Here is a 114,485-nt window from a genome sequence, read left to right on the forward strand (position 1 = left end):
ACCTAGAAGTGCTCATCGAAAAACTCGAGAAGGTAGAAGGCGTGGTAAAGGTGAACAGGTTTGATTCGAAGGGGTGATGTTTTGATTTATTTTTTTTTGTAACATAGTATATATATAAACTAAAGTGTATGAAAAGATTTTGCTGCTTCTGCTTTTTTTCAATTCTCTTTGCTTGCTCTCAAACTGATATAGACAGTTTAAAATCAACTGTTGATTTAAGTAGGGTAATTAACCAATATGAAAAAGTAAACCCCGTTAATGGTTTTAAACCCGTATGGACAGAGAGTGATTTTTTATACTTAAAGGATAACGAGGTTTTAGTATTCACTCCACTCCAAAGGAATATGAGAGTTACTTATGGAGTTGAAACTTATTTCAGACGATTGGTCACTAAAGTTGATCAGTTCGGCACACCAACTGAAGAAAGTATGGTTATAGAGATAAGCTCCTTTGAAAAGGTTGCAAAGAATGACTTATTGACAATAACAAACTCTTTTCTTAATAATGAAAGCGTTTCATTAAACAGTGGAGCAATAGTTACCAGAAATCTTAATTTTGATTTAGAAGAAACTGCTATTTATCTAAACAAAGAGAGACTTGAATTTAATAAATCTTTAATTTCCCTTAACCAAGGGACAGGATCTCAAAAAAACTTAAGACAAAACAATGGTGGTAACTGTACAGATTGGTATTTAATCACTTATTGGTCCGATGGATCTGTAACAGAAGATTATCTTTATACAACCTGCGATGACTGTATTTATTGTATAGATAACGGTGGGACATCAAGTGATGGTAGCTCTGACGTAAGTGGGGATATTCAGTTAGACGAAGACGATGAGTATACCTGCCCACGGAATTTTAGTTTTTCTTCTGTCACTACTAATAACTTATGGCAAGAAGGTGCTTTAACCAATATCTACTGTGACTTAGCTATGACGAAACTTGGTAATACAAGTTCTTTAACAGTGCGAAAGGTTGAAATTCCCGTTTTGTATTTTGGTTTGCCATTTTATAATGTGGAGGGAAATTTAGTTTACAGTGAGGAAGAGGCAGCAGTAATCGCTACAAATGCTTTAAACTTTGGTGAGGCTGATATGAGGCAAAAATTTAAGGAGAATCCTGGCCTTACATCATTTCAACTTGGCCAAATTTGGTTAGAAAGGACTCAGTATCACATGAACTTAGAATCAAGTAACAGAGGCAGAGTAAACAAAACAGGCTCTATAAATCCATCAAATACTGTTCCAAAGAGAGCTTATGACCCGTGCATTTAGAATACTCTTTGTATTTATGACGTTGACCAATTTCATTAACGCAAAAGCTCAGGCTAAAGAGTTGCTTGAGATTGAAGGTCTTTTCTTAATTGCTAATTATGAAGAAATGTATGAGGAATTGAGAAAAGACTCGGCAAATGTAAATTTGAAAACACCAGCTATTCCCCAAGATATTTTATTAATTCCGTGCAGGTTATCTGACGTAGATATCCTTTCCGTGAAAGAAATTTTGAAATCTTGCGAATTGGCATATTTGATTTATTCACAAGCTGCTAGATGGACACAAAAGAATCTTGATAGTGTCTTTTTAAATGCTAAACCAGTACCAATAAGATATAAGGGCATTACTGGGTCCGCTCTTAATCCTTTTGCGGGCTTTCTAACAACAGGAAAGCTTTTAAAGGGCAGGCTTTTTTTTGATATTTCAAGAAACGAACATAAATATGGAATTAAAGACGCAAATAGGTATCGATTAATGGTTGTTTTTGATGATTTAGAAAAGGAAATAATATATTTGGATAACCCATTTGATTTCGGTTATCTAAAGAGAATCGAGCTCCACCCATTTTAAATTTATTAGATTTGCAATGCATTTCTACGAATCTATACCAATCGCAATCCTAACTTCTTCCTTATATATTTGCCCTTTAATCGACCAATGCCGCTCAACGCCAAGATATACGAAGAAGTAAAGCAGATATTTGTCGCCTACCTAGAGAACAAAGAACTTCGCAAAACACCCGAGCGCTACGCCATATTGGAAGAAATCTACTCCTCCGATGGCCATTTTGATGTAGAATCACTCTACATCAAAATGAAAAACAAAAATTATAGAGTCAGTCGCGCCACCGTTTATAACACTTTAGATTTATTGGTGGAGTGCGATTTGGTAAGCAAACATCAATTCGGAAAGAACTTGGCGCAATACGAAAAGTCGTACGGCTATCGTCAGCATGACCACCTCATTTGCACCGATTGCCACAAAGTGAAGGAGTTTTGCGATCCACGCATTCAAAACATTCAAAACACTGTTGGCGAGTTATTGCATTTTAAGGTCATGCACCATTCTTTAATTTTGTACGCTGCTTGTAGCAGACCCAATTGCGAGAACCGCAAATAACTTTAAGGTAATTTTGAACAAAACAGTAAAGTAAATCATATGAACTTTGCACAAGAAATAAAAAACAACTCGCTCATCCTCCGCATCTCTGGAGATTTAATTGGAGAAGACAGCGGCACCAAACTGGTGGGTGTGGTAAACGAAGTAGTCGGTCATCAAGTGCTTACTTGCATCATTGATATTTCAGATTTACGTTACATCAACAGCAGCGGCATTGGGGTGCTCATCACTATTCTCACCAAATTCAGAAACAAAGGAGGCGAAGTCTATTTGATGAACCCGTCTGAGAGCGTGAAAAAGTTGTTGGTGATTACCAAACTCAACGCTATTTTTCACATCATTAAGTCTGAAGAAGAAGCGATTTCTAAAAAATAAATTCTTATCGTCTTTGCGTGAAATAATCCTAAAATAATGAAAGTAGATGTACTCCTCGGCCTCCAATGGGGCGATGAAGGAAAAGGAAAAATTGTAGACGTGCTGGCACCCAAATACGATGTGGTGGCACGTTTTCAAGGTGGCCCCAATGCGGGGCATACACTAGAGTTTGATGGTATCAAACACGTGCTTCATCAAATTCCATCAGGCATCTTTAGGGAAAAGACCAAAAACATCATTGGCAACGGAGTAGTGCTGGACCCCATCGTTTTTAAAACAGAGATTGAAAAATTGCAGAAGTACAATCTCAATGTAAAGGCAAATCTTTTTATTTCTAAAAAAGCTACACTCATCGTTCCCACTCATCGTTTGCTCGACCAAGCCTATGAAAAAGCAAAAGGTGAGAACAAAATCGGTTCAACCTTAAAAGGAATTGGTCCTTCCTATCAAGATAAAATTGGCCGCCAAGGTTTGCGCGTAGGCGATGTGCTTTCACCTCAGTTCAAAGACAGATTCAATAAATTGATTGATATCCATTTTGAAATTTTGAAGAACCACGATGTGGTGTACGATTGGCCTTCGCTTCATGCTCAATTCATGGATGCCATCGAGTTCCTCAAACAATTCAATTTGATTGATAGCGAATATTTCATCAACAATGAAATCAAAAAAGGCGCTACTATTTTAGCCGAAGGTGCTCAAGGTTCTTTGTTGGACATAGATTTTGGCAGCTACCCATTTGTGACCAGTTCAAACACCGTTACAGCAGGCGCATGCACTGGCCTAGGTGTTGCTCCAAGTAATATAGGTGAAGTCTATGGAATCTTTAAAGCCTACAGCACGCGAGTGGGCAGCGGACCATTCCCAACCGAATTGCTCGATGAGCAAGGTGAGAAAATGCGCAAGCAAGGCAACGAGTTTGGCTCTACTACCGGCCGCCCACGCAGATGCGGCTGGATTGATTTGCCATCCCTAAAATATTCCATCATGATAAATGGTGTTACCCAACTTTTGATGATGAAGGCCGATGTTCTGAATATTTTTCCAACCATTAAAATTTGTACACAATACAAACTTGCGGATGGCTCAATTACAGAAACTATTCCCTATGAATTAGTTCATGAAAAGATTGAACCAATCTATACGGAAGTGAAGGGTTGGAATACTTCCCTAGAAGGCATCACCGAAACAAAAATGCCAAAAGAGCTTTCTGATTACATCGACTTATTAGAAAAATCGTTAGGTGTTCCTATTACCTTACTTTCTACGGGGCCAGATAGAAAACAGACCATCCACCGTAGTTAACTTTGCTCAACTAGGTTTTGCATGGGTTAAAAAGTAAGTCTTAAGCGATTTTTTAGATTCTATTCCTCATTTTTTTTATTTTTTTCTTCAATTTTAACTTACTGATAATCAACTATAGAAACCATCATCAGTAGGCTGTTCAAAAAACTTTTTCTTTCGTGTTTGCAAAAACGAGCTATTGACTTACCTTTGCACTCCCTTTTAACGAAAAGGGGAAATTCACACATAAAAACGGGTTGTTTATAATAACCGCTATCGATTCATGATAAGAATTGAAACGTTCCTTGAAAAGGTTGGGTAAAGAGAGGTAAAGGGGGCCGGGGCCCCGTTGGCGCAGATGGATGCGGCACCGGGGTCCGGGCCCGTCCAGAAGAGAACAGTTCCCCCTTGCAGCGATGCACTGGGGGCCAAAAGCAATACTATGGAGAGTTTGATCCTGGCTCAGGATGAACGCTAGCGGCAGGCCTAATACATGCAAGCCGGACGGCAAGCCGGGTAGCGATACCCGGCCTAGAGTGGCGCAAGGGTGCGCAACACGTATGCAACCTGCCCACGGCCGGGGCACAGCCCCCCGAAAGGGGGATTAACGCCCCATAGGAATAGGGGACGGCATCGTCCTTTATTTAAACCACGGGGCCGTGGATGGGCATGCGCTTGATTAGCTAGTTGGCGGGGCAACGGCCCACCAAGGCGATGATCAATAGGGGACCTGAGAGGGTGATCCCCCACACTGGCACTGAGATACGGGCCAGACTCCTACGGGAGGCAGCAGTAGGGAATATTGGACAATGGGTGCGAGCCTGATCCAGCCATGCCGCGTGCAGGAAGAAGGCCTTCTGGGTTGTAAACTGCTTTTGCCGGGGGATAAAAGACCCATGCGTGGGGAATTGAAGGTACCCGGTGAATAAGCCACGGCTAACTACGTGCCAGCAGCCGCGGTAATACGTAGGTGGCGAGCGTTGTCCGGATTTATTGGGTTTAAAGGGTGCGTAGGCGGTCCATTAAGTCAGTGGTGAAATACGGCAGCTCAACTGTCGAGGTGCCATTGATACTGAAGGACTTGAGTACAGTCGAGGTAGGCGGAATTGACGGTGTAGCGGTGAAATGCTTAGATATCGTCAAGAACACCGATAGCGAAGGCAGCTTGCTAGGCTGTAACTGACGCTGAGGCACGAAGGTGCGGGGATCAAACAGGATTAGATACCCTGGTAGTCCGCACAGTAAACGATGGTCACTCGGTGTTGGCGGTACACGGCCAGCGCCTTAGCGAAAGCGTTAAGTGACCCACCTGGGGAGTACGCCCGCAAGGGTGAAACTCAAAGGAATTGACGGGGGTCCGCACAAGCGGTGGAGCATGTGGTTTAATTCGATGGTACGCGAGGAACCTTACCTGGGCTAGAATGCCCCTGACAGGCGCAGAGATGCGCTTTTCCGCAAGGACAGGGAGCAAGGTGCTGCATGGCTGTCGTCAGCTCGTGCCGTGAGGTGTTGGGTTAAGTCCCGCAACGAGCGCAACCCCTGCCCTCAGTTGCCAGCACGTAAAGGTGGGGACTCTGAGGGGACTGCCCGCGCAAGCGGAGAGGAAGGAGGGGATGACGTCAAGTCATCATGGCCCTTACGCCCAGGGCTACACACGTGCTACAATGGCGCGCACAGCGTGTCGCGACCCGGTGACGGGGAGCCAATCACGAAAAGCGCGTCTCAGTTCGGATCGCAGGCTGCAACTCGCCTGCGTGAAGTTGGAATCGCTAGTAATCGCGCATCAGCAATGGCGCGGTGAATACGTTCCCGGACCTTGTACACACCGCCCGTCAAGCCATGGGAGCTGGGGGGACCTGAAGGCAGTTGCCGCGAGGCGCTGTTTAGGGTTAAACCGGTGACTGGGGCTAAGTCGTAACAAGGTAGCCGTACCGGAAGGTGCGGCTGGAACACCTCCTTTCTGGAGCGCCCGTGCCGGCACGCCTTTGGGCGTTCCGCGCACAGGGCAAGGACGGGCCCTCCCGCCCCCCTCTCTTTTTGCCCGCCTTTTCAAAGTCATTTTTCCGCACCGGCCACCGGCCACCGGGGCTTGTAGCTCAGGTGGTTAGAGCGCTACACTGATAATGTAGAGGTCCGTGGTTCGAGTCCACGCAGGCCCACGAAGTGGGAACTAAGTGGACGGGAAGTTTACCCCGATGGCTATCGGGGAGTCCACGCAGGCCCACTTGTTGAAAAGGGGGATTAGCTCAGCTGGCTAGAGCGCCTGCTTTGCAAGCAGGAGGTCATCGGTTCGACTCCGATATTCTCCACATGGGCCCAGCGAAAGGGGTGCGGGAACGAACACCGGCCGCCAAACGGGCTGCCGGGGGCGGGATAAAAGAGACAAAAAAGGCAAGGGCAGCGGAAATGCCGTGCCGCTATGCCGCCACAAGGGCGGCAAAAGTGTTCATTGACATGTTGGCAGAGAAAATGTAAGAGCATAGACAGGGGCGGCCGCGGGGCCGCGCCAAAAAGAAGTAATGAAGGGCGCATGGGGGATGCCTAGGCTCTCAGAGGCGAAGAAGGACGTGGTAAGCTGCGAAAAGCTGCGGGGACCCGCAAACGGGGTTTGATCCGCAGGTGTCCGAATGGGGCAACCCGTCACGCTGAAGGCGTGACACCCAGCAATGGGGGCAAACCCGGGGAACTGAAACATCTAAGTACCCGGAGGAAGAGAAAACAACAGTGATTGCGCCAGTAGTGGCGAGCGAACGCGCAAGAGCCCAAACCCGCCAAGTCAAGGCTTGGCGGGGGTTATAGGGCCACATAATCGAAACCGAGGGCGACATGAACCGGGTGGGAAACCGGGCCAAAGAGGGTGAGAGCCCCGTAAAGGAAGCCATAGGGGAGAGGTGGTACCCTGAGTAGGGCGGGGTCGGAGACGCCCCGTTTGAATTTGCCGGCACCATCCGGTAAGGCTAAACACTCCTGAGAGACCGATAGTGGACCAGTACTGTGAAGGAAAGGTGAAAAGCACCGTGAACAACGGGGTGAAAAGAGAACCTGAAACCATGCGCCTACAAGCGGTCGGAGCCAAGGGATTTGGTGACGGCGTGCCTTTTGCATAATGAGCCTACGAGTTGCCGTCACTGGCAAGGTTAACCCCGTTGACGGGGGGAGCCGGAGCGAAAGCGAGTCTGAACAGGGCGCACAGTCAGTGGGGGCAGACGCGAAACTTTGTGATCTACCCTTGGCCAGGGTGAAGCCCCGTTAACACGGGGTGGAGGCCCGAACCAGTAAGCGTTGAAAAGCTTTTGGATGAGCTGAGGGTAGGGGTGAAAGGCTAATCAAACTGAGAAATAGCTCGTACTCCCCGAAATGTCTTTAGGGACAGTGTGAGGGTCGAGTTTGCCGGAGGTAGAGCTACCGATAGGACTAGGGGGAGTCACATCCTACCAAATCCTGACGAACTCCGAATGCCGGCAAACATACCTTGCAATGAGGGCACGGGTGCTAAGGTCCGTGTCCGAGAGGGAAAGAACCCAGACCCACGGCTAAGGCCCCAAAATCCACATTAAGTTGAACTAAGGAGGTCCAGTTGCCGCGACAGCCAGGAGGTTAGCTTGGAAGCAGCTATCCCTTTAAAGAGTGCGTAACAGCTCACTGGTCGAGCGACAGGGCATCGATAATGATCGGGCATAAAATGTGGTGCCGAAGCTTGGGATTGTCCCGCGTGAGCGGGACAGTGGTAGGGGAGCATTCCAACAGCGGGGAAGCCAAGAGATGACTTTTGGTGGAGCGGTTGGAAAAGCAAATGTAGGCATAAGTAACGATAAGGCGGGTGAGAACCCCGCCCACCGATAGACTAAGGTTTCCGCGGCAATGTCAATCAGCCGCGGGTCAGTCGGGACCTAAGGGGAGGCCGAAAGGCGCACCCGATGGCAAACCGGTCAACATTCCGGTACCACCGCAGCGGGCGATGGGGCGAAGGAGGAGTGAAAGTCCCACGGCCTGACGGAACAGGCCGTTTAAGGGCGTAGGTACAGGGGGCGCAGGCAAATCCGCGCCCCTTGCCGAAACCCGAAAGTACCAGGAGGCCCCGGCCGAATGGAGCGGACGTAACCATGCTCCCGAGAAAACCCCCTAAGCACAACCGCTGTGGGGCCCGTACCGCAAACCGACACAGGTAGTCAAGGAGAATATCCTGAGGTGCTCGAGTGAATCATGGCCAAGGAACTCGGCAAATTAACCCTGTAACTTCGGGAAAAGGGGTGCCCCGCGCGAGCGGGGCCGCAGAGAAATGGCCCAGGCGACTGTTTAACAAAAACACATGGCTTTGCGAAATCGCAAGATGAAGTATAAGGCCTGACACCTGCCCGGTGCTGGAAGGTCAAGGGGGGGCGTCAGCCGCAAGGCGAAGCGCTGAACCGAAGCCCCAGTAAACGGCGGCCGTAACTATAACGGTCCTAAGGTAGCGAAATTCCTTGTCGGGTAAGTTCCGACCTGCACGAATGGTGTAACGATCTGGGCGCTGTCTCGGCCATGAGCTCGGTGAAATTGTAGTCACGGTGAAGATGCCGTGTACCCGTCACGGGACGGAAAGACCCCATGCACCTTTACTATAGCTTCGCATTGGCACTGGGGGGGTGATGTGTAGGATAGGCGGGAGGCGCTGATCCTGCCCCGCTAGGGGCAGGGGAGCCAACGGTGAAATACCGCCCTTTGCCTCCTTGGTGCCTAACCCCGCCTTTTGGCGCGGGACATTGCGTGGTGGGTAGTTTGACTGGGGTGGTCGCCTCCGAAAGTGTATCGGAGGCTTTCAAAGGTCCCCTCAGCACGGTTGGTAATCGTGCGCGGAGTGCAATAGCATAAGGGGGCTTGACTGTGAGACGGACATGTCGAGCAGGGGCGAAAGCTGGATATAGTGATCCGGTGGTCCTGCATGGAAGGGCCATCGCTCAAAGGATAAAAGGTACGCTGGGGATAACAGGCTGATCTCCCCCAAGAGCTCATATCGACGGGGAGGTTTGGCACCTCGATGTCGGCTCGTCACATCCTGGGGCTGGAGAAGGTCCCAAGGGTCGGGCTGTTCGCCCGTTAAAGTGGCACGCGAGCTGGGTTCAGAACGTCGTGAGACAGTTCGGTCCCTATCTGTGATGGGCGCTGGAAGCTTGAGGGGATCTGGCCTTAGTACGAGAGGACCGGGCTGGACCAACCCCTGGTGTACCGGTTGTGGCGCCAGCCGCACCGCCGGGTAGCCATGTTGGGCAGGGATAAGCGCTGAAAGCATCTAAGCGCGAAACCCGCCCCGAGATGAGGCTTCCTTTTAAGGGCCGTGGGAGATGACCACGTTGATAGGCCGCAGGTGCAAGGGCAGCGATGCCAGAGCCGAGCGGTACTAATTGCCCGGGCGCTTCGGGCGCGCCAGGCGCACCGCCCCTGTGGACCGCCCTTACGTTTCCTCTGCCGGCAGCATGTCAAAAAAAAGTGGACACTTGAAGAAATCAAGGTGACTGTGGCGGCAGGGCCACACCTCTTCCCATCCCGAACAGAGAAGTTAAGCCTGCCAGCGCCAATGGTACTAGGGTAAGACCCGGGAGAGTAGGCCGTTGCCTTTTTGCCACCAACAAAAAAGCCCCAAAAAACGGGGCTTTTTTTATGCGCGTGAACGAATGAACATTTCTATCTCAGAAAGCACTTCGTCCAATTCTAAGTTTGAAATAGTATAAGGTGGTACCACATAGATGATGTTGCCAAGTGGTCTAAGTAAAATATTCTTTGTCAGAAAGTAGTTGTAGATTTCTTTGCGCAGTGGATTCTGATAAGCAGTATTTTCTGGTGTTACCATTTCAATAGACAAAATCGTTCCAAGACTTTGGACTGATTTTACACTTATATTCTTTTTAATCGAAGCAACAAAATTTATAAATCGAGAGGAGATTAAATGGATTCTATCTTGGCAGTCTTGATTTGTTAAAAGAGAAAAACTAGCATTCGCGGCAGCACATGCCAATGGATTGCCCGTGTATGAATGCCCATGATAAAAGGTTTTGCTTGAAGAACTATCTTGGAATACTTTTTCAACTTTCTCTGAGCAACTAGTAACACCCAAAGGAAGTATGCCACCCGTTACCCCTTTTGATAGGGCAATAATATCGGGTTGGTTATTGAGATGGTCTGAAGCGAAATATTTTCCGGTTCGGCAGAAGCCCGTAAATACTTCATCGGCAATACAAATCACATTGTGTTGATGCGCAATTGAAATCAACTCATCCAATAATTCAGCGCGATAGATTCGCATGCCAGTTGCACCTTGTACCAGCGGCTCGAAGATAAAAACACCGACATCGCCTTTCTTCACCAGTTTTTTAAAATCATCAATTACTTCCGTTTCCTTTTCTTGGTAGGGGAAGTCAATAAAATCTACCTCAAATAAATACTTGTTAAATGGTGTGATAAAAATATCTCGCGCACCCACCGACATTGAACCAAAGGTATCGCCATGATAAGACCCTTCGATGGCGATCACTCTTGTTTTATTCGTGATGTTTTGATTGTGCCAATATTGAATGGCCATCTTTAATGCCACTTCTACTGCAGTACTGCCATCATCGGAAAGAAAAATTTTCGACTGATTTTTAGGAAGAATGGACAATAGATTTTCAGCTAATAGAATAGCAGGCTCATGCGTGAAACCTGCAAAGATTACATGCTCTAACTTGCTTGCTTGGTGGGCAATGGCTTTTGCAATTACTGGGTTGCTGTGACCGTGAAGATTGACCCACCACGAGGAAATTGCATCGATTATTTTTCTCCCATCGTGGGTGTGAAGGTAAACACCTTCTGCAGAAGTTATCAATAAAGGATCTTCTTCTTGATAGGCAGTAAACGGATGCCAGATATATTTTTTGTCTTTCTCTTGTAGCGTCATACTAATTTTTGGCGAATTTTTTCGGCATAAAAGTTCACCATTTCTTTGTTCATTTCTTTTTCGTCTTTGATGTGCCAAATGAATTTGTACCTAGAATGTTTTAAAATGATTCGCTCGCTTTCGGGGTTGGATTGGCCGTTGAAAATAATGCCAGCTATTGGGAGTTGTAGTTGATTCAACAAATTAACCGTTAACAAGGTGTGATTGATGCTGCCTAAGTAAAGATTGGAAACCAAAATAATTGGACACCCAAATTGTTTTGCCAAATCAATCACAAAGTCATTGTCGTTTAGCGGTACTAAACAACCGCCTGCACCTTCGATGATAAGATTGTTGTTTGTTGTTGGAAAACTAATCTTTGATTTATCAATTACGATATTGTCGATTTTGGCAGAAGCATGTGGAGAAGCGGGCGTATTAAGCAGATAGGCTTCTGGATGAATGACTGTATTTGGAACTAATTTTGAAATGGTGTCTGCATCGCGCGGGAAACCTGCTTGTATGGGTTTCCAATAATCGGCACCTAATGCTTTGCACAAAATTGCTGACACCACTGTTTTGCCAGAGTCGGTGCCGATGGCAGTAACAAAATAATTCATTGAACTATTTAAAATTTCCCACAAGATAACTGTAAAATATTTTAGTAATTATTACTCTATTCAAAGATGCAGAGCTGCAAATGTTTCTAATGGCTCGAGGGAATTGTTCTAGATGGATAAAGGCAAGGGATAGGAATGAAAAGCCCGCTAAGGGGTGGTGGTGTGCGGAGCGGACTTGTAATGGATAGCCTGCCTTTGCCGAAGCGGCTTCGCGCAGGCAGGCCCGACCCGTGAGCGTAAGGATTAGCGATGGCAGGGATGCCGCCAACACTTTTTTAAACCCCTTTTTCAAAATTTATTTAAAGTCTCGACTAATGTATCAATTTCCGTTTCCGTGTTGAAGGAATGCAAGCAAATGCGCAACCGCTCGGTGCCAGCTTTGACTGTTGGTGAGCGGATGCCCTTGCAATCAATGCCAACAGAATCTAAACAGCATGCAAGGGCCATCACTTCTTTATTGCCAGGCAACATCACCGACTGAATGGCTGATGTGCTTTCAATTTTTTGATACGAAAGTTTTTTGCTTCGAATTAAAAAATAGTTAATTCGCTCTTGCAATGCTTTTTGAAGATGAATATTATTTTGTAAAAATTGAAATGCGTGCTTGATGGCAAGCAAACTATGTGGTGGCATGGCGGTAGAGTAAATAAATGGCCGAGCGAAATTGATGAGATAATTTTTCAGTGTATGTGAGCCAACTACGCATGCCCCGTGCGCGCCCATGGCTTTGCCAAAGGTGTAAATACGAATTGGGATTTTTTCTGCCACACCTTTTTCTATGGCTAAACCACTTCCGTTTTTTCCGAAGCTGCCGGTGCTGTGGGCTTCGTCTAAAATAATAGCGGCATCAAATCTTTCTGCCAGTCTTACCAACTCTTGCAAGGGGCAATAATTTCCGTCCATTGAGTAAAGCGATTCTACCGCAATAAACCTTTTGCCCGAAGAAGAATTGAGTTTGGTTTCTAAATCCTGTAAATCGTTGTGATTAAACTTAACACGAGAGGCTTTGCTCAGCCGCATGCCATCGTGCATGCATGCGTGCACGAGTTCGTCATAAAAAATAATATCGCCTTCTTGCGGGATGCACGACAGCACAGCTGTGTTGGCGGCATAGCCAGAATTGAAAAGCAACGTAGTATCGCTTTCAAAAATTCTGCTCAAAAAATATTCCGTCTCTTCTGCCAGTTCGCTGTTGCCTGCCAATAATCGGGAACCAGTTGATCCATTAAAAGGCGCAGGTAATGAGCTCAACTCGTTTAAAACTCTTTGATGAATTTCTGCCGACCGAGCTAAGCCCAAATAATCATTGGAAACAAAATCGATTTTGTTATTTGAAATCGTCAGCTCGCGGTAATTGCCTTTCTCTTTTCGGTCGCTCAGTTTTTGTTCGAGCCAATTTTCTAGGTACATCTTACTTCTTTTTTATTAGCCACAAATTCACAGATTGTAATTCTGTAAACTGAGGATAATTTTATTTTCCCCTCGATTTTTCAATCATATCCCACATGGTTTCGGGTATTGTCTCAAGGTGGCTGAACTCGCCACCGTTTCGCAGCCACTCGCCACCATCAATGGTGATCACCTCACCGTTTACGTACCCAGAATAATCTGACATCAAGTATGCAGCTAAGTTTGCAAGCTCTTGATGCTCGCCCACGCGCTTTAGCGGCACTCGCTCCGCTGGATCGAATTTCTTTACCAAGTCACCGGGCAAAAGTCGGCTCCATGCGCCTTCTGTGGGGAAGGGGCCTGGCGCGATGGCGTTGCTCCTGATTTTGTATTTCGCCCACTCTACGGCCAGCGACCGCGTGAGCGCTAACACACCCGCTTTGCCGCAAGCCGAGGGTACTACATAACCTGAGCCTGTCCATGCATAGGTTGTCACAATGTTTAAAAACACGCCCGGCTGCTTTTTGGTAATCCAATTTTTACCAGCGGCTAATGTTACATAATATGTGCCTTTCAGCACAATGTCCACCACAATATCGAACGCACGGTGCGAGAGCCGCTCGGTAGGGCTAATAAAATTGCCCGCAGCATTGTTGAGCACACCGTGAATGGGGCCGAAACGATTCTCTGTTTCGCTGATTACTTTTTCAATCTCTTCGTACTTGCGGATGTCGCACGCCAACGGCAACACCTTGCCGCCCGTTTGTTGCTCCAATTCGGCTGCTGTTTTGGCGAGTACATCTAATTTACGACTGGTGATGACCAAGTTAGCGCCCAACTCCAACAGATATTTGCCCATCGATTTGCCGAGGCCTGTGCCACCGCCCGTAATGATGATGGTTTTGCCTTTGAATGAGTCTGGTTTCAACATGCCTTCCATATTTTTAATTTTTTAGTTTCTGTTTTTTCTAGCCAGCCGAAGTATTTCACAAAGAATAGGCGGCATCCCTTCCGCCCGCATTCTATCGCTCACGGGTCAAGCTGCACGCTACAAGTCCGTCAACCAGTATTCAACCCACTTCGGGCTTTTTGCTGCCCTCCCTTGGCTATGCCAGCACCAAACTCCTGCAAACTTTTTAGCTTGTGGATTTGGTCAGCATTTCAAGACGTAAACTACGAATTGATTTTAATTTTAGATATTTGTAAGCAAAATTTCCTTCATGACCATCATTACAAAGAAGTCTTCTAAACGAGCCATTTCAAAAGTATTGAATAAAATCAAGCCAAAGAAAGAAGGGATTGATATGACTAAGTTTGCCGGAAAGTTGCGGTGGAAGGGCGATGCACTGAAGATTCAACAAGAAATGAGAAATGAGCAAAAGTTTAGTAGTAGATACCAACATTGTTATCTATGCCTTGCAAGGCTCTCCTCACATTACTTCTCTGCTCAATAATCAGAAATTGATTATTTCTTTTGTAACGGAGATAGAGTTATTATCCTGGCCAAAAGCTACTGCTCAAGATGAGCGATTGATACAGGAGTTTATTGAAGCTTGTTCGCTAGCCGACTATTCAAGTTTGTTGAAACAAAAGGTAATTGAATTTAGAAAAAGATATAAACTGAAGATGGCAGATGCCTTTGTGGCAGTAACAGCCGTTCTTTTAGACATACCCTTGGCTTCTTCTGATAGTGTGTTTGGCAAATTAACAGAACTAAATTTTATTAAAATAGACGTATGAATTTAAAGACAGTAGTTTCGATTTTCCTTGTAGTGGTTATAGCTAGTTCTTGTATCGTCAGCAAAAAGAAATTTGATGATGTGCTGGCACAAAAAATAAAAGCCGAAGGCGATTTGGCCGACCGCAACAAAGAATTAGAAAAAGCCAATGCCTCACTTGCCGACCTGAATGAATCCATCAAAAAGATACAACAAGATACGGCCAACCTCAATCAGGTGTACAGAGCCAACCAGAAAAAGCTGAACAACCTAAATACCGAATACAATCAATTGAATGCCAACTATAAAAATCTGCTCACCAATAGTGGCAAACTGAACCGCGATGTGGCCCAACAGCGCGACCAGTTATTGGCGATTCAAGAAAATCTAGACAAAACCCGTAAGAAAAATGATTCGCTCAGCTACAGTTTGCAAGAGCGCGAGAAAAAAGTAAAAGAACTGGAGCAAGTGCTGGCCAATAAAGATAAGGCCGTACAAAACCTAAAAAACAAAATCACCAATGCCTTATTGAACTTTAAAGAGAACGACCTGACCGTGAAAGTGAAAAACGGAAAAGTATATGTTTCGCTCTCTGAGCAATTGCTGTTTGCTTCGGGCAGCATTGAAGTAGATGCCAAAGGCGTGGGTGCCTTGCAACAATTAGCCAAGGCACTGAAAGACCAAAAAGATATTCAAATGATGATAGAAGGCCACACCGACAATGTGCCCATCTCAAAAAAATCTGCCTACATGGAAGACAATTGGGATTTGAGCGTGCTGCGCGCCACCTCCATCAGCAAAATCTTAATCAACGCGGGCATATCGCCCAAGCAAATTACCGCAGCGGGCAAAGGAGAGTTTTCACCCTTGGCTTCCAACGACATGGCACAGAACAAGCAAAAAAACCGGAGAACAGAAATCATTGTGACCCCTAATCTCGATGAGTTGTTTAAGATTTTGGATGCAAACTAGTTTGGGATTTTAAATCCTATTTATCTGGAGTTCGATCCTGCATAAGGCGGGACAAATGTCGAATAGCTCGTGTTGAGCTTAAATCGGTAGTGTTGGCAAACCGTTTTTTAAATGATTCTATACACAAAAAAGATACTAAAGACACTGATTGTGATCTATTCGATCATTATTGTTTTCCATAGCTGCATCCTCCTGAAAATTATAGCCTATGAAATCACGTGGGGTGGACGCCTTCAAAGCGATCAAGAGATGTATGTCTTCGAAACAGCTTCCATCACCATCAACCTTTTTTTGATATGGACGCTATTGATGAAAGGTGATTTTGTAAAATTTAAATTCCCTGTTAAAGTGATCCATGTCATACTTTGGATTTTTGTAGTGGTGTTTACTCTCAATACTGTCGGCAACATCTTTGCAAAAACATTTCTTGAAAAAGGTTTTGCTGTAATGACTTTGGGTTCGGCCTTGGCAATAGGATTTGTATTGCGAAGGCCAGCGGTCTAAGACTTTTCTTTGTTCTTACGTTGTGAAGATTGTTGGTCGGAGACCAAAAATAACTCTGGAATTTGTTATGTTCAGTATAAGGGAACAGCCATGACTAAAACTATGCGGGTGATTATTTAATAAGTTCTTTCAAGGATTCAGCTCAAAAAACTCAATCTTAATTTTTCGTAGGGCATTTCCACTTCCATGTAAACGGGTGCATCGTTGATACTTTGATAGTTCAACTCAACAATGCACTTCAGGCTGTTTTGCGGACTAGGATACACACGACCAATGTTGGCCACGTTGATCAACTCGGTTTTGGTCTGCTCCTCATCGGAAACGGTGAGCTCGATAAATTTAGTCATTGCGGTGAATGGTAAACAATTATTCACGCAAGGTACTATTGTTTAGTTTAAATCTTTTAAACGCATTAGGTGTTTATCTCCAAAATGATAAGTTAAATGTATTAAGACGTCATTTAAAAAGTAGGCAGTAGGCAGTCACCAGTAGGCAGTCACCGCCAGTCCTATAATGCACACTTTATCCTGCCCACTGCCGACTTTATAGCCCCGTACGCCAAAGTACAGTTAACATAACACTAGTCTAATTCCTCCTTCTTCCCGTCTGAACAGCTCTGGTTGTCTTTACTCGTCCGGTTCCGCGATGATGTACGCGCACCGTCCGCGTAGTGCGGTAATGTGTCACCGCTGCGGTGTGACGTGTGCGCACAGTTACAGATGTAACGCGATGAGGTACATACACCCGATGTGCCCGCACCACCCGGTGGTTTGAGACCACCACATACCTGCTGCGGTACGGTGCACGATACGCATAAAATGCGCGGTAACGAATCGGTCTCCAGGGCCTCCACCATCCGGGATAAGCTCTCCAGCGATACGGTGAAACCCACACACCATACGCAGGCCCATACACGTACCGCACACTGGGCCACGCCCACACATTCACCACCACCTGACTGCGGCTGGTGCCTGCATTGGTCACTACTTCTTCGGTTGGCTCTACAATGGTTTGCTCGCCATACATATCTTCATCTCCTACAATCTGCGCTACGGCTTTATCGTTGCCGGTCTTCTCTAACTCAATCACTGCAATGTCCTGATTTTCATTTTCCGAAACGGCCACCTGCAAAACGAACGCATGGGCGTCTTTCTTAGTTTGATCGATCACGTTGATATAATCGGTTTCGCCATCGCCATTCAAATCTAGGTTATTCACTTTACTGTCCTCGGTGTTGAGCATCTTTTCAAATTCTTCCGGTGAGGTTGATTTTTTAAACAACTCCAAAGCTCCTTCCAAACTAAAGTTATCTCCCGGCAGTCCTGTAGAGTCTGCTGCTGCGATGGTTTGTGCCTTTCCGGACAGTGAGGCTGCTAGTACCACGACTAGTACGCCAATATTTCTGAAGTGTATCATATTTCTGATTTTCAATGTGTAAGATAAGACGTGTATTCTGATTAGAGTCGAAAAATTGGGTAAAGTTTAATTGAGTGGGGGAAAATAGATGGGGAATTTAAATAAAAATCGCTCCTCTGTGATCAAGCCGACCGATGGGTATTCCAGATTAAAAGACTCTATTCCAATTCAATAGTAATTATTGTATCACGCGGACCCAATGCGGATGCCAAACTAGTCGCATCGTCTACCTCTCCTAATTTTGTATAACTGTAAGATGTTGAAAACATTTTGTAGAATAAAACCAAGGTCTCTGACCCGTACAGCATAAGGTCTCCATTTCTTATCGTTTTTGGGTTGGACGGGTTTGTCGGGAGACTTTTTTGCAAGTCACAATATTTCTCATTTCCATTCAGTTCAATCATTTTGATTTTCAGGGGCAACATTTCCCTGAATGCTTTTGCTGTGTTATTGTCTAAAAGAGTAGCTGTAAAAGTTTGAGTGTTAACAGTTATTTTGATTTTTACTTTTGTCATTTCGTTATTGCTTTTAATATGGATAATGTCACCGTCTTTGCCGCAAAATGATGATGCCATTGTAATTACTGATACAAAGATCAAATAAATATAGTGTGAATGTTTCGTCATGGTAAGTAGCTTGAGCGAATGATTTTAACCGTTATATTTCTTTAAGCGCTTTTGCTGGGATCGCCTACAATTGTATTGTGAGGAACATTTGATTTCCACGAAACAAAACGTTGAACGAAGATAACACTTTGAACCTACACGTCACCCCACCATTGCACAAACATTTTGATGTAGCTCGTGCGCGTCCACCGTTGGCTAGCTTGGACTTGTCTCAAGTCCACCGATAATTATATAGTTTGTTGCAAACGAGTCCGCTTATAGTAGTAGCGTTGTGAAATTCAGTCAGCAAGGTTGAATCTACTTTTTGGGTTTTAGTCCAATGTCAGCCTTGCCAAACCGATGTTAGACGTTTGTTGTTCTGTAAGTTCATTGTTTAATTTTTTTTTGATGTTATTAAAAAAATAGCCAGACCAATTAATAGAATTAACGATGCTAAGATGTCAATTACCATCACTTTCTTAAGTTCTGAACTAATGCCCCTGTCAATCAAGAAATAAAGTAAAATAAATGATGTCATACTAATTAGTCCAGCAATAGTTGCGATTTCATAATACTTTTTAACTATTGATGAAAAAATCATCAGTCCGCCAATTATTCCAAACAAGATTGCACGATGTCGTAGTAGCAATTCATAGTTTGCATTAGGTATTTCAATGCCATAAGATTTAGAAATCTTATATGGAAGAAACGCCAGCATTGAAGGGAGTAGGTTAATTAAACCAGCTACGAAAAGGGTTATTCTGTAAATTAGTTCCATGTTTCTTCAATTTTCTTTTCAATAATTTACTATGCGTTCTTCCTGCGGAAACAAAACAGAGTCGGCTTGGTCGTCACTGTCCGAGGAAGTCAATGTCTTTGCGCATGAGTTACTACGATTCATGTTTGCGCATCGGTGGGCTTACGAAGCCGCGCTTTGTCCCATGAACACAAACGTTGGTTTGATAAAAATACTAAAATTTAACCTGACGCTCAGCCAGAACGCAAACATTTTGTTGGCGGTTGTTGGGCTTCGTCCCTCAGGGTCAGTTGTTCTTTATTCTTTTCGATCGTTTTGTTTGAAATCACAGGGAAGTCAACTGACCACGAAGCCCAACTTCATTTTTTTCATGGAAGCTGGCCTCTGTTACCTGCTGCTTAGTTTTCTTTAAGAACTTCTCTTAGGCCACGAAGTGTTATAAAAGGGAGTTCGGCAATTGAATTGTTTGCCAACCAAGTTGGGATATTATCCCCAGGTTCGGAGTGAAACTCGTAGGTTATTTCTGTCTTGCCATCCAGTGGCTTTAATAAAAGGTATCCATCCGCTTTTTGCATCCTCGCGATTCCTTTTTTCACTGGAATATAATTGGGCAGTCCATTCAGGGCTATCTCTACAACTCCTGAATTGAGCAAATTAATAGACATTCTATAAACCATGTCTCGATTGGCGAATGGCCATGGAAATTTGGTCTCAACATAGTTATACTGAACGCTATCCTCTTGATTAATAAGCTTTGATGTTTTTGTATAGCCATACCACTTAGTATAGTTGTCTGCATCTTTCAACTTACCGATTATTTCATCTGTTGATGCTTCAACCTTTGCAACAGCTTTAAATGATTTGAAGGCAGAAACCTTCTCAGTTCTTGTATAAACTACTATCCCGTCTTCATTCTTGGCCACTACCCACGATGATTGAGAGAATGAATCCAATGAAATGAGCAACAGGAGACTCAATAGTAAGACAACCGTGCTATTGTTCATAATCTTAAGGTTAGAGAATATTTTCTTTGGTCTTGAATAACCTGAAGAAGTAGTAAATAAAGAGAAGACCAAAAATGAAATCGCCAATGATGACCACGAAGACGATAGGTCCGGCAATACCTGAAAAATAAAATTTCAGCAGAGAAATAGCGAAGCCAATTTTTCCAATACCACCCACAATCACAATTCCGGTATGCTTTAATGGGTTATAGGCCACAATCGAGTACCCGATGAAATAAACGAGGGTGGTACCCCAGGCACCCTGATAGATAGCATAGTAAAGAGGGTCTGTTAATTCTCTGTTGAAAAAACCTTGAAAGGTATAGGCCGTATTGAAATAGCCAAAAATTGCACCTATTAGATTCCACAAAGCAGAAACGATGAAGAATACTTTGAAAAAATTAATTTCTTTACTTTCCATTACACATAGTATTTAGGAGTACTGGGTTTGTTAAACTATATCGCAAAGAAGAGCAATCAAAAAGTTCTGTGCATTTACATATGTAAAGAAATGCCTTTATCTAGCCATTTTTTTCCTGATTCTACTCAATTGGGTAGCACTGATGCCAAGGTAAGAAGCAATGTGATACTGCGGTATTTCCAATTCAATTCCTGGATATTCATTTTGGAGAATCAAATAGCGTTTGTCGGCATCAAGCAAGGCCATCTCGATTTCCTTTTTTTCGTTACTCAAAAAGTAACCTTCCGCAATAATTCTCCTCAGCCTTTCTATCTCCCAGTTGCCTTCTGATAATTCTTCAATTTTCAGAAATGAGGCTTTCCAGATTTTGCAATCTGTCAGCGCTTGTTGAGCAACAGCATTTCTTTGCTTACTGATAAGTGATGCATATGAGCCTATGATGGACGGGGCCGAAAAGAATGTTTTGTTATATTCTTTGCCATCACCATTGATGTAATATGCCCTTACAATACCAACTTCTAAAAAAGCAATTTCCTTAGCAAACTCCCCTTTACGAATAAAATATTCTTCCTTTTTGAGTTCATCATAAATAAAAACTTTACTCATCAAACCGACAGTCTTCTCAGAAAGAGGCATAATACTATTGAAGAATGCAACCATGTTCTCCATACTAGATTAGATGAATTTGATAGTTGTGAAGGTACAGATATCGTTTGTGTTTTTAACGCTGCTGCTTTAGAAGTGCGTATTTTTCTACAACACAATGTAAATATAAATTTTAGCTGCCGTTTTTATTTTTTCTGTTCAAGTAATGTCAACAATTGTTGATTAAACAGTTGCGTTTTGTTACCAAGGGTCGCAAAAAATGTTTTGTCAAACGTTTCAACTGTCTTTACAGCTTGTTTGATAATTTTCTTCCCAATGTCTGTTAGTCCAACTGTTTTGGCTCTTGTGTCTGTCAAATGTTCGTGCCGTTGTAAAAGTCCTTTGGTTTGTAAAGTTCTTAAAACTGTTGACGTTGTCATAGGGTCAATTTTTGTATGAGCTGACAATAATATTTGAGTTACATCTTGTTTATGTAAAGTCAACCAATGAATACTTGCCATTAAAACAAATTGCGAATGTGTCAAGTCGAAAGGTTCTAATGCCTTTTTGATTTCACGTTGCCATAGATTTGTTACTTGCCACAATAAAAACCCTGAACTATCTTCCGATTTCTCTACGCTAAACGTATTGTCGTTTGATTTCATAGACTTTTTGCAGTTTTAATTTGTTGTTGCATATCTTCTGGTAAAGCGTCAACTATTTTTTGTGCTACAATTTTTCTCCATACAAAACCTAAAAGTCCTTCAACTTTCATTGTCGTAGTAAGTTTTAGTCCGTTTGGTGTTTCTTCAAAAGTATGTTCGCCATACATTTTGGCTAGCGGGAATATCGTAAGGTCTGTAAAATTTTTATTTTCGGTAGCTTCTACAATTCCAATTTTAAGTTTTGGTCCACCTTTAGGTTGAAACATAAAATGATTTCCTTTTTCAAATTTGCCTTCTAATTTAGCAAATTCAACTCCTTTGTCCCAAGTATGCCAATTATTTACGTCAGCAAAGAGTTTCCACATTTGTTCTTTTGTAACTTCTTTTGTTACGATTGAGTGAGATTTTGTCCACATTTTTTTTGAATTTAATGATTAAATAAATTTATCAGTACAAATATAATATGTTTACTTATAATATGTAACTATTTTTTCAATTTATTGATTTGTCTGTCGGAACGTGTCGCTCTAAATGGCAGCTGACGTTTATGTATGAATCGTGGCTGGGCTTTCGAAGCGCGTCACTGTCCCACGGCACAAAACGTTGAACGAAGATAACACTTTGAACCTACACGTCACCCCACCATTGCGCATTTTGTTGGCTGCCGTTTTCTTACCGACTCTCAATAATTTCAATTATCTGGTCAGCTAAGTCCTTGTCAAAATAAGTGTCTGTCCCCGTGTTAGCTAAATATGAAATGACAATATTTTTCTTTGGATAAATTAACAGATGGGAACTATATGACGGAGCTGTCCCAGAATGATGGATCATTATTTCGCCTTCGCTATCTGTGTCGACAAACCAGCCTAAACTATAACCCGTACTCTCATTGGTCTTAGTGGTCTGAGTTGTCAGAAGTAGTTGGAAAGTTTCCTTTTTAAGGATGTCGCCATTTAGCAGGGCTGTCCCAAATTTGATTAAATCCTCTGCCGTTGATACAATTCCTCCTGATGGCCATTTGTAACTTAAATTATCTTCGGGACTCTTTACCCTTTGAATATCTTTTAAAAAGTAATATTCACTTTCGTTTTCAATTTTCTTATTTGCCCGTGCACCATACGTGTACTTCATTTGAGAAGGAACTATAATATTTGATTGAAGGTAATCCAAGTAGTTCATTCCAGAAGCTCCTTCAATTACTGCTCCTAATAAATTGAATCCATAGGAAGAATAGTAAAAACTTGTACCCGGTTCAAAAAGAAGGGAATCATCTCTAAATGTTTCTATTGATTCAGTTACGGATTTGTATTGTTTGTCCCTATAAAAATCTTCGTTGTCTGTGTAATGTCTGATTCCACTTGTATTTCCTAAGAGTTCAAGGCTGTTTATATTCCATTTTTTTTGTGGAAATGAGGGAACATAAGTTTGTACAGCCTCATTTAAATTTAATTTCCCGTCCTCCATAAGTTTCAAAGCCGCAACAGAAGTTAACGTCTTGGAAACACTTGCAATTCGAAATGGTGTTTCATTTGTTGCTTTAATTTTTTTGTCTAGATCTGAGTATCCAAATGCTTTTGAGATTTCAAGTTTTCCATTAACCGAAACTGCAAGTTGAGCACCAGGTATATCATATTGATTCTGATAATTTTCGATTAGGCAAATTATTTTTTCGGTAGGCGATAAGTCTTTGTCACACTTGAATGACTTTTTCTTTCTCGCCTTATTTCCATTTCTAATAAATTGTTCTTCAATTGCACCTTCTCTTTCTAAATCAGCGATTATCTGTGTAGTCAGCGGAACAACATTAAAATTCTTCCAGAAGTCAGGATTGTATTGCGTCATTTGATCATCAATGGCTGCTCCAAACTTTGTCATTAGTTTTGAAGGATCAGGTTTCGTTGTGTTTCTTGGAACAATCTGATTTACTCGCAATTCACGCAGCCAACTACTTTTTTCATAAATTGATTTTGTCGCGGTATTGTACTTATCGTAGTCCCATAGAGCAGATAGGTAGTCAGGATAATATTTTCCTTCTAAAGGTTTATAAATGTTTATGACTTTAAAATGTCGAAGCCGAAATTGATGTGTTTTGTCGATTGGCCCAGTGTATAATTTTCCTCTATCGGCATACCAGTCCTCCATCTCCAGTCGGATGATAGCAAAATCTTCTTCGTTGATGTAGAAAGTATATTTCCTTTCGGGAAATACTCCTGATGTAATCACATAAACATTTTTGTTATCCTCCAGTCGAATGTCTTCAAACTTGTAATTATTCTTTTTGAAATCAGATAGCTTTATAAATCCTTCATTATTTGCTATGTAGTCAAGCCTTAATATCTGGTTAAGAAGATTTTCCTCATGGGCGAATCTTAAAAGGTCAATTTTTCTTGCTTCTAATAACTCAATTGTCTGATGATAATTATCTATCCCCTTTCCATAGGTATTTAGTGCAACCTCAATAAGATGATCATACTTATCATTTACATTTCTTAAATCTCTGTAGTAGGCTTCTAACTTGAATGGTTTATTGTCGTAGTTCTTCTCTCTGGCCTCCATAACTTTTTTTATTATGTCATTTGGTAGTAATTTCTTTGCTCTGACTGTCACCTCGTCTAACGAGTATGTCCTTGGCGCTAATCTTATTTCTTGATTGTCCTTAAAATTAAGGATAGGTACAAATTCGGATTCATACCCAATCATTGAAAATCTTATTGTATCGTTTTTGTAAGAATCATTGAATATCAGCCTAAATTGTCCCTCTTGATTAGTATTTGTCCCAATGCCTTTTTTTACAACTCCAACAGTTACTAATTCTATCGGTGTTCGCGTTGTCTTGTCCACAACAGTCCCCGAAACCATATTTTGAGAATTACTAATTGTTGGAATAATTAGTATTAGGAAAAATAGTCTGATGGTCATTCTTTTTTGGGATTTATAACGGCTCACTTGTTTAGGAATTGTCTGGCTTGTCTGGTCGTCCCAGAAAATGGCAGCCAACATTTGGTATACCCGCAACTCAGTGTGGCTACCTCCAAATTTAGGAAATACCCGCGATAGAGTTGCACTTATTTTCCAATTATCGGGTGCATTCATCAGAACTTTTTATCTCAACATTATACTAACTTCGCACCTATTACTTTTCTTTTTATATGATAACAGCCAATGATGCGAAGTTAACCAGTTGGGTAGAGGTGCCTGCCGGCAGCGATTTTCCTATCCAAAACTTGCCTTTCGGGATTTTTAAAACCAAATATCTGACGCCCGTGGCAGGGGTGGCCATTGGCAATTATGTATTGGATTTGGTGTACTTGCACGAGAATGGTTATTTCGATGGGCTCGGTTTGCCGGTTGGGATTTTCAATCAAAAGTATTTGAACGATTTTATAAGTTTGGGTAGGAAGAAGGCACGCGAAGTGCGCGCGCGGGTGAGCGAATTGCTTCAATCGGAGAATGACGAACTGCAATCGAATCGTGCTGCCCGCGAAATTGCTTTAGTGCCCATGAGTGAGGTTCAAATGCAGTTGCCCGTGCGCATTGGCAACTATACCGATTTTTACAGCAGCGAAGAGCATGCCACCAATGTGGGCACCATGTTTCGCGATCCAAAGAATGCGCTGTTGCCCAATTGGAAACATTTGCCCGTGGGCTATCACGGTCGTGCGTCATCCATTGTGGTTTCAGGCACGCCACTTCATCGCCCCAAAGGGCAAATCAAACCACCGGATGCGGAGCTGCCCCTATTTTGCCCTTCTAGGAAATTGGACTTTGAATTGGAGATGGCCTTCATCACCTGTGGCGAAACTAAACTCGGTACCTCCATTTCCACCAAAGACGTGGAAGATCATATTTTTGGTTTTGTGTTGTTCAACGATTGGAGTGCGCGCGATATTCAAAATTGGGAATATGTGCCGCTCGGTCCTTTTTTGGGGAAGAATTTTGGCTCTACCATTTCGCCTTGGATTGTAACCTTGGATGCGCTTGAACCTTTTCGAGCAAAAGGTCCAGAGCAGTTTCCGCATGTATTGCCTTATTTAGTTACGGAAGGTGAAAAGAATTTTGATGTGATGTTGGAGGTGAGCCTTCAGCCCGAGAAGGCAGAAGAAACTGTTGTGTGCCGCTCGAATTTCAAATACATGTATTGGAATGTGAACCAACAATTGGTACATCATACTGTTAATGGTTGTAACATTCAGGTTGGAGATTTGTATGCATCGGGTACTATCAGTGGGCCATCGCCCGGTTCGTTTGGTTCGATGTTGGAACTTTCGTGGAATGGACAGCGGCCGTTGCATTTGGCAAATGGAGTGGAGCGAAAGTTTATTGAAGATGGCGACACAGTGGTGATGCGTGGCCATTGCGAAAAAGATGGCGTTCGTATTGGCTTTGGCGAATGCAAGGGAAAGATTTTACCAGCGAACTAATGCCTACGATGTACATCATAGCAGGATGTAACGGTGCAGGTAAAACCACAGCCTCCAATACCATTCTACCTGATATATTGAATTGTCGCGAATTTGTAAATGCGGATAATATTGCGGCTGGTTTATCGCCCTTTGAAGCTGAAAAGTATGCAATTGAAGCAGGGCGGTTGATGTTGAAGCGAATCGATCAGCTTATTACGGAGAAAGTTGATTTTGCAATTGAGACTACACTTTCATCCAAAAACTATTTTACTAAAATACAATCTGCAAAAAAGAATGATTACGATATTTTCATGTGCTTCTTTTGGTTAAGTAGCTCAAAACTTGCAATCGAACGAGTTCGAAAGCGGGTTCAATCAGGCGGGCATCATATTCCGACCGATACGATAAAAAGAAGATACAGACGTGGATTAAATAATTTTATGGATATTTATATGCCGATTGTAGATTCTTGGGTGGTTTACGATAACTCGCAAAAGCATTCTGCCAAAATCGCACAAGATTCAATTGGTAAAAAGATTCAAATAAGTGATTTATCAAAATGGAAAAGAATTCTAATTCAATATCAAAAAAACACCAAACAATAAACAAAAAGATTGCCTGCGGACTAAAGATTTCTTTTAGAAACTTGGTGCAAGAAAAGGCTTTGAAGAACGAGGAGCTGGTTTTCGAAAAGGAAAACAAAATTAAGTTTGTAAAAGCTAAAAAGATTAGGGTTTAACAAAATGAGGTATTTATACTTCTTGATTCTCGCTCTTCTTTCAATCATTGATGCCCTATTAATCTCCAAACCAAATTTTTTAGGCAAGTTCGGGCTGTGGCTTTTTAAATACAGTTATCTCAGAACGTTTCCCCGTGCATTAGTGACTGTCTCAATAGTAGTGGGCGCTGCATTTATGCTTAGTGAGATTGTTATGTTCATTGCGCGTAAAAAAATGATTTCAAAAGCAGTTGGCTTGTTCATATCATTTATCTTTTTATTGGCAAGTGGAGGCATCTTATATAAAGTGTTTCATGATTTCTCGAAAGGAATTTATAGCCACACGGGTGCTTACTTTCGCTATGGTGTTTTTTTGCTGCCCAGTATTTTGATTTTGATTTTTACGATCGCTCTCATCCGAATGATAAAAAACAAATCATGACCATTGATCCAAAAGAAATTCCGTTAACCAAGTTGGTGGGTTACCTGCAAGGAGCTATTTCTCCACGGCCGATTGCGTTTGTAAGTAGTGTGGACCAATCGGGTACTGTCAACCTTAGCCCGTTCAGTTTTTTTAATTTGTTCAGCTTACACCCACCGATTTTGATTTTTTCACCCTCGCGCAGGGTGCGTGATAACACGATCAAACACACGCTCGAAAATGTAATGGAAGTTCCAGAGGTGACGATCAATATGGTGAACTACGGAATGGTTGAGCAAGCTTCGTTGGCCAGTTGTGAATTTTCCAAAGGGGTTAATGAATTTGTAAAAGCTGGGTTTACGGAAGTGGCCTCCGCAAAAGTAAAGCCTCCCAGAGTGGGGGAGTCGCTGGCTTCGTTCGAATGTAAGGTGAATCAAGTGATTCCGTTGGGTGCTGAGGGTGGCGCTGGTAATTTAGTAGTGTGTGAAATTTTGTTGGCACATTTTAAAGATGAAATTTTTGATGCGGATGGGCGCATCAATCCATGGCAGATGGATGCCGTGGGCCGTATGGGCAACGATTATTATTGTCGCGCGGCAGGTGAGAATATTTTTGAAGTGCCCAAGCCCAATGTAAAAATTGGAATAGGGATGGATCAACTTCCTGCCAAAATCAGAAATAGCAACGTGTTGACCGGAAACGATTTGGGGAGGTTAGCCAACATTGAAAAAATTCCTTCTCAGGAACAGGTTGAACAATTTAAGAATGAAAATCCTTCCCTTTTGGAATTAGGCCAGCGGCAACTTCATGAGTTCGCGAAACAGGAGTTGGCTAAAGGTGAAATGGAAAAAGCTTGGATGATTTTGTTAGTTTGAGTTATCTCCTTTTCTACTTGGCGTGAAAATCAATTTTTCTTTTTTGGTTTGACATACAGCTCTTGATACCCGTACGTAGAGTCTACTTCTCTGCCAAATTCAACTTCAGGCAATTCACCTATCACAATTTCAGCCGTAGTGTAAATCAGATTCGCTTCCAATAAATGCCCACCAATCGTTTTGCCTATAGAATCGGCCACAGATAAATGAAAATGTGAAGAAGCATCATTGAATGTGCCGACCAAAGATAAAATTTCAAAATGCCCACTTTGCTTTATACTTGCTGACTGATTAGCATACCGAAGGTTTAGTTGCTCTAAACTTCCCACGCACGTGGCCACAAATGCAGCTTTCAACTTGTGTGCTTCTGCAAACTTCATCAACTCCACTTTCAAATCTTGGTGCGGCTTTAACCTGATGGTATAAAAATTGGCAGTCGATTTCACTTGTTGTGCAATGGATGATTGAGATATGAAAGACAGTAGGATGATGAAACTTGTTCGAATTACCATTTTCAAATTTTCAAATCAACTAATTTTCAAATTGATTATGGAAACTTCGGGAATTTCGAAAAATCCGGTTCGCGTTTTTCCAGAAATGCATTCTTGCCTTCTTTGGCTTCATCGCTTAAATAATAAAGCAACGTTGCGTTGCCCGCTAGTTCTTGAATGCCCGCTTGCCCATCGAGTTCTGCATTGAAAGCGCACTTCAGCATGCGGATGGCCAACGGGCTTTTCTTCAAAATTTTGTTGGCCCACTCCACGTAGGTCTCTTCTAGTTTCTCAAGTGGTACCACTTTGTTTACCAAGCCCATGTCCAATGCTTCTTTGGCATCGTATTGATCACACAAAAACCAAATCTCACGCGCTTTTTTCTGCCCCACAATTCTTGCCAAATACGAGGAGCCGAATCCTCCATCAAAACTTCCTACCATCGGGCCGGTTTGTCCGAAGCGTGCATTTTCGGCTGCAATGGTAAGGTCACATACTACATGCAGCACATGGCCACCGCCAATCGCCCAGCCGGCCACCGCAGCAATCACTGGCTTGGAACTTGAACGTATCAATTTTTGTAAGTCCAATACATTTAACCGTGGCACGGTATCTTGCCCAACATAGCCGCCATGGCCGCGCACGCTTTGGTCCCCACCGCTACAAAACGCTTTGCCGCCTTCGCCCGTTAAAATAATCACGCCCACTTCTTGGTCTTCGCGACAAATGTTCATCGCATCAATCATTTCTTTTACCGTTAGTGGTGTAAAGGCATTGTGCACCTTGGGCCGGTTGATGCTGATGCGCGCAATGCCATTGTATTGGTGAAACAGAATTTCTTGGTATTCTTTAACAGGTTTCCAATCGTACTTAAGTGTCATATCCTTTTTTGATTATTGATTTAAAATTAGTGTAGGCTTCTTTGGCGATTTGTTGACTGCTCTCGATTTCCAGAATTTTGGTCTTGCCATCAAATTCAAAAAAATCTTTCAAGCTATTTTTTAGTTTCTTTTCAGAGTCGAGAAGGATGAATTCATGACCAAATTCTAGCGCTAAGTTTTTAGCGGTTAGTTTTTGATGGGTAACAAAATATTCTGCTGACTGTTGCAAGGTTGCAGGGCCATCAATCATGTTGAAAATAATTCCACCGTGGTTATTGACCACCACCACGCGCAAATTGGGAAGTGGGTAATTGTGCCAAAACGCATTTCTATCGTAGAAGAATGCCATGTCTCCGGTAATCAGAATGTTTGGGATATCGCTGGTAAGAGCGTGCCCAACGGCCGTACTGGTACAACCATCAATACCGCTTGTGCCGCGATTGCAGAAAACATGAACGCCTTTTTGTGCTGAGGAAAGACTTATTATATTGGCGTAGCGCACGGCCATGCTGTTGGCTAAATGAATATTGCAACGCGTTGGCAAGGATCCTACGATTTCCTTTAACACATGAAACTCGCTGAAAATAGTATCCTTAAAAAAAGTTTCAGACGAACGCTTAGTACGGTCTTCTTCGGCTTGCCACAAGCGCGTGAAGTTTTCTTTTTTTTGTGTTTCAAAATCAGGCGACTTCTCAGCTAGCACGGTTTCAAAAAATGCTTTGGGTTCGGTGGCTATAACTTTTGTCAGCGTTTGAAACGGATCGGGCACTTCACCCGAAGGTTGGATGTGCCAATGCTCTGCCGCAGGATTTTTTCGCAAGAATAGTTTTAGGTTCTTTGAGATTACAGATTTACCAAACGTGATCAAAAGTTCTGGCACCAATGATTTTTGAATGGATTCACCGCACTGCGCTAAAAATACATCGGATTGGCGTACTGCTAATTCGGAAGCATGAAAGTTAGAGATGACGTCACCCACCAATACGGCATGGTGTGCCTTGCAAAATCTTTCCACTAATTTTATCAGCTCTGGATGGTGATCTTGTTGGCCTGCTACCACCACTACTTTCGCGTATTTTTGAATCTGCTTCGAAAGTGATGTTAGCAGAGAGATGGAAAGATTTCTTTCGGCTGACTCTTGCGTAATTACCCGAATTGATTTTGAAAATGAAATTTTTTCTCCGGCAACCGGATAGAGCGGTTCACGCAGTGGCACGTTGATCTGCACAGGGCCGGCAGGAAAAGTGTGTGATAGATTTATTGCTTCATTGACCACCCTCTGAATGTGCCATACTGAATCTGGATGCGAATACTCTTGAGGCAACTGAAAAAAACCTTTTGCATGGTTGCCATAGATGTTTTGCTGACGAATGGTTTGTCCATCCCATTGGTCAATCCACTCGGTGGGGCGGTCGGCTGTAATAATCAACAATGGAATTTGCTGAAAAAAGGCTTCGGCCACAGCCGGTGCAAAATTATAGGCTGCCGAACCAGATGTGCAGACCAATACGGTTGGCCGCTTGGTTTGCTGAGCCATGCCCAAGCCAATAAAGGCTGCACTGCGCTCGTCACTTACTGTTTTGGTATCAATTTTTGGGTGCAATGTAAAGGCGAGTGTAAGCGGTGCGCACCGCGAGCCGGGGCATAGGATAGCATTAACGATTCCCTGCTGGGCGCAGATTTCGGCAATGTCATAGATAGGCTGGAGTCGACTCAGAACAGAAAATATTAGTAGGCAAAAATAGCAAAGCAATATGACTTTGTATCAACTAAAACACGCCCAACTAAAAATGGTTTACATCCCCAAACTCTGATTTTCGATGGAGGCAAGATTAACTATTTTGGCGTAATCGGCAGCATTGAGGTCGTTGAAGAAGTAGTGAATGGGGTTTACCAATACGCCATTCACAAACACCTCGTAATGTAAATGGGGAGCAGTAGATAGGCCTGTGTTGCCAACATAGCCAATGAGGTCTCCACGCTTTACGCGCTGCCCTTGCGAAACAGTAAATCCATGCATGTGTGCAAATCGAGTGCGATACCCAAAGCCGTGGTTAATCTCAATCACTTTGCCATATCCACTAAAACTAAATTCTAATTTGTCAATCGTGCCATCGGCTGTGGCATAAATGGGTGTTCCAATTTGGGCGGCAAAATCTACACCGGTGTGCATCTTGCGCACTTTGTATACCGGGTGGATGCGCATGCCAAAACCAGAAGCCAAGGCAATCAATTCTTTGTTGGCCACTGGCTGAATAGCAGGAATGGCCGCAAGCAATTTTTCTTTGTTCTCGGCCAACGCAATAATTTCATCTTGCGATTTTGATTCGATGTACACTTTACGTTTTAGTTTGTCAACACCTTCGAAGAGTTTCAACACCACATCTTCATGCACGATCTTTTTCTTGCGGATTTCTTCATAGCGGTCAGTGCCGCCTACTCCGGCCTCGCGCACATTTTGATCAATTGGCTCAGCACCCAACACGGCTCTGTAAATGTTATCATCGCGGTATTCCATGTTGGCCAATTCTTCATCCAATTTGGCCACTTGGTTTTGCAAATTGCTGTAGAGGTATTCCAATTCTTTCACCTCATTTTTCAAAAACATTTCGCGTGGCGATTCAAAATAATTGTAAAATAAAAATACAATGCCCACGGCCATGCCAAGTGTAAGGGCCAACAGTCCGAGTGCGTTGAGCACCATATCGGTGGTGGTAGTTTTGATGCGCTCGTACTTACACGTTTCGGTATCGTAGTAATACTTGATGCGTGCCATATTATTGCGGTCTAAATGCTTTGATTACTTCTTCCTTGCACTCCAAAAAGGGGCCTTCCAATAGGTCGATGCAATAGGGTATTGCGGGGAAGACGGCCTCCAGGCATTGCCGGATAGCCCTTGGTTTGCCAGGCAAATTTACAATTAAAGTTTTATTTCTGATACCGGCCGTTTGGCGCGATAAAATCGCGGTGGGCACATATTGCAAACTCACTTGCCTCATCAATTCGCCAAAACCGGGCATCATTTTGTTGCAAACGGCTTCTGTTGCTTCAGGGGTTACATCGCGCTTGGCGGGGCCGGTGCCACCGCACGTCACGATCAAGCAACAATTTTGTTGATCGGCCATTTCAATCAAGGTTTGCTCAATCAAATATTGTTCATCGGGTATTACCGCATACACTGGAATCCATGTGCTTTTGAGAAATTCATTCAGGGTAGCTACAATGGCCTTGCCGGGAATGTCTTCATACTCCCCACGACTGGCGCGGTCAGATACGTTGATGATGCCGATGTGGATGGAAGAAGAAGTCAGAAGTTAGAAATTAGAAGTTAGAATATAGGAGTTAGAAGTTAGGAGACTGTTTCATGATTTAAAATGTCTAACATAAGATTTAGTACATCTTGACAATTGACCATTTTCGCGAAAAAGTAGGCGGCCTACATTTTCAAATTTTCAAATTGATTCATTTTCAAATCAACTTCCATTCACCTTCCCACTTTCTCACTCACGCGTCCTTTCTTAAAAACCTGTCTCCCTTTGTTCACTCCTTTTCGGATTTCTTTTTGTTTTTCTACAGGCAATTCAAGAATGGTTTTACACTCGGTAGAGCAGCAGTTGTTAAATTTCTCGGCACACTCCGCGCATTGAATGAACAACAAATGGCAGCCATCGTTTTTGCAGTTGGTGTGCGTGTCGCACGGTTTGCCACATTGATGGCACTGGCTGATGATTTCATCAGAGATCCGTTCGCCCAAGCGTTCGTCAAACACAAAATTTTTGCCCACAAATTTATTTTCCAACCCTTGGTCTTTCACTTGACGAGCATATTCAATAATGCCGCCATCCAATTGAAATACATTTTTAAAACCGCGATGCTTAAACCAGGCACTGGCTTTTTCGCAACGAATGCCGCCTGTGCAATACATCAATAAGTTTTTGTCTTTTTGCTCGTGAAGTAAGTCTTCCACTACTTTCAATTCTTCTCGAAACGTATCGACATCTGGGCAGATGGCATTTTTAAAGTGGCCCACTTCGCTCTCGTAGTGGTTGCGCATGTCCACAATAATCGTTTCAGACTTTTCGGCCAAGGCATTAAACTCTTGAGCATTTACATGTGTGCCTTTGTCGGTTACGTCAAAGGTGTCGTCATTCAAGCCATCGGCCACAATTTTGTTGCGCACTAATATTTTAAGTTTGAAGAACGATTTCCCATTGTCGTCTACCGCGGTATTTAAGCGGATGCCGTTTAGAAAAGTGATGCTGAAAAGTTTTTCCTTAAATTCTTCAAGTAAATCAGTAGGCACACTGATTTGTGCGTTCAGGCCTTCCTTCGCAACATAAATTCGACCCAATACGTCAATGCTTTGAAGCAAAAGGTATAATTCATCGCGAAAAGTTTTGGGTTCGGTAATGTGGTGGTACTTGTAAAACGAAATAGTGGTGCGTGCCTGCTCAGTTTTTTGCAACCGAGCTTTGAGTTCTTTGCCATTTATGCGATTGTAAAGCGCCATAGTTTTATTCAGTTCGCAAAGATAAGGAGATAATATAAAATGCTGGTACGGTTAGGCAGCCTCCACAAACATAAAACCCTTGGCATCAGCACCTTCATAAAAATCGACTTGTTTGCCAATGAGGTACATGGTATGTTTTTTATCCACCAGCACCGGCACACCGCTCGCTACATAGTGCAAATCGTTGGGTTTTTGCTTGTCAAAGCCGATAATCAGCGAAACCCCTCCGCAGCCACCGCCTTTTATTCCCAAGCGCAAGGCATATCCTTCCGGAATATTTTTGGTGTGCATAATGTTTTGCACTTCTTCGGCTGCCCGCGCGGTAAGGGTAATGGGTTGTATGTTGTCAAACATTTAGATCCCTTTCAATTTTTTAGGATTACGAGAGGTGTGAAAAACTCTTGAAACAATCATTTTATCAGTTTGCGCATCAACTCGGTATATAATTTTATATGAAAAAGCAACGAGGTACCTATACTCAGATTTTTTATGCTTTAAAAGTGGCTCAACTTGACCAATTGATGAATGCGTTTCAAGATTTTTAGTTAATAGTAAAATCCTTTCTAGAACAATTGAAGCATAGGTTAGCCCTCTTTCATCTCTTACATAAGTAATTGCCTTTTCTAATTGAGAAAAAGCCCTCGATGACCAAATTACTTTAGCCATTTCTTGGACTTCTCCTCAACCTCTTGCTGCGAAATAAAATCCCCTCTCATGACCTGCTCCTCCGACTCTTCAATATCCACTAATAGTGCTAGTTGATCGTAAATATCATCTAGTCGAGTATCTTCTTTTACATCTCCAGCAATTTGTAAAAGATGCTCTTTTAGTTTTTCGCTGCTCATATTGTTAACCTTTATGATTTAAAATTAGCTAAATTTCAACACTTTTGTTCTTAAATAAATTCCTTATGAATGCGCTGATTGAATTAATAAAAATTATTGCTCCGGCTTCGTTGGTGTTGTACGCAGTTTACATGTTGGTTCGGGCACAAATCAGGCGAGAGCTTGATTTGAAAAAATTGGAAGTTCGCTCGCGCAGCATCGAAACTATTTTGCCCGCCCGCCTTCAGGCCTACGAGCGGATGGTGTTGTTCTTGGAGCGCATCTCTCCACAAAACCTATTGATCCGATTGAACAACCCAGGCTTTTCCGCACGCGATTTTCAAAAAATATTGCTGGACGAGATTCGCAACGAATACAACCACAACGTGTCGCAGCAAGTGTACATGGGCGAAGAAGTATGGAGTCAAGTAAAAAATGCGAAAGAAGATTTGATTATTCTCATCAACGAAGCAGCCACCCGCTTGGCACCCGATGCTACCAGCATCGACTTGTCAAAAAAGATTTTTGAAATGGCCATGGATAAGCAAGTGGACTTGATTGGCCACGCATTGACGGAACTGAAAAAAGAAATTCAACAAATCTTTTAATGCCATGGCCAAAACCGCATTGCTTATTGGATCAACGGGTTTGATTGGGCAACAAATATTGGAGCTTTTGCTAGTCGATTCAGATTACGAAAAAGTGATTGCCATTAGTCGAAAACCATTGGCTAACAGCAATCCAAAACTGCAAAATGTAATTTGTGAGTTAAAGCAGCTTGCCGACTTCAAGAATTCATTTTTGGCGGACGATGTTTTTTGCTGCCTTGGCACCACCATGAAAACGGCTAAGTCGAAAGAGGCATTTCGGGCGGTGGATTTTGATGCGCCTTTACAAATAGCGCAGTTGACAAAAGCGCTAGGCACTCGGCAATATTTGTTAGTCTCTGCTTTGGGTGCCAATAAAGATTCAGGCATTTTTTATAATCGCGTAAAAGGCGAAGTAGAAGAGGCCATTGCTCGCGTTGGTTTTGAGTCATTTCATGTGATGCGGCCATCGCTATTAACGGGGCCACGACAAGAACATCGTGCAGGGGAAAAAGCTGCCCAAGTCGCTTATCAAATTTTTGGTTTTCTGATTCCAAAAAAATATTTGGCCATTGAATCGAGCAAGGTGGCAAGAGCCATGTTAAGGATAGCCAAGAAAAATCAAAAAGGCTTGGTCATTCACGAATCTGTAGAACTGCAAGATTATTAAAAAATGATAGCCGTCATTCAACGCGTAACCGCTGCTTCCGTAGAAATTGATAAGCTAAAGAAAGCCTCCATCCAAAAAGGTCTTTTGATTTTGCTTGGTATTGAAGAGGCCGATGGCGATGAGGACATGGAATGGCTTTCTTCTAAAATTGTCAACCTCCGGATCTTCAACGATGCGCAGGGTGTGATGAATATAAGCGTGAAGGACGATGGTGGAGAAATTCTTTTGGTCAGTCAATTTACGTTGCAAGCCAGCACCAAAAAAGGCAACCGCCCCAGCTACATTAAAGCGGCAAAGCCCGAAGTGGCCATCCCCATCTATCAAAGAATGATTTTGAAAGTGGCCGAGCAATTGGGCAAGCCTATTCAAACGGGTGAGTTTGGTGCCGATATGAAAATTGAATTGGTGAACGATGGCCCCGTGACGATTGTGATCGATACGAAGAATCGGGTTTAACTTTACATTTCCTCAAAGTTTTTCTCAAGAAGCTTTACTTTTTTCAAGTCTGAACGAGTCTTTACGCGTTCTAGCATTTACAGCTAACTTTTTTGAGTTTCTAAGTTTTAGTTTAGCCCGTCTTTCCTTATGTTTCTTAATTATTTCTCTAAACTGGAGTAGTTCCTCTTTGGTCCACGGTTCGGATTTGATAATAAAATCAACATTTTTAGGTTCTCTGATTAGTCCCATAAACTTATTCTTTAAAATATCTTGAAATTAATTTATTTGCAGCAACCGGGTCGATGAACATTCTTTGCCTAATCAAATGGGTTGCACCTAAAGTTTTTTTTTAATGTTCAATTAAGGCAGTTTTGCTATCAAAAGCTACATAACCATCATATCCTTTGTCGAGTGAGGCTTTACAGGCAAATGCCACCAGATTTCCAGGTACTCCGAGGTATATCTTATCTTTTCCTTTATTGAATTTTGAACTTTCGATTAAGTGCATAAAGATGTGGTCACTTTTGTCTTCGATGCTCAAAAGCCCTTGAATAATGGATGGATTGTTTATAGTACTCAACTTGTAAACTTCGTTAGTGAAAGTTAGGAGTTCAAGTTTCCAATTGAAGACCCATTCTGGTTTCTTTATTGATTTTAAATCTTCTTTTCTAAGCCTAGTTATTTCAGTGTTAAATAACTCACCTGTCAAAGAGTTTTCGATTGAATTTGTAAGCTTATCAATCTCTAAATTTAGTTGACGAGTTGGTCTTTGTTTCACATCTAAATTTACCAATTATTTTTCTATTTTCGAAAGTTTAAGAATTGTTTACACAAATCCTTGTGCGATATCACTGGTTCAATAATAATGTTATTACCTTATCGTCTAAAATTGTACTTTCATAGCTCAATTTTTAAATCATGATTGCCACCTCCACTTCAGGCCTCAACCGACAAAAAGAAATTTATACCAATGGTTTTGCTGGCATTGCTCCGTTGGTGCCCATTGATCCTTCTTTGCTGGAGGAACAAGCTGCCAGAAAAATGTCTGCGCAGGCCAAAGGCTATATCATTGGTGGGGCAGGTATCGAATCAACTATTCGCAACAACCGCTCGGCTTTTGATCAATACAAAATCGTTCCACGCATGTTGTGCAATGTAAGTGAGCGCGATACGAGCATTGAATTGTTTGGACAAAAACTGGCTTCTCCTTTTTTGTTAGCACCCATCGGTGTATTAGAAATGGTTCATGCCGAGGCGGATGTAGCCGTTGGCCGTGCGTCTGCGTCATTAAATATTCCCTATATTTTTTCCAACCAATCATCTAAACCAATGGAAGAAGTAGCAAAGGCGATGGGCAATAGTCCACGGTGGTTTCAATTATATTGGAGCAAGTCGCGTGAAATAGTGGCAAGTTTTGTGCAGCGTGCCGAGAAGTGTGGATGCAGCGCCATCGCGGTAACGCTCGATACCACCATGCTCGGTTGGCGCACGCGCGATTTGGACTTGGCCTATTTGCCTTTTATGGAGGGCAAAGGCATTGCACAATACACATCCGATCCTGTTTTTCAAAAACTGATGGACGAACCTGTTCCTTCTGAGAAGAGAACGGTTACCTGGCAATCGTTGTCGGGGTTGATTACGCTAGTGAATAATTATCCTGGCTCAGGATTTTTTTCGAAACTCCGATCGGGTCGCCCGATTAAAGCCGTTCAAAAATTTGTTTCCATTTATTCTAACCCTGCACTTACGTGGGATGATTTGAAATTTCTACGTGAGCACACCAAACTCCCGATTTTACTCAAAGGCATTTTGCATCCAGACGATGCGCGTAAAGCCCTTGATTATGGAATGGACGGAATGATTATCTCCAATCATGGGGGCAGACAAGTGGATGGTTCCATTAGCACGTTTGAAGCATTGCCTAAAATAGCCGAAGCCATCAATAAAAGAATTCCAATTTTGCTGGATAGCGGAGTGCGCGGTGGAGCTGATGTATTTAAAGCATTGGCGTTGGGCGCAAGTTCTGTGTGCATCGGCAGACCGTATGTGTATGGATTGACGTTGGCTGGAGAAGAATGGGTAAAGCAAGTACTGCGAAATTTTTTGGCTGACTTTGAATTGACCATGGGGCTGGCTGGCTGCAAAAATAGTAGCGAGATTTCGCGCGAAGCGTTGCTATAAATGAAACGGACAGTAATTGTATATGCGTTGGCATTGGCCATTTTGATATCGCTGTTGAAAATGTTGGAGTACCGTTATTTTGTCCGCGATTTGACTTTGTTACCGAAATGGGAGAAAAATACTTTGAAAAGTTAAGGGCTGATGGCATGAGTCAGGCGAAAATAGATGAGTATGCTGCGATGTATGAAAATCCATTTATTCGATTCCCGATGACGCTAATGGAGATTGCCCCTGTTGGGATTTTGATTTCGTTGATTTCAGCAGGGCTGTTGAGAATGAAAGGATTTCTGCCAGCTTCTTCAACTAACTGATAACTCTTAAAACAATAAAAAAAAGAATTCGTATGCAATCAAAAGCCAAAACAGTAAAGGAGTATTTAGAATCACTTCCTGAAGACAGAAAGAAAATCATCAGCGATTTGCGAAAAGTAGTTTCCAAAAATCTTCCGAAAGGGTTTGAAGAAACCATGAACTACGGCATGATCGGATATGTGGTTCCTCATAAACTTTATGCCAAAGGCTATCATACCACACCCGAATTACCATTGCCGTTTATCAACATCGCCTCGCAGAAAAATCATATTGCCGTATATCACATGGCATTGAATGGAACACTAATCACATGGTTAAAAGACGAGTGGAAAAAGCATACCGATAAAAAATTAGAAATGGGCAAGAGCTGTTTGCGATTTAAAAAAGCGGAAGATGTGCCACTCAAATTAATTGGGGAACTTGCAACAAAATTAACCCCCGCAGAGTGGATTAAAATCTATGAGGAATATTTGACCGAAAGAAAAAAATAAAGCAAGAAATGAAACTATTAGTGGGAATCTGGTTTGTGCTAAGTGCCGAAATGGGTGGAAAAGATATCACCGCAGCATTTGCCAATGAGCGAATGGAAATCACCGACACGGGTTATAAAATATGGTCGGGTAATATAGTAACCGATATTGGCCTCTTGTCATTTAATGAAGGTGCGGGTGAGTTAGACATCGTGGGCACCGAGGGACCCAACATAGGCAAAACGTTCAAAGGCATTTACAAAATGGAAGGTGATAATGTGGTTATATGTTATAGTCTAGCTAATCGACCTGATAAGTTTGAGACGAATGCCGAGAATAATTGGGTATTGATAAAATGGACACGTAAACAATAATAACTAATGACAAATATGAAACGAGTAACAGGTTTGGGCGGTGTGTTTTTTAAAACCAGTGACCCTAAAAAAATCAAGGAATGGTACGGCAAGCATTTAGGGCTGCCGGTAGACGAGTATGGTGCATCTTTTAAATGGATTGAAGTGGACAAGCCAGATGCCAAAGAGCCGGCCGTTACTGCTTGGAGCACATTCGATGAAAATACAAAGTACTTTGAGCCCAGCCAAAAACCGTTCATGTTCAACTATCGGGTGGAGAATCTGGTTGAACTACTAAAAGTGTTAAAAGGAGAAGGCGTTGAAATTGTAGGTGAGATTCAAGAATATCCGTACGGTAAGTTTGGATGGATCATGGATCCAGATGGAAACAAGGTAGAACTTTGGGAGCCGATGGATGGGTAGCTATGACAATTTTTTTGTAATTTTATGAAATGGGAGACACCAGTAAGCACCTAACATCTTTTAAAGTAGAGAATTTCAAACGCTTTGAATCTTTCGAGATGAAAGATTTGGGGCAGTTTAATTTAATTGTAGGAGATAATAATGTGGGGAAGACAAGTGTGTTAGAGGCGCTATTGGTATGTCCAGAATCTTGGATTTTCCTTAATAGATTGCATGTTGCGTTAGATTTTAGAAATTTTACAGGAAACAATCCAAAGCAAGGAGATTTGGAGTTTTACTCAAACAGAAACGTCCATATAAGTGAGCGATATACAGTTTCTTTTAATTCGACTTTTTCAGACGGAACGGAACAAATTAATGCTCTTGAGTTTGAACAAAGAATAAGATTCATTACAAAAGGTTTTTCTGACCAATCAAAGACTTATACTTTCTACGATCAAACTGGAATTAACTATAATCTTAACACTCCTTTTGTTCCTTTTTACAATGGTCATGATTCTGACTTAACTAATTTTTATTCAAAGCTTCAAAATAGCAAGACTTTAAAAAGAAATTTCATTAAAAGCTTGAATACCATAGTTCCAGATTTGGAAGAGATTGAATTGTCTAGTCCTTTTTTTGATTCCAAGCCTTATTTGATTGTTTATCAAAAGCATATCGAAACAACCCTTCCACTAGCCATGTTTGGAGACGGTACAATCAAACTCTTTAGACTATTGGCTGAGATTGTGATAAACCGCGGAAACAGATTAATGATTGATGAGATTGATACAGGAATCTATTTCAAGAGATTTAAAAATTTCTGGAAAGTAATTCTTCAAACTGCTAAGGATAACGATGTTCAACTTTTCATGACTACCCATAATGAAGAATGTATTCGTTACTTCAAGGAAGTAATTGACGAGGATTTGCCCGAGTTTAAAAAAGATGTCCGAAATATTACATTAGTTGAGAACGCCAAAACAAAAGAAGTAACTGCGCATACCTATGACTTTGAGCAGTTTGAGCATGCCATTAATGTTGGGAATGAGGTAAGGGCATAATGAGATCCGATTTTTCTTTAATTGTTGAAGGTAAGGAAGACATAAGATTCCTTGAAGACTTTATTTCTTACCATTTCAGTCACAATGTTAATCGTGCTAATTTTATTGAAGTCAGTGGCAAAAGTGAATCTTTACATAAAGCTAAAGTTGATATTCAAAAAAGCTCGGTTAACAAACTGAACATCCTAATCTTTGATGCAGATGATCTTGATTATGATTCTTCAGTAACCAACATTACTAATAAAAGTAAAGAACTTACGTTGAAATTTGATTCAATTTTCCTTTTTCCAAATAATCAAGAAAAAGGAAATCTTGAGTCATTATTAAGGAAATCTGTTGCAAAAGGAAATGAATCACTATTTGACTGCATTGAAGATTATGTAAAATGTAGAGATAAGATTGGGATTAAAAATCAAAACCATATTGATGAGAAGGAAAAGCTTTACATTTATCACGGTTCGTTTAAAGATTCAGGAAGGGCAAAGGGTTCTGAGAGAAAATACTTGGACAAAGAAATCTGGGATTTAGATAGCCTGCATCTACAACCATTGAAGGATTTTTTGCAAAAAGTGCTCTTTTAATCAAACCTTCGCATAGTTCTTAAACCAACTATGGATAGTCATGAACAATACGCCCAACACAGCTTCTTTAAAAATCCCTGCTGACATTTTGCTTTGTCCCTTGGTGCGGTCTGTGAAAATGATCGGCACTTCTGTGAGTTTGAATTTGTACTTCCAAGTCAAAAATTTCATTTCGATTTGAAAGGCGTAGCCAATAAACCTTACCTTTTCTAAATGAATGGACTGCAAAACTTTTTTTCGATAGCAAACAAAGCCTGCGGTGGTATCGTGAATGGGCATGCGCGTAATGAAACGAACATACTTGCTGGCAAAGTAAGACATCAGCACTCTGCTCATGGGCCAGTTTACCACGTTCACGCCATTGGAGTAACGTGAACCCACCGCCAAGTCGTTTTTACCTTCTTCGCAAGCCAAATACAAGCGAATCAAATCTTTGGGGTTGTGTGAAAAATCAGCATCCATTTCCAATACATATTCATACGGCCTATCAAACGACCATTGGAAGCCCGCAATGTAGGCCGTACCCAGCCCAAGCTTACCAGTCCGCTGCATCAAATGTAATTTGGTTTCTTGCTGGTTGAATTTTTGCTGAAGTGATTTTACAATATCAGCTGTGCCATCGGGCGAGCCATCGTCTACGATCAACACATGAAAATCTTTTGGCAACGAAAATACCTCTTCAATTATGCCTTGAATATTTTCCTTCTCATTATAAGTAGGAATAATGACGAGTGCGTTGCTCATGCGCTTTTGGTTAAGACAAAACTAAGGATAATTATTTTAGATTTGTGACTTCTGCCGCTAGATTTATCCCCCTCTCTTTATGAATAAATGTGTCTTTTTAGATCGTGATGGTGTACTGAATGAAGACAACCCCAACTACACCTACCAAGTAGAGAAGTTTAAAATTTTGCCGGGCGTAGTTGAAGGCCTTCGGCTGCTAAAAGCAAATGGATATAAATTGATTGTGGTGACCAATCAATCGGGCATTGCCCAAGGGTTGTACACCCAGCAGCAGATGCACGCTTGTCATCACTATTTTCAGCAACAAAGCGACCACGCCATCGATCATTTTTATTTTTGCCCGTATCACCCCACCGTTACTGCATCGCTCGCTCGCAAGCCAAGCGGTTTGATGTTTGAAAAGGCAAAGGCAAAATTTGAAATCGACTTTTCGCAATCGTGGATGGTGGGCGATCGTGGTCGGGATATTATCCCCGCAAGGGAACTGGGCATTCGAACTATTCAGATTGGTCATGACATTGAACCCGAAAATGAAGCCGACTACAAGGTTTTAAGTTTATTAGAAGCGGCTCACCTAATTTTGAAAAAGTAGTTTGGCTATAACTCTAAATTTATAGCACAAAAAAACCAACCCCATGAAAGATTTACTCGTTGCTGCTTGATTGTAGCGTAAGCAAAATCACAAACATTTGAAGGCATTATAAAGTAGTCTGTGAAAGGTCGATGAAAATGACCGATCTAGAATGAAAGCCCAGTTTTGTTCCAAAAATATCAAGACAAATCGTTTGTGTTGGACAGAAAAACAAAATGTATTCCGCTTTACGATTGTAGTTTAAAATTGAATTTAGGTCAACCTTTAGCTAAACCTTCGACACTTTCAACTTCGTAGGCTTTTGCCGTTTCGGTGCTTGCCATTCTTCATAGCCCAAAATTTTCATCATGCTCTCGCTCGTTTGCTCGGGCGCAAAAAGCTCCGTAGAAATTTCGCCATCTTCATTGCGATCAATGAGTACATGTTTGGGGGCTGGGATTAGGCAATGCTGAATGCCTCCATAACCGCCCAGCGATTCTTGATAAGCACCTGTGTGAAAGAAGCCAATGTACAACGGCTCTTCGTCATTGATCATAGGCAAGAATACCTCACCTGTATGTGCTTCTGAATTATAATAATCTTGGCTGTCGCATGTAAGTCCGCCAATATTGATTTTATGATACGGATCATCCCACTTGTTCAACGCCATCAAAATGTATTTCTGATTCATGCCCCACACATCGGGCAAGTGGGTAATAAACGAGCCATCAATCATGTACCAGAGCTCTTTGTCGTTTTGCAATTTTTGATCGACTACGGAATAAAGAACAGCTCCACTTTCGGCCACTGTGAAACTTCCAAATTCCGTAAAGATGTTCGGTACGGGCACATTGTTTTTCTCACAAATCCACTTGATGTTTTCCACAATCTGCTCGATCATGTACTTGTAATCATAATGAAAGGTGAGGGAAGTTTTTACAGGAAAGCCACCGCCAATATCAATCGAATCGAGCGTATCGCAGATTTTGCGCATTTCGCAATACTTAAAAATAAAGCGGCTGAGCTCGCTCCAATAATAGGCAGTGTCTTTGATGCCGGTGTTAATGAAGAAGTGCAACAGTTTTAATTTGGCTTTGCTGCTGGTGGCGATTTTTTCTTTGTAAAGGGTATTGATATCATTGTAGCGAATGCCCAAACGCGAAGTGTAGAATTCAAACTTTGGCTCTTCATCGGCCGCTACACGGATGCCTACTTGATAAGGTCGGTTGACATTTTTTTCGTAGGTATCGATTTCGGTGAGGTTGTCCAAAATAGGCACGCAGTTAAAACCATCGTTAAGCAAGTCGGTAATGTGCTGGCGATAGGGGGCCATCTTATAGCCATTGCAAAGAATAAAGGTGTCTTTGGTAATTTTACCGCGGCCATACAATGTTTTCACAATGGGAATATCGAAGGCCGAAGACGTTTCAATGTGAATGTTGTTTTTCAGCGCCTCTTCTAACACAAAGTCGTAGTGAGATGATTTGGTACAGTAGCAATAGGTATAGTTGCCATTATACTTAAACCGCTCCATGGCATTTTTGAAGGCCGCTTGCGCAAAGCGAATATTCTCGCTGATTTTTGGCAGATAGGTAATCTTGGTAGGCGTTCCATACTCTTTAATGATGTCCATAAGCGGTACATCGTTAAAAATAAGTTCGTGTTCTCGTACCTTAAACTCTTTCTGGGGAAATTCAAAGGTTTGTTCAATCAACTCGCGGTAGCTCTTCATCTTGGATTAAAAATCGGGTAACATTGATTTTGGCATAAAAAAAGACTTCAAAAGTGAGATAATTTTGCCATCTTTGCAATACACTACAAGTATGGTTACTTCCATTTATAGGCTTACCTTCTCCATAGCCCACGCTTTGCCCGATTACTGACGGAATACCTTCAGCAAAATCCATTTTTCAGTTTTCGATTATATCATTTTAGTTCAGAATTTAATTAAGCATTTGTGAAAGGGAAGGAAATAAAAATCATCGAAGTAAAATCCGAAATCGGTGCCGGAACACGTGGCGCAAGTTTGGGCGTAGAAGCGATGAAAATTGCCAGTCTTGATTTAAAGTCAGATTTGTTTCGTAAATACGATTCCATTGAAGTTGAAAATGTAAACGAACTTTTGTTTGACGGGGCAGAGCACGCCTACGCCAAGTTTATTGATGGAGTGTTGATCATGGAAGAGCGCGTGTGCCTAGAGGTGTACGAACAGATTTTTGACGATTACTTCCCCTTGATTATGGCGGGCGACCATTCCACCGCTTACGGTACGATTGCCGGCATTAAAAAAGCAAACCCGAAAAAGCGATTGGGCGTCATTTGGATTGATGCCCATGCCGATATTCACACTCCTTTCACTACGCCATCGGGCAATATGCACGGCATGCCATTGGCCATGGCGCTTGACTTTGATAATTTAGAGTGCAAAGTAAACGACCCGCGTGGTGAAACGCTCGATTACTGGGAGCAAATAAAAAACGTGGGCACACAAGGTGCAAAAATTTTGCCCGAAGACTTGGTGTACGTAGCCGTACGCGATTTTGAAAAGCCCGAGAACTACATCATTAATAAATACAACATTAATTTTATTGAAGTAGAAGACGTCAAAAAATTAGGAGCCGATAACATTGCCCACAAAGCATTGAAGATGTTGGAGCATTGCGATTTGATTTATGTGTCATTTGATGTGGATAGCATTGATAGCCGATTCTCTACCGGCACGGGCACTCCTGTGCCCAACGGCCTTACAGTGGAGGAGGCTAAACTTCTCAATTCAGAACTCTGCAAAGACCCCCGAGTTTGTGCCTGGGAGATTGTTGAGATTAATCCAACACTAGATACGGAAAACCGTATGGCCGAAAGTGGGTTCGAGATTTTGGAGGCTTCTGCTAAGTCCATTGAGACAAGGCCTGTGTTGGCGGATTGAAAAATTGTAATGACACTTTCTTGAATGATTAATTAGAACTTCGGATTCTTTCTTCCTGTCTCAATTTTCACCATCGTTTCGCGCACGGCAATAGCGGGCAATGTTTCGCGATTAATTTTCACATAATCTGATACCATGCTCTTGTGGTAGCGCACCATGCTTCGCAGTAGCCACGAGATCGCTTTTGTAATCAATATTTCTTTTTCGCCCTTCAATCGGTCGATGAGGGTGAACCCTAACTTTGCCAACGCTTTATTCGCTTCTTTGCTGATTGGCGAACAGAGAAACACCAACGATGCCCTTCGCTTGTTGATGTTATTGCTTTTTGAAAAGGTAAGCAATAGTTTTTTCCACGTGGTCAGGTTCGATGGAATCTCAGTAATGGGGTATTTTCCAGTGCATAGCGTATCTACCTCTGCCCACCCTTCCACATGGTTGAGCCACTCGTCAAAATAGGTGGGATCAAAGCTTCGTTGCTCTTCTGTTGATAAGTCGAGGAGCATTCCTGCTATCATTTTCTCTGTGGCACTTTTGCCTTTTACCAAACTTGTGATCAATTTTTGAAAGCCATCGGCCTTCATGGTTTTATGATCGCGCATCCATTCTTTGGCAATCAATCGCAGCGTGGGGCTGTCGATGGCGTACTTTGGGTGAGCGTTGCCTAAGTATCCCACCAAAAAGGTATGCTGCGTGGGTGTGTTGGCGTTTTCCTTAATGAGACTTAAAATCTCTTGATGGTGCTTGTTCATCGAACTGTTTTACTTTTTCGATTCGGCAAAATACTCGCATACTTTACTCATCACGCATTCGGCACACTTCGGGTTAGTAGGCCTGCATATTTCGCGACCGAGAAAAGAAATGGACATGCCCACTTCGCCCCAGTCTTTGGCATCTAGCGTATCCATCATTTGTTTCTCTAACTTCTTGGGGTCAGTCCCTTTGGCAATGCCCAGGCGTGGTGCCGCGCGCACTACGTGTAAATCCACAATGATGCCTTCGGCCGGCAAGCCCATTTCACGCAAAATCACGTTGGCTGATTTTCGACCAATGCCGGGAAGAGCGGTAAGCGTTTCTAAGGTGGTGGGAATATTTTTGTTGTCTTTTATTTCTGACGCCAACCCAAGCAACCACTTTGTTTTGTTGCCAAAGTTACGCACATCGCTGATGTATTTTTGCAGCGATTCGGCATCTGCTTTCGCAAGGGCTTTCATATCCGGAAAGGCAGCGAAAAGCGCGGGCGCTAATTTATTGATGTGCCGATCGGAGTCTTGTGCAGAAAGTACCACCATCACGATCAATTCATAAAAATTTCCGTACTCCAGCGGGTGCTTTTTGCCTTTGTATTGTTTGATGAGGGGTTGTATATCTTTTTTCCAATTGACGGTTGCCATACTAATAAATTTTAAAGAAAGTTAGTAAAATTGAGGACAAGTATTCTGTTCTAAAGTCCAAAATAAAACCAACCCACCGTGGCTGGTACGGTAACGGATCAGCAGAAGAGACCGATTCTGAGAAGAGGGAAGATAATAGGAGGGTGGAGTTGGTGAAGATGTAATTGTTTAATTGGCAACAGCTTCCCTAGATTGACCTAGTCGCTTTAAGATAGGGTAGTTGAACAGCACCAGCGCCACAGCGATAATGGAATAACCAATTACCTGAATCGCAGAAGCACTTTCGTGAAAGGCCAAAAAAGCGAGCGTAAAATTGATGAGGGGATTGATGTACATCAAAATACCGATGGTGGCCGCATTGATGCGGTTGAGTGCATATAAGTTGAGGAACAGCGGCAGCACGGTGAAGAATAGCGCAATGCAAAACACGATGGTGTAAAAGTGCAGATCCACCACCACGGTGCCGACCAGTTGCGCGAAAAACACATTCATGATGCAGAACGCAAACACCACTTGTACGGCCAGCACCACCAATCGGTTGAAGCCCTGATTTTTTCGTTGGGTGATCAAGTACAACGCATACGAAAAAGCAATCAACAAACTGTACCACAATTCGGAAATATTATTGATACCCATCAGCACGCAACTGATGGCACACAATAAGATGGCGGCCCACTGCACGGCCACCATTTTCTCGCGCAGCAGAAGGTAGCCCAACGCGGCCGTTACCACTGGGCAAATGAGATACGAGAACGAAGCCGTTTTGATGTTGACGGCATTGACCACATAAATGAACACCAGCCAATTGACAGTGAGCAGCAAACCGCCTAACAAAGTAAGTACGATGGCAGTTCGCTTAGCGGGTGCATCCAATGCTCGGAGCAGTGCCACATTTTCGCGAAACTTCTTTCGCAGAAACACGCTCAAAATCACGATAAGGATGACGAGTGAGAATAGAATCCGGAAGTAGAGAATTTCACCTGCAGGGTGTGTGCTTACAGTGCGTAGAACAAGTGGAAAAAATCCCCAGACGAGAAATGCGGCAATGGCTGAGGCGTAGTGCTTACTCATAAAGTGTGCCGAAATGGTTGCTAGGTAATAAAAAAGAATGAGAATTAGGCATGGTCAAACGGTTAAGCCTATACAGTGGTCACTACTTATCCACACCCCTCAACTTTCTCCTTCTCTCTTTCAACTTATTCCGTATTTTCGCGTCAAAATTTTAACACCATTATGAGCAACCGCCCCATTTCCGCTTTCATCGAAAAAAACTATTTGCACTTTAACGCGGCCGCACTTGTAGATGCTGCCAAAGGCTATAAAAAACACATTGCCGAGGGCAAGAAAATGCTGTTGTCGCTTGCGGGCGCCATGAGCACGGGCGAGCTGGGCATCAGCTTTGCCGAAATGATCCGCCAAAATAAAGTGCATATCATTTCGTGCACGGGTGCCAACTTAGAGGAGGACATCATGAATTTGGTGGCGCACTCGCACTACAAGCGCATTCCGAATTATAGAGATTTAACACCCGAGCAAGAGTGGGATTTGTTGCAAAATCATTTGAACCGTGTAACGGACACGTGCATACCAGAAGAGGAAGCGTTTCGCAGATTGCAAGCGCACCTGTTCAAAGTGTGGAAAGATGCCGAAGACAAAGGAGAGCGTTTGTTTCCGCACGAGTTCATGTTCCGCATGATCAACAGCGGTGATTTGAAACAATATTATGAAATCGACCCGAAGAACAGTTGGATGATTGCGGCTGCTGAACGAAACATGCCGATGGTAGTGCCGGGCTGGGAAGACAGCACAATGGGAAATATTTTTGCTTCGTACTGCCTCACAGGCGAACTGAAAGCCAGCACGATGAAGAGCGGTATTGAGTACATGGTGTGGTTGGCCGATTGGTACACGAACAACGCAACCGAACATGGAATTGGGTTTTTTCAAATCGGTGGCGGCATTGCGGGTGACTTCCCAATTTGCGTAGTGCCAATGTTGCACCAAGATTTGGAACGCGATGGTGTGCCGTTCTGGAGTTATTTCTGTCAGATTTCAGATTCCACTACTAGCTACGGTTCGTATTCTGGTGCTGTGCCCAATGAAAAAATCACGTGGGGCAAGTTAAGCATCGATACGCCTAAGTTTATTGTTGAGAGCGATGCGACTATTGTGGCGCCTTTGATGTTTGCGTACATACTTGATATGTAGAAATACAGTTAACCACAGAGGGCGCGGAGGAACGCAAAGGAAATATAGTAAAAGCTCTGCGCAACTTTGCAGTTTCTGCGGTTGCAAATGCATTATGACTGAGAACGAGATTTCAGAAAAGATTATCGGCTGCGCCATTCAGGTTCACAAAGAACTAGGTCCCGGTCTTTTGGAATCATCGTACGAATCGTGCCTTGAATATGAATTGATACAATCAGGATTGTTTGTAGAGAGGCAGAAGCCACTTCCACTTGTTTATAAAGATGTAAAACTTGATTGTGGATATCGAATGGATTTGGTGGTTGAAAACAAAGTGATTATTGAAGTTAAATCAGTCGAAGCACTGAATGATATCTTCTTGGCACAAACACTTACTTATTTGAAACTTTCAAATTGTAAACTTGGCCTAATAATAAATTTTAATGTTCTGCTTTTGAAAAGTGGAATTAAGCGAGTTGTGAATAATTTATGACGGTCCTTCTACGCGTTCTTTTTGTCTCAATATAAACCGCAAAGACCGCAGAGGTTTGCAGAGAATTAGGCGTTGGAGATTATTTGTATTTCTTTGCGCTTCTTGGCGGCCTCTGCGGTTAAAAATAGCAGCACAGGTTCGCAGAGAATTAGACGTTGAAGATTATTTGTATTTCTTTGCGCTTCTTGGCGTCCTTTGCGGTTAAATAATGCATTATGAATTTAGACTTTACTTTAAAATCCGAAATACAGAAAGCCCTCACCTCTCTTTTTGGGCAAGCAAGTGAGCAACTACAACTCCAACCCACCAACGAAGGCTTTGAAGGCTCTCATACATTGGTGTGTTTTCCACTGACCAAACTTTCAAAAAAATCCCCTGAGGAAACCGCTAAGCTCATAGGTGATTACCTGGTCGCAAATTCTGGATTAGTGACACGTTACAATGTGGTGAAAGGTTTTTTGAATTTGGTGATTGCGGATAGCGTGTGGGCAAATGTCTTTCAGTCGATTTATGCCGACAAGAATTTTGGTGTGCAAGCACGTATTGGAAAGGAAGTGATTGTGGAGTATTCTTCCCCCAACACTAACAAGCCCTTGCACCTGGGTCACTTGCGGAATAATTTTTTAGGCTATTCCGTAGCCGAGATTTACAAAGCCTTGGGCTATTCTGTTCACAAAGTGCAAATCATTAACGATCGCGGCATTCACATTTGCAAGAGCATGGCTGCGTGGCAGCAGTTTGGAAATGGCGAAACACCTGAGAGCAGTGGATTGAAGGGCGATAAGTTGGTGGGCAAATATTATGTGGAGTTTGACAAGAAATATAAATCTGAAATCAAATCTTTAATTGAACGAGGCACGAGTGAGGCAGAGGCAGAAAAGCAAGCGCCCATCATGCAAGCAGCAGTTGAGTTGTTGAAAAAATGGGAGGCGAATGATACGGCCACCGTTCAACTTTGGAAAACCATGAACAGTTGGGTGTACAGTGGCTTTGATGTTACCTACAAACGCATGGGCGTTGATTTTGAAAAATTGTATTACGAGTCGCAAACATATTTGCTTGGCAAAGAAGAAGTATTGAAAGGCGTTGAGAAGGGAGTATTCTTCAAAAAAGAAGATGGCTCGGTGTGGGTAGATTTAACAGGCGATGGATTGGACCAAAAAGTTTTATTGCGCTCCGATGGCACTTCGGTATACATGACGCAAGACATTGGCACTGCCATTTTGCGTTTCCGTGATTTTCCAAAAATAGAAGGGCAGGTGTACACCGTAGGCAACGAACAAGAATATCACTTCAAAGTGTTGTTCTTGATTTTGAAAAAGTTGGGCTACGCTTTCGCAGAGAAAAATTATCACCTCAGCTATGGCATGGTCGATTTGCCCACGGGCAAAATGAAAAGTCGCGAGGGTACTGTGGTGGATGCTGACGACTTAATGGAAGAGATGGTGACCGAAGCAGAGAAGCAAACGCGCGAGTTGGGCAAGATTGATGCTGCTACGGAAGAAGAAATCAAAAAACTTTCGGAGATGATTGGTTTGGGCGCGTTGAAGTTTTTCTTGTTGAAAGTAGACCCCAAGAAGCGAATGATGTTCGACCCGAACGAATCGATACAACTGCAAGGTCACACAGGCCCATTCATTCAATACACCCATGCCCGCATCAAAGCGATTTTGCGCAAGGCAGCATCGATGAAAATTGAATCCAGCGAAAGCGATTTAAAATTAGTTGAATCATTAGAACCAACTGAGCGTACCCTTATTTTCAGAATCAACAACTACACCAATAAGTTGTCAGAAGCCGCACGCGAATATTCTCCTGCCGTAGTGGCCAACTACGCCTACGACCTGGCGAAGGAATACAATCAGTTTTACCAATCCATTCCCATTTTTGGCGAAACCGATCAAACGAAACTAAAATTTAGAATAGCTTTATCGGAAGACGTGGCAGATGTGATCAAAAAATCGATGTTGCTGCTGGGGATACAGGTGCCGGAGAAGATGTAGTTCTCACTTAACCATTTCTTGTTTTGATTGTTAAATGGTATATTGAATTCTTATGAAACTTACCATACTTCTTGCGCTTCTACTTCTGCCTATGACAAATTTATATGATTTCAAACTTAATTCCCTAGAGGGTAAACAAATTGATTTTGCCCAATATAAAGGCAAAACGTTGTTGATTGTGAACACCGCATCGGAATGTGGCTACACACCCCAATATGCCGATTTGCAAGAGCTGCATGAAAAGTTTGGCGATAAAGTGACGATACTCGGTTTTCCGGCTAATAATTTTGGTGGCCAAGAGCCGGGCACCAACGCACAGATTGCCACTTTTTGCAAAAAGAACTATGGCGTTACTTTTCAAATGTTTGAAAAGATTTCAGTGAAAGGGAATGACCAGCACCCGTTGTATCAATACCTAAAAGAAAAAACCGGTAAAGAGCCCACATGGAATTTTTGCAAATACTTAGTAAAGCCAGATGGCACGGTAAAGTTTTTTGCCTCCGGTGTCAATCCAGGTGATGACGCCATCCTCAACGAATTGAAATGAAACGGTTTTTGTTTGTCACATTGATAATCATTTTTGTTATGAGCTTATTGACTTTCCTTTCAGAAAAACTTAGCACCGTAAAAGCACAAAGTGTGTCAAGCTCTATTTACGATTTTAAGATGAAATCGCTAGACGGTAAGGAAATTGATTTTGCTCAATACAAAGGAAAGAACTTGTTGATTGTGAATACTGCCTCCAAATGTGGCTACACATATCAATACGAAGATTTAGAAAAGTTGCACGAGTTGTATGGCGATAAAGTAACGGTATTGGGGTTTCCTGCCAATAACTTTCTGTGGCAAGAGCCGGGAGGCAATGAAGAGATTGCTACTTTCTGTCAAAAAAACTATGGTGTTAAATTTCAAATGTTTGAAAAAATTTCCGTTAAGGGCAAAGACAAATCGCCTCTTTACAAATGGCTAGAAGCCAAATCAGGAAAATCACCTTCGTGGAATTTTTGCAAGTATGTAATCGATAAAACGGGTAACGTGGTGGGTTTCTTTCCTTCCAAAGTGAAGCCACTTGATAAGGAGATTGTTGATAAGATCACGAAGTAGTTTTTTTCCTTTTTTGGTACACTGCTTTCTGTTCCATGGCACTGGCCATCGTTGAATTAGCTTTGTAAGACTTCAGGTTATTTGTAGGCTGTATGAGTACATTCAATGGCAAAGACAATCGATCGGCCAATGAACGGATCATAGCTAAAGATAATCCCCGTTTTTTGCTCAGCACTTTTGATGCTGTTCCTCGATCACCAAATACATCCAACAGATCACTAATCTGTAAACCAAGGTCATTCATGCGCACTTTAATGGCATCAATAGGATTGGGATTCCTGATCGGAAATTCTTTTTCCTCATATTGGTCAATCAAGTAGCCAAGTAGCATGAGCTCTCTGCCTTCGTCTGATTTTACATCGGGAGGGTTTTCAGAAAGTTTCTCTAGCCGATCAAGCGCAGCTTGGTATTCTTTTTTGTTTTGCAGTATCGTCCACATATTCATTATCGGTTAACCGTTTTAACATCAATTTTATCGTAATCTGCGTGCGTACCAATCCATTTGATTTGTACTTGCTTAAAAACAAATAAAACACCCGCTATCAATCGGTACTTATTTCCTTTTACATCGAACACCACTCGGTTATCTCCAACGGGAAAAGCCTCCGGATAATCTTTTTGAAGTTCGTTGTACGATTTCCAGTCAGCCTTTTTACATGCCGAAAACCAAGTGTTCAGCGCAACCCTAGCATCAGCGTGTTTGTCACTAAATTCTAGCAGCGTTTGCCTTTTGATTACATTCACATCACAAACCTACTCAATTGATGGCATTTTGCCAACATAATTATTAAGAATTTCACTTTTGTTTCCTGTGCTTGGCAAACGGAGCACTGAACACCAATTACCACTTACTACACACCATTTACTAACTACCCTTTTCACCCCCTCCACCTTCCGGTTTCACCGACATTTTGCCAACGCTCGCCTAAATCGGGTATCTCTAAGATACTCTTTCCGTTAGTTTTGATATAAAATTTAATCATTATGAATGAGCAACCTAAAAAAATCAGCAACAGCGTGTGGGCTGGTGCGATAATCTTGGCCATCGGATCCTTTTTGTTATTTGATCGGCTCGACCTGCTGGATTTTCCCCGTTGGCTGTTTTCGTGGAAAACTTTCTTGATTGCGCTGGGCGTGATCATTGGTATCAACAAAAAATTTGAAGGTATTGGGTGGTTAATTTTGATTTTAGTTGGCAGCTTCTTTTTAATTGATGACATCCCTGGTTTCCCCTACGATTTTGATAGGTATGCCTTTCCATTGGCTATCATGATTGTTGGTGGGTTTATAGTAGGCCGTTCCTTGTTGGGTGGTGCCGCACGCGAAGCCAGGAAAAAAAACGGGATGAAAGGTGACGGAATTATCACGCTAGATGGTGGCGATGACGACTACTTTGATATGACTGCTGTGTTTGGCGGGGCAAAGCGCAAAGTATTTTCCAAGTCATTTAAAGGTGGACAATCGTTTTGCATCTTTGGCGGAACGGAAATCGATTTGAGCCAAGCAGATATAAACGGAAATGTGGTGATTGATACTGTTCAACTTTTTGGCGGAACCAAAATCATTATCCCGGCCAACTGGCAATTGAAATCAGACATTACGGCCGTATTGGGTGGTGTGGATGATAAGCGAAGCGTACCTACTTCATTCAGCCCTGAAAAGAAAATTGTGTTAACTGGTTTCGCCATGTTTGGCGGAGTGGAGATTAAGAGCCATTAGTGATTGGTAAGCAGTTATCAGTAAGTGGTAATCGGTAGACGGTAACATTCTGAATTCTAACATCTTTTTTAAAGTGAACTGGTACATCGCAAAATTTGTCTATCAAATAATAAGCGGAGCGGGCAATCACCTACCACAATTCGATGAGCAACTTCGGTTGATACGGGCGGATGAATTGGGATGGGCGCGCGAGAAGGCAAGTATAGTGGGTAGATTGTTGGAGCATGAATTAGTAAATGCCAAGAATGAAAAAGTTGTTTGGAAATTTGTGAATGTGGTAGAAGTGTTGCCGGTAACATCAATGGAAGATGGAGATGAAATTTACTCATCGACATGTGAACCAAATAATGTAAGTGATTATCTTTCTGCTCTATCCATCAAAGCTTCTGTATCTTCCCCCAGTACCTAATCCTTCATTTTCAATGCAATTCAAACTATCACCCAAAGCCGTAAAGCGATTGCCAATTTTGGTTACAGGTATTTTCGTTTGGGGTTTTCAAACATGGCTGCTCCACAGATGGTTTGGTTTTGAACTGAGTTTGTCGGCCTGGGATGCATTGATCTCTGTAAATTGGACGTTGCTATCGTGTATCGTTATGGAACTCATCGTCACTCAATACACACCCAAAACCGGCAAGTATCAGTTTGTGGCGGGCCTCGCGCTGGTGCTCACAGGTTTGTGTTATTGGATTGCATTACCTGCTTTGGAATATTTTGGAAATGGTAACGAAACCTATTTGGCATTTTTAAGTCAATCCATTCCCGTAAGAGGAGCGATTATTTTTGTATTCATTGGTGCAGCGGGAGTGATCCTTTTGTTCTACAATCGCTCGTTTGAGTTGGAAGGTTCGCTGCAACAACAATCCACTACCGAAAGCATGGCGCGCGAGGCGGAACTCCAAAAACTGCAACTGCAATTGCAGCCACATTTTTTGTTCAATAGTTTAAATTCCATCAATGCCTTGATATTGGTGCAGCCTCCCAAGGCACGCGAGATGGTGCAGCAACTCTCAGATTTTTTGCGCGCCACACTCAAGCGTGCGGACGAACAATGGATTACCCTGGCGCAAGAGGCTGACTATCTGCGCTTGTATTTGTCCATCGAACGGGTTCGCTTTGGCCACCGGCTAGAAGTGCAAATGAATTTGGATGAACAAATTCAAATGTGGCTCATTCCCCCGTTGTTGTTACAGCCATTGGTGGAGAATGCCATTAAGTTTGGTTTATATGGTACTACTGATAAAGTGATCATTCACTTACACACCCAACGCGAAGGAGATTCGTTGCTCATCGAAATCTCCAATCCATTTGATGAAGACATGCAGCCGGCCGAAGGCAGTGGTTTTGGTTTGAGTGGTTTGAAGCGAAGGTTGTACTTACTTTATTCGCGAAACGATTTGTTGACAACACGCATTGAAGAAAGTAAGTTTATTGTGCGATTGATTTTGCCAGAGAAGTATGATTGATATTTACGAGGCGAGAGGCTGCAGGCCTCATACCACAAGCTGCGCAATACCAGCAAGGAGCTAGTTGCATTGCACTGGTTTGTTTAGCGAAGAGCAGCTTGAGGCTTGCAGTCATCACAAAGAAAATGATAGATTTACAGATGAACAGCTTGCAGCAAAAACTAGCAACAAGTATCCAGCATCCAGTATCTATACACAGCGACATAAGTAATGCAGTATAATTATTAAATTGTTATCTTTGTTTTCAACAAACTAAAAATGAAGACAAATGAAACGGTTATTTATTAAAGACGACAAGAACATGCACATAGCCATCCAACAGGAGATACACAGATCGGATGATTCCAAGTACGATCATAGGCTACACGGTTTATTGTTGGTTCTTAACGGCTATGATTGTTATACCGTGGGAGAATTGTTTGGTCAATCCCCTACTACTATTCAGAGATGGGTAAAAAGTTTTAACAGCAAAGGGTTTTCTGGTTTGGCAGAAGGAGGAAAGTCAGGTCGGCCTGGTAGTCTAAGCGAGAAGCAATGGCAACAATTAGGTGATGACTTACGCAAAAGCCCTGTCGATTTTTCTTATGGACAGAATTTTTGGGATGGTAAGTTGATGTCCGCCCACCTTAAAAAAAAGTATAAGGTTGAACTGGGCGTCCGTCAATGCCAACGGATATTTAATTCGATGGGATTTCGACTACGAAAGCCGCGCCCACTAATTGCAAATGGAGACCCAAAAGCCAAAAAGGCTTTTAAAAAAACTCCTTTTGATGGCAATAAACAAAAATAACGATTTGCGTTTTGAGGATGAATGTCATTTTCAGCAGCATGGTTCAAGGTGCAAAATGTGGTTTCCGCCCGAAGATAAAGACCCCGTTTTGCTTCATGCCCCCACACGGAAAACCATATCACTTTTCGGGGTGGTAAGTGCAAGTACTGGACAGATGACAACAATGCTAACCAAAGTGTTCAACGCAATGACCTTTTTGGCGTTCTTAAAAAAAGTCCTCAAGACAAGAAAACGCGGGAAGAAATTGATCGTGGTTCTGGACAACGCAAGATATCACCATGCTATTTTGTTGAAGTCGTGGCTATCGGAAAACCAGGATAAAATCGGCCTAATGTTTTTGCCACCATACAGTCCCGATCTAAACAATATTGAGCGGGTTTGGAAGATAACACGCAGGAAATGTACCCACAATAAATATTTCTCCACACTGGGCGAAGTAGAGTTAATTATAAAAAAACAAATGAAAGAGTGGGGAAAGCCAAATGAAACAATACATAAATTATGCTGCATTATTTAAGTCGCTATGTATAGTAACCAGTATCCAGCAACCAATTATGACCAAAGTAATTCTCATCGATGACGAACCCCTTGCACGCGAAATCATTAAAGCCTATCTAAAACATTTTGATGACATAGAAGTAGTGCAAGAGTGTGGCGATGGCTTTGAAGGTGTAAAGGCCATTCAAGAACACAAACCCGATCTGATTTTTTTGGATATACAAATGCCCAAAATCAACGGCTTTGAAATGTTGGAGCTGGTGGATGCAAAACCTTCCGCAATATTTATAACTGCTTACGATTCTTATGCCATCAAGGCATTTGAAGCAAATGCAGTTGATTACTTGCTGAAGCCAGTGCCGGAGGAGCGCTTTCGCGAAGCAGTGTTGAAGTGGAAAAGCAAAGTAGCTCCAACTGCTCCACAGCAGATAGACAGCGTACTCAACACCATGTCGGCCACTGCCGCGCAACAAAACCGCGTGGTGGTAAAAACCGGAAGCAAAGTAAAAATCATTCCTGTCCACGACATTCAATATTTGGAGGCCGATGACGATTATGTAAAAATCATAACTGCGGAAGGCCCTTTCCTTAAAAATAAAACCATGAATTTTTACGAGCAGAGCTTAGACCCCCAACAGTTTGTGCGCGTACACCGAAGCTACATCGTGCACATCAACCAAATTACCAAAATAGAACCGTACCAAAAAGAAACCCATTTGGCTATTTTGCGCAACGGTGCTCAAATTCCCGTGAGTAAGACGGGATACGTAAAATTAAAATCGTTACTGGGTATTTAGTAACCAATCTTTATTTATGTATACAAACTCAATAGACCACTACAAAGTCGAACTTTCAGTAAAGGCCAAAAATGGAGTGAACTTTATTGTAGCCGCAGCGGTGGTGTGGACCCTCATCACCATTGTGTGGACGCTTTCGTTCAAGACTTACGACAAATGCGTTTTGACTTTTATCGTGGGCGGAGCGATGCTGCCCTTGGCGTGGGTATTTTCAAAAGTATTCAAAACACAATGGGTAGTGAAAAACAACCCGCTTGAGTCTCTCGGACTTTGGCTCAACTTCGCACAGTTATTTTACTTCCCAATTTTGGTTTTCGTTTTGATCAAGAGTCCTGAGTATTTTGTATTTGTTTATGTGGTGATAACGGGTGCTCATTTTTTCCCCTATGCATGGTATTACAACACTAAAGTTTACGCGATCATGGCCGGAGTCATTTCTATTGGTGCGATGTTCTTGACTTTATACATCAAAGATGAAAGCCAGTTGTATTACATTCCGGCTTTCATGGTGGTGTCGTTGGTGGTTACTTCGCTTGGCGCTTATGCAGCGTATCAAAAGAGCCTCAAGCTTTATCAAGCATAGCCTAAATGGAACTTGGCCAATTAAAACTACTTGTTCACGCTGCTTGCAAAAACGTAATTGACGAAAGATTGTCAATGGCGCAAATGGCCATGAGCGATGCGCAAGCATCGGCCAACCAAGAAGAAAAAAGCAGTGCAGGCGATAAGTACGAAACCGGACGGGCAATGGCGCAACAAGAACGCGATAAGGCCGCCACACAAGTAGCTGAAGCAACAAAGATGAAAGAAGCCTTCAGCCGTATGGACCCTAATAAAAATTCTACAACTATCGAATTCGGAAGCCTTGTGCAAACCAATCAAGGATACTTTTACATGGGCATTGCGGTAGGTAAGTTAGCTGTGAAGGGTATTGAATGCTTGGCAATCTCTCAGGTATCGCCTATTGGGAAATTGATGATGGGCAAGCAGCCAGGCGGTTCGGTCACTTTCAATAAACAAACTTTCGAGATACAAACAGTCTGTTGATTCCGTTTGTATATTTGGGCATTCTACACTATGAACGCAAAAGCCTGGGTTGGTGCGTTTCGATTACGCACGTTGCCGCTTTCTTTATCCTGCATTAGCATGGCCGGTTTTTTGGCGGCTTATGCTCAAAAGTTTGATGCGGCTATCTTTGCATTATGTTGCATGACCACCATTTTTCTTCAAATACTTTCTAACCTGGCCAATGATTATGGCGATTCAGTAAACGGTGCGGATCATGCGGGTCGCAAAGGGCCGCAGCGTGCCGTGCAGTCAGGGGCTATTTCACTGGCCAGTATGCGCAATGCTGTTATTGCTTTTGTTTTGTTAAGCTTGGTTAGCGGACTTTTGTTGTTGTGGATTTCGTTTGGCACCAATTGGAAAGGCTTCACCACTTTTTTTGGTTTGGGATTGTTGAGCATTTTGGCTGCGATTGGTTACACCATTGGAAAAAAACCGTACGGCTACATTGGCTTGGGTGACATTTCTGTTTTGCTTTTTTTTGGATTGGTGGGTGTGATGGGCTCGTATTTTTTGTTTACACACTCCATCAGTTGGAAAGAGGCATTGCCTGCACTTAGCTGTGGATTGTTTTCCATCGCGGTGCTTAACATCAATAACATTCGCGATATCGAATCGGACTGGGCGGCTGGCAAATATTCCATTCCTGTAAGGATTGGCAAAGAGAAGGCAACCCTTTACCATTGGATTTTATTGATGGGTGGGCTAATGACGGCCATACTTTACGCTATCATCAATTATCAATCGCCTTGGCAGTTTTTATTCTTGCTATCTGCTCCGCTGTTTATCAAAAATGGTGTTTCCATCTCGCAAAAGCCTTCACATGAATTAGACCCGTATCTCAAGCAAATGGCGCTATCAACGCTCTTGTTTGTGGTTTTGTTTGGGGTGGGATTCCTGCTATCACGTTGAAAGGATCAAAAAGCCAACCCTGTTGACATAGGGTTGTCACTCGCTAAGAAAAAAAATCATAAATTTTTTTTATACTGACATAGGGCTGTCAGTGGGGCATCGTTGATTAGCATAAAAATTAATCAACCATGGAAATTAAAATTATTCTTTTCTGGCTATTGCTCACGGCAATGGCAGTGCCTTCTCTTTATTTTGGATACACTAAACTCGTGAGCCAAAAGGACAAAATCGAGTTGTTTACTAGATTGGGATATCCGATGTGGTTTATGAAATTGGTTGGGTTGGGTGAAGTGGTTAGTGCTTTCGGTTTACTTTTTCCGCAGACAAGGCTTCTGGCCATTGGCATCACCGCCACTATTTTATTGGGGGCGATCTTCTCACACATTCGTGCAAAGGACAATCTGAAAGAAGTAATGCCACCTGTTTTTGTTTTTTTACACCTCACTGCCATTTTTATATTCACTCGTATCTAAATTTTCTTTATGAAAACCAACAACACACCAAAGGTCAATGAATTTCAGCCAATCAATTTTCTATTTCATCGTGCCGAAACCAAGCTTGCAGACTTGGCTAATTTCATTCCAGTGGCTAAAGATTTGTTTCATGAGGCCGTGCGCTTGAATCTCCAAGTGTCTGGCCCTGTGCATTGGCACTACTTCGGTTTTACAGGTGATGCATCACAACCCTTTACGCTTGAAGTAGCATTGCCTGTGAACGAAATTCCTGCTGAGTACGATGGTGCATTTCACTTTAAGCGTACCGAAAAATTTAAGTGCGCTACCATTACGCACGAAGGCGGCTGGATGGAGATTCCGAAGAGCTATGCAAAACTGATGCAATTTATGGACGGGCAGCAATTACAACCTATTGGTGTTACGAGGGAGTTGTATGTAAACGCTGACTTTGTAAATCCTGAAGCTAATGTTACTGAAATTCAAATGGGCATTAAGTAGTAAATACTTTTGGTATGAGAAAGATATTAATCGTACTCGGTGTGCTGGCCGCGATGGCATGCCTCATCACTATATCCGCGAAAGCACAAACCAATAACACGATGAAACTGAATGCCGGATTTATTACTTCCAAGATTTCAGAAACGAAAAAATTCTACAACTCTGTGCTTAATCTTGAAGTGGTTTTTGAAAATGACTTTTACTTGTTGATGAAAACCCCTGGGGGCACTGACCAGATTAGTTTTCTTCTTCCGAATCACGAAAGTCAGCAACCACTGTTCAAGCCTGCCTTTGCAGGGAAGGGAGCATACTTGACCATTGAAGTGGAAAATGTGGACGAGGTTTTTCAGCGGATGAAGAAAATGAATGTGCCGCTCGCGTTTGAGTTGCGCAATGAACCGTGGGGCGACCGCCACTTTGCCATTGTGGATCCGAATGGAATTGGCATCGATATCGTTACCTACTCACCTTCTACCAAGTAACTTTAAACTATGAACGTACTCGTTTTTTCAACCTCCGTGCAGTCGATAGAGCAAGTGCAAAGCCTGAAGCCTAAGATCGATTCATTGGCGGGTAATGGCAAGTGGAATTTTGCGCTGGACGATACAGACAGAATACTTCGCATTATGTCGAGCAGTGTGAAACCGCAGCTGGCTATACAATTGCTCAATCAGTATGGGTTTGAATGCCACGAGTTAACGCATTGACATGAATGCACCACTAAAATAAATTTATAACTCTTATGAAATCCAATCTCACGGCTCAAGTCTCCATCGATTTTAATGCTCCGAAACCCCGCGTGTGGAAAGCGCTCACCGACCCAACTGAAGTTAAGCAATATTTCTTTGGCACTAGTCTCATCACAGATTGGAATGTGGGTAGCCCCATCCGTTTTGTTGGCGAGTGGGAAGGAAAAGCCTATGAAGACAAAGGCACTGTGCTTAAATTTGAATCCGAGAGCATGCTGCAATATGATTATTGGAGCAGCATGTCGGGCAAGGAAGATAAGCCCGAGAACTATCAAACCATTACCTACCGAGTGACGGAGAAGGATGGCATCACGAATGTGCAGATTATTCAAGATGGTGTAGCCGAAGAAGGCCGAGAGCACACGGAGCAAAACTGGAAGATGGTGTTTGAGGGAATGAGAAGTTTGGTTGAAAAATAAAATCAAGTTGTATGGCAAAAAAGTCAACAAAGAAGGTAACCATGAAGCCTGGTAAGGGCAAAACCTGGACGGACAAGGTGAACGACCTTACCAAGGAATACATCGTAAAAAAGGTGGAGAAGGATTTTGCGGATATTCCGGCAGGTGCAAAGATGCTCATCTCTACTCCCAAAATTATTGATGACTACGTGCGTCAAATCCCAAAAGGAAAAAGCGGCAGTCTAGCCACTATGCGAAAAGACTTAGCCATAGAGTATGGTGCTGATTATACGTGCCCCGTTACTTCTGGGATTTTTTTGAGAATTGTTTCAGAAGCGGCACATGAGCAGATTGAGAAGGGTACACCGCTGAACAAAGTGGCACCCTTTTGGCGTGTGATAGACGAAAAATCTGCGCTCAATAAAAAACTATCTTTTGGTCAGAACTTTGTAAAGCAACAGCGCAAGAAAGAGGGACTGGTTGACTAATTAACTCAACCATCTCTTCATTTGCTCTTCCGTCAAATTGCTCCCGCAAATTACGGTCGCCACAGTTTTTTCAGCAAAGAGATTTTTATTTTCTAGAATAGCTGCTAACCCTACTGCCCCCGAAGGTTCAACCACTATGCCTCCATACGTGTGCAATAACCTCATCGCCTCAAGGATGATTTCTTCTTTTACCAAAAGACCATGGTCTACTAAATCTTTCATATCAATCAAAGCTTGGGGCACGGGCAATCGCACACCAATGCCATCGGCAATAGTAGAAACAGTTGGGTAAATAACCATTTCACCTTTTTTCCAGGAATCAATCATAGCCGATGCACCCTCCGCTTGAATGGCAACGATAGAAGTTTGCGGGCTAAGTTCTTTGAATACCCGAGCGATGCCATTGAGCAATGCTCCATTCCCCAATGGAATCAGCAGCGCATCTAGTGATTTAGTAAAACTTAGCAACTCGAAGCCTATGGTTCCAGCTCCCGCCAAGGTTTCTATATCTTGACTATCTTCTACAAAACGCAACTTAAGGTCTGCTGCCATTCGCTTTGCTTCCAATTTTGCCGAATCAAAATCGTTGCCGAACAAAATCACTTCTGCGCCCAACGATCTCATGCGCTCAACTTTAAATGGGTTGGCCGAAACGCTGGCATATACCGTGCATTTGATGTTTCTCTTGCGACAAGCATACGCCATCGCCTGACCAAAATTTCCGGCACTGGCACATACCAAATGATCGTCAATAGATTGGCTTACCAACCAATCCGCCCCGCGCCCTTTAAAGGAGCGGATCGGGTTGATGGTTTCTACTTTTAAAATCAGTTTACAACCTAGCAGCTTGCTCAATGGTTCACACTCGTATTGCGGACTATTGATAAATACAGGGTCAATGATGTGGTGGGCTTCTTCAATTTGCGCGAGGGTAAGGCGGTGGTTCATGCAGTAATGATAATTTGGAGAGCCCTAAAATTAGTTACTAATTTGTGAAATTAGGATAGCCACAGATTTGCAGATAAGGAAGAAAATTTCGGACTAAATCTGCGTATCCGTGGCAAAAAATACACTTCATCATGAATAAATTTTCTGCTATTCTTCTGGCAACTTGCTTCATAGCTTGCTCCCCAAAAATCAAAACTCTTTCAGTCCATTTCGATGAATCGCCCGTGCCACCGAAACCAGATTACAGCAATCCGAATCACTGGGCATCGCTTCCAACCAAAAAAGATGCAGCCGATAGTATGCCGCTTAAATCGAATTTGAAAGATGAACAAGCTACCGCCAAGGCAGATGTATTTTTTATCCACCCCACAATTTTTACGTACACACCCACTGATCAATATCAATGGAACGGAGACGTGAACGACCAAGTGTTGAACACCAAAACCCAATTGAGCACGATTTTGAACCAAGCAAGCATTTTCAACGGGTCGTGTAAAATTTACGCACCGAATTATCGGCAAGCGCATTATCATGCTTTCATCACCACCAACCGAGACGATGCCAAGCGTGCGCTCGACTTAGCGTATGACGATGTGCGCACTGCCTTTGATTACTATTTAAAGAATTACAACAACGGCCGCCCCATTGTGATTGCGAGCCATAGTCAGGGTACGGTGCATGCGGAGCGATTGTTGAAAGAGTATTTTGATGGAAAGGAATTAAAAAACCAGTTGGTGATGGCCTACCTGGTTGGTCGTGCTGTTTCACCCAACGCATTTGCGACCATCAAGCCAACCGAAAAGCCAGATGAGGTAGGCGTTTGGGCGAGTTGGTGCACGTTTGGAAGAGGATTTTATCCCAGCCGGTACAACGATTACTACAAAGGCTCTCAATCTACTAATCCTTTGCTTTGGAGTTCGAGCAAAGAGTTTGCTTCTAAAGAATTAAACCTAGGTGGAGTGGGGTTACATTTTACTTTTGCTCCGCAAGCAGCCGATGCGCAAAACCAAGATGGTATGCTATGGATTAACAAACCCTACATCCGTGGCCGGGCATTTGTAAAAAATACCAATTGGCACCGTGCCGATATGAATTTATTTTGGATGAACATTCGAGAGAACGTGAAGCTGCGGATTGAAAAGCATTTTCAACCAAAGTAGAAGAAAAATTCAAATCTTCCTGCTCATGGTGAGCAACGTGTATTTTCCTACACTTTTTTGCCCCGACTCAGTGGTGTAGCCAAGGTGGGCATAAAATTTTTCGAGATAGGCGTGCGGGCTTAGACTAAGCTGCTTAAGTTTTTTCTCTTTGGCGATTTCTTCTAATTTCTTCACAATTTTTTTACCCAACTCCAAACCCCTAAAATCTTTGGCAACGGCAATGCGTGAAAGAATTCCATTTTCATATTGAATGGTCAATCGTCCGCTGGCAACGGGATGTCCATGTTCATCGCTTGCTAGTACGTGAATGCTTTTAAGGTCTAAGCCATCCTTATCCAGTTCTTGTGGAATGCCCTGCTCGTTCACAAAAATTTCAAGGCGCATCTCATGCACGGCTTTCAGTTGTTCTTCCGATTGGGCGATAACAAAATGAATGTTATTCATGAGCGACTAAGGCAATCAATGTATTTGTCAATGTTCTAAAATCTTTATGCGCATTGTTGTTGAGTATTACAATGGTTTTGTTCTTTTCAATAAACCGAACGATCACGGTTTTGTATCCCGGATTGTCACCTGTGTGCGACACGGTTTTTCCTAAAACAGGATGATTGCTTAAATCCCATCCGAAACCGTAATTTGAGATGGAATCGTTTTTCAATTTCATGGGCGAAAATGCTTGTAGCTTCGATGAGTCATTCAGTATTTTTTGAGTATACAGGGCTTGGTCCCACTTTAATAAATCAGTAGTTGTGGAACTAATACGCCCTGGCCCTTTTCGATTGCCCAACCATATCGTGTAGTTGGAGGAAGGAAACGAGTCAGCCCTAACATAGCGTTGCGCTTCTTTTACATAAATATGACCCAGGGCAAAATTGATGATGGATGCTTTTTCGGATAGTGTGCGAATGTTGGTGGAGGTCATCGACAATGGTTTGAAAATCTCCTCGCGGCACATCTCAATAAAATCACGGCCACTTGCTTTTTCGGCAATACTTGCCAACAACACATAACCCGTGTTGCTGTATTCATATTTTTCTTCTGGCTCAAAAGATTTTGGTGGGTGGAATTTGATGAGATACTCGATTATGTCTGTGTTGTTGGCCACTTTCGATTTATCCCAATGTTCATCCATAATGGCTTGGTAATCGGGCAACCCCGAAGTATGTGTGAGCAAATGACGAATGGTGATGTTGGGATAGGGAATTCCTTTTAGGTATTTGTCCATGGTGTCATCATAGGCAAGTGCCCCTTTTTCGTGCAACATTTGAATAATGGCTGCAGTAAATTGTTTGGACACGGAAGCCAGTTCGAAAATGGTAGTGGTATCATTGGGCTCTTTGGTTTCAAAGTTTCGATATCCAAACGCTTGGTGATAAATGGGTTTGCCTTTGTCTGCCACCAACAACACACCACTAAAGTCGGGTATGGTTTGCATCACCGAATCTATTTTTTCAGAAGTTGTGAGATGTTTCTTTTCAGCATTTTGGCCACATGAAAAAAGTAGAAATGTCAGGGCAAGGGTACCGATTAGTTTTACAGGTATGTTCATTTTACTTTTGCTTCGTTTAAGTCAAAATCGACAAGTAAATTTAATAAAACATGCAAGACGCTTCCATTATTTCGCACTATTTCCCTGAAATCACTTCCCACCAGAAAGAGCAATTTGAAAAATTAGGTCCCTTGTATCGTGAGTGGAATGAAAAGATTAATGTGATTTCCCGCAAGGATATTGACAATCTGTACATCAATCATATTCTTCACTCCTTGGCCATTGCAAAAATTATTCAATTCAAACCCAATACGTCTATTTTGGATGTCGGCACGGGCGGGGGCTTTCCGGGTATTCCGCTGGCTATTTTATTTCCGAAGGCTGAATTTCACTTGGTGGATTCTATCGGTAAGAAAATAACGGTAGTGAACGAAGTGGCTCAAGCAATAGGTTTAGAGAATGTGAATGCCGACCAAATTCGTGCCGAGCAGCTAAAACACAAATATGATTTTGTAGTAAGTAGAGCGGTGACCAGGATGAAAGAATTTTATGGATGGATTCACCAAAAAATCAAAGCGGATTCCTTTCATACACTTGATAATGGGATTTTGTATTTGAAGGGTGGGGAGTTAGATGAAGAAATGAATGAGCTAAAAAGACGTTACAGTTTGTATGACCTGACTGATTATTTTAAAGAAGATTTTTTTCAAACCAAGAAGGTAGTGTATATGCCGGTGTTTAATTAATGCCGTATCATTTGGCTTCAGGCTGTATGCCTCAAGCTGTGAGTTATGTGATTAGACTTGCTCACCCAAAAACAATCCGACATAAGTAGCAGAAAGACATAAGAATAAACTCGAAGCAATGTATAGTGTTGATGAAAGATGAAATCCATTCTGAATAAGCGAAATAGTTTCAACGCTAAAAGTAGAAAACGTACTAAAGCCACCACAAAAGCCTATCACCCAAAAAATACGCGCATTCGGTGAGATGATTTGCTTGTGGTCGGCCAGCCCGATGACGAGACCAACGACCAAGCAGGCTATCGCATTCACCACAAATGTCCCCCACGGAAAGGGTTGTTGATGAAGTGAGTTTATCCATTTTCCCAACGTAAACCGTACCACGCTTCCCAACCCGCCACCGAAGAAAATCAAAGCTATTTCGCGCATCTGTTTTAAATTTATCAACTACCACTTGCCAGCCACCTATAAACTTCCAGCTTCAGTTTGTGGAGCAATTTTCTTAACAAGCCCTTGAAGTACTTTTCCGGGGCCACATTCCACAAAAGAAACCGCACCATCTTTTACCATGTTTTGAACCGATTGTGTCCAGCGCACAGGTGCAGTCAATTGACTGATCAAATTTTTCTTGATGACGTTCGTATCAGTGGAGGGAAGCCCATTCACATTTTGATAAACCGGACAAATAGGTGTGTGAAAAGAAGTGGCTTCAATAGCGGCTGCTAGTTCTTCGCGGGCAGGTTCCATCAAGGGTGAGTGAAACGCACCACCCACTTGCAAGGGAAGTGCGCGTTTGGCTCCTGCGGCTTTAAGTTTCTCGCAAGCAATTTCAATTCCTTTCATCGAACCTGAAATCACCAATTGGCCGGGGCAATTATAATTAGCCGCTACCACAATTTCTTCTGTTATCGAAGCGCAGATATCTTCTACCACTTTATCGTCTAAGCCTAAAATAGCCGCCATGGTAGAAGGATTTATTTCGCAGGCTCGTTGCATGGCCAACGCCCGTTTTGAAACGAGGCGAAGCGCATCTTCGAAACGCAAGGTCTTGTTGACAACCAATGATGAGAACTCTCCTAACGAATGACCGGCTACCATGTTGGGTTGAACGGAATCTTGTGCCAACGCAATGGCAACAGAATGAATGAATACCGCTGGTTGTGTTACTTTGGTTTGCTTGAGCTCATCAGCCGAGCCGGTAAACATAATTTCTGTGATGTTGAAACCCAATATGCCATTGGCAGAATCAAAAAGTTGCTTGGCTACGGGATTGGCATAGTAAATATCTTTGCCCATGCCTGTAAACTGTGCGCCTTGCCCGGGGAAAATAAATGCTTTCATTATTTAGATTTTTGATTTAAGATGTTTGATTTACGATTTAACCAGTCAAATCTAAATTCTAAAATCCTAAATCTAAAATCAATCTTTAAAGCGAGCCTTCACTTCTGGGGTGGGGATCATGCATTCTTGCTTTTTGCCAAACCACTTGTAGCGGTTGTGTGCTACCCAATCATACACTCTATTTCGAACAAAAGTTGGAATGATGATAAGGCCATACAGTAATGGCCAAAGTCCTGATAGGCCTCTGCAGATTTCGAGCACGGCCGTGCTTTTTTGGAAAAGCTTTCCATTCTTTAGAAGCAAAATTGTATTGAGCTCTTGGGTAGCGTAAGGGAATCCATTCAGTTTCTGCTGGGCATAGTCGGATTGCAATGGCGCAAAATTGAATTTCCCTTTTTTATCGTGGCGAATAACAAACAGCACGGACTGATTGCATAGGTTGCAGACACCATCAAAAAAAATGATCGGCTTCGAATTTAGCGAATCAGTTGCACCCATCCTTTGATGGTTTTATTTTGTTTGGATGGGTCTACTACATTAAATGTTACTTGCGCTTCGTAATAATAAGTACCGGTAGCCAATTCTGTTTTGTTATTATCGCGGCCATCCCAATCAATGTAGATGGTTCGCTCGCCACCAGACTCATACGTATACACCGTTCCGCCCCATCGATTGTAGACTTTAAAAACTACTTTTTGAACAAAACGTGCGCAGCGATTCTGCAGATCACTTATTTGACCCTCTGATAAAGAACTGCCATTGCATGATTTATTTCCTTCTTTGATCACCCGTGTGCTAAAGGCACTGAACAAATCGTTGCAGCCATCTCCATTGGGTGTAAACACATTGGGTAATTCATAGTAAGGGCAATTGTCAAAACAGAACTGTTCGCTTAATTCACTTTCATTACCCGCTCGGTCTACTGCACTTATCTTATAACATCCAGCGAAAGACGGAATCCCTTTGTGTTCAAATACCGTATCCGTCACTACATCTGGCAACTTTACAAAATCGCCACCTACTTTTGAGGCGTAATAAATGTTATAACTTTTGATGTCCAGTTTGCAATCTGGATCAAACGGTCTTCGCCACCTAAGCACGTTCGTAAAAGAATTGGAATCTGCACATGGATTATTGGCGGGTTTACTGCAATCAGTTCCTTGTAAATCTGTAGCAAATGATGGCTTACAAGGCGGCTCTTTATCATCTGGGATGGCGCAGGTGATTTGCGAAAAGTTTTCTAGCGGTGCTTGGATTTTAGGGTTGCCATACGAGCCACGCGTTTTCACTACATAACAGTACTCTTGCCCATTCGTTAGTTTCACTCCGTTAAACGCTCCCAATACCTGTCCGGAGTCGACATACGCAAATCTACGTTGATTCACGTTTAGGTCAGCAATCTTGGTGAGTTGACTTAGATCTGTAGAAGTACTAGGAACTCGGTAGATTTCATGAATGGGATACTGCGAGGTGTTGTTAGACCAAGGCACTACCGCAGCCCATGTGAGGCGGATTTGCTCAAACTCTGGTTTCGCCTCTAACCGCACGGAAGAAGCGGTAGCAGAAGAGTCTAGCTGAACGCCACTATTGGTAAAAGATAGCACGCGATAATTATAAATAATATCCCGGGTATTGATGGCGTTATCTACGGCAGTAGAGTCAGTGATAAAGCCAGGAAATGTTTCTACAATTTTATTTCTTCCTGAAAAACCCTCCGCCCGATAGAGTTTAAATTTGTAAGGGGCATTAGTCGCCTTATTGGGATCTTCAAAGGGCGAGCGCCATTTTACCGTAATCCGACCATCCGATTGCGATGCACCGTTGGCCGTTCTGGTAGAAGTTTTATCAACTGTAACATTGGTTATTATAGCCCGTGTAATCGGAAAGGGTGGAATACAAATTTCTTGCGATACATAGCTTACTCCACCTTGGGGTTGAGGGAATACCGCCACCAGGCGGTAGCAATATTGCGCACCAGGAGAAAGTCCAATATCGGTGTGTTGGGTTGTGCCGATCGGAAGAGTTTTAATTTTAGTATAGCCTAAGAAATCCGGTATACCCGTAACACAAGGAGGTGGCGTGTACGGGAATTGGCCCACTCTTCGATATACTTCCATGGATACAGCTTTTACGGCACATGTGTAAGAGTCCCATTTCAGTTGAGCTGATCGGCTGGGTACATCAAGGGTAGCCGTTTGCCACTTTGGTGCAGGGCCTACCACTCTAATGTTCCATGTTTTAAATTGTACCAGCGAAGGCCCTCGGCTGGATCGATCGCTAATCTTGAAAACTACTTGATAGGGTTGGTCTTTTATATGCTCGCATTTTGTCGCCCATTGAAATTTCAAAATTGCATCTTTAGTAGAGCTGGTGAATTGTGTAAATGCTTGATTGGGTTTGCTCAAATTAGGACTATACCAAACCGCAGGTGAAGGATTTACAATAAAAGCTTGCGAAAAGGCTTCAATCTTTACGCTGTCAAAATCCGGGTCGGTGCCAAAAATATCTTCGTTAATTACTGTACCGGCTTCTACGCAAATATCGGGAGGTACACGCAACTCAGGGCGCTTGTTCAAACAGTCTTCAATAATAATCTGCATGTCGCGCGTTACATATCCAATCTGTTTAAAAACACCACCAATTTTTCGCCATTGAATAACTTTGAAAGCGATGTTGTATTCTCCCGGTGCTCCCGGAGCGTTCCACAGAATAGTTCCCGTTCGAGGATTTATGGTAAAGGTTGGTGCCCCGTTTTGTGTTTCGTTGGCCTTGCCATAGTCAATACCGATTCGATCATAAAAGTCTTTGTCATTTGGCTCTCTATAACCATTAACGGGTATGTTCTTCTCTTGTTTGGGCACTACAAATTCATAGGAGAGAGAATCCCCGTCTGGATCGTATGCTCCTGGGTTATGATACCAAGCCCCGCCAGTGCAACCTCTATCAATCGGGGGTACCAACAAACGCGGACTATTATCGCATCCTATGAATGGGTCAATGATAATGGCGGTCTCTAAATAGAATTGTGTATTTACCGAGTTGTTCATATTTAAAATATTCGCGTTTCGGTTTCGCTCTTTGTAGCTGATGATGTAATAACCCGCCCCAGGAAATGTGTGTGGGGTGGAGTACTGGACAAAACCAATACCGGGCGCGAAAGGAGTATTATCAATAGGGGGTGTTCGATCAGGAGTCGATCCATCTCCAAAATCCAGAATACCATCACTGAATTTTACAGGTGACCCTGTGTTGGTATACGCAGTAATGGTAATTGTAAATGTTAAGCCATTGCAGCTATTGCGTGTTACGGTGATTTCACCCGCACGCAAGTGGGTGGCCCACGCTTCTGCTCGAATGATTAGCAATCCAACTACAACAATTGAAAAAATTTTCCAAAACTTCATATGGCTCCGGTTAGTCAATCAAAAATACAACATTATTGAACATCAATTAGTTAATCTGAAACAACAAAAAATGTAATCTTAACTTCATAAACGATGTTTTAAACAGAATATTCCTTAAACCTATCTAACTTTTACGAGTCAAAGGGACAAAACTTGAATATGGTATCGCGCAGGGCATTTTTAAAGGCAGGAGGATTAACCCTTTTTGGGGTAGTGGCGGTGTACCCGGTTTTATAGCCCGTGCTGCTAGCCAATCTAAAAGTCTATTTCCCTACAAAAAGAACAATGTACTGGTTTGCATCTTTCAGCGGTGTGTCATGGATGGCCTGATGGCTGTTACTCCGTTTACCGATCCTTTTTTGAAAGATTTGTGCTCTAGCTTGTACTCAAAAAAATCCACCTTTCGTGATAGCTTGATGGTAAGTAAAGTGGTGGTGGTTATTATAGGTTCTCTGGAGTTTCAGAGGAGGTGAACGATCGTATATGAAGTTGAAATGGCCTGGGCATAGATTGCAATCTACTCTCTGTGTTTTCACCCAATTTCCTACCATCTTTACAGCATGAGAGTTGTTGGCGAAATTCCCCATCCCGATGTGAAGATTACTATTTTCCATTGGAACAATCGCTATCTGATAAAATTGGAGGCGGGCCTCTTTGAGCAAACCTTTAAATTGGAGGAATATGACATTTCTTCAGAAGGAGAGTTGAAGGAAATTGTAAACGAAACGTTCATTCAGCAAAGCATAGAGCGATTCAACAGCATGGCGCAAAGCCTGCGGCAGGCCACGCAATTTTTGTGAGCTTTTTTTATCGCGTTTAGCGCGTTAACTTTGTTCCCCCCTATCAGTCCGTAAATGGAAATTTTAGAAGAAAAGAAGAATAAGAACAAACCGTATAAGCCGGTGCTGGAAGATATACCCGATTGGCCGGTGTATCAGCTCAGCAAAAATAGAAAAGAGTTTGTGGACGAGGTAACGCAACAATCCATTGTGCGCCTCAAAGAATTGCGCCCCCAACGCAAACAATTAATTGATGATTTAGAAGCGACTGTCTATCGCGAACAAAATCGTATCAAACGAAATCGGTGGCGCGTAGACCCTAAAGATGATAATAAGTTTTGGGCAGGAATCAAAAATGACTTGGTTGAACTCAACAACAAAGGTCAAGAAGAAGTGGATAAGGGCGTGGATGCAATTTTGGAAAAAATCGTCCATCGCTATGCCTCCGAGATAGCCGGTAATTTTCGCCAAAGCTCCTATAAGTTTGCCCGCAGTGTTATCAAGTTTGGATTCATAAGGTTGCTGAACGGAGCACGCATTAAAAAATTTGGAGCCTTCTTTCGCAATCGATATACCTTGCGCGACAAAATCCACATCGTGGGTAAAGTAAAAATGCTTCGAAAGCTGGCCAAGCAAGGCACGGTAGTGATGGTGCCCACCCACTTCAGCAATCTCGATTCCATTTTGATTGGCTGGGTTATTCACTCCATGGGCTTACCTGCCTTTATCTACGGAGCAGGCTTGAATCTTTTCAACATCAAGATCATTGCCTACTTTATGAACAGCTTGGGTGCATATAAAGTCGATCGCAGAAAAAAGAACTTACCTTATCTGGAAACGCTGAAAATGTATTCAAACCTGGCGATACAAAAAGGTGCGCACAGTTTGTTTTTCCCCGGTGGCACGCGCTCCCGCGCTGGCCTGATCGAAAAGCAATTGAAGTTGGGGTTGTTGAGTACGGCCATTGAAGCGCAACGGAGTCTCTACATGAATAAAGGGAATGAAGCGGTGAAGAAAATATTTGTGGTGCCCGTTACCCTCAACTACCATTGCGTGTTGGAAGCACCCGAGATGATTGAAGACTACCTTCAAGTAAAGGGGCAAGATCGGTACTTTCCAGAAGAAGATAAGTACGGAAGTTTTCAACTCATACGGTTTTTGTTCAAATTTTTTACCAACCCCTCCAGCATCTCGGTCTCGATTGGTCCTGGGCTCGATGTGTTGGGGAACTATGTTGATGAAAACGGAAACAGTTTGGACAACACAGGTCGCATCATTGATACCAAAGATTACTTTGTTTCCAATGGCGATATCAACGTAGATCGCCAACGCGAAGATGAATACACGCGCATGCTCAGTCAGCGCATTGTAACGGAGTATCATAAAATCAACCGTGTTTTCTCCAGCCATTTGGTGGCCTTCATCGCATTTGAAATGTGGCAGAAAAAATTCCCGAACTTAGATTTATTTAGTTTGCTGCGCTTGCCCGAGGAAGATTTGGAGTTGAACTATGAAGAGTTTAAAGAAACATTTAAGCGGCTCAGAAAAAAAATCTATCAAATGAAGGACGAAGGCAAGATCAACTATGCCTCGCACCTGAAAGGGAAATCAGATAACTCCATTACACGGGGATTGGATAATGTGGGCGTGTTTCACCTCAATCGCCCGTTGATGAAAAATAAAAATGGAAACATCATTACCAAAGACCTCACCTTGCTCTATTACTACCACAACCGCTTAGTGGGTTATGACCTCGAACAGCTTATCTGAAAAACCTGTAGGGGTAATTGGTGCCGGTAACTTCGGCACCGTGATTGCTAATTTATTGGCACTTCATAGCAATGTGCTGTTATACGCACGCGATCCCAAAGCTGTGGACAACATCAATCGAACCAGGCAAAGTCGGGGTTACCCGTTGCTCCCCACTATTGTTGCCACCAACGATTTGCGCGAAGTAGCTGAAAAGTGTGATGTGATTTTCCCGATGGTGCCTTCGCAGCACTTTCGGCAAATGATGAAAAAGCTTTCGCCTTTTTTGTATCCCTACCACATGTTGATTCATGGTACCAAAGGTTTTGATATCTCGTTGCCAAAAGGCAAGACGATCGAGCAAATAGAAAAGCTAACGCGCAAGCAGGTGAAAACCATGAGTGAAGTAATTCGTGAAGAAAGTGTGGTGGTGCGCATCGGTTGTTTGGCCGGGCCAAATCTTTCCAAAGAATTGGCACAACGCCAACCTGCAGCTACGGTGGTAGCCAGTCCTTTTTTGGAAGTTATTCAAACGGGCAAAAGATTGCTGCGCAACGATCGCTTTCAAGTGTACGAGAACCGTGATATTGTAGGTGTGGAGATTGCTGGTGTTTTGAAAAACATCATCGCTATTGCTTCGGGCGCACTCAATGGCTTGGGCTATGGCGAAAACGCAAAAGGACTTTTGGTGAGTAGGGGAGCCGTGGAAATGGTTTACCTCGGCCGTGCACTGGGTGGCGATGTGAAAGCCTTTTTAGGAGTGGCAGGCATTGGCGATTTAGTGACTACTTGCAACAGCCCAATGAGTCGGAATTTCACCGTGGGTTATCGTTTGGCCAAAGGAGAAAAACTGGAAAACATTTTGAGCGATATGGGCGAAATTGCCGAAGGTGTTTACACCGTGCGCATTGCCAAGAAGTGTGCCGATCATTATAAAATAAGGGCGCTGATTACCGATCGCTTGTACAAAGTATTGTTTGAAGGCATGACGGTGGAAGAAGCCTTGGAATTTTTAATGCGCTTTCCGCTAAGCGCTGATATTGATTTTATATAAAGTTGCCACGGGTTCACAAATTTACGCGGAATTTTTTTGTGTAAACCGTGCCCATTTGTGCATCCGTGGCAACATGTTTTTAATTAATTCCTCCTCGTCTAAAAAAATATTTGGTACTGCAACACTACTTGCCCTTTCATGGATGCATCTTGGATAAGGTCTGTTCCAACCGTGGTGTAGGTAGATCGCAGTTGGTAATCTAACGTGAACTTGCTGGTGTGGCCTTTGATGAACCAATTCACTCCAAAATCATAAATATTGGCTGGTTTATCCAATCGAGTATAATTTCCGTTTTGATAGGTGATATACGGCATCAGCGTACCTTTGTCGCCCAGCAAATCTTTTTTTAACAAATAGCCAACCTGCGCATAGATTACGTTTCCTGTTCCAAACATGGGAAAGGCATTTCCATAACTTCCTGCAGGCGTTCCAGCTATTGAACTTCCATTGGCTGGGTTCATAATGCCGTTGTAGCGCAAATACCCTTGCCCATAATCAGTGTTGAAATATCCAGCATAAGCATTCAAAGCAGTTCCTTTTTCTAAATTCAACGGTGTGTCATAGAAAACCGCAACCGACCACAAATTCATGTCATAGTATTTTCGTGTGGGGTCAGTCGCTGGATCAGCGTTTGTGTTGGAGCCGGTCCAGGTGGCATTCTTTTGAGAGATAATGCCGGCTTCTAAATTCAATACCTTCTTTTTCCCTAAGTACGTGCCGGTCATGTAAGGCGTTACGTGCGATTCTTTGTCGAAGAAATTCCAAACCAACAATGCCTGGTATTGTTTATGATGCTGATCCCATGCAAAGTTTGCATTGGTAGCATTGATGCCAGGCTGCGGTAAACCATTGGACGTAATTGGAAACGGATCGCTCAATACAATACGATAATCCAGTTTTCCGATTTGGCCTCTGGCATACACGCTCAGTTTTCTTGAAAATTCATCCGTCTGATCTACGGTGGCTTGCGCAAACACGGGCACGTCCATGCTCATGATGGTGGCAATGCTGGGCTGACTAAATCGTGATAAGCCATTTGTAATGGTTAAGCCGCCACCCAAATGCAATTTGTCTGACCCTTTGAACACGCGGTATTCGCCCAACGCATCGTGAAAGAAAACTTGCGCTTTACGGTTGCCGGTATTCGTAGAATTTTGACCCGACAGATAATTAAAATTATTTTGGCCAAACTGCGCATAAAAAAATACACGATCGGTTAACTGGCCATACACTTGAACACGGGTTCGTCTCAAGCCAATATCAAATGTTTCCGATGTGGGATCTCCTAAAACAGTGGTGCCCGAATTGCTTTCATTGTATCGAAACCAAACTTGATTTAAAAAAGTGGCTTTCAAGTAATGGCTGCCATCTTCATTTAATTTTAATCGCAACTCTTCTATTTCCTTTTTAGGAGGAGGAGGAGTGATTGCCTCCTCCTTTTTTTCCTGAGCCAATGCCGAAAGGCATTGTGCCAATAGGATAATTGTCAAAATTTTCTTCATACTATTTGGCATGCTGGATAAATTCTTCAGCAAATTTTTCCATATACTCAATTTCCACTGGAGAGAGCGTGTCTTTTTTCTTAAAGAAAATCAATCGGTTTTTGTGGCACTCCACATGCATCTCTTCACGACTTTCCAAAAAGCGAATGAGCGGCTCTTTAAAGAATTTGGATATTACCGCTTCACTTTCGCCACGCAAATAATATTTTTTTGAGAAATAAGGATAAGCAGCAAAATCAATGTCTTTGCCACCTACTCCCTCAAACAATTTTGACCAAAGACCTTCGGGTTCTAACGCAAAATCTGGAATGGTTAAATCTAGCTCTGATAACTGAACAATGGTAAGGCAGGTATCTGTTCTTTCTTGGCGAGCACCCTCCGTAAGTGTAATGTCCGAGATTTCAATTTTGCCAATATCGCTATACTTTGAAAGGATGTTTTCTTCTATCAATATTTGACTTCCTTGTTGAATAGGGAAAGCATCAAATTTTTTGCCTGTCTTAATTCGTTGAGGGTAATAGGCATACTCTGATTGTTCGGCAAACCTTCTCAACTCAATTTGGCGAGGACTTAGTTTCACTTCCATCTTGGTTTGAAGCTCAGTTGAAAATTTCCTCGTAGCCAGTGGATGGCTGGACATAAATTGAAAGTGTTCAAATCCTAAAGCTGTTACGGAGCCATTTTTAGCATGGTATACTTCTTCAAAGTGATTGAGTTGCTCCATAAACGAATGATCTACAATACGAGCGTCCGAAAAATTAAGTGTCACCTTTTTTCCAGGCAACAGGCTTTTAAACATTTTTTTGTACCCAATGAGGTTAGAAAAAATGGCTGAATCTTTTACGGATATGTAGTATTCATTTCCATTCTCGGTGAGTTCATACCTTGGTTTGAAAAGACTTCTTAGGGGGGCCCCATTTAAAACATGAAAAATGAGCTTGGACGATATGCCGACCGCTACACCTATTAGCAGATCGGTGGATATTGTTACAACAATGGTGATTACAAAAACAGCCAATTGTTCTACACCAATTTTATAGGTTTTATAAAATTCACGTGGCGAAGCTAATTTGTAGCCGACCGAAATCAGCAAAGCCGCTAGTGCGGAATTGGGTATCATCTCGATCACGGGAATAAAAAATAGCATAGCAACCAACAAGAAAAAGCCATGGAAGAAATTGGCCCACCTTGTACGTCCACCAAAGTTTACATTGGCCGAACTCCGTGCCACTTCTGAAATCATGGGTAAGCCACCCAATAGCCCCGAAAGCGTATTGCCAATACCTACAGCACTCAAATCTCTATTGGCGTTTGCTTCTCTTTTAAAGGGATCAAGTCCATCAATTGCCTTTACCGTGAGCAGTGATTCTAAACTATTGATGAGAAGAAACATGGCGACATATTTCCAAAACGTAAAAGTACCAATAGCGGCAAAACTTGCCTGAAACGAAATGGTGCTCCAAAAGGAACCGATAGTGACTAAATCAAAGGCTGGTTCGGTATGTCTAAAATCCATGACGATTGCCATTGGTATGGTCACCAAAATCACCACCATAGGCGGTGGCACTTTTTTGATGTACTTATTTTTTAGCATGGGCATGCCGAATATGATCACCAAACTAACGATCCCCACCAACGTCACACGCGTATCAGCATTCAAAAATGAATGAGGTATCAACGCATATAATTCTAACGGTTCAAGTCCTTTTAGCGAAGTGGGGTCTATTCCCAGCAATACATGAATTTGTTTTGAAAAGATGATAAGACCGATGGCGGCCAACATACCATGAACCGCTGAAGGAGGAAAGAAATCACTTAGTGAACCAAACTTTAAGTAGCCAAATGCAATTTGCATCAAAGACATAACTACCACTGCGCCACACGCCAATTGCAAGCCGCTGGCTCCTTCAATGTTTAGGTTTCCCAAATCGGATACGGCTCCAGCGCAAATGGTAATCAACCCGGCTGCCGGGCCTTTGATCGTTAACTGTGAGCCAGCAAAGATGCTGACCACCAACCCCCCAATCATAGCAGTGAGCACACCCATGGCTGCCGGAAAGCCACTGGCTTTGGCAATGCCTAAGCTAAGCGGCAGCGCCAACAGAAAAACTAAAAAGCCCGAGAGGGCATCGCTGGTCCAATTTTGTTTGAGGCCTTCTAGACCATCTTTGGGAATATCGAGAGTTTTCATAGTAGAAAATTATAACTAATTAGATTAAAAGTTAAGGGGCAAAACCATTTAACTTATGAAAAATAAGCAATTGCTTTTATAGGCAACCGCTCAGAAGGGAAGGCTCGAAATCTTAAATCAGATAGAGGCAGTGCTTTTTAAAAAGCAAGGGCTGGGTTTGATACTTTTGATGATGTTGGGCAATGAAGTAATTGACCTGTTGCTGCCCTAAAGTAAAATGATTGAATGGATGATATGAAAAAAGTATGTATAAAACGGAATTACTTTTTCCATCACGCTCTTCCTCAATCTCTTTTTCTGCAAATAATGAGTTTAGAGTTACTGCGTGTGTTACGCTTAATACTGTTCTGCTTGTCGTTACCTTGTTAGACTTAGGTTGAAAGGTACAAGCTATTGTTGGAGCCAATAGCCCTAGGCAAAACAATATGATCGAAATGTATTTTAGCACTAGGTGTTCGCGTAAAGACATGTAAACGATAAAGTTTAGTGCAAAGGTTGCAATTATTATGAGAAGTTTTGCAAAAGCATGCTATTCATTTGCAAATGGTACAACAAAGATTTTAACAAGCAATGTGAAAGTAAAACTACTATCGAAATGTTTTTCATGGGTTTAGTTTTTACAATCGTTAGCAAACGAATAAAACAAAATAGTGATGCCACTTAAAACTATATTTTGAAAAGCTGTCTTGATTTTGTTTAAATTTGACGGATGAAGATGAAAATGAGTCTCCGCATGCTCTCCTTGGCTGCTTTGGCCGTCTTCGTGTATTCATTATTGTTGAATGGCCAAGCAGTGGCTAAAGATTCAACTGATTCTAAATTGATCAAAGCATCCATTGCGGCATCGGCATCAACCACTTCTATTCCTTGCGAAGAAAAGGAAGACTCCGATGACTCCTCTCATGAAAAGCGTGATGTAATGCTTTTTGAGGTTTCTTCTTTTCGCGTACAAAACAGTGACCACACTACCTACAATCAACATCATCGTAAACTCACCCATGTTACCTACTGCATTGGTAATTTGCTTTACCTAGCCCACCGCAGGGTGTTGATTTAGCGATTTTTTGTCTGACTAAATTAAATAGGCTGATATTTCTATCAGTCTCAACTTTCTTTCAATATTTTTTTATTCATGGAAACATCAACATCTATATTTAATGAGCACCAAGTCATTCATGACCTAAAGCATTATTTGCCAGCTCAGGCGCCACTCAAGGATTTTATTCATCACAATACACTCCATGCCTTTCAACATTTAAAGTTTAAAGATGGTGTTCGGCATGCGGCTGAGATTTTGGGTTACCGATCCTCTCTTTCCATTTCTGATTTCAGAAAGTTATTCGCCACTGGCCAAATCAAGGAAGAGATTTTAGACCGCATCATTCGTGAGAAAAAGGGAAATCAGTTTGAAGAATGGAAGCGAAAAGTAGTTGAACACAAGTACACTAACACTTCTTTGCCCCGCATCGGTGCACTGCGAAGCCAGTGGAAAAGTCAATACCACATTGACTTGGACTCAATGGTGCAACCGATTTTGTTCCGCATTTTGTGCAGCTACTTAGATCAAGGCATTTCCATTTGGAATTTTCCGATTCGGGAAAAAACATTTTTGGCATCCTTACAAGAGATGGAGCGCAACAGCTTTTCTAGTTTTTTTAGAAAAGATCGTGCGAAAGCCTTGCTGCTTGAAACCACATGCGAGATTACAGACTTGCTAAAAATAGTGGTAGGCGATGAGTCGCTTTATAAACGCTATTTGTTCGATCAGCAATTTGCTCATCAAGGCTGGTCGGGTATGGTCAGCACAATTGAAGATCAACCGTTTACGATTTTAGATCCGCGTAAGCTTTCCATGCACGATTTGATCGTGTTTGAGTTGTTGATGGAAATCGATGCCCTTGATTATGAGTTCGGAAAAAATTGGCAGCCGCTGGCAACTCGGTTATCGGATAAGCCAATCGATCTGTTTGCCTCTGTGCCCGAGCAAGAAATGCACGAGGTGTTGTTTCTTTGGCAAGAAGCATTTGAATGGAGTTATCACGATCAGGTGTTGGCTGGCATCGCCCAAAAGAAAAACCCACCTAAGCAATATCCTTCCAAAAGTTTTCAGGCGATGCTTTGCATTGATGATCGCGAATGCTCCTTTAGACGATACCTTGAAGAATTTGATGACCATGCCGAGACGTTTGGAACGCCTGGTTTTTTTTCCGTAGAGTTTTATTATCAGCCGGAAGGAGGAAAATTTTATACCAAGCTTTGCCCCGCACCGGTTACACCTAAGTATTTAATCAAAGGCATTGGTGGCGATAAACGAAAGAAAGATGCTTACCTCAGCAAGGCGAGTCATTCGATTTACGGTGGTTGGCTGATTTCCCAAACACTCGGATTTTGGTCGGCCTTTTTATTGTTCTTGAATATTTTCAAACCATCCATGGGGCCCGCCACCGCTTCTTCGTTCAAACACATGAGCAAGAAGTCGAAACTCACCATTGAAAACGAAAATTTGGAAAATCGTGAAAACAATTTGCAGATTGGTTTCACCATCGAAGAGATGACCAACCGCGTGGAGGCGTTGCTAAAAAGCATCGGTTTGGTAAAGGAATTTGCGCCCATTGTGTATGTGATTGGTCATGGGTCGAGCAGTGTCAACAACCCGCACTATGCGGCCTACGATTGCGGGGCCTGTTCAGGCCGCGCAGGTTCTGTAAACTCACGCGTGGTTTCGTTTATGGCCAACCACCAAAGGGTACGCGAATTGTTAAAGGCAAGGGGAATTGAAATTCCGGAGACCACACAATTCTTGGGCGGCTTGCACGATACCACGCGCGATGAAATTGTTTTCTTTGATGAAGATTCCTTGTCGCATTCCAATAAACAAGGCCACAGTAAAAACGAACTGATTTTTGCCAAGGCATTGGATTATAACGCCAAAGAACGTTCACGCAGATTTGAGTCAATCGATTCACATTTGCAACCAGCCTCCATACATGAAAAAATTCGCACGCGGTCAGTATCGTTGTTTGAACCACGGCCGGAGTTAAACCATGCGACCAACGCACTTTGCATTGTGGGTAGGCGTGAGTTGACGAAACATTTATTTATGGATAGGCGCTCGTTCATGAACTCCTATGATTATCGTGTGGACTTGGATGGAAAATTTTTAGTGAATGTGCTGCGCCCGGTTGGCCCTGTGTGCGGTGGCATCAATTTAGAATATTTCTTTTCACGTGTTGATAATCAAAAACTAGGAGCCGGCACCAAATTGCCTCATAACGTGATGGGGCTGGTGGGGGTTGCCAATGGCATTGATGGCGACCTGCGCCCCGGTTTGCCCAGCCAAATGATAGAAGTGCATGACCCGGTTCGCTTAATGGTGATTGTGGAGCATTTTCCGGAAATTGTTTTGCAAGCTATTTCCAAGGAAGCGCCTACCTACGAGTGGTTTATTAATGAATGGGTTCGGATGGTGGCCATACACCCTGAAACGAGACAACTCTATTTATTTAAGGAAGGGATTTTTAGCGAATATCAACCAATGGTAAAGGAAGTTGCTAAAGCAGCTAACCTGAAAACAATCTTTGAAGAACATCCTGAAAATTTACCCGTGTACGAATTAGAAAGCATTTAATTTTTATAGCGAAATGAAATCATTCTTAGAATTTTTTATACTCGTCCCTTTCATTGGTTTTTTGGTCAGTTTAACATTGCCAAAAAAGAATGAAAATGGTATTGCGCGCTGGACTTTTTTGTCGGTCGCTATTCACATGTTCAGCTTCCAGGTGTTTTTGGTCTATTGGTTAATCGATGGTTATCACGAACTCAACCTGAAAGACATTGTATTGTACCGCAGCGAAGAATACGAATTCTTTTTGGATTTTTATTTTGATAAAATCACTGCGGTATATGTGTTCGTTGGTTCGCTGCTCACCTTTATGGTTACCCTCTATAGCCGCACCTATTTGCATCGCGAGGCGGGCTACAAACGTTTTTTCAATACCATTCTTTTTTTCTATTTAGGATATAACATAGTTGTATTCTCTGGAAATTTAGAGACTTTGTTTATTGGGTGGGAAATATTGGGGATCAGTTCGTTTTTATTGATCGCCTTTTACCGCGACCGCTACCTACCCGTAAAAAATGCCGTCAAGGTTTTTTCCATTTATCGGGTGGCCGATGTGGGTTTGATTTTGGCCATGTGGATGAGCCACCATCTGTGGCACGAGAGCATCACTTTCGATAAGTTGATGAATGCAGATTTGATCCACTCACATCTGCAAGAGCACAGTTGGGTGGGTATTTTCATTGCGCTAATGTGTTGGCTATCCGCTATCGCCAAGTCGGCACAACTTCCGTTTTCGTCTTGGTTGCCACGTGCTATGGAAGGCCCCACACCCAGCAGTGCCATTTTTTACGGATCACTGTCGGTGCACTTGGGTGTGTTCATCATGTTGCGCACCTATCCGTTTTGGGAGAATCAACTTTCGGTTCGCATATTAATTGGTGTGATGGGTTTGATGACGGCTGTAATTGCCACGGGCATTGCGCGCGTGCAATCATCTGTTAAAAGTCAAATTGCGTATAGCTCCATTGCACAAATTGGTTTGATTTTTATTGAGATTGCCGCGGGCTGGGGTGCGCTTGCGCTGATACATTTTGCAGGCAATGCCTTTTTGCGAACGTATCAATTGCTGGTATCGCCTTCGGTGGTTAGTTATTTGATACGCGAGCAGTTTTACAATTTCGTTCCGCGCTTGCGCTCCATTGAAGATTCGTTTCCCAAGAAACTTCAGTACACGCTGTACATCCTTTGTCTGAAAGAATGGAACTTAGATTCGTTCATGTACCAGTATTTATGGAACCCGATTAAAAAGGCGGGCCAATATTTTAATTTCCTTACATTCAATCGCGTGTTTATGTTATTGGTACCCATTTATTTGGTTGGATTGTTTTTTACCTACAACAAAGATTTAGTTACGGACAACATAGAGCATTACCTTCCCATTGTGTTTTCTTTGATCGGCCTGATTTGTGTATTAAAAGCCTTCACCGAACGGCAGCATGCACGTGTCAGTTGGCTGCTCGTAATTATGAATCACTTTTGGATTGCCCTAGCTATTTCATTTAATGAAAATTTTACTTTCAATGAGGTACATCTATACTTGATTGGTGTGGCCGTATCTGGAATTATTGGCTTTGGTGCTTTGCGCAGACTGCGTTTGCTTGAAGGAAGCATTGACTTAGATCAATTTCATGGTCACTCCTACAAGCATCCCAAAATAGCAATGATGTTTTTGCTCGCCTGCTTGGGTGCTACTGGCTTTCCGATCACACCTACCTTTATTGGCGAAGATTTAATTTTCAGTCACATTCATCATGACCAATTTCTTTTGGCATTTTTTGTCTCCCTTAGTTTTGTGGTAGATGGTCTTGCGATTATTCGAATTTATGCGCGCGTATTTTTGGGGCCGCATTCAAAATCGGTGTATGATATGGCGTACCGATCTTCTTAAGGTATTGGGACTTATGGCTTAGGAATTAGGAGCGTATCTCAATGCCTAAGCTCTACTTTTTATTAATCAAATAGAGTAACGCCAACGCATACCCTTCCAATCCAAAACCTGTAATGAGGCCCTTGCATTTTGAGGTGATTAAGCTTTTGTGACGAAATTCTTCACGCGCATAAATATTGGAGATATGAACTTCCACCACAGGTGTGGTAATGGCACCAATGGCATCGTGAATGGCAATGGAAGTATGTGTATAGGCACCCGCATTTAAGATGATGCCATCGTATGAAAAGCCAACCGCTTGTAGTTTGTTGATGAGTTCGCCCTCCACATTCGATTGGTAATATTCAATTTCAATAGTAGAGAAACTGTTTCGCAAGTTTTCAAAAAAGGTTTCAAAGTCCGTAGAGCCATAAACTTCTGGTTCGCGTTTGCCCAATAGATTTAAGTTAGGGCCGTTGATGATTTGTATTTTCATAGAGGCAAGGTAAGGATTTTTGATTTATGATTGGTGAGGCCGCAAGCTACATGCTTCAAGCGGTAGGCCGTTGGCCAGAACTTGCCCATTTACCTTTCTGTTTCGATTGTTGATTCTAACTTTTACTTCTAACTTCTGACTTCTATATTCTATCTCCTTCCTAACCTAAGATTTATTAATTTTACATAACTGCATCTCTTGAATTGGTCTACCTACATCAAGCAATTTTCAAACTACCTGAAGTTAGAGCGATCGCTTTCGCAAAATTCTGTTGATGCCTACGTGCGCGATGTAGAAAAACTCGAGCAGTTTGTGGAAATAAAAAAACTAAGTGTCAGCCCGCTAAAGATTAAGGCCAAGCATTTGCAGTCTTTTTTAGAATACATCAATGAATTGGGCATGAGTGCCTACAGCCAAGCGCGCATCCTCAGCGGACTGAAGGCATTTTTCAAGTACCTGGTTTTTGAAGAATTGATTTCTGATGACCCAACATCGTTGATTGAAGGCCCAAAAATCGGTCGCAAGCTGCCCGATACGCTGGATTATGTTGAGATTGAAAACCTTCTCTCCGCCATCGATTTATCTACACACGAAGGGGCGAGAAATCGCGCCATTATTGAAATCTTGTACAGTTCAGGTTTGCGTGTTTCGGAGCTGGTGGATTTAAAAATCCCGAATGTCTATTTTGATGTTGGGTTTTTGCGGGTGATTGGAAAAGGAAACAAAGAGCGGCTCGTGCCCATCGGCAAGGAGGCATTTAAGTATTTGAAAATCTATTTGGAAGAAGTACGGGTACACATCTCAGTAAAAGAAAACTCTTATAGCCATGTTTTTCTCAATCGAAATGGCGGAAAGATTTCGAGGGTAATGATTTTCATCTTGATCAAAGCACTGGCTGCAAAAATCGGATTAAAAAAATCCATCAGTCCGCATACGTTTCGTCATTCCTTTGCCACACACTTGATTGAAGGCGGTGCCGACTTGCGTGCGGTGCAAGAAATGTTAGGGCACGAATCGATTACCACTACCGAAATTTATACACACCTCGATCGCGATTACCTTCGACAAGTGGTGCAGCAGTTTCATCCGCGGAGTTGATTTTATCATTCTGATTTGTGGCGAACATAACGTAACTTTGGCCTATGAGAAACTGTTTGTTAATTGCAGCGTTGGTACTTGGCTTTACGAGTTATGGGCAAACCATCGATGTTGAGTACGACAAGACACGCGATTTTTCATATTACAAAACCTTTCGCTTTGGAGAGAGCCAGATCATTACTCCCAATGATCAGAAAAGGGTTTCAGATAAAGTGCTCGATAAATGGATTGTATCAGCCATTACCGAAGAACTGAAACAAAAAGGATTGACGCGATCCGACTCGGCTGCTGATTTGACCATTACGTATGCCGAAGGTACGTTGGCACGATCAGATGTTGAGAATCTAGGTCCTGTTCCCCTCACACCTGGACAAGATGCCAACCGCAATTTTATGTACGAATACCGCCAGACCAGTTTGATCATCGACTTGAATGATAGGAGTAACAATTTAATTTGGCGCATCAATTCAACTACTAATATGACCAGCGAAGAAGGCGAACGCATGATTGATGCCATCGTAGAGAAAGGTTTTAAAAAATTTGGGAAAGCACCTAAGCGGAAGAAGAAATAGACATGTACAAACTTTTCGTTCGGCCTTTTTTGTTTTTGTTCGATCCAGAGGCCATTCACCATTTCACTTTTCGGTTTATCAAATTTTCATGTAAAATCCCGGGTGTAAAGCCGTTGCTTTCGGGTTTGTATCAAACTAAGAAGGAAGGTTTATCAAGAACTTTGTTTGGCATTACCTTTCCCAATCCAGTAGGGTTGGCTGCGGGCTTTGATAAAGATGCGAAGCTTATTGACGAGCTAGCTTGTTTTGGTTTTGGGTTTATTGAGATCGGAACGCTTACCCCTAAGCCACAACTGGGAAACGAAAAACCGCGATTGTTTCGGTTGCCAGCAGATCAAGGGCTCATCAATCGCATGGGATTTAATAATGGTGGTGTGGCTGAAGCCGTGATTCGGTTGAGGAAGAGAAATTCAACTGTGATTGTGGGTGGCAACATTGGTAAGAATAAGAGCACCCCCAACGAAAATGCCTTTGATGACTATAAAATCTGTTTTGAAGAATTGTATCCGTATGTTGATTACTTTGTAGTGAATGTGAGTTCACCTAATACACCTGGCTTGCGCGAATTGCAAGAAAAAGAACCACTGAAAAAATTATTGGCAGGAGTAAAGGCGTTGAGCCTTCAAACAGAAAAACCTAAACCGATCTTGTTAAAGATTGCGCCTGATTTGACCATCACACAACTAGATGATGTAGTCGAAGTGCTGAAAGCCACTGAAGCGGATGGTGTGATAGCCACCAATACCACTATATCACGGGAGGGATTACATACCACTCAAGCCGAGTTATCGGCCATTGGCAATGGCGGATTGAGTGGAAAACCATTGACGTATCGATCGAATGAAATGATCGCTTATCTACGCGCAAAGCTGGGCAAAAACTTTCCGATCATCGGGGTAGGAGGGATCATGTCACCGGATGACGCAGTCGCAAAATTAAAATCCGGTGCAGACCTGATTCAGATCTACACCGGATTTGTATACGAGGGGCCAGGGTTTGTAAAAAGAATATTGAGCGAACTTTAGATTCGTACTTTTTACTCTTTAACCCCCACCAAATCCAATACAAACGCATACATCAAAGCATCTTCCTTTAGCGACTCAAATCGTCCGCTGGCGCCACCGTGTCCGGCTTCCATATTTGTTTTGAGAAGAAGTAAATTTTTGTCGGTCTTCATCGTGCGCAGTTTGGCCACCCACTTGGCGGGTTCCCAATATTGTACCTGGCTATCTTGCAAGCCGGTAGTCACGAGTAAATTCGGGTATTCCTTTTTCGCCACGTTATCATAGGGAGAATATGATAACATGTAATCATATTCTTCTTTAACATTGGGGTTGCCCCATTCTTTCCATTCGAATGTTGTGAGCGGAATGGTTTCATCTTCCATCGTGCTAATCACATCTACAAATGGAACATCGGCAATGATTCCTTTGTATAAATCGGGGCGCATGTTGGTAATGGCGCCCATCAACAATCCGCCCGCGCTGCCACCATTGGCAAATAGTTTGTCTTTAGCTGCATATTTTTCATTGATCAAAAACTCCGACACATCGATAAAGTCATTGAACGTGTTTTTCTTCTTCAACATCTTTCCATCTTCATACCACTTTCCGCCCATTTCCTGGCCACCACGAACGTGGGCGATCGCATATACAAATCCGCGGTCTAGTAAGCTTAACCGAGAAGAGCTAAAGTACGCGACCATCGATGAACCATATGACCCATACGCATATTGAAAGCAAGCGTTGCTTCCGTCTTTCTTAAACTTGTCTTTTCTGTATACAATCGAGACGGGAACTTTCACGCCATCACGAGAAGTGGCCATCACGCGTTCGGTTTGGTAGTTGGTGCGATTAAATCCACCTAGCACTTCTTGCTCTTTCAATAATTTTTTTTCTTTGGTTTCCATGCCATAGTCGTACTGCGATGCAGGTGTTGTCATGGATTGATAGTAATAGCGCAACGTGGTTGATTTAGGATCTGGATTGGTGCTGATACCGGCTACATAAGCGGGCTCTCCAAAGTCTATGCTGTGCTCTGATTGGTCGGCCCATTTTATCATTCGAATGTGAGCCAGCCCTTCGGCTGTTTCTTGAATGGCCAAGTAGTCATTGAACAGTTCAAAACCCTCCAAAAATTTATCTTCACGGTTGGGTATTACATCCGTCCAATTTTCTTTTCCGCTTTTAGTTTCCTCAGCAGATACCAGCCTATAGTTGGTGGCATCGGCATTGGTGCGGATATAGAATTTGCCGTTCATGTGATCGGCAGAGTACTGAATATTTTCTTTTAATGGCTCGATGACTTTAAGGGTAGCCTTTGGATTGTCGATTTCCATAAAGCGAACAACGGAAGCATCCGTTCTTACGGATTGAACCAACAGGAATTTCTTCGATCTAGATTTGCCGATGTAGGAGGACAGTGTTTGATCTTTTTCTTCGAAAACCAGAACATCTTTAGAAGCTTCGGTGCCTAGTTCGTGTTTATAGATTTTGTCGGAGCGGAGTGTGTTGGGATCTTGTTTGGAATAGAAAACAGTTTTGTTATTATTCGCCCACTCAAAATTTCCTGTCGTTCCGGGGATTCTGTCAGTCAACATTTTTCCGGTTAACATATCTTTAAACGATAACGTATAAAATCTTCTGCCCACGGTATCTACTGCCAGGGTGGCGATGTTGTGGTTAGGGCTTGCAGAGGCGAACATACTAAAATAGCCACGACCCTTGCCCATTTCATTTCCATTGGCAATGATTTCTTCGGCACCCTCTAATGAACCTTTCTTACGGCAGTAGACCGGGTATTCGCCACCTTCTTCTACGCGGGTATAGTAAAAGAAATCATCGATTTTATAGGGTACTGATTCATCTTTCTCTTTGATGCGCCCTTTCATTTCGTTGAAAAGTTTGTCTTGCAACCCTTTGGTGTGGGCCATCATCGTATCGAGGTAGTTGTTCTCTGCCTTTAGGTAATTCACCACCGCGGTGTCTTCACGATTGCGTAGCCAGAAATAGTTATCCACTCGTTTATCTCCATGCTTGGATGTAATCTCATGGACTTTCATTATCGCCACAGGCGCGGCTACGGATGGATATTTGGATTCGTTGTTTTTGCAGCTGGCTACTATTACCAACACACTTAATACGACTACTATTTTTTTCATTTATAAAAACGTTAAAGTTATTCCTATTGCCTAAGTCCTAGTCCCCAATTCCCAACACCTAATAAGTCGGCATACTCGTATCAATCTCCTTCGCCCACGCTAAGATTCCACCTTTCAGGTTGTAGAGGTTGGTAAAACCATGGTTGGTTTCTAGCCACTTCACCATGTTGCCACTGCGCGCTCCACTTCTGCAATGGATAATTACTTGTTTGTCTTTTGCGATTTTATCTACGTTGTGCGGAATCTCTCCTTGTGGAATCAATTCTCCACCAATTTCACATATATCAACTTCATGCGACTCACGCACATCAATGAGTTGAAAATTTGCGTTTGAATCTTTCAACGCTTTTAATTCTTGCACGGTTACTTCTTTCATAAAAGTTGATTTTTTGGGAGCGCTACAAAAGTCATCATAATCAATCAAACCCAAAATATTTTTCGATTGATTTTTATTGGGTATTTGAATGATTTGCGTTTCCATGCTGGCGGCATCCAGTACCAATAATTTCCCCGAAAGGGCAGTACCAATGCCTGTGATTACTTTAATGGCCTCATTGGCTTGAATGCTTCCAATGATTCCGGGCAGAACCCCCAAAACACCACCTTCTTCGCACGAGGGGACTGAATCGGGTAGGGGAGGCAGCGGATACAAATCACGGTAGGTCGCGCTTCCATTCAAATTGAAAACAGCCACCTGACCTTCATACCTAAAAATAGAGCCATACACCAACGGAATATGAAGCAATACCGAAGCGTCATTGAGTAAATAACGAGTTGGAAAATTATCCGTACAGTCCACAATGACATCAAATCCATTTAACAATGTCAACGCGTTTGATGAATCGATTTTCGTTTGCTGAATGTTAAAGGTGACGTTTGGGTTAAGCCTTTTTAGTTTCGATGCCGCCACTTTCACTTTCGATTGGTTCAAATCATCAACACCGTAAAGTATTTGCCGTTGCAGATTCGAGAGACTGACCACATCGTGGTCGATGATGGAAATCGTGCCGATACCCGCGGCCGTCAAGTATTGTAGCACGGGGCAACCCAGCCCACCTGCGCCCACTACTACCACTTTTGCACGCTTCAATTTCAACTGTTCAGCCTCCCCAAAATTGGGCAGCACGAAATGTCGACTATAACGCTCACACTCTTCTTTTGAAAATTGATTTACTTCGTTCATCTTTGGTTGCACAAGATACGGGTTAAAATTTATTGCCATTAAGTCACAAAGGCGCGAAGTAAATTCTTTTGAGGCTTTGTGCCTTCATGGTTAATCTTACGAAACAAAAAAGTTATGGAAAAACGAATCAATTACTCAACCGGTGCTAAGTGGGAGGACATTGTCGGTTATTCACGTGCCGTACAAATTGGCAATCAATTGGAGGTTTCAGGCACGGTGGCTACCGATGACGCAGGAGCAGTTGTAGGCAAAGATGATTTCTATGTTCAAACAAAATTCATCATCCAAAAAATTGAAAAGGTATTGAAGCGAGCTGGTTTCGAACTGAACGATGTCATTCGCACGCGCACATTTGTGACCGATATTTCTCAATGGGAAGAAGTAGGCAAAGCCCATGGCGAATTCTTCAAAGACATCAAACCCGTTACCTCTATGATTGAAATTAAAGGGTTGATTGATAGCGATTACTTGGTGGAGATTGAGGTGAGTGCGATGAAGATGAATTCTTAATAGCTAATGATTTTGTGCCGATTCAATATAATACTGGGATAGCAGGTGCAGCTATTTTTTACAGCCTCTAACGACCTGCACTGGTCATTGGACGTGCTCTTCAACGAAGATACTCTACTAAGCAAATTCGGAAACTCGGCTATCAATTTCTCAATTGGCAAAAGATGGCCATAGTTTTTTTGGAGAAAGAGAAATCCACCAATGGCCAAACGATCAAAACGGTTGACCGCTGCACTAGATAATGGGTACAGAAGTTTGGTGTCAAAACGTTAAAAGCGATTTTCAAACTCGTTTTATAGTCCCTAACCTTATCAAGTTGAACGACACCGCTAAGGCTCTCCACTAATGGGGTGATTTCTGTTTCTTTGGTTTAGATTGAGAGATACTGCCAAAGTAGATCTCTACCATCTTTGAAAGGCTAATATTGAATATAACTTCATCTGACAAAGTATTCTGTCAGGAATATACATATAATCGACTGATAATCAGTTACTAAATAAGAGTTGTATTTTTCTTTACAAACACTTTTGTTTTGTTTTAGCCTTCTTCTACCTTTGCAGTCCTTTTGAATTTAAGGCGGTGGAGTATTCAAAGGTTTGGAGCGTGTGGGGGAACTCAAAAACGGGTGTAGTTCAAGGGTAGAATAGCGGTCTCCAAAACCGTTGATGGGAGTTCGAATCTCTCCACCCGTGCAAGAAATGGAAGTGCGTTTGCCGAAGGGCAACAAAAAATAAAAAAGGGTCTAAAACCCAACCAGATGGAAAAACTGAAAGCATACATTCTCGAGTCAGTTGATGAAATCCGTAACAAGGTTTCATGGCCGAAATTCAGCGAGTTGCAAAGCAGCGCTATTTTGGTGTTGGTTGCTTCTTTCATTTTTGCTCTTGTAATAGGCTTTATTGACTTGGGCTTTAAAAATGCCTTGGCTTGGTTCTACAAAGAATTTTAACATGGCAGCAGTTGTAGGTGAATTAAAATGGTATGTGCTGAGGGTTATCAGCGGTCAGGAAAAGAAAATAAAATCTTACCTGGAAACTGAAATCGAGCGATCGAAGCTAACGGGCTTCATTCCGCAAGTACTTATACCATCCGAGAAGGTGTATGAAATGCGCAATGGCAAGAAGAGAGTAAGAGAGAGAAACTTCTTCCCGGGCTATGTGCTGGTTTCAGCCGATTTATCTAACGGTGAGGCATACCACACGGTGAATAATATTCCGGGTGTAATTGGGTTTTTAGGTGCTAATGGTTCCAATGCTACTAATAAAGAACCGGTAGCCTTGCGCCAATCAGAGGTAAACCGAATCTTAGGTAAGGTAGACGAGATTGACCAGTTTGAAGTGAAGTTAGAGACACCATTTATAAAAGGTGAATCAGTGAAAGTGATGGATGGTCCTTTCAGCGGATTTACCGGAACGGTGGAAGAAATATTTGAAGACAAGAAGAAATTGAATGTGATGGTGAAAATTTTCGGGCGCAACACGCCTGTAGAATTGAACTACATGCAAGTTGAAAAAACAGAGTAATACGAAATCAAGATAATCGCAGTATGGCAAAGGAAGTAATTGGTTATTTAAAATTGCAGGTTAAAGGTGGCGCAGCAAATCCTGCTCCTCCTATCGGTCCTGCCTTAGGTTCAAAAGGCTTGAACATCATGGACTTTTGCAAGCAGTTCAACGCGCGCTCGCAAGACAAACCTGGTCAAGTGCTTCCCGTGCTGATCACGATTTATAATGACAAATCATTTGACTTTGTTATTAAAACCCCACCAGCGGCCGTTTTGATTATGGAGGCCATCAAATTACAAAAAGGATCTAAAGAGCCTAACCGTGCAAAAGTGGGTTCTATCTCTTGGGATCAAGTGAAAAAAATTGCTGAACTAAAAATGCCCGACCTGAACGCATTTAAAGTTGACTCCGCTATGAAAATGATTGCGGGAACAGCTCGCAGCATGGGAGTAACAGTAAGCGGAACAGCTCCTTGGGATAAATAATCTGATAAAGAAATAAAGCAATGGCAAGGGAACCAAAAAATAGAAAAGCAGTAGCTGCTAAGTATAATGCAGATAAGGTTTACACGTTAGAAGAAGCTTCTAAAGTGGTAAAGGAAATTACCTTCACAAAGTTTGATGCTTCAGTGGATTTAGATATTCGGTTGGGCATCGATCCTAAAAAATCTGACCAAATGGTGCGTGGAGTAGTTTCATTGCCGCATGGTCTTGGAAAAGTAGTTCGTGTATTGGTGCTATGCTCGCCTGACAAGGCTCAAGAAGCAAAAGATGCCGGTGCCGAGCACGTAGGGTTAGATGATTATATCCAAAAGATTGAGGCCGGTTGGACCGATATCGATGTGATTATCACCATGCCAACGGTAATGGCAAAAGTAGGTAGGTTAGGTAAAGTATTGGGCCCACGAGGTTTAATGCCCAACCCCAAGTCGGGTACCGTAACCCTTGAAGTAGGAAAAGCAGTAAAGGATGTGAAGGCGGGTAAAGTTGACTTCAAGATTGACAAACAAGGAATCATTCATGCTAGTATAGGTAAGGCTTCCTTCAGCGCAGATAAAATCAAAGACAATGCTGCTGAACTTATCAATGCGGTAGTTAAGTTGAAACCCTCCTCTTCAAAAGGAACTTACCTTAGAAGTATTTCTCTATCTTCTACGATGAGCCCGGGTATCAAAGTTGATTCAAACTCAATTTAAAAAGGTCTATTTAATTTTAAAGACAATGACCAAAGAAGAAAAGGGACTCGTTATCGAAGAGTTGGCAGAGAAGTTTTCTCAGCACAACCACTTCTATATTACAGATGCCTCTGGCCTTACAGTGGCGCAGATCAATGCCTTCCGTAGGTTGTGTTTCAATGCAGGCGTAGAATATCGCGTCTATAAAAACACACTTATCCGCAAAGCACTTGAAAAGCAAAAAGGCAATTACGAAGAACTCTACAAAGTTCTTCACGGATTTTCAGGTGTAATTTTCTCAAAAGAGTCGGGCAATGCTCCTGCACGCGTAATTAAGGAGTATCGCAAAAAGATGGAAGGCCGCCCCGCACTAAAGGGTGCTTCTATTGAAGCGACTGTTTTTGTAGGCGATGAACACTTGGATACATTGGTTGAGTTGAAGTCTAAAAACGAACTCATCGGTGAAGTTATTTCATTGCTGCAATCTCCTGCCAAGAATGTTTTGTCTGCTCTTTTGAGCGGCAAACAAACCGTAGCAGGCTTGGTGAAAGCATTGGAGGAAAGAAAAAAATAAAAGAATTTAAAATTTTAAACACTTATCAATCATGGCAGACGTAAAATCACTTGGCGATCAACTAGTAGAGCTTAGCGTTAAAGAAGTAAACGAATTAGCTTCTTATTTGAAAGAAACTTATGGCATCGAACCTGCAGCTGCGGCTGTGGCAGTTGCTGCTGGCCCTGCGGCTGGTGGTGGAGCTGCTGCTGCTGAAAAGACCAACTTCGATGTGGTATTAAAGGCAGCCGGTGCCAATAAACTTCAAATTGTGAAATTGGTGAAAGAATTGACTGGTCTTGGCTTGAAAGAAGCAAAAGACATGGTTGATGGCGCCCCTAAGACAATCAAAGAAGGCTTACCAAAAGACGAAGCAGAAAACTTGAAGAAGCAACTTACTGAAGCAGGCGCTGAAGTAGAGTTGAAATAATTCTTGAAGGCGAAACATATCGTCTGAAAGGCATTTCAGGCCCCATTCCTATCAAAAATAGGATTGGGGTTTGCCTATTTATACTTACACCCCATCCTAGCGATGGGCAGTCTTAACCGGGAAAATTTTAAACCGTACGCACCTTGGCAAAGAAGACATCAAATAACCGAATTGATTTTTCATCAATCGACAAAGTATTGGAGTATCCTGATTTTTTGGATATCCAACTTCAATCGTTCAAAGACTTTTTGCAGATCGAAACACCTGCTGAGAAGCGCCAAAATGAAGGGCTCTTCAAAGTTTTTGCTGAAAACTTCCCCATTTCAGACTCGCGCGAAAATTTTGTGCTGGAGTTTGTGGATTATACCATTGACCCACCTAAGTATAGCGTGGACGAGTGTATCGACCGTGGATTAACGTTTTCAGTTCCTTTGAAAGCGAAACTTCGCTTGACTTGTAATGATGAAGACAACGAAGATTTCGAAACAATTGAACAGGAGGTTTTCCTAGGGAACATTCCGTACATGACCGAGAAAGGCTCTTTCGTGATCAACGGAGCGGAGCGTGTAATCGTGTCGCAGTTGCACCGTTCCCCAGGCGTGTTTTTCGCCATGAGTAAACACACCAACGGAACGAAGCTGTACTCGGCCCGTATCATTCCTTTCAAAGGTTCGTGGATTGAATTTGCTACAGACGTAAACGCGGTGATGTATGCTTACATCGACCGTAAGAAAAAATTTCCAGTAACCACCCTGCTCCGGGCCATCGGTTACGGAACAGATAAAGATATCTTGGATTTGTTTGGCTTGAGCGAAGAAGTAGAAGCCAACAAAAACAACTTGAAGAAGATAGTAGACCGCAAATTGGCGGCACGTGTGTTAAAAACATGGACCGAAGACTTTGTGGATGAAGATACTGGTGAGGTGGTTTCCATCGACCGTAACGAAGTGTTGTTGGAGCGCGACCATGTAATCACAGCAGAAGATGTAGATGTAATCCTCGATTCAGGGGTGAAGTCAATCATTCTGCACAGAGTAGATGTGAACGTGGCCGATTACTACATCATCTTCAACACCTTGGCGAAGGACAACTCGAACTCTGAAAAAGAGGCGGTTGAACAAATCTATCGTCAATTAAGAAATACAGAAGCACCTGACGAACAAACCGCTCGCGATATTATCCAGAGTTTGTTCTTCAGCGAAAAGCGTTATGACTTAGGTGAAGTTGGCCGTTACCGGATCAACAAAAAATTGGGTCTTGACCTTAGCTTCGATCAGCGCGTATTGACTACTGAGGACATTATCCTAATTGTAAAATATTTGATCGGTTTGATCAACTCGAAAGCCGTAGTGGATGATATTGACCATTTGAGCAATAGACGTGTAAGAACGGTAGGTGAGCAATTGTATTCTCAATTTGGTGTGGGCTTGGCGCGTATGGCCAGAACTATCAAAGAAAGAATGAACGTACGCGATAACGAAGATTTCAAGCCGGTTGACTTGATCAATGCGCGCACATTGTCTTCCGTAATCAACTCGTTCTTTGGAACGAACCAGCTATCTCAGTTCATGGATCAAACCAATCCACTGGCAGAGATTACTCACAAACGTAGAATGTCGGCACTCGGGCCAGGTGGTCTTTCCAGAGAGCGCGCAGGTTTTGAGGTGCGAGATGTTCACTATACACACTACGGCCGTTTGTGTACCATTGAAACACCGGAAGGACCAAACATCGGTTTGATTTCTTCACTCTGCGTTCACGCAAAAGTGAATAAGATGGGCTTTATCGAAACTCCTTACCGCAAGGTAGAGAATGGTAGAGTGAAAGGAAAGGATGTAATTTTCTTAACTGCCGAAGAAGAAGATACGCACAACATCGCTCAGGCAAATGTAAAAATCAAAGCGGGTGGCGAGTTAGAAAATGAAAAAGTAAAAGCACGTTTTGAAGGTGACTTCCCAGTAGTGGAGCCGAAAGATATTCGCTACATGGATATTGCCCCCAATCAAATCGTATCGATTGCCGCGTCTATGATTCCATTCTTGGAACATGATGATGCCAACCGTGCCTTGATGGGATCAAACATGCAACGCCAAGCAGTGCCATTGATGCGCCCCGAAGCGCCTATTGTAGGTACTGGTTTGGAAGGAAGAATTGCGTTGGATTCAAGAGCGTTGATACTAGCAGAAGCAAATGGTGTAGTGGATTATGTGGATGCGAAGAAGATCGTGATTAAATACGATGTATCAGAGGAACAGCAAATGATTCGCTTCGATGATGAGTACAAATCGTACAGCCTCATCAAGTTTCGCAGAACCAATCAAGATACCTGTATCAACTTGACACCATTGGTGAGAAAAGGCGAGAAAGTGTTGAAGGGTCAGCCGCTTTGCCAAGGATATGGAACAGCGAATGGAGAATTGGCCTTGGGAAGAAACTTGTTGGTGGCCTACATGCCATGGCAAGGTTACAACTTCGAAGATGCGATTGTAATTTCTGAGCGCGTGGTACGTGACGACATTTATACTTCTATTCACATCGAAGAATTTGAATTGGAAGTGCGCGACACCAAACGAGGCGAAGAAGAATTGACTTCTGAAATCCCAAACGTAAGCGAAGAAGCCATTAAGCACTTAGATGAAAATGGAATCATTCGCGTGGGCGCGGAAGTGAAAGAAGGGGATATCTTGATTGGTAAAATCACTCCGAAAGGAGAGACAGATCCTACACCAGAAGAGAAATTGTTGAGAGCCATCTTTGGTGACAAAGCCGGAGATGTGAAAGATGCTTCGATGAAAGCACCTCCATCCTTGAAAGGTGTGGTCATTGATACCAAGTTGTTCTCTCGTCCGAAGAAGGACAAAGATTTGCGTACCAAGTCGAAGAAAGAATTGGATGCATTGAAGAACCGTTACAGCAAGCAATTGTCTGATCTTAAAAATGACATGATCAAGAAATTGACATCGTTATTGACAGGTATGACAAGCCAAGGGGTGAAGCACAAGTTTGGCGATGAGTTGATCAGCAAAGGCGTGAAGTTCACCAGCAAAGTGATTGAAAGTAATTTGTTCCCTGATAAGAACATTTATCGCGATGAAAGCAATTACAGCGTGCCTGAAGAGGTAAACTTGATTGTGGATGTGAGCTTAGATGGTTGGACGACCGATGATGCAACCAACGAGTCGGTTTCAGAATTGGTAAAGAACTACCTGAACAAACGCAACGTAATTTCAGGTGCTTTTAAACGCGAGCGCTTTACGTTAGAAGTGGGTGACGAATTGCCAACGGGCATTGTGCAATTGGCGAAAGTATACGTTGCCAAGAAACGCAAGCTGAAAGTAGGGGACAAGATGGCCGGTCGCCACGGTAATAAAGGTGTGGTGGCGCGTATCGTTCGCGAGGAAGATATGCCATTCTTGGAAGACGGAACACCGGTAGATATTTGTTTGAACCCGTTGGGCGTACCATCGCGTATGAACTTGGGTCAGATTTATGAAACCGTGTTGGCATGGGCTGGTAAGAAATTGAACCGCAAGTATGCCACTCCAATTTTTGATGGAGCTTCTTTAACACAGGTATCAGCAGAATTAACGGAAGCTGGTTTGCCAGAATTTGGTAGAACATACTTGTATGATGGTTTGACAGGACACAAGTTTGATCAGCCGGTAACAGTAGGTATGGCGTATATGCTCAAACTCGGCCACTTGGTGGATGATAAGATGCACGCACGCTCTATTGGACCTTACTCATTGATAACGCAGCAACCATTGGGTGGTAAAGCTCAGTTTGGTGGTCAGCGCTTCGGTGAGATGGAGGTGTGGGCAATTGAAGCATTCGGTGCATCCCATATCTTACAAGAAATCTTAACAATCAAATCGGATGATGTGATTGGCCGTGCCAAAGCGTACGAAGCGATTGTGAAAGGTGAGAATATGCGCAAGCCGAATATACCGGAATCGTTTAATGTGTTAGTGCATGAATTGCGTGGTCTCGCATTAGAGATTACGATGGATTAGGGAAGTCAGAAAGACCAAAAGTCTGTAAAGTCAGAAAGACTAACAGATTTTTGGTCTAGCCGACTTTCAGACTTTATAATGAATTAGTTAAACTGAAAACTCAATAAGCATGTCTTTCAGAAAAAATAAAAAGATCAACAACGACTTCTCAAAAATCACCATTAGCTTGGCTTCTCCAGAATCTATTTTGGAAAGCTCACACGGTGAGATCACACAACCTGAAACCATCAACTACAGAACCTACAAGCCAGAGATGGGCGGTTTGTTTTGCGAGCGTATTTTCGGTCCTGTAAAAGATTGGGAGTGTCATTGCGGTAAATACAAACGCATTCGGTACAAAGGCATCATCTGCGATCGTTGCGGTGTAGAAGTTACCGAGAAGAAGGTAAGACGTGAGCGCATGGGTCATATCGAGTTGGTAGTGCCCGTGGCACACATCTGGTATTTCCGCTCGTTGCCAAATAAGATTGGTTACTTGTTGGGCTTACCAACCAAAAAATTAGATCAGATCATTTACTATGAAAGATATGTAGTTATTCAACCCGGCATCAAGGAAGAAGACGGTGTAAACCGTTTGGACTTCTTGACGGAGGAAGAGTACTTAGATATTGTTGACAAACTTCCTCGCGAGAATCAATTGTTGGACGACAACGATCCAAAGAAATTCATCGCGAAGATGGGTGCCGATGCGTTGGAGATGCTGTTGAGCCGTGTTAAATTAGATGAGCTTTCGTATGAGCTCCGTCATCAAGCCGCTACCGATACTTCACAACAAAGAAAAGCGGAAGCATTAAAGAGATTGAAAGTGGTAGAAGCTTTCCGCGATGCCAATACGCGCGTGGAAAACAGACCACAATGGATGACCATAAAAATGGTGCCCGTAATTCCACCTGAATTGCGTCCATTGGTGCCATTGGACGGTGGCCGTTTTGCTACATCAGATTTGAATGATCTTTACAGACGTGTTATTATCCGCAACAACCGTCTAAAGAGATTGATTGATATCAAAGCTCCGGAAGTAATCTTGCGTAATGAAAAACGCATGTTGCAAGAGGCAGTCGATTCATTGTTCGATAACTCACGCAAAGTAAATGCAGTTCGTAGCGATGGTAACCGTGCATTGAAATCATTGAGCGACATGCTCAAAGGTAAGCAAGGCCGTTTCCGTCAAAACTTATTGGGTAAGCGCGTTGACTACTCAGGCCGTTCGGTAATTGTGGTAGGCCCAGAGTTGAAATTGCACGAGTGCGGTTTGCCTAAAGATATGGCTGCGGAATTGTTCAAACCCTTTATCATTCGCAAACTGATTGAAAGAGGAATTGTAAAAACGGTTAAGTCAGCAAAGAAAATAGTAGATCGCAAAGATCCTGTGGTGTGGGATATTTTGGAAAACGTATTGAAAGGACATCCTGTTCTTTTGAACCGCGCCCCAACACTTCACCGCTTGGGTATCCAAGCTTTCCAACCAAAGTTGATAGAAGGAAAAGCGATCCAGTTACACCCGTTGGTATGTACAGCCTTTAACGCTGACTTTGACGGTGACCAGATGGCGGTTCACATTCCGCTTGGGCAAGAAGCAATTTTGGAAGCTTCGTTGTTGATGCTTTCATCGCATAATATTTTGAACCCTGCCAACGGAGCTCCGATTACTGTACCTTCTCAAGACATGGTGTTGGGCTTGTACTACTTGACCAAAGGTAGAAAAGGTGAACTGGGCGAAGGCAAGACTTACTATTCGGCAGATGAAGTGGTGATTGCTTATAACGAAGGCAAACTTTCGAAGCATTCCATCATCAAGGTAAGGGCGAATGTGAAAGATAAGAAATCAGGTACGGTAACCAGAAAAATGATTGAGACGGTAACGGGTCGTGTCATTTTCAACCAAGTAGTTCCTGAAGAAGTAGGATTTGTGGATGAACTGCTGACCAAGAAAAAATTGCAGACCATCATTGCGGATGTATTCAAATATGCAGGTCAGGCAAAAACGGCTAAGTTCTTAGATGATATTAAAGATATTGGGTTCCAAATGGCGTACCGTGGTGGTTTGTCGATGGGCTTGGGCGATGTGAAAATCCCTGCAGAAAAGAAAAAATTGGTAGAGGATGCTCAAAAAGAAGTTGATTCAGTGTGGAACAACTACATGATGGGTTTGATTACTGATAACGAGCGCTACAACCAGGTAATTGATATTTGGACACGTACGAACACATTGTTGACCAACACGCTGATGAAGCAGTTGGAAGAAGATCAACAAGGGTTCAACTCCATTTACATGATGATGCACTCAGGTGCGCGCGGATCACGCGAACAAATTCGTCAGTTAGGTGGTATGCGTGGTTTGATGGCAAAGCCTCAGAAAAATTTGGCAGGCTCTGTAGGTTCAATTATTGAAAACCCTATCCTTTCTAACTTTAAGGAAGGATTGGATGTGTTGGAGTATTTTATCTCTACACACGGTGCTCGTAAAGGTTTGGCTGATACAGCGTTGAAAACTGCTGATGCAGGATATTTGACAAGACGCTTGGTGGATGTTGCCAATGACTTGGTAATTACAGAAGAAGATTGCGGCACATTGCGCGGTTTGAAAGTAACGGCCCTGAAAGACAATGAAGATATTGTTGAGCCATTGTCTGAACGTATTGTGGGTCGTGTAACAGTACACGATATCTACGACACACTAACTGAGCAGTTGGTGTGTGAAGCAAACCATGAAATTACAGACGAGATTGCCAAGAAGATAGACGAAACCAATATCGAAGAAGTAGAAATTCGTTCGGTGTTGACTTGTGAAACAAAGTTCGGAGCATGCGCAAAATGCTACGGCCGCAACTTGGCCACTGGAAAAATGGTGCAAGCAGGTGAGGCCGTAGGTGTAATTGCAGCACAATCAATCGGTGAGCCGGGTACGCAGTTGACACTTCGTACGTTCCACGTGGGTGGTACAGCTTCTAACATTGCCGTTGATGCGAACATCAAATCGAAGTTCTCGGGTACGATTGAATTTGAAGCCATCCGTACGGTCGATACAACCGACAAGGATGAGAACAAAGTAAAAGTGGTGATGGGCCGCACAGGTGAAATCCGAATCTTAGATGAAGAGAAGCGCGTGTTAATTTCCAACAACGTGCCCTATGGAGCCTACTTAAAAGTGAAAGACGGACAGAAAGTTGAAAAAGGTGCAGAGCTTTGCTATTGGGATCCTTACAACGCGGTTATCCTTTCAGAGTTTGATGGAGAGATCGAGTACGAAGCAATTATTGAAGGTGTCACTTACAAAGAAGAGTCAGATGAACAAACCGGTCATAGAGAAAAAGTAATTACCGATACACGCGATAAGACTAAAAACCCTTCGGTGATTGTAAAAGGCAAATCCGATACAAAGGGTTATAACATGCCAGTGGGTGCTCACTTAGCAGTAGATGAAGGTGAGAAAATCAAAGCCGGACAAGTAATGGCCAAGATTCCACGCACCATGGGCAAGAGCCGTGATATTACCGGTGGTCTGCCACGTGTTACGGAATTGTTTGAGGCACGTAATCCATCGAACCCTGCTGTGGTAAGTGAGATTGATGGTGTGGTAACATACGGTGGTATCAAACGCGGTAATAGAGAGATATTCATCGAATCAAAAGATGGCGTTCAAAAACGTTACTTGGTGCCATTGTCGAAGCACATTTTGGTGCAGGACAATGACTTTGTAAAAGCAGGTCAGCCTCTTTCGGATGGTGCGATTACTCCGTCTGATATTTTGTCGATCAAAGGCCCGACCGCTGTACAAGAATACCTAGTGAACGAAATTCAAGAAGTGTACCGTCTACAGGGTGTGAAGATCAATGATAAACACATCGAGTGTATCGTTAGCCAGATGATGCAAAAAGTGGAGATCATCGATTCAGGTGATACCACCTTCTTGCCTGGAGAGTATGTTGATAAATTTGAATTCCGCGAATTGAATGATACTATTTTGGATAAGAAGGTAGTGATGGAATCAGGCGATTCTGCTCGATTCAAAGTGGGACAAATCATTACGGCTCGTGAGCTGCGCGATGAGAATTCTTCGCTAAAGAGAAAGGATCAGCGTGCGGTGGAGGTACGCGATGCATTGTCAGCTGTTTCTCGCCCTACGTTGCAAGGTATCACCCAAGCATCGTTGAAGACTGAGAGCTGGTTGTCTGCCGCCTCTTTCCAGGAAACTACTAAAGTGTTGAGCGAAGCAGCCATTCGTGGTAAAGCTGACCAATTGATGGGCTTGAAAGAGAACGTAATCGTTGGTCACTTAATACCGGCTGGAACAGGTCAGCGTAGATTGAATGATTTGATTGTAGGCTCTGAGGAAGAGTATCAAAGTTTGGTGAATGCTCCTGAGCGTAAAAGCAAGGAGAAAGAGTTTGCTGAATAAAATGGATGTGATTTGAGAATTTGAAAATGTGCGGATGGTAAAACATTCGCACTTTTCATTTGAGCACTTTTCGTATACTCAAATCATCAAGTTGAAGAAAACTATATTTGCTTCATTTTCAAATTACCTCATTTCAAATTAAATCTATGGCAGACGAGAAAATCCAGGCTCAACAAAACCAAATTAACATAGAGCTATCCGAAGAGATTGCCGAAGGTATCTATTCTAACTTAGCCATGATTGCCCATTCTAACAGCGAGTTTGTGATCGACTTTATAAGGTTGATGCCTGGTGTCCCCAAGGCAAAAGTTAAATCACGTATTGTGATTACGCCCGAACATGCCAAGCGATTATTGGCCGCCTTGAAAGATAACATCAGCAAGTACGAGGCAACTTTCGGTGCAATCAAACAAACGAATGATATGCCTACATTTCCCATGAATTTTGGAGGAACAATGGGAGAGGCTTAAAACTTTGATTGTAGATAAAAACATTACTACTTTTGAAATCCCTTACAACTCAAACGAGAGTTTTTTATGCCCAGGTGGTGAAATTGGTAGACACGCTACTTTGAGGGGGTAGTGCCGCAAGGTGTGCTGGTTCGAGTCCAGTTCTGGGCACCAAAAATTTATTTAAGAATTGCGATTTAAGATTTCTGAATTTATCAAAGACCGGGAAATCGCACATCGAAAATCTAAAATCCTAAATTTCCATTTGCCGAAGTGGTGAAATTGGTAGACACGCACGTTTCAGAGGCGTGTGGCGAAAGTTGTGCGGGTTCGAGTCCCGCCTTCGGCACCCATTTAACAATCCTAAAATTCGTGCCTGCTTGCAGCAGAAACACCCTGCCTGTCTACCTTATTTTACATCTATTTTCTTTTTAGCAAGTTTTTGTTTGAGATATTGAATGACCCGCTCGTAGTCAGTTGATTCTTTAGGGCTTAAGGTAACTTTTTTGCCATCTTCAAACTTGATCACCAACTCTTTATAAACAGAGTTCTTTCCAGTTTTCACTTGATTCTCGAACCAAAATTGAACTGCCTCGAGCTTATAATTTTTTCGTTGGCGTAACATCGGGAAATTGACTTCAACCTGATTGTTCCCCAGTCGGATGATTTTATACCGAAGAAATATTTTATAGAAAACGAATATGCCAATGGGCGCCAATAAGGCGATGGTTAGATAGTTGTACCACGCGCCTCGCAGCATAATGGCGTAAATATTCATACCGATAACAACTAATGTTATCAGTAGAAATAGAATAAACGAAGTAATGGTGGCCGTCAGGGGCTTGGATACAATCACAATAAAAGTTTAAGTATGAGCCGAAAATGGGACTTGAACCCATCCCGCTATAGCGGGACTATCTCGGTAACAATAATTTTACCACATAAAAGTAAGATTATTCTGAAAAAGTTTATATTGGTTCATGCTTAGCAAAAAATGTAAATACGCCATTCATGCCCTAGTGTATTTGGGAGAAAAATTCGAACAGGGGCCTGTGCAAATACAAGAAATTTCAGATAAGAAACACATCCCTAAGAAGTTTTTGGAAGCTATTTTATTAGAGCTGCGTCACGCTAAAATTTTGCAAAGCAAAAAAGGCAAGGGTGGAGGTTATTACCTCCATAAACGGCCAGAAGATGTTAATCTGGTGGATGTTATTCGACTGATTGATGGGGCAGTGGCCATGCTTCCCTGTGTTTCATTAAATTATTACGAACCCTGTGAGGAGTGCCGCAATGAAAAAACCTGCGGCATTCGCGATAGCTTTATTGGTGTACGAGATGAAACCCTGCGCATCCTTACCCAAAGCACCTTGGCGCGCATTATGAAGCGTGAGAAGGAACTAGCCAAGAAGAAATAGAAATGACCCTTGACCCATTTTCTTGGCAAATCGTTTGGAAAAAGTGATCCCAGTAAATGTAAAAGTATTCAATACCCACGAGCTTCGGCACGCCATGGATGCATTTGAGCCTCGAACAAATTCCCAAATAATTCACGGATAAGTCTATTGAAATAGTAGACTTTTGAATACCTTTGCCTTTAAATCAAAATACTAAAACCTGTATGGCAGTACGACTAGGAGACATCGCGCCCGATTTTGAAGCGCAAACATCGGAAGGAAATATCAAGTTTCATGAGTGGTTGGGAAACAGTTGGGGCGTCTTGTTTTCTCACCCGGCCGATTTTACTCCCGTATGCACTACCGAATTGGGTGCAGTAGCGAAGCTGCGAGCAGAATTTGATAAACGCAACACCAAAGTAGTCGCTCTTAGTGTGGACAGCGTGGGATCTCATGCCCAATGGATTGGCGATATCAATGAAACACAAAATACACAAGTCAATTTTCCCATTATTGCTGATCCGAAATTTGAAGTAGCCAATCTTTATGACATGGTTCACCCACAGGTGAGTGATAAGTTTACAGTGCGCTCTGTGTTTGTAATTGGCCCTGATAAAAAGGTAAAACTCACCATTACTTATCCTGCTTCCACGGGAAGAAATTTTGATGAGATTTTACGAGTGATCGACAGCTTGCAACTAACTGCCGGCTATAGTGTGGCCACGCCTGCCAATTGGAAAAACGGTGAAGACGTAATCATTACCATGGCCGTAAAGGATGAGGACATTGCTGCTAAATTCCCGAAGGGCCATAACCGGATAAAGCCATATTTGCGCACCACACCACAACCTAATTTGTAGTAGAAGCCTACTGGATAGGAGTTAGAATTAGAAATAATTCAGCAGCTTGAGAAAGGTGTTAGATTACATAACCCCTTTTTTATTTTATAAATCCTAGAAATCCATCGAATCGTACACAGTCTCCTTGTTCCAAAGGGGTGAATAGGTTTCTACAAAATGGGTGTGGATAGGGTCAACTTGGTAAGCATCGTGCCCTTTGATATCATCAAACATTGTCAGCAATGAAAGGTTGTATGAGTTATCAATAACGTCTCGCTTTTCCGTTAGGGCGGGTACTCCAATTTTAACAAGCTTGAGTGATTTAATTTTTTTCAAAGAGTTTACACCTTCAATCAATTTGGCTAAATCCTCTTTCGATTCAGGATTTTTTAACCAAAAGAAGACATGATGCACAAGAGGATTATTACCTTTCTTTTCTTTTTGGCCATATGCTGTTGAACCTATGACCATAGCTGCTGCACCTGCAATGAATTTTCTGCGTGTAGTCATTAGGATCCAAATTTTCTATCTGACACTACTGAAATAAAAGGAGCTTTTTTGCTCGACAAGGCCAAATCTAATAAAAAATTCATCATTTCATTTTCGTCTTTGGTGCTACCAAAATCTGTAAGTGATGGCAAGTGGTACATGAAAAAGTATTGATAGTGCGACATCTCAATCAATGTGCTACTAAGCGAGCGCGCATATTTGTAATTTGGGCTGTATGCTTTGATGATTTCCGCTAGCTGGCTATTGAAATCTTTATATGGTTTGAAAAACTGTTTTTCATTATCTTCCATAACGTGCTTGGTTAGGTATGTCTTGGAGGCCTCTTTGATCACAATACGGTGAAGCGATTCTTTGTTGATTTCTTCACCGGGCACAATCATGTTTTCTTGCTTCAACATTAGCACTCTAATCACAATCTCAATCTTCTTTTCAGGCTCTTCTACATTGTGTGTGTGGAAACCAAGCTGATATTCCATCCAGCGCCAATACCATTCAAAAAAATACAACAATAACCGATGCTTGCTTTCAAAATAGCGGTAGATACTCGATTCGTTGGTGTTTAAGGCTGTCGCGAGTTTCTTAAAAGTAAATTCTTCAAGCCCCATTTCATCTATCATTTTTGCGCCCATGGATAATATGTTTTTACCCAGTTCAGAGAGTTCAGGATTGCGCAAATAGAGCTTTTCGTTCACTTTCACCTGTATTTCCCAAGCCATAAATCAAAAGGTTTATATCATCAAATTTAAGAAATCTGATCTCATTAACTACGCTTACATTCACGTATTCAAGTATTGTTTCAATTCATAAAAGCAATACTACCATTTCAAGTAAATCTTTTACATTTGCTAAAAATCAAATCAAAATGGCGGAAAAAAGAGCAATTACGGTGGCATATGGCGATGGCATAGGCCCCGAAATCATGGAAGCAACCTTATCGATTTTGGAAGCTGCGGGTGCGCAACTTAAAATTGAGAAGATTGACATAGGTGAAAAAGTGTATGGCCAAGGCCATACTTCGGGCATTGCACCAGAGTCGTGGGAATCGCTTCGCAGAACCAAAGTTTTTTTGAAGGCACCCATCACTACTCCGCAAGGGGGAGGTTTTAAAAGTTTGAACGTAACCACTCGCAAAACATTGGGCCTCTATGCCAATGTGCGGCCTTGTATTTCGTATCATCCATATGTTGCCACCAAACATCCTGTTATGGATTTGGTCATTATCCGCGAAAACGAAGAAGATTTATATGCCGGCATTGAGCATCAGCAAACCGATGAAGTAACGCAGTGCTTGAAGTTAATTACCCGGCCGGGTTGCGAAAAAATCACGCGCTTTGCTTTTGAATATGCTCGTGCCTATAACCGGAAAAAAATCACGTGCTTCACCAAAGACAACATTATGAAATTGACCGATGGGTTGTTTCATAAAGTGTTTGATGAAATCGGTACCGAATATCCTGACATTGAAAAGGAGCATTGGATTGTTGATATCGGTGCTGCAAAGTTGGCCGACTCGCCAGAGACCTTTGACATGATTTTGATGCCGAATTTGTATGGCGATATTTTGTCGGATGTGGCAGCACAAATCACCGGCTCGGTTGGTTTGGGGGGCTCTGCGAATATCGGGCAAGATTATGCGATGTTCGAAGCCATTCATGGATCGGCTCCGCGTAGGGCAGGTCAAAATTTAGCGAATCCTTCGGGGCTTTTGTTGGGTGCGGTGCAGATGATGGTGTACATCGGTCAACCCGAGGTAGCCGAGAAAGTACACAATGCGTGGTTGAAAACATTGGAAGATGGAATACACACCTACGATTTGTTTAAAGAAGGAACGAGCAAAGAAAAAGTAGGCACCAAAGAGTTTGCACAAGCCATCATTAATCGATTGGGCAGCAGACCAGAGAAATTAAAAGCAGTAACGTATGCCGCGGGCGAGGCTCGAAAAATACTAGGTAGTTTCAAGCCTACAATTCCCGCAAAAAAAGAATTGGTAGGCGTAGATGTATTCTTGCATTGGAATGGTACAGACCGCAACCCAAATGAATTGGGCAAAATGTTGAGCGGAGTAAAATCAAACGGATTTGAATTGGTGATCATTACCAACCGTGGTGTAAAAGTGTATCCAGATGGTTTGCCAGAAACTTTCTGTACCGATCATTGGCGTTGCCGCTTCACCTCAGCGAAGATGGATCAACCCGGAAATTATTCCGATGTGATTAACATCATTTCGCAAGTGAATGCAAAAGGTTTGGATATCATCAAAACCGAAAACCTCTGCCGCTTTGATGGAAAGATAAGTTTCTCTCTTGGCCAAGGGCAATAAGAAAATTGTCAACTGACAGTAGGCAAAGCCAAGCAAAATGACCAAGCCAGCTTCTGTTAAAAAGTTAGAATTCGGAAAGGTCAAGGAAGTCTTTGGTAGGGTTATGCCACCGAATCTGTTCACGTGCCGTAATTTGGTAATTGCCACCAAGCATGGAAAGGAATCGGTGATTGCTCCGCTGTTTGCACAAGCATTTGAAACAAACGCCATCTCGTTTCCGGATTTTGATACCGATAAGTTTGGAACGTTTTCAGGCGAAGTGGAACGGAAAGGAGATGCCTTCGAAACAGCACGGTTGAAAATCAAAGCCGCGTTGAAACTCACGGGCGAAACGTTAGCCATCGCCAGTGAAGGCTCTTTTGGCCCACATCCGCAGATTGGTTTTATTCCTGCGGATGAAGAGATTATAATGTTGGTGGACACAAAAAACAACATCGAAATAACTGCTTATAAAATTTCAACCTCTACCAATTACGCTCAGCTAGATTGTACTTCGTGGGATGAAGTTCGAAATTTTGCGATCCAAGCAGGCTTTCCATCGCATGGATTGATACTCAAAAAAGACAATGAAATCATAAAGGGCATCATCGCTTGGGAAGAACTCCAGAGGGGTTTCACAAAATTGAAAAGTGAATTTTCTACCGTGTCGGTAGAAACCGACATGCGTGCGATGCTCAACCCCACGCGGATGAAGGTAATCCAAGAGGCGACCGAGCTTTTGATTGAGAAGATTAAATGTGCGTGTCCTTCGTGTGGCTTTCCTGGTTTTGCAGTGCATGAGCGCGTGGCCGGATTGCCTTGCAATAGCTGCGGTAAACCATCCCGTTTTTCGTTGAAGCATATTTATCGGTGTGAGCATTGCGAATTTGAACAGGAAAAACTTTTTCCGGAAGGATCCGTCTGTGACCCCATGTATTGCGAATCATGCAATCCATAATATGCTACAAGAAGCTCAGTTGACCGCCCAATTTCTTCAACAACGCTACGAGCAGTTTTATCAACGATTTAATGAATTAACAGAGGGAGCAAAATCGCGCTTTGAGAAGAAGCAATGGCGCGAGCAACGGGAGGCAGTTCGCGAACGTATTTTGTTGCACGATGAGGCCATTGAGCGAATTGCCAAAGAACTAAGCGAGCAAACCAAGTTAGCCGTTAGCACTGTAGGTTGGTGGAAGCAAACAGGCGAATACTTTGACAAAGCCACCTACCACAATCCATTGGCCAGAACTTTTTTTGATGCGGTTGGCCGGATTTTTTTCAAAGGTGATTTGGCGTTGAGTCTTTTCAATAAGAGGGAAGGAGTAGAGCCTCTTCCACTATTATTATCATATTATTTGGTTGATGTAAATCAATCTTTGCTCGAGCAAGGGTTAATGGATATTGGCTTCCAAATTCTAAATCAAAAAAACAAAACCAAGGCGGTTTTAGAAAAGATTCAATTGCTTACAACTCTTCCTGCCGAAGCAGTTTTTTATCCCCATCTTTTCTACCGAAACAAACACGCGTATTGGTTGGGGTATCTAAAGGTATCGAATGGAAAAATCCCGTTGTGTTTTGCGTTTGCCCATACCGAGGAAGGCATTGAGCTAAATGCTGTGCTGACTACCGAAGAAGAACTTAAGAACGTGTTTGCTTTTAGTCGTTCGTATTTTTTGGTTTCTACCAACAATGCTCATGCGCTCATTCAATTTTTGCTTTCGCTGATGCCCTCCAAACCTGAGTCGCAGTTGTTTATGAACTTGGGTTACCAAGAGCATGGTAAAGAATTGGTGGTTCATCACTTGCAGCAGCACTTGCAACAGCAACGCACCCAATTTATGGTAGCGCCTGGCATACCCGGCATGGTGATGATGGTGTTTACGTTACCCGACTATGATCTTGTCTTCAAACTGATTCGCGATAACTTTCGGCCACCCAAGTCGGTGAGCCGCGAAGAGGTGATTGAAAAATATCGGTTCATTGCCCTGCACGACCGTGTGGGCCGTTTGGCCGATGCGCAGCGGTTCGAGTATTTGGGTTTGCCATTGGCGTATTTTGAAAAAGATTTGCTCGACTATTTGCTGCGCGAGTGTTCGCAAAGTGTATCGGTGCGCAGTGGCTTGGTGTGCTTTCAAGATATTTATACCGAACGCAAAATGATTCCGCTCAATATATATTTGAATGCGCAAAGGGCGACCGAAGAGAACAATCATGCTGTGATTGATTTTGGCAATGCCGTGCGCGAGATGGCCATGAGCAATATTTTTCCGGGCGATTTGCTTATCAAAAATTTTGGTGTGACCAACGAAAACCGCGTGGTATTTTATGACTACGATGAAATTGTGCCGTTGGCTTCCTGCCAATTTAAAGACATGCCCAAAGCACGCAACGATGATGAAGAGATGAGTGCCGAACCGTGGTATGCCGTGAACGAGAACGATATTTTCCCACAGGAGCTGGTAAAATTTTTATTGCCCGAAGGTGACTGGCGCAACCTGTTTGCAAAGCATCACCAAGAATTGTACACCGCCAAATTTTGGAACGACCTTAAAGCTCTTCATGAATCAGGTGCGCTGGTGGACATACAGCCGTATGAGGAGAATTTGTGAGGGATGAATGGTTACCCTAGTAATTAGAATTCAGCATCTGCATCTACATTTTTATTCGTTTATAAAAAACCTGATTACGAATTAGCTCTCCACTTATTCTAAATGTATCTTAAAGAACTAATTCGTTGTCACTCAATTTAAAAATTTCAAACTCAACCGATTCATTGTTAGTGTCCACTCTTAAGAAATCTTTGCTACCGTTTTGATTTTTACCAACAATGGACCATTTTCCTTTAAATTTTAATCTCTCCATTAGTGGCTCTATAACTTCCATTTTCCCCAAGAGAAAAAAAAATTCTTACGAAAATTGAGTCAACTTTCGTTTCACTCTCCTAAACGATAACTCTTTTATGGCACGTCCAATGCCCTTGAATCGTATCAACTGAGCTCCACATGAGCTAAGAAAATAGATTAAAAGTAAGTTAACATTAAAAAATCTTTTCATAGTTCCGTATCTAAATTTACAAAGGACTTTGTCCTCGTCAAAAAGTAATTAACACGAACTATTAATACCTCATGGATTACTAAGTTGAGATAAATTTGCGGAAAACTTCGGCAAGGGATTGAGGCATTTGTTTGAGCCCGAAACGGGATCTGCGGTTGGTGGCGAGTGCCGAAAGCCCGACCCGAGCGTGTGGGCATGTGCGTGGATGCGAGGGATGCCGCCCCTATTTGAATAAATATTTTCTAATTTGTAACCTTTCGCACACCTGCTGGTAAATAAGCTGAAAATTGAAAATTTCGATTGTGTTGCTCACCGATGAACAGTTAATGGAGGCCGTGAAAGGCGGTAATCTTCAGCAGGCCTCGATTTTGTTCGACCGCTACCATTCGAGGATTTTTAATTTTCTGGCGCGCCTTACCTTGGACCGCCCCATGGCCGAGGACTTGACGCAAAATGTTTTTCTTCGATTGATAAGATACCGCAACAGCTACCGGCCGGGCAGCAAGTTTATGCCGTGGATTTACCAAATGGCCCGCAATGTTTTTGCAGATCATTACCAATCGGCCAAAAACAAGAGAATGGGTTTTGTAGATGTAGAAAATGTGATGAACGTGATGGAAGAAAAAGAAGAAAGCAGAGCGCAAGACGAACGTGAGGCATTGTTGCACCAAAGCTTGGCCAAGCTGGATGCCGAACAACGAGAACTGCTGGTGCTTACGCGCTTTCAACACATGAAGTACGAAGAAGTGGCCGAACTGATGAACACTACAGTGGCCAACATAAAAGTGAAAGTGCACCGCGCCATTGTCAAGTTGAGGGAGCATTATTTTGAATTGGAAAAAATCTAGTCGTCATAGCCGCCCAAAGCTGTGAGACGACTACAAAAAAGAGAAGTATGGAAAACATAGAAAGCAAGTTGATTGACTACATCGATGGAAAACTAGACGAGAAGGAGCGTGTGGCTGTGGAGCGGGAGATGGCTCAAAACGAGAAGGCAAGCAAACTTTACGAACAGCTTTTGAAGATTATCCAAGAGATGGAACGCGTGCAGGACGTAAAGCCATCGCAATCACTTCAACAGAATTTTGAAAAGATGTTGGCCGAAGAGATGCAACAAGCAAAAGGTAAGCAGCTCTTCTTTCATCCAGTGGCACTGCGCATCGCGGCTGGTGTTGTGTTCCTTTTGTTGGGGATTGGAATTGGATTTTGGTTGAATAGTAGCTATCAACAGAAACGTGAAATCGCCCGGCTGCGCCACGAAATGGATTCTACCAAACAAGCAATGTTGGGTTTGTTAACCAATCAACAATCAGCCAGTCAGCGCATGGTGGGTGCCACAGTCGCTTATCAATTGGTAAAGGCGGATGATGAAATTGTGAATGCGTTGGTGAAGGCAATGAATGAAGACCCGAACACCAACGTGCGACTGGCTGCTTTGGAGGCACTCGGCAAGTTTAAACACGAGGCAAGCGTGCGCAAGGTATTGATAGAATCATTGGCAAAACAAAACGACCCGGTGGTTCAAATCAGTTTGATTCAGATGATGGTGGACATGAAGGAAAAATCCATTATCGGTGAATTGGAAAAATTGACCCAACAAAAAGAAATATTGAAAGCCGTAAAAGATGAAGCGTACACGGGAATTTTGAAATTATCATAAATTCAATATTGGATACAGGTTTCTTGCTTATGAGAAAGGTATCCAGCATTGAGTAGCAAAAAAGCAAAACTTAAAGAAAAATATAAACAGACAATATGAAAAAGATAATAATTGTAGTTGGAATAGTAGCGGCAGCCATTAGCGTAGCCACCGCGCAAGAGTTTAAATTGGCGAAAACAAGCGGCCGATTAGAGATTCATATCGGACGCGTAACGGTGGAAGGGCACAGTGGAAATGAAATTATTTTCTCTTCGCGCGACCGCGACAGAGATGAAGATGACGGAAGAGCAAAAGGACTGC

The 114,485-nt window shown here is 42.6% G+C and carries 124 protein-coding genes, 5 tRNA genes and 3 rRNA genes (2 of these 132 running past the window's edge); 83 read left to right on the plus strand and 49 right to left on the minus strand.

The window, feature by feature from the left end; translation table 11 throughout:
• The 12 genes from KA713_18970 to rrf all read left to right on the plus strand — a co-directional run.
• A protein-coding gene (locus tag KA713_18970; GenBank protein UXE66504.1) for a bifunctional (p)ppGpp synthetase/guanosine-3',5'-bis(diphosphate) 3'-pyrophosphohydrolase crosses the window boundary here: on the plus strand, positions 1-77 show its final stretch. The gene continues 2,140 nt to the left of window position 1, outside the view; only the last 77 of its 2,217 coding nucleotides appear in the window; the start codon falls outside the window, past its left edge; the stop codon is at positions 75-77.
• Between the two features lie 51 nt (positions 78-128).
• The gene (locus KA713_18975) at positions 129-1,277 is read left to right on the plus strand and encodes a hypothetical protein (protein ID UXE66505.1); all 1,149 of its coding nucleotides are present in this window, start codon (positions 129-131) and stop codon (positions 1,275-1,277) included.
• Positions 1,261-1,848, plus strand: coding sequence for a hypothetical protein (locus tag KA713_18980; GenBank protein ID UXE66506.1), 588 nt, complete (start codon positions 1,261-1,263; stop codon positions 1,846-1,848). The genes KA713_18975 and KA713_18980 overlap by 17 nt, the downstream gene beginning before the upstream one ends.
• Positions 1,849-1,935: 87 nt before the next feature.
• Positions 1,936-2,397: a transcriptional repressor gene (locus KA713_18985; protein UXE66507.1), complete on the plus strand. Its 462-nt coding sequence runs from the start codon at positions 1,936-1,938 to the stop codon at positions 2,395-2,397.
• 39 nt (positions 2,398-2,436) lie between these two features.
• Complete coding sequence (locus KA713_18990) at positions 2,437-2,772, plus strand: STAS domain-containing protein (GenBank protein ID UXE66508.1); 336 nt, start codon at positions 2,437-2,439, stop codon at positions 2,770-2,772.
• A 36-nt stretch (positions 2,773-2,808) separates the two neighbouring features.
• Complete coding sequence (locus KA713_18995) at positions 2,809-4,077, plus strand: adenylosuccinate synthase (protein ID UXE66509.1); 1,269 nt, start codon at positions 2,809-2,811, stop codon at positions 4,075-4,077.
• A 418-nt stretch (positions 4,078-4,495) separates the two neighbouring features.
• Positions 4,496-6,016: ribosomal RNA gene (locus tag KA713_19000) — 16S ribosomal RNA — on the plus strand.
• A gap of 125 nt (positions 6,017-6,141) precedes the next feature.
• Positions 6,142-6,215: transfer RNA gene (locus KA713_19005), tRNA-Ile, on the plus strand.
• A 76-nt stretch (positions 6,216-6,291) separates the two neighbouring features.
• Positions 6,292-6,365: transfer RNA gene (locus KA713_19010), tRNA-Ala, on the plus strand.
• A 1-nt stretch (position 6,366) separates the two neighbouring features.
• On the plus strand, positions 6,367-6,531 hold the full coding sequence (locus tag KA713_19015) for a hypothetical protein (GenBank protein ID UXE66510.1): 165 nt from the start codon (positions 6,367-6,369) through the stop codon (positions 6,529-6,531).
• Positions 6,532-6,566: 35 nt separating this feature from the next.
• Positions 6,567-9,457 (plus strand): 23S ribosomal RNA (locus KA713_19020).
• Between the two features lie 83 nt (positions 9,458-9,540).
• Positions 9,541-9,653 (plus strand): 5S ribosomal RNA (gene rrf, locus KA713_19025).
• Together the 16S, 23S and 5S rRNA genes with 2 tRNA genes alongside form the textbook arrangement of a ribosomal RNA operon.
• Before the next feature lie 38 nt (positions 9,654-9,691).
• Here rrf and bioA read toward each other — a convergent pair.
• The 4 genes from bioA to KA713_19045 all read right to left on the minus strand — a co-directional run bounded on the left by bioA (position 9,692) and on the right by KA713_19045 (position 13,903).
• Positions 9,692-10,966, minus strand: coding sequence for an adenosylmethionine--8-amino-7-oxononanoate transaminase (bioA, locus tag KA713_19030; protein UXE66511.1), 1,275 nt, complete (start codon positions 10,964-10,966; stop codon positions 9,692-9,694).
• A complete protein-coding gene (bioD, locus tag KA713_19035) occupies positions 10,963-11,565 on the minus strand; it encodes a dethiobiotin synthase (GenBank protein UXE66512.1) in 603 nt (200 codons plus the stop codon). Before bioD ends, bioA begins: the two co-directional genes overlap by 4 nt.
• Positions 11,566-11,853: 288 nt before the next feature.
• On the minus strand, positions 11,854-12,975 hold the full coding sequence (locus KA713_19040; GenBank protein ID UXE66513.1) for an 8-amino-7-oxononanoate synthase: 1,122 nt from the start codon (positions 12,973-12,975) through the stop codon (positions 11,854-11,856).
• 61 nt (positions 12,976-13,036) lie between these two features.
• Positions 13,037-13,903 (minus strand): SDR family oxidoreductase, encoded by an 867-nt coding sequence (locus KA713_19045; protein ID UXE69195.1) that lies wholly within the window; start codon positions 13,901-13,903, stop codon positions 13,037-13,039.
• A 422-nt stretch (positions 13,904-14,325) separates the two neighbouring features.
• Here KA713_19045 and KA713_19050 point away from each other — a divergent pair, with 422 nt between their 5' ends.
• The 3 genes from KA713_19050 to KA713_19060 all read left to right on the plus strand — a co-directional run bounded on the left by KA713_19050 (position 14,326) and on the right by KA713_19060 (position 16,148).
• Positions 14,326-14,694 (plus strand): PIN domain-containing protein, encoded by a 369-nt coding sequence (locus KA713_19050; GenBank protein UXE66514.1) that lies wholly within the window; start codon positions 14,326-14,328, stop codon positions 14,692-14,694.
• Positions 14,691-15,644, plus strand: a complete 954-nt coding sequence (locus KA713_19055) for an OmpA family protein (protein ID UXE66515.1) — start codon at positions 14,691-14,693, stop codon at positions 15,642-15,644. The genes KA713_19050 and KA713_19055 overlap by 4 nt, the downstream gene beginning before the upstream one ends.
• Before the next feature lie 111 nt (positions 15,645-15,755).
• Positions 15,756-16,148 (plus strand): hypothetical protein, encoded by a 393-nt coding sequence (locus KA713_19060; protein UXE66516.1) that lies wholly within the window; start codon positions 15,756-15,758, stop codon positions 16,146-16,148.
• A 137-nt stretch (positions 16,149-16,285) separates the two neighbouring features.
• Here the strand turns inward: KA713_19060 and KA713_19065 are convergent, their stop codons facing one another.
• From KA713_19065 to KA713_19110, 10 genes are all read right to left on the minus strand, one after another.
• Positions 16,286-16,495: a hypothetical protein gene (locus KA713_19065; protein UXE66517.1), complete on the minus strand. Its 210-nt coding sequence runs from the start codon at positions 16,493-16,495 to the stop codon at positions 16,286-16,288.
• Positions 16,496-16,733: 238 nt separating this feature from the next.
• Positions 16,734-17,564, minus strand: a complete 831-nt coding sequence (locus tag KA713_19070) for a hypothetical protein (GenBank protein ID UXE66518.1) — start codon at positions 17,562-17,564, stop codon at positions 16,734-16,736.
• Between the two features lie 158 nt (positions 17,565-17,722).
• Positions 17,723-18,190 (minus strand): hypothetical protein, encoded by a 468-nt coding sequence (locus tag KA713_19075; GenBank protein UXE66519.1) that lies wholly within the window; start codon positions 18,188-18,190, stop codon positions 17,723-17,725.
• Positions 18,191-18,563: 373 nt separating this feature from the next.
• Positions 18,564-18,947, minus strand: coding sequence for a hypothetical protein (locus KA713_19080; GenBank protein ID UXE66520.1), 384 nt, complete (start codon positions 18,945-18,947; stop codon positions 18,564-18,566).
• A 377-nt stretch (positions 18,948-19,324) separates the two neighbouring features.
• Positions 19,325-19,930 carry a hypothetical protein gene (locus tag KA713_19085; protein ID UXE66521.1) on the minus strand — a complete coding sequence of 202 codons (606 nt, stop codon included), beginning with the start codon at positions 19,928-19,930 and terminating at the stop codon, positions 19,325-19,327.
• Positions 19,931-19,940: 10 nt separating this feature from the next.
• The gene (locus tag KA713_19090) at positions 19,941-20,351 is read right to left on the minus strand and encodes a hypothetical protein (protein UXE66522.1); all 411 of its coding nucleotides are present in this window, start codon (positions 20,349-20,351) and stop codon (positions 19,941-19,943) included.
• A 96-nt stretch (positions 20,352-20,447) separates the two neighbouring features.
• The gene (locus KA713_19095; GenBank protein ID UXE66523.1) at positions 20,448-21,020 is read right to left on the minus strand and encodes a Crp/Fnr family transcriptional regulator; all 573 of its coding nucleotides are present in this window, start codon (positions 21,018-21,020) and stop codon (positions 20,448-20,450) included.
• A 122-nt stretch (positions 21,021-21,142) separates the two neighbouring features.
• Entirely contained in the window at positions 21,143-21,601 is a 459-nt protein-coding gene (locus KA713_19100; GenBank protein UXE66524.1) for a winged helix-turn-helix transcriptional regulator, read from the minus strand.
• A complete protein-coding gene (locus KA713_19105; GenBank protein UXE66525.1) occupies positions 21,598-22,017 on the minus strand; it encodes an SRPBCC family protein in 420 nt (139 codons plus the stop codon). Before KA713_19105 ends, KA713_19100 begins: the two co-directional genes overlap by 4 nt.
• Positions 22,018-22,273: 256 nt before the next feature.
• Entirely contained in the window at positions 22,274-24,520 is a 2,247-nt protein-coding gene (locus tag KA713_19110) for a serine hydrolase (GenBank protein ID UXE66526.1), read from the minus strand.
• Between the two features lie 230 nt (positions 24,521-24,750).
• Between KA713_19110 and fahA the strand changes: the two genes are divergently transcribed.
• The 4 genes from fahA to KA713_19130 all read left to right on the plus strand — a co-directional run bounded on the left by fahA (position 24,751) and on the right by KA713_19130 (position 28,018).
• Complete coding sequence (fahA, locus tag KA713_19115) at positions 24,751-26,022, plus strand: fumarylacetoacetase (GenBank protein ID UXE66527.1); 1,272 nt, start codon at positions 24,751-24,753, stop codon at positions 26,020-26,022.
• Positions 26,022-26,609, plus strand: coding sequence for a zeta toxin family protein (locus KA713_19120; GenBank protein UXE69196.1), 588 nt, complete (start codon positions 26,022-26,024; stop codon positions 26,607-26,609). The genes fahA and KA713_19120 overlap by 1 nt, the downstream gene beginning before the upstream one ends.
• A gap of 138 nt (positions 26,610-26,747) precedes the next feature.
• Positions 26,748-27,164 (plus strand): hypothetical protein, encoded by a 417-nt coding sequence (locus KA713_19125; protein ID UXE66528.1) that lies wholly within the window; start codon positions 26,748-26,750, stop codon positions 27,162-27,164.
• Positions 27,161-28,018: a flavin reductase family protein gene (locus KA713_19130; protein UXE66529.1), complete on the plus strand. Its 858-nt coding sequence runs from the start codon at positions 27,161-27,163 to the stop codon at positions 28,016-28,018. The genes KA713_19125 and KA713_19130 overlap by 4 nt, the downstream gene beginning before the upstream one ends.
• A gap of 29 nt (positions 28,019-28,047) precedes the next feature.
• Here KA713_19130 and KA713_19135 read toward each other — a convergent pair whose 3' ends face one another.
• From KA713_19135 to KA713_19175, 9 genes are all read right to left on the minus strand, one after another.
• Positions 28,048-28,530: a DNA-binding protein gene (locus KA713_19135; GenBank protein UXE66530.1), complete on the minus strand. Its 483-nt coding sequence runs from the start codon at positions 28,528-28,530 to the stop codon at positions 28,048-28,050.
• A gap of 35 nt (positions 28,531-28,565) precedes the next feature.
• Complete coding sequence (menB, locus tag KA713_19140; GenBank protein UXE66531.1) at positions 28,566-29,390, minus strand: 1,4-dihydroxy-2-naphthoyl-CoA synthase; 825 nt, start codon at positions 29,388-29,390, stop codon at positions 28,566-28,568.
• Positions 29,380-31,107: a 2-succinyl-5-enolpyruvyl-6-hydroxy-3-cyclohexene-1-carboxylic-acid synthase gene (menD, locus tag KA713_19145; GenBank protein UXE69197.1), complete on the minus strand. Its 1,728-nt coding sequence runs from the start codon at positions 31,105-31,107 to the stop codon at positions 29,380-29,382. The genes menB and menD overlap by 11 nt, the downstream gene beginning before the upstream one ends.
• Positions 31,108-31,185: 78 nt before the next feature.
• Entirely contained in the window at positions 31,186-32,166 is a 981-nt protein-coding gene (locus KA713_19150) for a M23 family metallopeptidase (GenBank protein UXE66532.1), read from the minus strand.
• Position 32,167: 1 nt separating this feature from the next.
• Positions 32,168-32,701 (minus strand): molybdopterin adenylyltransferase, encoded by a 534-nt coding sequence (mog, locus tag KA713_19155; protein UXE69198.1) that lies wholly within the window; start codon positions 32,699-32,701, stop codon positions 32,168-32,170.
• 173 nt (positions 32,702-32,874) lie between these two features.
• The gene (locus KA713_19160) at positions 32,875-33,900 is read right to left on the minus strand and encodes a rhodanese-related sulfurtransferase (protein ID UXE66533.1); all 1,026 of its coding nucleotides are present in this window, start codon (positions 33,898-33,900) and stop codon (positions 32,875-32,877) included.
• 51 nt (positions 33,901-33,951) lie between these two features.
• Positions 33,952-34,254 (minus strand): iron-sulfur cluster assembly accessory protein, encoded by a 303-nt coding sequence (locus KA713_19165; GenBank protein UXE66534.1) that lies wholly within the window; start codon positions 34,252-34,254, stop codon positions 33,952-33,954.
• On the minus strand, positions 34,255-34,566 hold the full coding sequence (locus tag KA713_19170; protein UXE66535.1) for a type II toxin-antitoxin system RelE/ParE family toxin: 312 nt from the start codon (positions 34,564-34,566) through the stop codon (positions 34,255-34,257).
• Complete coding sequence (locus tag KA713_19175; protein ID UXE66536.1) at positions 34,554-34,745, minus strand: hypothetical protein; 192 nt, start codon at positions 34,743-34,745, stop codon at positions 34,554-34,556. Before KA713_19175 ends, KA713_19170 begins: the two co-directional genes overlap by 13 nt.
• A 65-nt stretch (positions 34,746-34,810) precedes the next feature.
• Between KA713_19175 and KA713_19180 the strand changes: the two genes are divergently transcribed.
• Genes KA713_19180 through dtd form a run of 3 tightly spaced genes read left to right on the plus strand, consistent with a single transcriptional unit; the run spans position 34,811 to position 36,437 of the window.
• Positions 34,811-35,332, plus strand: coding sequence for a hypothetical protein (locus KA713_19180; protein UXE66537.1), 522 nt, complete (start codon positions 34,811-34,813; stop codon positions 35,330-35,332).
• A 4-nt stretch (positions 35,333-35,336) separates the two neighbouring features.
• The gene (locus tag KA713_19185; protein UXE66538.1) at positions 35,337-35,981 is read left to right on the plus strand and encodes an NAD(P)H-binding protein; all 645 of its coding nucleotides are present in this window, start codon (positions 35,337-35,339) and stop codon (positions 35,979-35,981) included.
• A 3-nt stretch (positions 35,982-35,984) separates the two neighbouring features.
• Complete coding sequence (gene dtd / locus KA713_19190) at positions 35,985-36,437, plus strand: D-tyrosyl-tRNA(Tyr) deacylase (GenBank protein ID UXE66539.1); 453 nt, start codon at positions 35,985-35,987, stop codon at positions 36,435-36,437.
• A gap of 331 nt (positions 36,438-36,768) precedes the next feature.
• Here dtd and KA713_19195 read toward each other — a convergent pair whose 3' ends face one another.
• Positions 36,769-37,197: a hypothetical protein gene (locus KA713_19195; protein ID UXE66540.1), complete on the minus strand. Its 429-nt coding sequence runs from the start codon at positions 37,195-37,197 to the stop codon at positions 36,769-36,771.
• Positions 37,198-37,337: 140 nt separating this feature from the next.
• Here KA713_19195 and KA713_19200 point away from each other — a divergent pair, with 140 nt between their 5' ends.
• The 7 genes from KA713_19200 to KA713_19230 all read left to right on the plus strand — a co-directional run bounded on the left by KA713_19200 (position 37,338) and on the right by KA713_19230 (position 41,781).
• The gene (locus tag KA713_19200) at positions 37,338-38,600 is read left to right on the plus strand and encodes a lactate 2-monooxygenase (GenBank protein ID UXE66541.1); all 1,263 of its coding nucleotides are present in this window, start codon (positions 37,338-37,340) and stop codon (positions 38,598-38,600) included.
• Between the two features lie 107 nt (positions 38,601-38,707).
• The gene (locus KA713_19205) at positions 38,708-38,911 is read left to right on the plus strand and encodes a hypothetical protein (GenBank protein UXE66542.1); all 204 of its coding nucleotides are present in this window, start codon (positions 38,708-38,710) and stop codon (positions 38,909-38,911) included.
• Between the two features lie 32 nt (positions 38,912-38,943).
• Positions 38,944-39,402 carry a DUF1801 domain-containing protein gene (locus tag KA713_19210; protein ID UXE66543.1) on the plus strand — a complete coding sequence of 153 codons (459 nt, stop codon included), beginning with the start codon at positions 38,944-38,946 and terminating at the stop codon, positions 39,400-39,402.
• Between the two features lie 8 nt (positions 39,403-39,410).
• Positions 39,411-39,755, plus strand: a complete 345-nt coding sequence (locus tag KA713_19215) for a TIGR03067 domain-containing protein (GenBank protein ID UXE66544.1) — start codon at positions 39,411-39,413, stop codon at positions 39,753-39,755.
• A 15-nt stretch (positions 39,756-39,770) separates the two neighbouring features.
• The gene (locus tag KA713_19220) at positions 39,771-40,157 is read left to right on the plus strand and encodes a VOC family protein (GenBank protein UXE66545.1); all 387 of its coding nucleotides are present in this window, start codon (positions 39,771-39,773) and stop codon (positions 40,155-40,157) included.
• Between the two features lie 29 nt (positions 40,158-40,186).
• Positions 40,187-41,200: an AAA family ATPase gene (locus KA713_19225; protein UXE66546.1), complete on the plus strand. Its 1,014-nt coding sequence runs from the start codon at positions 40,187-40,189 to the stop codon at positions 41,198-41,200.
• Positions 41,200-41,781, plus strand: coding sequence for a hypothetical protein (locus KA713_19230; GenBank protein UXE66547.1), 582 nt, complete (start codon positions 41,200-41,202; stop codon positions 41,779-41,781). The genes KA713_19225 and KA713_19230 overlap by 1 nt, the downstream gene beginning before the upstream one ends.
• On the opposite strand, the gene KA713_19235 is transcribed toward KA713_19230, so the two are convergent.
• Positions 41,782-42,525, minus strand: a complete 744-nt coding sequence (locus KA713_19235; protein ID UXE66548.1) for a polyprenol monophosphomannose synthase — start codon at positions 42,523-42,525, stop codon at positions 41,782-41,784.
• Between the two features lie 79 nt (positions 42,526-42,604).
• On the opposite strand from KA713_19235, the gene KA713_19240 reads away from it, so the two are divergent.
• Positions 42,605-43,117 (plus strand): HAD family hydrolase, encoded by a 513-nt coding sequence (locus tag KA713_19240; GenBank protein UXE66549.1) that lies wholly within the window; start codon positions 42,605-42,607, stop codon positions 43,115-43,117.
• 268 nt (positions 43,118-43,385) lie between these two features.
• On the opposite strand, the gene KA713_19245 is transcribed toward KA713_19240, so the two are convergent.
• Both KA713_19245 and KA713_19250 read right to left on the minus strand, forming a co-directional pair.
• A complete protein-coding gene (locus KA713_19245) occupies positions 43,386-44,828 on the minus strand; it encodes an arginine decarboxylase (protein ID UXE66550.1) in 1,443 nt (480 codons plus the stop codon).
• Complete coding sequence (locus KA713_19250; protein UXE66551.1) at positions 44,803-45,003, minus strand: hypothetical protein; 201 nt, start codon at positions 45,001-45,003, stop codon at positions 44,803-44,805. The genes KA713_19245 and KA713_19250 overlap by 26 nt, the downstream gene beginning before the upstream one ends.
• Before the next feature lie 50 nt (positions 45,004-45,053).
• On the opposite strand from KA713_19250, the gene rocF reads away from it, so the two are divergent.
• Positions 45,054-46,022, plus strand: coding sequence for an arginase (gene rocF / locus KA713_19255; protein ID UXE66552.1), 969 nt, complete (start codon positions 45,054-45,056; stop codon positions 46,020-46,022).
• A gap of 32 nt (positions 46,023-46,054) precedes the next feature.
• Here the strand turns inward: rocF and KA713_19260 are convergent, their stop codons facing one another.
• The 3 genes from KA713_19260 to KA713_19270 form a co-directional block, all read right to left on the minus strand.
• Complete coding sequence (locus tag KA713_19260) at positions 46,055-46,771, minus strand: DNA alkylation repair protein (protein ID UXE66553.1); 717 nt, start codon at positions 46,769-46,771, stop codon at positions 46,055-46,057.
• Between the two features lie 9 nt (positions 46,772-46,780).
• Entirely contained in the window at positions 46,781-47,413 is a 633-nt protein-coding gene (locus KA713_19265) for an endonuclease III (protein ID UXE66554.1), read from the minus strand.
• A 168-nt stretch (positions 47,414-47,581) separates the two neighbouring features.
• On the minus strand, positions 47,582-48,484 hold the full coding sequence (locus KA713_19270) for an EamA family transporter (GenBank protein UXE66555.1): 903 nt from the start codon (positions 48,482-48,484) through the stop codon (positions 47,582-47,584).
• Positions 48,485-48,646: 162 nt separating this feature from the next.
• Here KA713_19270 and KA713_19275 point away from each other — a divergent pair, with 162 nt between their 5' ends.
• The 5 genes from KA713_19275 to KA713_19295 all read left to right on the plus strand — a co-directional run bounded on the left by KA713_19275 (position 48,647) and on the right by KA713_19295 (position 53,200).
• Entirely contained in the window at positions 48,647-49,621 is a 975-nt protein-coding gene (locus KA713_19275) for a deoxyhypusine synthase family protein (protein UXE66556.1), read from the plus strand.
• 94 nt (positions 49,622-49,715) lie between these two features.
• Positions 49,716-50,093 (plus strand): GxxExxY protein, encoded by a 378-nt coding sequence (locus KA713_19280; GenBank protein UXE66557.1) that lies wholly within the window; start codon positions 49,716-49,718, stop codon positions 50,091-50,093.
• A 215-nt stretch (positions 50,094-50,308) separates the two neighbouring features.
• Entirely contained in the window at positions 50,309-52,096 is a 1,788-nt protein-coding gene (locus KA713_19285) for an arginine--tRNA ligase (GenBank protein ID UXE66558.1), read from the plus strand.
• A gap of 52 nt (positions 52,097-52,148) precedes the next feature.
• The gene (locus tag KA713_19290) at positions 52,149-52,643 is read left to right on the plus strand and encodes a glutathione peroxidase (GenBank protein UXE66559.1); all 495 of its coding nucleotides are present in this window, start codon (positions 52,149-52,151) and stop codon (positions 52,641-52,643) included.
• Positions 52,640-53,200, plus strand: a complete 561-nt coding sequence (locus tag KA713_19295; protein UXE66560.1) for a glutathione peroxidase — start codon at positions 52,640-52,642, stop codon at positions 53,198-53,200. Before KA713_19290 ends, KA713_19295 begins: the two co-directional genes overlap by 4 nt.
• Here the strand turns inward: KA713_19295 and KA713_19300 are convergent.
• Positions 53,190-53,639 carry a transcriptional regulator gene (locus KA713_19300; protein ID UXE66561.1) on the minus strand — a complete coding sequence of 150 codons (450 nt, stop codon included), beginning with the start codon at positions 53,637-53,639 and terminating at the stop codon, positions 53,190-53,192. The two genes, KA713_19295 and KA713_19300, sit on opposite strands and share 11 nt — an antisense overlap.
• A gap of 5 nt (positions 53,640-53,644) precedes the next feature.
• The gene (locus tag KA713_19305; GenBank protein UXE66562.1) at positions 53,645-53,944 is read right to left on the minus strand and encodes a type II toxin-antitoxin system HigB family toxin; all 300 of its coding nucleotides are present in this window, start codon (positions 53,942-53,944) and stop codon (positions 53,645-53,647) included.
• Between the two features lie 240 nt (positions 53,945-54,184).
• Between KA713_19305 and KA713_19310 the strand changes: the two genes are divergently transcribed.
• From KA713_19310 to KA713_19380, 15 genes are all read left to right on the plus strand, one after another.
• The gene (locus tag KA713_19310) at positions 54,185-54,919 is read left to right on the plus strand and encodes a hypothetical protein (protein UXE66563.1); all 735 of its coding nucleotides are present in this window, start codon (positions 54,185-54,187) and stop codon (positions 54,917-54,919) included.
• Between the two features lie 73 nt (positions 54,920-54,992).
• On the plus strand, positions 54,993-55,328 hold the full coding sequence (locus KA713_19315; GenBank protein ID UXE66564.1) for a DUF4288 domain-containing protein: 336 nt from the start codon (positions 54,993-54,995) through the stop codon (positions 55,326-55,328).
• A gap of 13 nt (positions 55,329-55,341) precedes the next feature.
• Positions 55,342-56,385: a histidine kinase gene (locus tag KA713_19320; protein UXE66565.1), complete on the plus strand. Its 1,044-nt coding sequence runs from the start codon at positions 55,342-55,344 to the stop codon at positions 56,383-56,385.
• Between the two features lie 268 nt (positions 56,386-56,653).
• The gene (locus KA713_19325; GenBank protein ID UXE66566.1) at positions 56,654-57,175 is read left to right on the plus strand and encodes a transposase; all 522 of its coding nucleotides are present in this window, start codon (positions 56,654-56,656) and stop codon (positions 57,173-57,175) included.
• Complete coding sequence (locus tag KA713_19330) at positions 57,156-57,692, plus strand: IS630 family transposase (GenBank protein UXE66567.1); 537 nt, start codon at positions 57,156-57,158, stop codon at positions 57,690-57,692. Before KA713_19325 ends, KA713_19330 begins: the two co-directional genes overlap by 20 nt.
• Positions 57,693-57,729: 37 nt before the next feature.
• On the plus strand, positions 57,730-58,470 hold the full coding sequence (locus tag KA713_19335; protein UXE66568.1) for a LytTR family transcriptional regulator DNA-binding domain-containing protein: 741 nt from the start codon (positions 57,730-57,732) through the stop codon (positions 58,468-58,470).
• Positions 58,471-58,486: 16 nt separating this feature from the next.
• The gene (locus tag KA713_19340; GenBank protein ID UXE66569.1) at positions 58,487-59,053 is read left to right on the plus strand and encodes a hypothetical protein; all 567 of its coding nucleotides are present in this window, start codon (positions 58,487-58,489) and stop codon (positions 59,051-59,053) included.
• Between the two features lie 5 nt (positions 59,054-59,058).
• Complete coding sequence (locus tag KA713_19345) at positions 59,059-59,517, plus strand: 3-oxoacyl-ACP synthase (GenBank protein UXE66570.1); 459 nt, start codon at positions 59,059-59,061, stop codon at positions 59,515-59,517.
• A gap of 30 nt (positions 59,518-59,547) precedes the next feature.
• Positions 59,548-60,447 carry a 1,4-dihydroxy-2-naphthoate polyprenyltransferase gene (locus KA713_19350; protein ID UXE66571.1) on the plus strand — a complete coding sequence of 300 codons (900 nt, stop codon included), beginning with the start codon at positions 59,548-59,550 and terminating at the stop codon, positions 60,445-60,447.
• Between the two features lie 128 nt (positions 60,448-60,575).
• Entirely contained in the window at positions 60,576-60,920 is a 345-nt protein-coding gene (locus KA713_19355; GenBank protein ID UXE66572.1) for a DoxX family protein, read from the plus strand.
• Between the two features lie 9 nt (positions 60,921-60,929).
• Complete coding sequence (locus tag KA713_19360; protein UXE66573.1) at positions 60,930-61,400, plus strand: GyrI-like domain-containing protein; 471 nt, start codon at positions 60,930-60,932, stop codon at positions 61,398-61,400.
• A 14-nt stretch (positions 61,401-61,414) separates the two neighbouring features.
• A complete protein-coding gene (locus KA713_19365) occupies positions 61,415-61,882 on the plus strand; it encodes a VOC family protein (protein ID UXE66574.1) in 468 nt (155 codons plus the stop codon).
• Positions 61,883-61,891: 9 nt separating this feature from the next.
• Positions 61,892-62,107, plus strand: coding sequence for a hypothetical protein (locus KA713_19370; protein ID UXE66575.1), 216 nt, complete (start codon positions 61,892-61,894; stop codon positions 62,105-62,107).
• A gap of 35 nt (positions 62,108-62,142) precedes the next feature.
• Entirely contained in the window at positions 62,143-62,568 is a 426-nt protein-coding gene (locus tag KA713_19375) for an SRPBCC domain-containing protein (GenBank protein UXE66576.1), read from the plus strand.
• 41 nt (positions 62,569-62,609) lie between these two features.
• Positions 62,610-63,035 (plus strand): hypothetical protein, encoded by a 426-nt coding sequence (locus KA713_19380; protein UXE69199.1) that lies wholly within the window; start codon positions 62,610-62,612, stop codon positions 63,033-63,035.
• Here KA713_19380 and KA713_19385 read toward each other — a convergent pair whose 3' ends face one another.
• On the minus strand, positions 63,036-63,983 hold the full coding sequence (locus tag KA713_19385; GenBank protein UXE66577.1) for a threonine/serine dehydratase: 948 nt from the start codon (positions 63,981-63,983) through the stop codon (positions 63,036-63,038).
• Positions 63,984-64,114: 131 nt separating this feature from the next.
• Between KA713_19385 and KA713_19390 the strand changes: the two genes are divergently transcribed.
• On the plus strand, positions 64,115-65,143 hold the full coding sequence (locus tag KA713_19390) for a DUF3089 domain-containing protein (GenBank protein ID UXE66578.1): 1,029 nt from the start codon (positions 64,115-64,117) through the stop codon (positions 65,141-65,143).
• Positions 65,144-65,152: 9 nt separating this feature from the next.
• Here KA713_19390 and KA713_19395 read toward each other — a convergent pair whose 3' ends face one another.
• Both KA713_19395 and KA713_19400 read right to left on the minus strand, forming a co-directional pair.
• On the minus strand, positions 65,153-65,587 hold the full coding sequence (locus tag KA713_19395) for a GNAT family N-acetyltransferase (GenBank protein ID UXE66579.1): 435 nt from the start codon (positions 65,585-65,587) through the stop codon (positions 65,153-65,155).
• A complete protein-coding gene (locus KA713_19400) occupies positions 65,580-66,692 on the minus strand; it encodes a beta-lactamase family protein (GenBank protein UXE66580.1) in 1,113 nt (370 codons plus the stop codon). Before KA713_19400 ends, KA713_19395 begins: the two co-directional genes overlap by 8 nt.
• A gap of 50 nt (positions 66,693-66,742) precedes the next feature.
• Between KA713_19400 and rsmG the strand changes: the two genes are divergently transcribed.
• Entirely contained in the window at positions 66,743-67,378 is a 636-nt protein-coding gene (gene rsmG, locus KA713_19405; protein ID UXE66581.1) for a 16S rRNA (guanine(527)-N(7))-methyltransferase RsmG, read from the plus strand.
• A gap of 51 nt (positions 67,379-67,429) precedes the next feature.
• Here rsmG and crcB read toward each other — a convergent pair whose 3' ends face one another.
• The 4 genes from crcB to KA713_19425 all read right to left on the minus strand — a co-directional run bounded on the left by crcB (position 67,430) and on the right by KA713_19425 (position 72,120).
• Positions 67,430-67,804, minus strand: a complete 375-nt coding sequence (gene crcB, locus KA713_19410; protein ID UXE66582.1) for a fluoride efflux transporter CrcB — start codon at positions 67,802-67,804, stop codon at positions 67,430-67,432.
• Positions 67,805-67,840: 36 nt separating this feature from the next.
• Positions 67,841-68,716 (minus strand): ACP S-malonyltransferase, encoded by an 876-nt coding sequence (fabD, locus tag KA713_19415; protein UXE66583.1) that lies wholly within the window; start codon positions 68,714-68,716, stop codon positions 67,841-67,843.
• A gap of 78 nt (positions 68,717-68,794) precedes the next feature.
• On the minus strand, positions 68,795-69,214 hold the full coding sequence (locus tag KA713_19420; protein UXE66584.1) for a thiol-disulfide oxidoreductase DCC family protein: 420 nt from the start codon (positions 69,212-69,214) through the stop codon (positions 68,795-68,797).
• The gene (locus KA713_19425) at positions 69,193-72,120 is read right to left on the minus strand and encodes a gliding motility-associated C-terminal domain-containing protein (GenBank protein ID UXE66585.1); all 2,928 of its coding nucleotides are present in this window, start codon (positions 72,118-72,120) and stop codon (positions 69,193-69,195) included. The genes KA713_19420 and KA713_19425 overlap by 22 nt, the downstream gene beginning before the upstream one ends.
• A 560-nt stretch (positions 72,121-72,680) precedes the next feature.
• Between KA713_19425 and KA713_19430 the strand changes: the two genes are divergently transcribed.
• The 3 genes from KA713_19430 to KA713_19440 are packed head-to-tail and all read left to right on the plus strand — an operon-like array spanning position 72,681 to position 75,702.
• The gene (locus KA713_19430; protein ID UXE66586.1) at positions 72,681-72,920 is read left to right on the plus strand and encodes a hypothetical protein; all 240 of its coding nucleotides are present in this window, start codon (positions 72,681-72,683) and stop codon (positions 72,918-72,920) included.
• Between the two features lie 54 nt (positions 72,921-72,974).
• Positions 72,975-74,669, plus strand: coding sequence for a 1-acyl-sn-glycerol-3-phosphate acyltransferase (locus tag KA713_19435; protein ID UXE66587.1), 1,695 nt, complete (start codon positions 72,975-72,977; stop codon positions 74,667-74,669).
• Positions 74,647-75,702 (plus strand): NAD(P)-dependent glycerol-3-phosphate dehydrogenase, encoded by a 1,056-nt coding sequence (locus KA713_19440; protein ID UXE66588.1) that lies wholly within the window; start codon positions 74,647-74,649, stop codon positions 75,700-75,702. Before KA713_19435 ends, KA713_19440 begins: the two co-directional genes overlap by 23 nt.
• Before the next feature lie 98 nt (positions 75,703-75,800).
• Here the strand turns inward: KA713_19440 and KA713_19445 are convergent, their stop codons facing one another.
• The 3 genes from KA713_19445 to KA713_19455 form a co-directional block, all read right to left on the minus strand.
• The gene (locus tag KA713_19445; GenBank protein UXE66589.1) at positions 75,801-77,216 is read right to left on the minus strand and encodes a hypothetical protein; all 1,416 of its coding nucleotides are present in this window, start codon (positions 77,214-77,216) and stop codon (positions 75,801-75,803) included.
• Positions 77,206-79,395, minus strand: a complete 2,190-nt coding sequence (locus KA713_19450) for a SulP family inorganic anion transporter (GenBank protein UXE66590.1) — start codon at positions 79,393-79,395, stop codon at positions 77,206-77,208. Before KA713_19450 ends, KA713_19445 begins: the two co-directional genes overlap by 11 nt.
• Before the next feature lie 112 nt (positions 79,396-79,507).
• Positions 79,508-79,864: a hypothetical protein gene (locus KA713_19455; protein UXE66591.1), complete on the minus strand. Its 357-nt coding sequence runs from the start codon at positions 79,862-79,864 to the stop codon at positions 79,508-79,510.
• Between the two features lie 246 nt (positions 79,865-80,110).
• Between KA713_19455 and KA713_19460 the strand changes: the two genes are divergently transcribed.
• The 3 genes from KA713_19460 (at position 80,111) to KA713_19470 (ending at position 84,905) form a co-directional block, all read left to right on the plus strand.
• On the plus strand, positions 80,111-80,452 hold the full coding sequence (locus KA713_19460; protein ID UXE66592.1) for a hypothetical protein: 342 nt from the start codon (positions 80,111-80,113) through the stop codon (positions 80,450-80,452).
• Positions 80,453-80,527: 75 nt separating this feature from the next.
• A complete protein-coding gene (locus KA713_19465) occupies positions 80,528-83,023 on the plus strand; it encodes a DUF2309 domain-containing protein (protein UXE66593.1) in 2,496 nt (831 codons plus the stop codon).
• Positions 83,024-83,036: 13 nt separating this feature from the next.
• On the plus strand, positions 83,037-84,905 hold the full coding sequence (locus KA713_19470) for a hypothetical protein (GenBank protein UXE66594.1): 1,869 nt from the start codon (positions 83,037-83,039) through the stop codon (positions 84,903-84,905).
• 52 nt (positions 84,906-84,957) lie between these two features.
• On the opposite strand, the gene aroQ is transcribed toward KA713_19470, so the two are convergent.
• A complete protein-coding gene (gene aroQ, locus KA713_19475) occupies positions 84,958-85,380 on the minus strand; it encodes a type II 3-dehydroquinate dehydratase (GenBank protein UXE66595.1) in 423 nt (140 codons plus the stop codon).
• Positions 85,381-85,578: 198 nt separating this feature from the next.
• Between aroQ and xerD the strand changes: the two genes are divergently transcribed.
• Genes xerD through KA713_19490 form a run of 3 tightly spaced genes read left to right on the plus strand, consistent with a single transcriptional unit; the run spans position 85,579 to position 88,075 of the window.
• Positions 85,579-86,478 (plus strand): site-specific tyrosine recombinase XerD, encoded by a 900-nt coding sequence (gene xerD / locus KA713_19480; GenBank protein ID UXE66596.1) that lies wholly within the window; start codon positions 85,579-85,581, stop codon positions 86,476-86,478.
• A gap of 44 nt (positions 86,479-86,522) precedes the next feature.
• A complete protein-coding gene (locus KA713_19485; GenBank protein UXE66597.1) occupies positions 86,523-87,050 on the plus strand; it encodes a DUF4136 domain-containing protein in 528 nt (175 codons plus the stop codon).
• A 2-nt stretch (positions 87,051-87,052) separates the two neighbouring features.
• Positions 87,053-88,075, plus strand: coding sequence for a quinone-dependent dihydroorotate dehydrogenase (locus tag KA713_19490; protein ID UXE66598.1), 1,023 nt, complete (start codon positions 87,053-87,055; stop codon positions 88,073-88,075).
• 11 nt (positions 88,076-88,086) lie between these two features.
• Here KA713_19490 and KA713_19495 read toward each other — a convergent pair whose 3' ends face one another.
• Complete coding sequence (locus KA713_19495; GenBank protein UXE66599.1) at positions 88,087-90,210, minus strand: S9 family peptidase; 2,124 nt, start codon at positions 90,208-90,210, stop codon at positions 88,087-88,089.
• A gap of 58 nt (positions 90,211-90,268) precedes the next feature.
• Positions 90,269-91,393 carry a molybdopterin-synthase adenylyltransferase MoeB gene (gene moeB, locus KA713_19500; GenBank protein UXE66600.1) on the minus strand — a complete coding sequence of 375 codons (1,125 nt, stop codon included), beginning with the start codon at positions 91,391-91,393 and terminating at the stop codon, positions 90,269-90,271.
• A 114-nt stretch (positions 91,394-91,507) separates the two neighbouring features.
• On the opposite strand from moeB, the gene KA713_19505 reads away from it, so the two are divergent.
• The 13 genes from KA713_19505 to KA713_19565 all read left to right on the plus strand — a co-directional run bounded on the left by KA713_19505 (position 91,508) and on the right by KA713_19565 (position 104,775).
• Entirely contained in the window at positions 91,508-91,903 is a 396-nt protein-coding gene (locus KA713_19505; GenBank protein UXE66601.1) for a RidA family protein, read from the plus strand.
• A 621-nt stretch (positions 91,904-92,524) separates the two neighbouring features.
• Positions 92,525-92,595 (plus strand) — tRNA-Trp (locus KA713_19510).
• Between the two features lie 65 nt (positions 92,596-92,660).
• Positions 92,661-92,852 (plus strand): preprotein translocase subunit SecE, encoded by a 192-nt coding sequence (gene secE / locus KA713_19515; GenBank protein ID UXE66602.1) that lies wholly within the window; start codon positions 92,661-92,663, stop codon positions 92,850-92,852.
• 1 nt (position 92,853) lies between these two features.
• Positions 92,854-93,426, plus strand: a complete 573-nt coding sequence (gene nusG, locus KA713_19520; protein UXE66603.1) for a transcription termination/antitermination factor NusG — start codon at positions 92,854-92,856, stop codon at positions 93,424-93,426.
• 23 nt (positions 93,427-93,449) lie between these two features.
• On the plus strand, positions 93,450-93,893 hold the full coding sequence (gene rplK / locus KA713_19525) for a 50S ribosomal protein L11 (GenBank protein UXE66604.1): 444 nt from the start codon (positions 93,450-93,452) through the stop codon (positions 93,891-93,893).
• A gap of 20 nt (positions 93,894-93,913) precedes the next feature.
• Positions 93,914-94,603 carry a 50S ribosomal protein L1 gene (locus KA713_19530; GenBank protein UXE66605.1) on the plus strand — a complete coding sequence of 230 codons (690 nt, stop codon included), beginning with the start codon at positions 93,914-93,916 and terminating at the stop codon, positions 94,601-94,603.
• Positions 94,604-94,628: 25 nt separating this feature from the next.
• Positions 94,629-95,156 (plus strand): 50S ribosomal protein L10, encoded by a 528-nt coding sequence (locus KA713_19535; protein UXE66606.1) that lies wholly within the window; start codon positions 94,629-94,631, stop codon positions 95,154-95,156.
• A 31-nt stretch (positions 95,157-95,187) separates the two neighbouring features.
• Positions 95,188-95,565: a 50S ribosomal protein L7/L12 gene (gene rplL / locus KA713_19540; protein UXE66607.1), complete on the plus strand. Its 378-nt coding sequence runs from the start codon at positions 95,188-95,190 to the stop codon at positions 95,563-95,565.
• 143 nt (positions 95,566-95,708) lie between these two features.
• Positions 95,709-99,578: a DNA-directed RNA polymerase subunit beta gene (gene rpoB, locus KA713_19545; GenBank protein UXE66608.1), complete on the plus strand. Its 3,870-nt coding sequence runs from the start codon at positions 95,709-95,711 to the stop codon at positions 99,576-99,578.
• A gap of 109 nt (positions 99,579-99,687) precedes the next feature.
• On the plus strand, positions 99,688-103,977 hold the full coding sequence (gene rpoC / locus KA713_19550) for a DNA-directed RNA polymerase subunit beta' (GenBank protein UXE66609.1): 4,290 nt from the start codon (positions 99,688-99,690) through the stop codon (positions 103,975-103,977).
• A 146-nt stretch (positions 103,978-104,123) separates the two neighbouring features.
• Positions 104,124-104,447: a DUF3467 domain-containing protein gene (locus KA713_19555; protein ID UXE66610.1), complete on the plus strand. Its 324-nt coding sequence runs from the start codon at positions 104,124-104,126 to the stop codon at positions 104,445-104,447.
• Positions 104,448-104,515: 68 nt separating this feature from the next.
• A tRNA-Leu gene (locus KA713_19560) sits at positions 104,516-104,600 on the plus strand.
• Positions 104,601-104,693: 93 nt separating this feature from the next.
• Positions 104,694-104,775: transfer RNA gene (locus tag KA713_19565), tRNA-Leu, on the plus strand.
• Between the two features lie 60 nt (positions 104,776-104,835).
• On the opposite strand, the gene KA713_19570 is transcribed toward KA713_19565, so the two are convergent.
• Positions 104,836-105,282, minus strand: coding sequence for a hypothetical protein (locus KA713_19570; protein ID UXE66611.1), 447 nt, complete (start codon positions 105,280-105,282; stop codon positions 104,836-104,838).
• 124 nt (positions 105,283-105,406) lie between these two features.
• On the opposite strand from KA713_19570, the gene KA713_19575 reads away from it, so the two are divergent.
• Together KA713_19575 and KA713_19580 are read left to right on the plus strand one after the other, a co-directional pair.
• On the plus strand, positions 105,407-105,844 hold the full coding sequence (locus tag KA713_19575; protein UXE66612.1) for an Rrf2 family transcriptional regulator: 438 nt from the start codon (positions 105,407-105,409) through the stop codon (positions 105,842-105,844).
• Positions 105,845-106,047: 203 nt separating this feature from the next.
• Positions 106,048-106,683, plus strand: coding sequence for a peroxiredoxin (locus KA713_19580; GenBank protein ID UXE66613.1), 636 nt, complete (start codon positions 106,048-106,050; stop codon positions 106,681-106,683).
• 93 nt (positions 106,684-106,776) lie between these two features.
• Here the strand turns inward: KA713_19580 and KA713_19585 are convergent, their stop codons facing one another.
• Both KA713_19585 and KA713_19590 read right to left on the minus strand, forming a co-directional pair.
• Positions 106,777-107,172, minus strand: coding sequence for a Dabb family protein (locus tag KA713_19585; protein ID UXE66614.1), 396 nt, complete (start codon positions 107,170-107,172; stop codon positions 106,777-106,779).
• The gene (locus KA713_19590) at positions 107,172-107,888 is read right to left on the minus strand and encodes a TetR/AcrR family transcriptional regulator (GenBank protein UXE66615.1); all 717 of its coding nucleotides are present in this window, start codon (positions 107,886-107,888) and stop codon (positions 107,172-107,174) included. The genes KA713_19585 and KA713_19590 overlap by 1 nt, the downstream gene beginning before the upstream one ends.
• A gap of 146 nt (positions 107,889-108,034) precedes the next feature.
• Between KA713_19590 and KA713_19595 the strand changes: the two genes are divergently transcribed.
• The 3 genes from KA713_19595 to aceK are packed head-to-tail and all read left to right on the plus strand — an operon-like array spanning position 108,035 to position 112,080.
• Positions 108,035-109,492, plus strand: a complete 1,458-nt coding sequence (locus KA713_19595) for an NADP-dependent isocitrate dehydrogenase (protein UXE66616.1) — start codon at positions 108,035-108,037, stop codon at positions 109,490-109,492.
• Positions 109,493-109,529: 37 nt separating this feature from the next.
• A complete protein-coding gene (locus KA713_19600; GenBank protein UXE66617.1) occupies positions 109,530-110,429 on the plus strand; it encodes a hypothetical protein in 900 nt (299 codons plus the stop codon).
• Between the two features lies 1 nt (position 110,430).
• A complete protein-coding gene (gene aceK, locus KA713_19605) occupies positions 110,431-112,080 on the plus strand; it encodes a bifunctional isocitrate dehydrogenase kinase/phosphatase (GenBank protein UXE66618.1) in 1,650 nt (549 codons plus the stop codon).
• Between the two features lie 109 nt (positions 112,081-112,189).
• On the opposite strand, the gene KA713_19610 is transcribed toward aceK, so the two are convergent.
• The gene (locus KA713_19610) at positions 112,190-112,333 is read right to left on the minus strand and encodes a hypothetical protein (protein ID UXE66619.1); all 144 of its coding nucleotides are present in this window, start codon (positions 112,331-112,333) and stop codon (positions 112,190-112,192) included.
• A 518-nt stretch (positions 112,334-112,851) separates the two neighbouring features.
• Between KA713_19610 and KA713_19615 the strand changes: the two genes are divergently transcribed.
• The 3 genes from KA713_19615 to KA713_19625 all read left to right on the plus strand — a co-directional run.
• Positions 112,852-113,373 (plus strand): sigma-70 family RNA polymerase sigma factor, encoded by a 522-nt coding sequence (locus KA713_19615; protein UXE69200.1) that lies wholly within the window; start codon positions 112,852-112,854, stop codon positions 113,371-113,373.
• A 47-nt stretch (positions 113,374-113,420) separates the two neighbouring features.
• A complete protein-coding gene (locus KA713_19620) occupies positions 113,421-114,185 on the plus strand; it encodes a HEAT repeat domain-containing protein (protein ID UXE66620.1) in 765 nt (254 codons plus the stop codon).
• Positions 114,186-114,280: 95 nt separating this feature from the next.
• A protein-coding gene (locus KA713_19625) for a DUF4097 family beta strand repeat protein (GenBank protein UXE66621.1) crosses the window boundary here: on the plus strand, positions 114,281-114,485 show its 5' portion. It continues 560 nt past the right edge of the window; the window shows 205 of its 765 coding nt (coding positions 1-205); its start codon is at positions 114,281-114,283; its stop codon lies beyond the right edge, outside the window.

Origin of the sequence: Chryseotalea sp. WA131a (genome assembly GCA_025370075.1) — a bacterium.
GTDB lineage: Bacteria > Bacteroidota > Bacteroidia > Cytophagales > Cyclobacteriaceae > ELB16-189.

Bases quoted from the DNA above. Each gene is read 5' to 3' on its own strand.
- KA713_18975 (UXE66505.1), top strand. From the start codon at position 129: ATGAAAAGATTTTGCTGCTTCTGCTTTTTTTCAATTCTCTTTGCTTGC.
- KA713_18980 (UXE66506.1), top strand. From the start codon at position 1,261: ATGACCCGTGCATTTAGAATACTCTTTGTATTTATGACGTTGACCAAT.
- KA713_18985 (UXE66507.1), top strand. From the start codon at position 1,936: ATGCCGCTCAACGCCAAGATATACGAAGAAGTAAAGCAGATATTTGTC.
- KA713_18990 (UXE66508.1), top strand. From the start codon at position 2,437: ATGAACTTTGCACAAGAAATAAAAAACAACTCGCTCATCCTCCGCATC.
- KA713_18995 (UXE66509.1), top strand. From the start codon at position 2,809: ATGAAAGTAGATGTACTCCTCGGCCTCCAATGGGGCGATGAAGGAAAA.
- KA713_19015 (UXE66510.1), top strand. From the start codon at position 6,367: ATGGGCCCAGCGAAAGGGGTGCGGGAACGAACACCGGCCGCCAAACGG.
- bioA (UXE66511.1), bottom strand. From the start codon at position 10,966: ATGACGCTACAAGAGAAAGACAAAAAATATATCTGGCATCCGTTTACT.
- bioD (UXE66512.1), bottom strand. From the start codon at position 11,565: ATGAATTATTTTGTTACTGCCATCGGCACCGACTCTGGCAAAACAGTG.
- KA713_19040 (UXE66513.1), bottom strand. From the start codon at position 12,975: ATGTACCTAGAAAATTGGCTCGAACAAAAACTGAGCGACCGAAAAGAG.
- KA713_19050 (UXE66514.1), top strand. From the start codon at position 14,326: ATGAGCAAAAGTTTAGTAGTAGATACCAACATTGTTATCTATGCCTTG.
- KA713_19055 (UXE66515.1), top strand. From the start codon at position 14,691: ATGAATTTAAAGACAGTAGTTTCGATTTTCCTTGTAGTGGTTATAGCT.
- KA713_19060 (UXE66516.1), top strand. From the start codon at position 15,756: ATGATTCTATACACAAAAAAGATACTAAAGACACTGATTGTGATCTAT.
- KA713_19065 (UXE66517.1), bottom strand. From the start codon at position 16,495: ATGACTAAATTTATCGAGCTCACCGTTTCCGATGAGGAGCAGACCAAA.
- KA713_19070 (UXE66518.1), bottom strand. From the start codon at position 17,564: ATGATACACTTCAGAAATATTGGCGTACTAGTCGTGGTACTAGCAGCC.
- KA713_19075 (UXE66519.1), bottom strand. From the start codon at position 18,190: ATGACGAAACATTCACACTATATTTATTTGATCTTTGTATCAGTAATT.
- KA713_19080 (UXE66520.1), bottom strand. From the start codon at position 18,947: ATGGAACTAATTTACAGAATAACCCTTTTCGTAGCTGGTTTAATTAAC.
- KA713_19085 (UXE66521.1), bottom strand. From the start codon at position 19,930: ATGAACAATAGCACGGTTGTCTTACTATTGAGTCTCCTGTTGCTCATT.
- KA713_19090 (UXE66522.1), bottom strand. From the start codon at position 20,351: ATGGAAAGTAAAGAAATTAATTTTTTCAAAGTATTCTTCATCGTTTCT.
- KA713_19095 (UXE66523.1), bottom strand. From the start codon at position 21,020: ATGGAGAACATGGTTGCATTCTTCAATAGTATTATGCCTCTTTCTGAG.
- KA713_19100 (UXE66524.1), bottom strand. From the start codon at position 21,601: ATGAAATCAAACGACAATACGTTTAGCGTAGAGAAATCGGAAGATAGT.
- KA713_19105 (UXE66525.1), bottom strand. From the start codon at position 22,017: ATGTGGACAAAATCTCACTCAATCGTAACAAAAGAAGTTACAAAAGAA.
- KA713_19110 (UXE66526.1), bottom strand. From the start codon at position 24,520: ATGACCATCAGACTATTTTTCCTAATACTAATTATTCCAACAATTAGT.
- fahA (UXE66527.1), top strand. From the start codon at position 24,751: ATGATAACAGCCAATGATGCGAAGTTAACCAGTTGGGTAGAGGTGCCT.
- KA713_19120 (UXE69196.1), top strand. From the start codon at position 26,022: ATGCCTACGATGTACATCATAGCAGGATGTAACGGTGCAGGTAAAACC.
- KA713_19125 (UXE66528.1), top strand. From the start codon at position 26,748: ATGAGGTATTTATACTTCTTGATTCTCGCTCTTCTTTCAATCATTGAT.
- KA713_19130 (UXE66529.1), top strand. From the start codon at position 27,161: ATGACCATTGATCCAAAAGAAATTCCGTTAACCAAGTTGGTGGGTTAC.
- KA713_19135 (UXE66530.1), bottom strand. From the start codon at position 28,530: ATGGTAATTCGAACAAGTTTCATCATCCTACTGTCTTTCATATCTCAA.
- menB (UXE66531.1), bottom strand. From the start codon at position 29,390: ATGACACTTAAGTACGATTGGAAACCTGTTAAAGAATACCAAGAAATT.
- KA713_19150 (UXE66532.1), bottom strand. From the start codon at position 32,166: ATGGCACGCATCAAGTATTACTACGATACCGAAACGTGTAAGTACGAG.
- KA713_19160 (UXE66533.1), bottom strand. From the start codon at position 33,900: ATGGCGCTTTACAATCGCATAAATGGCAAAGAACTCAAAGCTCGGTTG.
- KA713_19165 (UXE66534.1), bottom strand. From the start codon at position 34,254: ATGTTTGACAACATACAACCCATTACCCTTACCGCGCGGGCAGCCGAA.
- KA713_19170 (UXE66535.1), bottom strand. From the start codon at position 34,566: ATGGCTAAAGTAATTTGGTCATCGAGGGCTTTTTCTCAATTAGAAAAG.
- KA713_19175 (UXE66536.1), bottom strand. From the start codon at position 34,745: ATGAGCAGCGAAAAACTAAAAGAGCATCTTTTACAAATTGCTGGAGAT.
- KA713_19180 (UXE66537.1), top strand. From the start codon at position 34,811: ATGAATGCGCTGATTGAATTAATAAAAATTATTGCTCCGGCTTCGTTG.
- KA713_19185 (UXE66538.1), top strand. From the start codon at position 35,337: ATGGCCAAAACCGCATTGCTTATTGGATCAACGGGTTTGATTGGGCAA.
- dtd (UXE66539.1), top strand. From the start codon at position 35,985: ATGATAGCCGTCATTCAACGCGTAACCGCTGCTTCCGTAGAAATTGAT.
- KA713_19200 (UXE66541.1), top strand. From the start codon at position 37,338: ATGATTGCCACCTCCACTTCAGGCCTCAACCGACAAAAAGAAATTTAT.
- KA713_19205 (UXE66542.1), top strand. From the start codon at position 38,708: ATGGGAGAAAAATACTTTGAAAAGTTAAGGGCTGATGGCATGAGTCAG.
- KA713_19210 (UXE66543.1), top strand. From the start codon at position 38,944: ATGCAATCAAAAGCCAAAACAGTAAAGGAGTATTTAGAATCACTTCCT.
- KA713_19215 (UXE66544.1), top strand. From the start codon at position 39,411: ATGAAACTATTAGTGGGAATCTGGTTTGTGCTAAGTGCCGAAATGGGT.
- KA713_19220 (UXE66545.1), top strand. From the start codon at position 39,771: ATGAAACGAGTAACAGGTTTGGGCGGTGTGTTTTTTAAAACCAGTGAC.
- KA713_19225 (UXE66546.1), top strand. From the start codon at position 40,187: ATGGGAGACACCAGTAAGCACCTAACATCTTTTAAAGTAGAGAATTTC.
- KA713_19230 (UXE66547.1), top strand. From the start codon at position 41,200: ATGAGATCCGATTTTTCTTTAATTGTTGAAGGTAAGGAAGACATAAGA.
- KA713_19235 (UXE66548.1), bottom strand. From the start codon at position 42,525: ATGAGCAACGCACTCGTCATTATTCCTACTTATAATGAGAAGGAAAAT.
- KA713_19240 (UXE66549.1), top strand. From the start codon at position 42,605: ATGAATAAATGTGTCTTTTTAGATCGTGATGGTGTACTGAATGAAGAC.
- KA713_19245 (UXE66550.1), bottom strand. From the start codon at position 44,828: ATGAAGAGCTACCGCGAGTTGATTGAACAAACCTTTGAATTTCCCCAG.
- KA713_19250 (UXE66551.1), bottom strand. From the start codon at position 45,003: ATGGATTTTGCTGAAGGTATTCCGTCAGTAATCGGGCAAAGCGTGGGC.
- KA713_19260 (UXE66553.1), bottom strand. From the start codon at position 46,771: ATGAACAAGCACCATCAAGAGATTTTAAGTCTCATTAAGGAAAACGCC.
- KA713_19265 (UXE66554.1), bottom strand. From the start codon at position 47,413: ATGGCAACCGTCAATTGGAAAAAAGATATACAACCCCTCATCAAACAA.
- KA713_19270 (UXE66555.1), bottom strand. From the start codon at position 48,484: ATGAGTAAGCACTACGCCTCAGCCATTGCCGCATTTCTCGTCTGGGGA.
- KA713_19275 (UXE66556.1), top strand. From the start codon at position 48,647: ATGAGCAACCGCCCCATTTCCGCTTTCATCGAAAAAAACTATTTGCAC.
- KA713_19280 (UXE66557.1), top strand. From the start codon at position 49,716: ATGACTGAGAACGAGATTTCAGAAAAGATTATCGGCTGCGCCATTCAG.
- KA713_19285 (UXE66558.1), top strand. From the start codon at position 50,309: ATGAATTTAGACTTTACTTTAAAATCCGAAATACAGAAAGCCCTCACC.
- KA713_19290 (UXE66559.1), top strand. From the start codon at position 52,149: ATGAAACTTACCATACTTCTTGCGCTTCTACTTCTGCCTATGACAAAT.
- KA713_19295 (UXE66560.1), top strand. From the start codon at position 52,640: ATGAAACGGTTTTTGTTTGTCACATTGATAATCATTTTTGTTATGAGC.
- KA713_19300 (UXE66561.1), bottom strand. From the start codon at position 53,639: ATGTGGACGATACTGCAAAACAAAAAAGAATACCAAGCTGCGCTTGAT.
- KA713_19310 (UXE66563.1), top strand. From the start codon at position 54,185: ATGAATGAGCAACCTAAAAAAATCAGCAACAGCGTGTGGGCTGGTGCG.
- KA713_19320 (UXE66565.1), top strand. From the start codon at position 55,342: ATGCAATTCAAACTATCACCCAAAGCCGTAAAGCGATTGCCAATTTTG.
- KA713_19325 (UXE66566.1), top strand. From the start codon at position 56,654: ATGAAACGGTTATTTATTAAAGACGACAAGAACATGCACATAGCCATC.
- KA713_19330 (UXE66567.1), top strand. From the start codon at position 57,156: ATGGCAATAAACAAAAATAACGATTTGCGTTTTGAGGATGAATGTCAT.
- KA713_19335 (UXE66568.1), top strand. From the start codon at position 57,730: ATGACCAAAGTAATTCTCATCGATGACGAACCCCTTGCACGCGAAATC.
- KA713_19340 (UXE66569.1), top strand. From the start codon at position 58,487: ATGTATACAAACTCAATAGACCACTACAAAGTCGAACTTTCAGTAAAG.
- KA713_19345 (UXE66570.1), top strand. From the start codon at position 59,059: ATGGAACTTGGCCAATTAAAACTACTTGTTCACGCTGCTTGCAAAAAC.
- KA713_19350 (UXE66571.1), top strand. From the start codon at position 59,548: ATGAACGCAAAAGCCTGGGTTGGTGCGTTTCGATTACGCACGTTGCCG.
- KA713_19355 (UXE66572.1), top strand. From the start codon at position 60,576: ATGGAAATTAAAATTATTCTTTTCTGGCTATTGCTCACGGCAATGGCA.
- KA713_19360 (UXE66573.1), top strand. From the start codon at position 60,930: ATGAAAACCAACAACACACCAAAGGTCAATGAATTTCAGCCAATCAAT.
- KA713_19365 (UXE66574.1), top strand. From the start codon at position 61,415: ATGAGAAAGATATTAATCGTACTCGGTGTGCTGGCCGCGATGGCATGC.
- KA713_19370 (UXE66575.1), top strand. From the start codon at position 61,892: ATGAACGTACTCGTTTTTTCAACCTCCGTGCAGTCGATAGAGCAAGTG.
- KA713_19375 (UXE66576.1), top strand. From the start codon at position 62,143: ATGAAATCCAATCTCACGGCTCAAGTCTCCATCGATTTTAATGCTCCG.
- KA713_19380 (UXE69199.1), top strand. From the start codon at position 62,610: ATGAAGCCTGGTAAGGGCAAAACCTGGACGGACAAGGTGAACGACCTT.
- KA713_19385 (UXE66577.1), bottom strand. From the start codon at position 63,983: ATGAACCACCGCCTTACCCTCGCGCAAATTGAAGAAGCCCACCACATC.
- KA713_19390 (UXE66578.1), top strand. From the start codon at position 64,115: ATGAATAAATTTTCTGCTATTCTTCTGGCAACTTGCTTCATAGCTTGC.
- KA713_19395 (UXE66579.1), bottom strand. From the start codon at position 65,587: ATGAATAACATTCATTTTGTTATCGCCCAATCGGAAGAACAACTGAAA.
- KA713_19400 (UXE66580.1), bottom strand. From the start codon at position 66,692: ATGAACATACCTGTAAAACTAATCGGTACCCTTGCCCTGACATTTCTA.
- rsmG (UXE66581.1), top strand. From the start codon at position 66,743: ATGCAAGACGCTTCCATTATTTCGCACTATTTCCCTGAAATCACTTCC.
- crcB (UXE66582.1), bottom strand. From the start codon at position 67,804: ATGCGCGAAATAGCTTTGATTTTCTTCGGTGGCGGGTTGGGAAGCGTG.
- fabD (UXE66583.1), bottom strand. From the start codon at position 68,716: ATGAAAGCATTTATTTTCCCCGGGCAAGGCGCACAGTTTACAGGCATG.
- KA713_19420 (UXE66584.1), bottom strand. From the start codon at position 69,214: ATGGGTGCAACTGATTCGCTAAATTCGAAGCCGATCATTTTTTTTGAT.
- KA713_19425 (UXE66585.1), bottom strand. From the start codon at position 72,120: ATGAAGTTTTGGAAAATTTTTTCAATTGTTGTAGTTGGATTGCTAATC.
- KA713_19430 (UXE66586.1), top strand. From the start codon at position 72,681: ATGAGAGTTGTTGGCGAAATTCCCCATCCCGATGTGAAGATTACTATT.
- KA713_19435 (UXE66587.1), top strand. From the start codon at position 72,975: ATGGAAATTTTAGAAGAAAAGAAGAATAAGAACAAACCGTATAAGCCG.
- KA713_19440 (UXE66588.1), top strand. From the start codon at position 74,647: ATGACCTCGAACAGCTTATCTGAAAAACCTGTAGGGGTAATTGGTGCC.
- KA713_19445 (UXE66589.1), bottom strand. From the start codon at position 77,216: ATGCCAAATAGTATGAAGAAAATTTTGACAATTATCCTATTGGCACAA.
- KA713_19450 (UXE66590.1), bottom strand. From the start codon at position 79,395: ATGAAAACTCTCGATATTCCCAAAGATGGTCTAGAAGGCCTCAAACAA.
- KA713_19455 (UXE66591.1), bottom strand. From the start codon at position 79,864: ATGTCTTTACGCGAACACCTAGTGCTAAAATACATTTCGATCATATTG.
- KA713_19460 (UXE66592.1), top strand. From the start codon at position 80,111: ATGAAAATGAGTCTCCGCATGCTCTCCTTGGCTGCTTTGGCCGTCTTC.
- KA713_19465 (UXE66593.1), top strand. From the start codon at position 80,528: ATGGAAACATCAACATCTATATTTAATGAGCACCAAGTCATTCATGAC.
- KA713_19470 (UXE66594.1), top strand. From the start codon at position 83,037: ATGAAATCATTCTTAGAATTTTTTATACTCGTCCCTTTCATTGGTTTT.
- aroQ (UXE66595.1), bottom strand. From the start codon at position 85,380: ATGAAAATACAAATCATCAACGGCCCTAACTTAAATCTATTGGGCAAA.
- KA713_19485 (UXE66597.1), top strand. From the start codon at position 86,523: ATGAGAAACTGTTTGTTAATTGCAGCGTTGGTACTTGGCTTTACGAGT.
- KA713_19490 (UXE66598.1), top strand. From the start codon at position 87,053: ATGTACAAACTTTTCGTTCGGCCTTTTTTGTTTTTGTTCGATCCAGAG.
- KA713_19495 (UXE66599.1), bottom strand. From the start codon at position 90,210: ATGAAAAAAATAGTAGTCGTATTAAGTGTGTTGGTAATAGTAGCCAGC.
- moeB (UXE66600.1), bottom strand. From the start codon at position 91,393: ATGAACGAAGTAAATCAATTTTCAAAAGAAGAGTGTGAGCGTTATAGT.
- KA713_19505 (UXE66601.1), top strand. From the start codon at position 91,508: ATGGAAAAACGAATCAATTACTCAACCGGTGCTAAGTGGGAGGACATT.
- secE (UXE66602.1), top strand. From the start codon at position 92,661: ATGGAAAAACTGAAAGCATACATTCTCGAGTCAGTTGATGAAATCCGT.
- nusG (UXE66603.1), top strand. From the start codon at position 92,854: ATGGCAGCAGTTGTAGGTGAATTAAAATGGTATGTGCTGAGGGTTATC.
- rplK (UXE66604.1), top strand. From the start codon at position 93,450: ATGGCAAAGGAAGTAATTGGTTATTTAAAATTGCAGGTTAAAGGTGGC.
- KA713_19530 (UXE66605.1), top strand. From the start codon at position 93,914: ATGGCAAGGGAACCAAAAAATAGAAAAGCAGTAGCTGCTAAGTATAAT.
- KA713_19535 (UXE66606.1), top strand. From the start codon at position 94,629: ATGACCAAAGAAGAAAAGGGACTCGTTATCGAAGAGTTGGCAGAGAAG.
- rplL (UXE66607.1), top strand. From the start codon at position 95,188: ATGGCAGACGTAAAATCACTTGGCGATCAACTAGTAGAGCTTAGCGTT.
- rpoC (UXE66609.1), top strand. From the start codon at position 99,688: ATGTCTTTCAGAAAAAATAAAAAGATCAACAACGACTTCTCAAAAATC.
- KA713_19555 (UXE66610.1), top strand. From the start codon at position 104,124: ATGGCAGACGAGAAAATCCAGGCTCAACAAAACCAAATTAACATAGAG.
- KA713_19575 (UXE66612.1), top strand. From the start codon at position 105,407: ATGCTTAGCAAAAAATGTAAATACGCCATTCATGCCCTAGTGTATTTG.
- KA713_19580 (UXE66613.1), top strand. From the start codon at position 106,048: ATGGCAGTACGACTAGGAGACATCGCGCCCGATTTTGAAGCGCAAACA.
- KA713_19585 (UXE66614.1), bottom strand. From the start codon at position 107,172: ATGACTACACGCAGAAAATTCATTGCAGGTGCAGCAGCTATGGTCATA.
- KA713_19590 (UXE66615.1), bottom strand. From the start codon at position 107,888: ATGGCTTGGGAAATACAGGTGAAAGTGAACGAAAAGCTCTATTTGCGC.
- KA713_19595 (UXE66616.1), top strand. From the start codon at position 108,035: ATGGCGGAAAAAAGAGCAATTACGGTGGCATATGGCGATGGCATAGGC.
- KA713_19600 (UXE66617.1), top strand. From the start codon at position 109,530: ATGACCAAGCCAGCTTCTGTTAAAAAGTTAGAATTCGGAAAGGTCAAG.
- aceK (UXE66618.1), top strand. From the start codon at position 110,431: ATGCTACAAGAAGCTCAGTTGACCGCCCAATTTCTTCAACAACGCTAC.
- KA713_19610 (UXE66619.1), bottom strand. From the start codon at position 112,333: ATGGAGAGATTAAAATTTAAAGGAAAATGGTCCATTGTTGGTAAAAAT.
- KA713_19615 (UXE69200.1), top strand. From the start codon at position 112,852: ATGGAGGCCGTGAAAGGCGGTAATCTTCAGCAGGCCTCGATTTTGTTC.
- KA713_19620 (UXE66620.1), top strand. From the start codon at position 113,421: ATGGAAAACATAGAAAGCAAGTTGATTGACTACATCGATGGAAAACTA.